At 63.6% G+C, this 112409-nt stretch carries 103 protein-coding genes (2 of these 103 cut by a window edge); 61 read left to right on the top strand and 42 right to left on the bottom strand.

Translation table 11 applies throughout. The features are described 5' to 3' along the window. Both ACIP1G_RS01225 and ACIP1G_RS01220 read left to right on the top strand, forming a co-directional pair. Positions 1-114 carry the final stretch of a sigma 54-interacting transcriptional regulator gene (locus tag ACIP1G_RS01225; RefSeq protein ID WP_400732838.1) on the top strand. It extends 717 nt beyond the left edge of the window, so the window shows 114 of its 831 coding nt (coding positions 718-831); the start codon falls outside the window, past its left edge; the stop codon is at positions 112-114. A 175-nt stretch (positions 115-289) separates the two neighbouring features. After that, complete coding sequence (locus ACIP1G_RS01220; RefSeq protein WP_201201225.1) at positions 290-1075, top strand: MetQ/NlpA family ABC transporter substrate-binding protein; 786 nt, start codon at positions 290-292, stop codon at positions 1073-1075. 179 nt (positions 1076-1254) lie between these two features. Here ACIP1G_RS01220 and ACIP1G_RS01215 read toward each other — a convergent pair whose 3' ends face one another. Further along, on the bottom strand, positions 1255-2073 hold the full coding sequence (locus tag ACIP1G_RS01215; RefSeq protein ID WP_400732835.1) for an alpha/beta fold hydrolase: 819 nt from the start codon (positions 2071-2073) through the stop codon (positions 1255-1257). A gap of 168 nt (positions 2074-2241) precedes the next feature. Continuing rightward, entirely contained in the window at positions 2242-4605 is a 2364-nt protein-coding gene (locus tag ACIP1G_RS01210; RefSeq protein ID WP_400732832.1) for a penicillin acylase family protein, read from the bottom strand. A gap of 86 nt (positions 4606-4691) precedes the next feature. On the opposite strand from ACIP1G_RS01210, the gene ACIP1G_RS01205 reads away from it, so the two are divergent. Beyond that, complete coding sequence (locus ACIP1G_RS01205) at positions 4692-5258, top strand: sugar O-acetyltransferase (RefSeq protein ID WP_400732830.1); 567 nt, start codon at positions 4692-4694, stop codon at positions 5256-5258. On the opposite strand, the gene ACIP1G_RS01200 is transcribed toward ACIP1G_RS01205, so the two are convergent. Continuing rightward, positions 5237-5806, bottom strand: a complete 570-nt coding sequence (locus ACIP1G_RS01200; RefSeq protein WP_400732827.1) for a DUF6436 domain-containing protein — start codon at positions 5804-5806, stop codon at positions 5237-5239. The two genes, ACIP1G_RS01205 and ACIP1G_RS01200, sit on opposite strands and share 22 nt — an antisense overlap. A 232-nt stretch (positions 5807-6038) precedes the next feature. On the opposite strand from ACIP1G_RS01200, the gene ACIP1G_RS01195 reads away from it, so the two are divergent. Beyond that, positions 6039-6965 (top strand): alpha/beta hydrolase, encoded by a 927-nt coding sequence (locus ACIP1G_RS01195; RefSeq protein ID WP_400732825.1) that lies wholly within the window; start codon positions 6039-6041, stop codon positions 6963-6965. Here ACIP1G_RS01195 and ACIP1G_RS01190 read toward each other — a convergent pair whose 3' ends face one another. Next, positions 6966-7718, bottom strand: a complete 753-nt coding sequence (locus tag ACIP1G_RS01190; RefSeq protein WP_400732822.1) for a DUF2059 domain-containing protein — start codon at positions 7716-7718, stop codon at positions 6966-6968. 113 nt (positions 7719-7831) lie between these two features. Here ACIP1G_RS01190 and ACIP1G_RS01185 point away from each other — a divergent pair, with 113 nt between their 5' ends. Both ACIP1G_RS01185 and ACIP1G_RS01180 read left to right on the top strand, forming a co-directional pair. Further along, positions 7832-8464, top strand: a complete 633-nt coding sequence (locus ACIP1G_RS01185) for a 2OG-Fe(II) oxygenase (protein ID WP_400733142.1) — start codon at positions 7832-7834, stop codon at positions 8462-8464. Further along, positions 8451-8942, top strand: coding sequence for a DUF523 domain-containing protein (locus ACIP1G_RS01180; protein WP_400732819.1), 492 nt, complete (start codon positions 8451-8453; stop codon positions 8940-8942). Before ACIP1G_RS01185 ends, ACIP1G_RS01180 begins: the two co-directional genes overlap by 14 nt. A gap of 121 nt (positions 8943-9063) precedes the next feature. On the opposite strand, the gene ACIP1G_RS01175 is transcribed toward ACIP1G_RS01180, so the two are convergent. Next, complete coding sequence (locus ACIP1G_RS01175; RefSeq protein WP_400732816.1) at positions 9064-9552, bottom strand: transporter substrate-binding domain-containing protein; 489 nt, start codon at positions 9550-9552, stop codon at positions 9064-9066. Positions 9553-9777: 225 nt separating this feature from the next. Here ACIP1G_RS01175 and ACIP1G_RS01170 point away from each other — a divergent pair, with 225 nt between their 5' ends. Next, positions 9778-10254, top strand: a complete 477-nt coding sequence (locus ACIP1G_RS01170; protein WP_400732813.1) for a DUF4399 domain-containing protein — start codon at positions 9778-9780, stop codon at positions 10252-10254. Positions 10255-10417: 163 nt separating this feature from the next. Here the strand turns inward: ACIP1G_RS01170 and serA are convergent, their stop codons facing one another. After that, positions 10418-11647 (bottom strand): phosphoglycerate dehydrogenase, encoded by a 1230-nt coding sequence (gene serA, locus ACIP1G_RS01165; RefSeq protein WP_400732811.1) that lies wholly within the window; start codon positions 11645-11647, stop codon positions 10418-10420. Between the two features lie 171 nt (positions 11648-11818). Here serA and ACIP1G_RS01160 point away from each other — a divergent pair, with 171 nt between their 5' ends. The 4 genes from ACIP1G_RS01160 (at position 11819) to ACIP1G_RS01145 (ending at position 16007) form a co-directional block, all read left to right on the top strand. Further along, positions 11819-13225: an FAD-binding oxidoreductase gene (locus ACIP1G_RS01160; protein WP_400732808.1), complete on the top strand. Its 1407-nt coding sequence runs from the start codon at positions 11819-11821 to the stop codon at positions 13223-13225. Between the two features lie 15 nt (positions 13226-13240). Continuing rightward, complete coding sequence (locus ACIP1G_RS01155) at positions 13241-13906, top strand: fumarylacetoacetate hydrolase family protein (RefSeq protein ID WP_400732805.1); 666 nt, start codon at positions 13241-13243, stop codon at positions 13904-13906. 182 nt (positions 13907-14088) lie between these two features. Beyond that, on the top strand, positions 14089-15009 hold the full coding sequence (locus ACIP1G_RS01150; protein WP_400732802.1) for an SdiA-regulated domain-containing protein: 921 nt from the start codon (positions 14089-14091) through the stop codon (positions 15007-15009). A gap of 89 nt (positions 15010-15098) precedes the next feature. Continuing rightward, positions 15099-16007 carry an SdiA-regulated domain-containing protein gene (locus ACIP1G_RS01145; protein ID WP_400732800.1) on the top strand — a complete coding sequence of 303 codons (909 nt, stop codon included), beginning with the start codon at positions 15099-15101 and terminating at the stop codon, positions 16005-16007. Positions 16008-16111: 104 nt separating this feature from the next. On the opposite strand, the gene rpiA is transcribed toward ACIP1G_RS01145, so the two are convergent. Then, positions 16112-16786: a ribose-5-phosphate isomerase RpiA gene (gene rpiA / locus ACIP1G_RS01140; protein ID WP_400732797.1), complete on the bottom strand. Its 675-nt coding sequence runs from the start codon at positions 16784-16786 to the stop codon at positions 16112-16114. Between the two features lie 133 nt (positions 16787-16919). Between rpiA and ilvA the strand changes: the two genes are divergently transcribed. Both ilvA and ACIP1G_RS01130 read left to right on the top strand, forming a co-directional pair. Next, positions 16920-18434 (top strand): threonine ammonia-lyase, biosynthetic, encoded by a 1515-nt coding sequence (gene ilvA, locus ACIP1G_RS01135; protein ID WP_400732795.1) that lies wholly within the window; start codon positions 16920-16922, stop codon positions 18432-18434. A gap of 147 nt (positions 18435-18581) precedes the next feature. Beyond that, positions 18582-19007, top strand: coding sequence for a DUF2269 domain-containing protein (locus tag ACIP1G_RS01130; RefSeq protein ID WP_400732793.1), 426 nt, complete (start codon positions 18582-18584; stop codon positions 19005-19007). A 127-nt stretch (positions 19008-19134) separates the two neighbouring features. On the opposite strand, the gene ACIP1G_RS01125 is transcribed toward ACIP1G_RS01130, so the two are convergent. Further along, the gene (locus ACIP1G_RS01125) at positions 19135-19791 is read right to left on the bottom strand and encodes an HAD family hydrolase (RefSeq protein WP_400732791.1); all 657 of its coding nucleotides are present in this window, start codon (positions 19789-19791) and stop codon (positions 19135-19137) included. A 141-nt stretch (positions 19792-19932) separates the two neighbouring features. Between ACIP1G_RS01125 and ACIP1G_RS01120 the strand changes: the two genes are divergently transcribed. Continuing rightward, positions 19933-20412, top strand: a complete 480-nt coding sequence (locus ACIP1G_RS01120) for an RNA pyrophosphohydrolase (RefSeq protein ID WP_003249017.1) — start codon at positions 19933-19935, stop codon at positions 20410-20412. A gap of 22 nt (positions 20413-20434) precedes the next feature. Further along, positions 20435-22714: a phosphoenolpyruvate--protein phosphotransferase gene (gene ptsP, locus ACIP1G_RS01115; protein ID WP_400732788.1), complete on the top strand. Its 2280-nt coding sequence runs from the start codon at positions 20435-20437 to the stop codon at positions 22712-22714. A 134-nt stretch (positions 22715-22848) separates the two neighbouring features. On the opposite strand, the gene ACIP1G_RS01110 is transcribed toward ptsP, so the two are convergent. Next, complete coding sequence (locus ACIP1G_RS01110) at positions 22849-23595, bottom strand: NRDE family protein (RefSeq protein WP_400732785.1); 747 nt, start codon at positions 23593-23595, stop codon at positions 22849-22851. A gap of 129 nt (positions 23596-23724) precedes the next feature. On the opposite strand from ACIP1G_RS01110, the gene ACIP1G_RS01105 reads away from it, so the two are divergent. From ACIP1G_RS01105 to ACIP1G_RS01095, 3 genes are read left to right on the top strand one after another with little or no spacing between them, the layout of a single operon-like run. Beyond that, on the top strand, positions 23725-24507 hold the full coding sequence (locus ACIP1G_RS01105) for a sulfite exporter TauE/SafE family protein (RefSeq protein ID WP_400732783.1): 783 nt from the start codon (positions 23725-23727) through the stop codon (positions 24505-24507). 16 nt (positions 24508-24523) lie between these two features. After that, positions 24524-25330 (top strand): prolipoprotein diacylglyceryl transferase, encoded by an 807-nt coding sequence (gene lgt, locus ACIP1G_RS01100; protein ID WP_400732781.1) that lies wholly within the window; start codon positions 24524-24526, stop codon positions 25328-25330. A gap of 50 nt (positions 25331-25380) precedes the next feature. Further along, entirely contained in the window at positions 25381-26352 is a 972-nt protein-coding gene (locus ACIP1G_RS01095; RefSeq protein ID WP_400732779.1) for a thymidylate synthase, read from the top strand. A gap of 147 nt (positions 26353-26499) precedes the next feature. Here ACIP1G_RS01095 and cadR read toward each other — a convergent pair whose 3' ends face one another. Then, complete coding sequence (cadR, locus tag ACIP1G_RS01090) at positions 26500-26943, bottom strand: cadmium resistance transcriptional regulator CadR (RefSeq protein ID WP_400732777.1); 444 nt, start codon at positions 26941-26943, stop codon at positions 26500-26502. 83 nt (positions 26944-27026) lie between these two features. Between cadR and ACIP1G_RS01085 the strand changes: the two genes are divergently transcribed. The 5 genes from ACIP1G_RS01085 to ACIP1G_RS01065 all read left to right on the top strand — a co-directional run bounded on the left by ACIP1G_RS01085 (position 27027) and on the right by ACIP1G_RS01065 (position 34156). Continuing rightward, a complete protein-coding gene (locus ACIP1G_RS01085) occupies positions 27027-29240 on the top strand; it encodes a heavy metal translocating P-type ATPase (protein ID WP_400732774.1) in 2214 nt (737 codons plus the stop codon). A gap of 9 nt (positions 29241-29249) precedes the next feature. Beyond that, positions 29250-30119, top strand: coding sequence for a LysR family transcriptional regulator (locus ACIP1G_RS01080; RefSeq protein ID WP_400732771.1), 870 nt, complete (start codon positions 29250-29252; stop codon positions 30117-30119). Between the two features lie 208 nt (positions 30120-30327). Continuing rightward, on the top strand, positions 30328-31386 hold the full coding sequence (locus ACIP1G_RS01075) for a putative 2-aminoethylphosphonate ABC transporter ATP-binding protein (protein WP_400732769.1): 1059 nt from the start codon (positions 30328-30330) through the stop codon (positions 31384-31386). Position 31387: 1 nt separating this feature from the next. Continuing rightward, positions 31388-33112: a putative 2-aminoethylphosphonate ABC transporter permease subunit gene (locus ACIP1G_RS01070; protein ID WP_400732767.1), complete on the top strand. Its 1725-nt coding sequence runs from the start codon at positions 31388-31390 to the stop codon at positions 33110-33112. 18 nt (positions 33113-33130) lie between these two features. Continuing rightward, positions 33131-34156: a putative 2-aminoethylphosphonate ABC transporter substrate-binding protein gene (locus ACIP1G_RS01065; protein WP_400732764.1), complete on the top strand. Its 1026-nt coding sequence runs from the start codon at positions 33131-33133 to the stop codon at positions 34154-34156. A 121-nt stretch (positions 34157-34277) separates the two neighbouring features. Here ACIP1G_RS01065 and ACIP1G_RS01060 read toward each other — a convergent pair whose 3' ends face one another. Both ACIP1G_RS01060 and ACIP1G_RS01055 read right to left on the bottom strand, forming a co-directional pair. Beyond that, the gene (locus tag ACIP1G_RS01060; RefSeq protein ID WP_400732762.1) at positions 34278-35642 is read right to left on the bottom strand and encodes a GTPase/DUF3482 domain-containing protein; all 1365 of its coding nucleotides are present in this window, start codon (positions 35640-35642) and stop codon (positions 34278-34280) included. After that, positions 35635-37026, bottom strand: a complete 1392-nt coding sequence (locus tag ACIP1G_RS01055) for a DUF2868 domain-containing protein (RefSeq protein WP_400732760.1) — start codon at positions 37024-37026, stop codon at positions 35635-35637. Before ACIP1G_RS01055 ends, ACIP1G_RS01060 begins: the two co-directional genes overlap by 8 nt. 54 nt (positions 37027-37080) lie before the next feature. Between ACIP1G_RS01055 and ACIP1G_RS01050 the strand changes: the two genes are divergently transcribed. Further along, the gene (locus tag ACIP1G_RS01050; protein WP_400732759.1) at positions 37081-37596 is read left to right on the top strand and encodes a dihydrofolate reductase; all 516 of its coding nucleotides are present in this window, start codon (positions 37081-37083) and stop codon (positions 37594-37596) included. A 141-nt stretch (positions 37597-37737) separates the two neighbouring features. Here ACIP1G_RS01050 and ACIP1G_RS01045 read toward each other — a convergent pair whose 3' ends face one another. Beyond that, positions 37738-37944, bottom strand: coding sequence for a hypothetical protein (locus tag ACIP1G_RS01045; protein WP_400733140.1), 207 nt, complete (start codon positions 37942-37944; stop codon positions 37738-37740). Between the two features lie 204 nt (positions 37945-38148). On the opposite strand from ACIP1G_RS01045, the gene ACIP1G_RS01040 reads away from it, so the two are divergent. The 3 genes from ACIP1G_RS01040 (at position 38149) to ACIP1G_RS01030 (ending at position 42185) form a co-directional block, all read left to right on the top strand. Further along, positions 38149-38682, top strand: a complete 534-nt coding sequence (locus ACIP1G_RS01040; protein ID WP_400732757.1) for an RNA polymerase sigma factor — start codon at positions 38149-38151, stop codon at positions 38680-38682. Then, positions 38679-39656, top strand: coding sequence for a FecR family protein (locus tag ACIP1G_RS01035; protein WP_400732755.1), 978 nt, complete (start codon positions 38679-38681; stop codon positions 39654-39656). Before ACIP1G_RS01040 ends, ACIP1G_RS01035 begins: the two co-directional genes overlap by 4 nt. Before the next feature lie 132 nt (positions 39657-39788). Then, positions 39789-42185: a TonB-dependent siderophore receptor gene (locus tag ACIP1G_RS01030; RefSeq protein WP_400732753.1), complete on the top strand. Its 2397-nt coding sequence runs from the start codon at positions 39789-39791 to the stop codon at positions 42183-42185. A 125-nt stretch (positions 42186-42310) separates the two neighbouring features. Here ACIP1G_RS01030 and ACIP1G_RS01025 read toward each other — a convergent pair whose 3' ends face one another. Beyond that, positions 42311-43702, bottom strand: a complete 1392-nt coding sequence (locus ACIP1G_RS01025; protein ID WP_400732751.1) for an L-cystine transporter — start codon at positions 43700-43702, stop codon at positions 42311-42313. 244 nt (positions 43703-43946) lie between these two features. Between ACIP1G_RS01025 and ACIP1G_RS01020 the strand changes: the two genes are divergently transcribed. Further along, positions 43947-45002 (top strand): haloacid dehalogenase-like hydrolase, encoded by a 1056-nt coding sequence (locus tag ACIP1G_RS01020; protein ID WP_400732749.1) that lies wholly within the window; start codon positions 43947-43949, stop codon positions 45000-45002. A gap of 174 nt (positions 45003-45176) precedes the next feature. Here ACIP1G_RS01020 and ilvD read toward each other — a convergent pair whose 3' ends face one another. Next, positions 45177-47018: a dihydroxy-acid dehydratase gene (ilvD, locus tag ACIP1G_RS01015; RefSeq protein ID WP_400732747.1), complete on the bottom strand. Its 1842-nt coding sequence runs from the start codon at positions 47016-47018 to the stop codon at positions 45177-45179. Between the two features lie 271 nt (positions 47019-47289). Next, complete coding sequence (locus ACIP1G_RS01010) at positions 47290-48486, bottom strand: class I SAM-dependent rRNA methyltransferase (RefSeq protein ID WP_400732745.1); 1197 nt, start codon at positions 48484-48486, stop codon at positions 47290-47292. Positions 48487-48909: 423 nt separating this feature from the next. Between ACIP1G_RS01010 and ACIP1G_RS01005 the strand changes: the two genes are divergently transcribed. Next, positions 48910-49728, top strand: a complete 819-nt coding sequence (locus tag ACIP1G_RS01005; protein WP_400733137.1) for an HDOD domain-containing protein — start codon at positions 48910-48912, stop codon at positions 49726-49728. A gap of 3 nt (positions 49729-49731) precedes the next feature. After that, a complete protein-coding gene (mutM, locus tag ACIP1G_RS01000) occupies positions 49732-50544 on the top strand; it encodes a bifunctional DNA-formamidopyrimidine glycosylase/DNA-(apurinic or apyrimidinic site) lyase (protein ID WP_400732744.1) in 813 nt (270 codons plus the stop codon). 111 nt (positions 50545-50655) lie between these two features. Here the strand turns inward: mutM and ACIP1G_RS00995 are convergent, their stop codons facing one another. The 5 genes from ACIP1G_RS00995 to ACIP1G_RS00975 all read right to left on the bottom strand — a co-directional run bounded on the left by ACIP1G_RS00995 (position 50656) and on the right by ACIP1G_RS00975 (position 55152). After that, positions 50656-50907: a YfhL family 4Fe-4S dicluster ferredoxin gene (locus ACIP1G_RS00995; protein WP_009683359.1), complete on the bottom strand. Its 252-nt coding sequence runs from the start codon at positions 50905-50907 to the stop codon at positions 50656-50658. A gap of 107 nt (positions 50908-51014) precedes the next feature. Beyond that, the gene (coaD, locus tag ACIP1G_RS00990; RefSeq protein ID WP_016489662.1) at positions 51015-51494 is read right to left on the bottom strand and encodes a pantetheine-phosphate adenylyltransferase; all 480 of its coding nucleotides are present in this window, start codon (positions 51492-51494) and stop codon (positions 51015-51017) included. 112 nt (positions 51495-51606) lie between these two features. After that, complete coding sequence (locus tag ACIP1G_RS00985) at positions 51607-53205, bottom strand: GMC family oxidoreductase N-terminal domain-containing protein (RefSeq protein WP_400732741.1); 1599 nt, start codon at positions 53203-53205, stop codon at positions 51607-51609. Between the two features lie 20 nt (positions 53206-53225). Further along, a complete protein-coding gene (locus ACIP1G_RS00980) occupies positions 53226-53711 on the bottom strand; it encodes a twin-arginine translocation pathway signal protein (protein ID WP_400732738.1) in 486 nt (161 codons plus the stop codon). A 10-nt stretch (positions 53712-53721) separates the two neighbouring features. After that, complete coding sequence (locus ACIP1G_RS00975; protein WP_400732735.1) at positions 53722-55152, bottom strand: coniferyl aldehyde dehydrogenase; 1431 nt, start codon at positions 55150-55152, stop codon at positions 53722-53724. A 150-nt stretch (positions 55153-55302) separates the two neighbouring features. On the opposite strand from ACIP1G_RS00975, the gene ACIP1G_RS00970 reads away from it, so the two are divergent. Together ACIP1G_RS00970 and ACIP1G_RS00965 are read left to right on the top strand one after the other, a co-directional pair. Then, a complete protein-coding gene (locus tag ACIP1G_RS00970; RefSeq protein WP_400732733.1) occupies positions 55303-55968 on the top strand; it encodes a TetR/AcrR family transcriptional regulator in 666 nt (221 codons plus the stop codon). A 35-nt stretch (positions 55969-56003) separates the two neighbouring features. Beyond that, the gene (locus ACIP1G_RS00965) at positions 56004-56858 is read left to right on the top strand and encodes a sulfurtransferase (protein WP_400732731.1); all 855 of its coding nucleotides are present in this window, start codon (positions 56004-56006) and stop codon (positions 56856-56858) included. Between the two features lie 142 nt (positions 56859-57000). On the opposite strand, the gene ACIP1G_RS00960 is transcribed toward ACIP1G_RS00965, so the two are convergent. The 6 genes from ACIP1G_RS00960 to ACIP1G_RS00935 all read right to left on the bottom strand — a co-directional run bounded on the left by ACIP1G_RS00960 (position 57001) and on the right by ACIP1G_RS00935 (position 64255). Beyond that, positions 57001-57993, bottom strand: coding sequence for a hydrolase (locus tag ACIP1G_RS00960; protein ID WP_400732730.1), 993 nt, complete (start codon positions 57991-57993; stop codon positions 57001-57003). A gap of 60 nt (positions 57994-58053) precedes the next feature. Further along, the gene (locus tag ACIP1G_RS00955; RefSeq protein ID WP_400732728.1) at positions 58054-59427 is read right to left on the bottom strand and encodes a M16 family metallopeptidase; all 1374 of its coding nucleotides are present in this window, start codon (positions 59425-59427) and stop codon (positions 58054-58056) included. Next, positions 59420-60721, bottom strand: a complete 1302-nt coding sequence (locus ACIP1G_RS00950; RefSeq protein WP_400732726.1) for a M16 family metallopeptidase — start codon at positions 60719-60721, stop codon at positions 59420-59422. Before ACIP1G_RS00950 ends, ACIP1G_RS00955 begins: the two co-directional genes overlap by 8 nt. 93 nt (positions 60722-60814) lie before the next feature. After that, positions 60815-61417: a 16S rRNA (guanine(966)-N(2))-methyltransferase RsmD gene (gene rsmD / locus ACIP1G_RS00945; RefSeq protein WP_400732723.1), complete on the bottom strand. Its 603-nt coding sequence runs from the start codon at positions 61415-61417 to the stop codon at positions 60815-60817. Further along, positions 61417-62907: a M16 family metallopeptidase gene (locus tag ACIP1G_RS00940; RefSeq protein ID WP_400732720.1), complete on the bottom strand. Its 1491-nt coding sequence runs from the start codon at positions 62905-62907 to the stop codon at positions 61417-61419. The genes rsmD and ACIP1G_RS00940 overlap by 1 nt, the downstream gene beginning before the upstream one ends. Beyond that, positions 62900-64255, bottom strand: a complete 1356-nt coding sequence (locus tag ACIP1G_RS00935) for a M16 family metallopeptidase (RefSeq protein WP_400732718.1) — start codon at positions 64253-64255, stop codon at positions 62900-62902. Before ACIP1G_RS00935 ends, ACIP1G_RS00940 begins: the two co-directional genes overlap by 8 nt. A 230-nt stretch (positions 64256-64485) precedes the next feature. On the opposite strand from ACIP1G_RS00935, the gene ftsY reads away from it, so the two are divergent. The 4 genes from ftsY (at position 64486) to rpoH (ending at position 68730) form a co-directional block, all read left to right on the top strand. After that, a complete protein-coding gene (ftsY, locus tag ACIP1G_RS00930; protein WP_400732715.1) occupies positions 64486-66069 on the top strand; it encodes a signal recognition particle-docking protein FtsY in 1584 nt (527 codons plus the stop codon). Position 66070: 1 nt separating this feature from the next. Then, entirely contained in the window at positions 66071-66742 is a 672-nt protein-coding gene (ftsE, locus tag ACIP1G_RS00925; protein WP_400732713.1) for a cell division ATP-binding protein FtsE, read from the top strand. Then, positions 66739-67764: a permease-like cell division protein FtsX gene (ftsX, locus tag ACIP1G_RS00920; protein WP_400732710.1), complete on the top strand. Its 1026-nt coding sequence runs from the start codon at positions 66739-66741 to the stop codon at positions 67762-67764. The genes ftsE and ftsX overlap by 4 nt, the downstream gene beginning before the upstream one ends. Positions 67765-67875: 111 nt before the next feature. After that, positions 67876-68730 (top strand): RNA polymerase sigma factor RpoH, encoded by an 855-nt coding sequence (gene rpoH / locus ACIP1G_RS00915; RefSeq protein ID WP_400732708.1) that lies wholly within the window; start codon positions 67876-67878, stop codon positions 68728-68730. 179 nt (positions 68731-68909) lie between these two features. Here rpoH and mtgA read toward each other — a convergent pair whose 3' ends face one another. Beyond that, complete coding sequence (mtgA, locus tag ACIP1G_RS00910; RefSeq protein WP_400733134.1) at positions 68910-69620, bottom strand: monofunctional biosynthetic peptidoglycan transglycosylase; 711 nt, start codon at positions 69618-69620, stop codon at positions 68910-68912. 64 nt (positions 69621-69684) lie between these two features. Between mtgA and ACIP1G_RS00905 the strand changes: the two genes are divergently transcribed. From ACIP1G_RS00905 to trmB, 4 genes are all read left to right on the top strand, one after another. Then, positions 69685-70056 carry a DUF423 domain-containing protein gene (locus ACIP1G_RS00905; RefSeq protein ID WP_060498067.1) on the top strand — a complete coding sequence of 124 codons (372 nt, stop codon included), beginning with the start codon at positions 69685-69687 and terminating at the stop codon, positions 70054-70056. A gap of 102 nt (positions 70057-70158) precedes the next feature. Next, entirely contained in the window at positions 70159-70359 is a 201-nt protein-coding gene (gene thiS / locus ACIP1G_RS00900) for a sulfur carrier protein ThiS (protein ID WP_346643053.1), read from the top strand. Positions 70360-70413: 54 nt separating this feature from the next. Beyond that, on the top strand, positions 70414-71226 hold the full coding sequence (locus ACIP1G_RS00895; protein ID WP_400732707.1) for a thiazole synthase: 813 nt from the start codon (positions 70414-70416) through the stop codon (positions 71224-71226). Positions 71227-71235: 9 nt separating this feature from the next. Next, positions 71236-71958 carry a tRNA (guanosine(46)-N7)-methyltransferase TrmB gene (gene trmB / locus ACIP1G_RS00890; RefSeq protein WP_400732705.1) on the top strand — a complete coding sequence of 241 codons (723 nt, stop codon included), beginning with the start codon at positions 71236-71238 and terminating at the stop codon, positions 71956-71958. A gap of 854 nt (positions 71959-72812) precedes the next feature. Here trmB and ACIP1G_RS00885 read toward each other — a convergent pair. The 9 genes from ACIP1G_RS00885 to ACIP1G_RS00845 form a co-directional block, all read right to left on the bottom strand. Next, complete coding sequence (locus ACIP1G_RS00885; RefSeq protein ID WP_400732702.1) at positions 72813-73139, bottom strand: DUF3392 family protein; 327 nt, start codon at positions 73137-73139, stop codon at positions 72813-72815. Between the two features lie 9 nt (positions 73140-73148). Next, positions 73149-74324, bottom strand: a complete 1176-nt coding sequence (gene hemW, locus ACIP1G_RS00880; RefSeq protein ID WP_400732700.1) for a radical SAM family heme chaperone HemW — start codon at positions 74322-74324, stop codon at positions 73149-73151. Then, positions 74321-74914, bottom strand: a complete 594-nt coding sequence (gene rdgB, locus ACIP1G_RS00875) for an RdgB/HAM1 family non-canonical purine NTP pyrophosphatase (RefSeq protein ID WP_400732697.1) — start codon at positions 74912-74914, stop codon at positions 74321-74323. Before rdgB ends, hemW begins: the two co-directional genes overlap by 4 nt. Further along, positions 74911-75348: a DUF4426 domain-containing protein gene (locus ACIP1G_RS00870; protein ID WP_400732695.1), complete on the bottom strand. Its 438-nt coding sequence runs from the start codon at positions 75346-75348 to the stop codon at positions 74911-74913. The genes rdgB and ACIP1G_RS00870 overlap by 4 nt, the downstream gene beginning before the upstream one ends. Before the next feature lie 21 nt (positions 75349-75369). Continuing rightward, positions 75370-75990 carry a methionine biosynthesis protein MetW gene (gene metW / locus ACIP1G_RS00865; RefSeq protein WP_400732693.1) on the bottom strand — a complete coding sequence of 207 codons (621 nt, stop codon included), beginning with the start codon at positions 75988-75990 and terminating at the stop codon, positions 75370-75372. A gap of 7 nt (positions 75991-75997) precedes the next feature. After that, positions 75998-77137, bottom strand: coding sequence for a homoserine O-acetyltransferase (locus ACIP1G_RS00860; RefSeq protein WP_400732692.1), 1140 nt, complete (start codon positions 77135-77137; stop codon positions 75998-76000). Positions 77138-77236: 99 nt separating this feature from the next. After that, positions 77237-77827, bottom strand: coding sequence for a YggT family protein (locus ACIP1G_RS00855; protein WP_400732689.1), 591 nt, complete (start codon positions 77825-77827; stop codon positions 77237-77239). 10 nt (positions 77828-77837) lie between these two features. Next, on the bottom strand, positions 77838-78656 hold the full coding sequence (gene proC / locus ACIP1G_RS00850) for a pyrroline-5-carboxylate reductase (RefSeq protein ID WP_400732687.1): 819 nt from the start codon (positions 78654-78656) through the stop codon (positions 77838-77840). Positions 78657-78695: 39 nt separating this feature from the next. Then, positions 78696-79382: a YggS family pyridoxal phosphate-dependent enzyme gene (locus tag ACIP1G_RS00845; RefSeq protein ID WP_400732685.1), complete on the bottom strand. Its 687-nt coding sequence runs from the start codon at positions 79380-79382 to the stop codon at positions 78696-78698. Between the two features lie 65 nt (positions 79383-79447). On the opposite strand from ACIP1G_RS00845, the gene ACIP1G_RS00840 reads away from it, so the two are divergent. Further along, the gene (locus tag ACIP1G_RS00840) at positions 79448-80446 is read left to right on the top strand and encodes a type IV pilus twitching motility protein PilT (RefSeq protein WP_400732684.1); all 999 of its coding nucleotides are present in this window, start codon (positions 79448-79450) and stop codon (positions 80444-80446) included. A gap of 111 nt (positions 80447-80557) precedes the next feature. Here ACIP1G_RS00840 and ACIP1G_RS00835 read toward each other — a convergent pair whose 3' ends face one another. Next, positions 80558-81187 (bottom strand): C40 family peptidase, encoded by a 630-nt coding sequence (locus ACIP1G_RS00835; RefSeq protein WP_400732682.1) that lies wholly within the window; start codon positions 81185-81187, stop codon positions 80558-80560. A gap of 165 nt (positions 81188-81352) precedes the next feature. On the opposite strand from ACIP1G_RS00835, the gene ACIP1G_RS00830 reads away from it, so the two are divergent. After that, positions 81353-81772 carry an NINE protein gene (locus ACIP1G_RS00830; protein ID WP_400732680.1) on the top strand — a complete coding sequence of 140 codons (420 nt, stop codon included), beginning with the start codon at positions 81353-81355 and terminating at the stop codon, positions 81770-81772. Between the two features lie 120 nt (positions 81773-81892). Here the strand turns inward: ACIP1G_RS00830 and ACIP1G_RS00825 are convergent, their stop codons facing one another. The 3 genes from ACIP1G_RS00825 to ACIP1G_RS00815 all read right to left on the bottom strand — a co-directional run bounded on the left by ACIP1G_RS00825 (position 81893) and on the right by ACIP1G_RS00815 (position 86774). Then, a complete protein-coding gene (locus tag ACIP1G_RS00825) occupies positions 81893-82591 on the bottom strand; it encodes an SPOR domain-containing protein (protein WP_400732678.1) in 699 nt (232 codons plus the stop codon). A gap of 1 nt (position 82592) precedes the next feature. Continuing rightward, the gene (argS, locus tag ACIP1G_RS00820; RefSeq protein WP_400732676.1) at positions 82593-84329 is read right to left on the bottom strand and encodes an arginine--tRNA ligase; all 1737 of its coding nucleotides are present in this window, start codon (positions 84327-84329) and stop codon (positions 82593-82595) included. A gap of 225 nt (positions 84330-84554) precedes the next feature. Next, positions 84555-86774 carry a primosomal protein N' gene (locus tag ACIP1G_RS00815; protein ID WP_400732673.1) on the bottom strand — a complete coding sequence of 740 codons (2220 nt, stop codon included), beginning with the start codon at positions 86772-86774 and terminating at the stop codon, positions 84555-84557. Between the two features lie 167 nt (positions 86775-86941). Here ACIP1G_RS00815 and rpmE point away from each other — a divergent pair, with 167 nt between their 5' ends. The 3 genes from rpmE (at position 86942) to ACIP1G_RS00800 (ending at position 89428) form a co-directional block, all read left to right on the top strand. Next, positions 86942-87157, top strand: a complete 216-nt coding sequence (rpmE, locus tag ACIP1G_RS00810) for a 50S ribosomal protein L31 (RefSeq protein ID WP_012274639.1) — start codon at positions 86942-86944, stop codon at positions 87155-87157. A gap of 2 nt (positions 87158-87159) precedes the next feature. Further along, positions 87160-87981 (top strand): thermonuclease family protein, encoded by an 822-nt coding sequence (locus tag ACIP1G_RS00805; RefSeq protein WP_400732670.1) that lies wholly within the window; start codon positions 87160-87162, stop codon positions 87979-87981. Between the two features lie 178 nt (positions 87982-88159). Continuing rightward, positions 88160-89428: a malic enzyme-like NAD(P)-binding protein gene (locus ACIP1G_RS00800; protein WP_400732667.1), complete on the top strand. Its 1269-nt coding sequence runs from the start codon at positions 88160-88162 to the stop codon at positions 89426-89428. Between the two features lie 184 nt (positions 89429-89612). On the opposite strand, the gene ACIP1G_RS00795 is transcribed toward ACIP1G_RS00800, so the two are convergent. Further along, positions 89613-92066, bottom strand: a complete 2454-nt coding sequence (locus tag ACIP1G_RS00795) for a penicillin-binding protein 1A (protein WP_400732665.1) — start codon at positions 92064-92066, stop codon at positions 89613-89615. A 204-nt stretch (positions 92067-92270) separates the two neighbouring features. Here ACIP1G_RS00795 and pilM point away from each other — a divergent pair, with 204 nt between their 5' ends. The 16 genes from pilM to gspE form a co-directional block, all read left to right on the top strand. Next, a complete protein-coding gene (pilM, locus tag ACIP1G_RS00790) occupies positions 92271-93146 on the top strand; it encodes a type IV pilus biogenesis protein PilM (protein WP_400732662.1) in 876 nt (291 codons plus the stop codon). Then, entirely contained in the window at positions 93143-93679 is a 537-nt protein-coding gene (locus ACIP1G_RS00785) for a PilN domain-containing protein (protein ID WP_400732660.1), read from the top strand. Before pilM ends, ACIP1G_RS00785 begins: the two co-directional genes overlap by 4 nt. An 11-nt stretch (positions 93680-93690) precedes the next feature. Further along, positions 93691-94692, top strand: a complete 1002-nt coding sequence (locus ACIP1G_RS00780) for a pilus assembly protein PilP (RefSeq protein WP_400733131.1) — start codon at positions 93691-93693, stop codon at positions 94690-94692. Then, complete coding sequence (locus ACIP1G_RS00775) at positions 94616-95884, top strand: type IV pilus secretin PilQ (RefSeq protein WP_400732657.1); 1269 nt, start codon at positions 94616-94618, stop codon at positions 95882-95884. The genes ACIP1G_RS00780 and ACIP1G_RS00775 overlap by 77 nt, the downstream gene beginning before the upstream one ends. 4 nt (positions 95885-95888) lie before the next feature. After that, positions 95889-96407 carry a shikimate kinase AroK gene (aroK, locus tag ACIP1G_RS00770; protein ID WP_400732655.1) on the top strand — a complete coding sequence of 173 codons (519 nt, stop codon included), beginning with the start codon at positions 95889-95891 and terminating at the stop codon, positions 96405-96407. 97 nt (positions 96408-96504) lie between these two features. Further along, positions 96505-97602 (top strand): 3-dehydroquinate synthase, encoded by a 1098-nt coding sequence (gene aroB / locus ACIP1G_RS00765; protein WP_400732652.1) that lies wholly within the window; start codon positions 96505-96507, stop codon positions 97600-97602. Between the two features lie 15 nt (positions 97603-97617). Further along, a complete protein-coding gene (locus ACIP1G_RS00760) occupies positions 97618-99225 on the top strand; it encodes an SPOR domain-containing protein (protein WP_400732649.1) in 1608 nt (535 codons plus the stop codon). A 142-nt stretch (positions 99226-99367) separates the two neighbouring features. Next, a complete protein-coding gene (locus tag ACIP1G_RS00755; protein WP_400732647.1) occupies positions 99368-99616 on the top strand; it encodes a hypothetical protein in 249 nt (82 codons plus the stop codon). Then, a complete protein-coding gene (gene gltB / locus ACIP1G_RS00750) occupies positions 99613-104058 on the top strand; it encodes a glutamate synthase large subunit (protein ID WP_400732645.1) in 4446 nt (1481 codons plus the stop codon). The genes ACIP1G_RS00755 and gltB overlap by 4 nt, the downstream gene beginning before the upstream one ends. A gap of 106 nt (positions 104059-104164) precedes the next feature. Continuing rightward, positions 104165-105583, top strand: a complete 1419-nt coding sequence (locus ACIP1G_RS00745) for an FAD-dependent oxidoreductase (protein ID WP_003249156.1) — start codon at positions 104165-104167, stop codon at positions 105581-105583. Positions 105584-105822: 239 nt separating this feature from the next. Next, a complete protein-coding gene (gene hemE, locus ACIP1G_RS00740) occupies positions 105823-106887 on the top strand; it encodes a uroporphyrinogen decarboxylase (RefSeq protein ID WP_201201951.1) in 1065 nt (354 codons plus the stop codon). Positions 106888-107104: 217 nt separating this feature from the next. Then, on the top strand, positions 107105-108523 hold the full coding sequence (gene gbpA / locus ACIP1G_RS00735; RefSeq protein WP_400733129.1) for an N-acetylglucosamine-binding protein GbpA: 1419 nt from the start codon (positions 107105-107107) through the stop codon (positions 108521-108523). A gap of 49 nt (positions 108524-108572) precedes the next feature. Further along, positions 108573-109085: a cytochrome b gene (locus tag ACIP1G_RS00730; protein WP_400732643.1), complete on the top strand. Its 513-nt coding sequence runs from the start codon at positions 108573-108575 to the stop codon at positions 109083-109085. A gap of 5 nt (positions 109086-109090) precedes the next feature. Then, on the top strand, positions 109091-109588 hold the full coding sequence (locus ACIP1G_RS00725) for a hypothetical protein (protein ID WP_400732640.1): 498 nt from the start codon (positions 109091-109093) through the stop codon (positions 109586-109588). Further along, positions 109585-111426: a type II secretion system secretin GspD gene (gene gspD / locus ACIP1G_RS00720; protein WP_400732638.1), complete on the top strand. Its 1842-nt coding sequence runs from the start codon at positions 109585-109587 to the stop codon at positions 111424-111426. The genes ACIP1G_RS00725 and gspD overlap by 4 nt, the downstream gene beginning before the upstream one ends. Beyond that, on the top strand, positions 111423-112409 hold the 5' portion of the coding sequence (gene gspE, locus ACIP1G_RS00715; RefSeq protein ID WP_400732635.1) for a type II secretion system ATPase GspE. The gene runs 477 nt beyond the window's last position; 987 of the gene's 1464 nt are visible here — the first part of the coding sequence; the start codon lies at positions 111423-111425; the stop codon falls past the right edge of the window. The genes gspD and gspE overlap by 4 nt, the downstream gene beginning before the upstream one ends.

Below are 112409 nucleotides of genomic sequence, written 5' to 3'. Positions count from 1 at the left end.
GCCTGGCCTGGCAACACCCGTGAACTGGAGAACGTCATCCACTTTGCCTTGCTGGTAAACGACGGCGAAGAGATCCAGCCGGAGGACCTCGACCTGCTCAACCCCGCGCGCTAGACATCGCTCATAAGCAAAGTGGCTGGTGGCAATTTGTTTTTGGAATAAGCAGCTAAGTAAAAGATATTGTTACGGAATAAAAAATCTAGGTATCGTCCGCCTCACGCCCACCGGTGAAGCGGTTGGGCAGCCGATTCGCCATCGCCGATGGCCCAGATCCAGAACAAGGACCACCATGAAGAAGACCCTGCTGACCACTGCCCTGGCCGCCGCCCTGTCGTTCTCCGGCCTGGCCGCTGCTGCCGAGAAACTGGTGGTTGCCGCTACCCCGGTACCGCACGCCGAGATCCTTGAGCTGATCAAGCCGACCCTGGCCAAGGAAGGTGTGGACCTGGAGATCAAGGTCTTCACCGACTACGTGCAGCCGAACGTGCAGGTGGACCAGAAGCGCCTGGACGCCAACTACTTCCAGACCCTGCCGTACCTGAAGAGCTTCAACGAAGGCAAGGGCACCCACCTGGAAACCGTGGTCGGCGTGCACGTCGAACCGTTCGGTGGTTACTCGAAGAAGGTCAAGAGCCTGAGCGAGCTGAAGGACGGCGCCACCGTGGCCATCCCGAATGAGGGTAGCAACAGCGGCCGTGCGCTGATCCTGCTGCAGAAGGCGGGCCTGATCACCCTGAAGGACCCGAAGAATGCCCTGGCCACCCCCAAGGACATCGCCGAGAACCCGAAGAAGCTGAAGTTCCGCGAGCTTGAGTCGGCCATGCTGCCGCGCGTGCTGGACCAGGTTGACCTGGACATGATCAACACCAACTATGCCCTGGAAGCCGGCCTGAACCCGGCCAAGGATGCACTGGTGATCGAAGGTGCCGACTCGCCGTACGTGAACTTCCTGGTTGCCCGCCCGGACAACAAGGACAGCGAAGCCATCCAGAAACTGGCCAAGGCGCTGACCAGCCCGGAAGTGAAGGAATTCATTGCCAAGAAGTACCAGGGTGCAGTGCTGCCGGCGTTCTGATGCGCTTGTACTGATGGAAAAACGCCGACGCATTCGTGTCGGCGTTTTTGTTTCTGGGAGGCATTTACCTGTGGGAGCGGGTTTACCCGCGAACACGGGCGAAGCCCGTGCCATGCACCGCGCTGCCTGCTTCGCGGGTGAACCCGCTCCCACAAGGGCTGCAAAGCAGCCCCGCAATCTCAACGGTTACGCGGTAGCCAGTTCAACAGAAACTCGTTAACCACGCGCGGGTTCTCCAGGCTGGAGATATGCCCGGCAAACGGGATCTGCGCCGCTAGGCAGCCAATGATCCGCGCCATTTCAATGGACTCTTCCGGCGGTCGCGGAATGTCCTGGTCGCCACAGACCACGATGGTCCGCTCACTGGCCAGTTCATCCAGCCGCGACAGCAAGTCCGGCCGGCCAAAAATCACCCGCCCCATCGGATCGAGACTGTGCCGGATCACCTCGGCACTGCTCGCCTTCAGCGCTGCACGGAAGCCGTCACGGACCTCTGGCACCGTCTGCCCACCGGCATGGAAGAAGATCGGCACAACGATATCCAGCAACGGCTCCGGGAACAGCCCCGCAGCGCTGGCAGCATCGAGCAGGCCGAAGTACTTGAGCCGGGTCGCCTCTGGCTCGGCGCCGAGATAGGTGTCCATCAGCACCAGCCGGTCGACCCGCTCGGGGTGCTCCAGGGCCAGCTGTGCACCCCACATGCCGCCGACCGACAGGCCGACCAGGTGGCACTTGTCGATGTCCAGGGCGTCCAGCAGTGCCCGGTGCTGGCGGGCCAGGGCGCTCATGTCGGTGGTGGTGGCGGGCGGGGCATCGGAGCCGCCGTGGCCCCACAGTTCCGGCACGATGACGCGGAAGTGCTGTGACAGGGCTTCGATTTGCGGTTGCCACATCTCGGCGGACCATAGGTAGCTGTGGCCGAGCAGGACCGGGAAGCCTTGGCCCTGGTCGATGTAGCTCATGCGGGCGCCGTCGATTTCGATGAAGTTTCTTTGCATGGGTCTGGGTCTCGGCTGGGAGAGCTGTAGGGTATTCGAAAATGCAGGGGGCCGCTTTGCGGCCCATTCGCAGCACAAGGCTGCTCCTACAGGAGATCGCGCATTGTCGGTTTGCGCGGTCCCCTGTAGGAGCAGCCTTGTGCTGCGAACGGGCTGCGAAGCAGCCCCTTACCGCCCAGGCACCAAGCGCAAGGTACTCTGCGCCGGAATCACCCCCATCTGCGCCCTCTGGTACTGCCCCTGCACATACCCCTCGGCCTGGTCCGAGTAATGCTGGTCAAACGGCACCCCACTCTGCCCAATCGGGTTGCTGGTCAGCGCCTGCCCGGCATCGGCAAAATCCACCAGCCGCCGCGTCGACGGCCCATAGGTCACCGGCCACGGCGCCGGGCCGATCTTTGCCGAGAGGTTGTTCGGCACTTCATGGGTACCGGGCGCGGCGAACGGGCCAACGTTGAACAGCAGGTTCAGCGGCTTTTTCACCCCCAGTGGATGGTTGTGGGTCAGGGTATGGGCCTTGCCCCACTGCCAACTGGCCGGGTCGCTGCCCAAGGTATCGCGCAGGTGCTTCAAGCTGTTCTGCCAGGCCATGCGCACGATGGCAGTACGGTCGGTGCGCTGGTTGCCACCCCGGGTGTTCCACCAGGGCGAATCGGCATTCGCTGCCAGGCGCGGCAGGGCGGCGTCGATGGCGCGGGTGCTGATCAGCACCGGGAACCAGGTGTCGCCCAGTTCATCATGCAAGGCCGCGAACGCCAGTTCGTAGAGGAACTGGTTGAACAGCGTGGCACTGGTCGAGTCCAGCGGGTAGTCGCCAACCCAGGCCGCCAGTTGCTCGACCAGCTCCTTCTCTTCATCACCTTCGGCCACTGCGCGCAGCGTCGCCAGCAGCGGGGCAAGGGTGCGCGGGCCATGGTCGCTGGCGGTGTCCAGCTGTAGCGCCTGGCTGTTCTGGGTGTCCCACTTCACCTCGGGGTTGGCCAGGTGGCGGTCGAGCTGGCTGCCCCGGTCAGGCAGGTTGTAATAACCCGGTATCGGTACTGAGGCCGGCGGCTGGTAGTTGGCCGAGGCGATATAGCCGCGCGCCGGGTTCTCCTGCTGCGGGTTGACGCTGAACGGGTAGAAGCCGAGCTTGTCGGCCTGCGCGCTGGCGCCGTCGAGGATGAACGCCGGGTCGACCCCGTCGGGGCGGATCGGTAGTTTTGCCGCCGCCCACCAGCCGATATCACCACGGGCATTGGCCCAGACAAAGTTCAGGCCCGGGGCGTGGACCTTGGCCGCGGCTTCGCGCATCTTGCCCAAGGTGTCGGCACGGTTGAGCTGGTAGAAGCCTTCGAGGATCGGGTTTTCGGTTTCCAGGAACGCCCACCACATGGCAATCGGCGTAGGCCCGGCGGTGGCGCCCAGTACGTCGTTGACGATCGGCCCATGGGGCGAACGGCGCAGGCTGAGGGTGACCGGCTGCTCGCCCTTGACGGCAATGGTCTGCTCGGTCTTTTCCAGCGCCTGCCATTTGCCATCGACCATGACCTGGTTGGCGTCGGCCGGGTTGGTGCGTTCGGCGATCAGGTCGAGGTCGTCGTTCTGGAACATGGTCAGGCTCCAGCCGAAGTCACGGTTGTGGCCGAGCAGGGCGAACGGGTTGAGCGCCTGGAAGTAGCCATACAGGTTGAAACCGGGCGCCGACAGTTCGGCTTCGTACCACACCGCTGGCACTGCGAAGCCGATATGTGGGTCGCCGGCCAGCAGCGGCTTGCCACTGCGGGTGCGGCTACCCGAAATCGCCCAGGCGTTGCTGCCTTCGAACTGCGGGATGCCGGCGTCGCCCAACGCTTCATGGCTGAGGCGGGCGAGGGCCTCCAGGCTTTGCCAGTCGGCAGCGGCCAGCGGTGCGCCAAACGCGCCCTCGGGCTGCCAGCCAAGGTCGAAGATGTTCAGGTAGTCAGGGCCCAGCTGGTCGCGGATGTAGGTCAGCGCCGGTTCGGTGCGGAACGCGGCGGCGAAACTGTAGGCCAGGTAGCCGGCGATGCTCAGGGTGTCCTCGGCGGTGAACGGGCGTGGGGTGATGCCGAGCAGGTCGAATTCCATGGGCTTGGGGTGGCTGGCCTGCCAGCTGTTTACCCCGTCAAGGTAGGCCTGCAGGGCCTGCCAGGCAGGTGACTGGTGGTCCTGACGTTTGGCCATCAGTGCTGCCTGCTCGCGAATGCGCAGGCTGCGGAACAGGGTGTCGGTGGGCAGCAGCTTGTCGCCCAGCACCTCGGCCAGTTCGCCCCGGGCCAGGCGGCGCAGGATCTCCATCTGGAACAGCCGGTCCTGGGCATGCACGTAGCCCAGGGCGCGGTACAGGTCCGGCTCGCTCTGCGCTTGCAGGTGCGGTACGCCGCGGGCGTCGTAGCGCACGCTGACCGGCGCCTGCAGGCCGGCCATGGCCACCTCGCCCTCGCGTTGCGGCAGCTTGCCCTGCACGTACCAGTAACCAGCGCCGGCGGCCACGGTAACCACCACGGCCAACAGGGTCAGGCTGCGCTTCATGCAGGCTCCTTGTGCGTTCAAGCGGAAAATGTGGTCCGATCATGGGCGGATTCGCGAACAGAGCATAGCCCCAGGAAGGAGTTTCCATGTCCCTCAGCGAAAAACAGAAAATGCTTACAGGCCAGCTCTACCACGCTGGCTGCCCCGAGCTGCAGGCGGAGCAGATCGCCAACAAGCACTGGATGCACCGTTACAACAGCAGCGTTGAACTGCTCAACGACGCACGCCATGAGCTGTTGGTCGAGCACTTTGGCAAGGTTGGCGAAGGCGTGGTGATCCGCCCGCCTTTCTATTGCGACTATGGCTACAACATCAGTGTTGGCCGCAATACCTTCATGAATTTCAACTGTGTAATTCTCGACGTGGTGCCGGTGCATATCGGCGACGACTGCCAGATCGGCCCCAACGTGCAGATCTACGCCGCCGACCATCCGCTCGATCCCGAGGTGCGACGCAGTGGGCTGGAGAGCGGGCGGCCGGTGATCATTGGCAACAATGTGTGGATCGGCGGTTCGGCGATCATCCTGCCGGGGGTGACCATTGGCGACAACGCTGTGGTCGGTGCCGGTAGCGTGGTGACCCGGGATGTGCCGGCCGGTGCGACGGTGGTGGGCAACCCGGCTCGGGTCCGTCAGCCTGCCCAAGGGCAATAGCAGCCGATTGCCAGGGTATTGGATGCGCTGACCTGCCGGTCGTCGAGCAACGCCTTGATGATGGGCTCCACGAAACTGTTGCTGGCGTTGCACACCGCGCCTTCGCTGTAGGGGCCGAAGTAGGCCAGGTGGCCTTGCCGGTCCCAGATGGCCACGGCCGGGGAGGCGGGCAAGTGTTCGCTACCGGGCAGGCTGGCGAGTGGCTTGAGGGCGGTGAGGTTGGCGGGCAGTTGGCCGTGGCTGCCGGGCTTTTGCAGTACGTGGAAGGTTACGCCCTGGTTGGCGAACTGGCTGACCAGGTCGTCCAGGTGCTGCTGGTTGCCGACATTGCACGGGCAGGCCGGGTCCCAGAAGTGCACCACGCGGATCGGACCGGGGCCGGTCAGCTCTGGGGGCAGTTGCAGTTGGCTGCCGTCGAACAGGGTGGTCTGGTTGTCGAATGGGCGCAGGTAGCGGGCCTGGAAGGCGGTGTAGGCCTGCCAGAGGATGACGGCGCCGATCAGGAGGGCGAGTGCCATGCACAGCGGTTTGATGATCCGGTTCTTCATGAAGTCTTCGCGGTCCCCTGTAGGAGCGGCCTTGCGTCGCGATAGGGGTGCGAAGCGCCCCCAAAATTTGTGTATGAAGCTGATATTGCCGGGGCCGCTTTGCGGCCCTATCGCGACACAAGGCCGCTCCTACAAGAGATCGGTGCTGGTTGATCGATGGGAGCAAGCTTGCCACGGCGCCGGCCAGAGCTGAAGATTCCAGATCAATACTTGCTTCAATGTGGATGTACCGATGCCCGCTGCCTTTCACCCCGACCGCCTGCGCGCCAGCCTGGCGCCATTGACCGCTCGCCAGCCGTTGTCGGCGCAGGCGCAGGACTACCAGCGCTTCTATGGCCTGAACCTGCCAGCACACAGCTGGCTGGGTGGCTTTCAGGCGGCGGGGTTCGACCTGGTCGGGCAGGCCTGGATCCCCGAGCAGCCGTGCGCGACGCTGTTCCTGCTGCATGGCTATTACGACCACATGGGCCTGTACCGGCATGTGATCGAGTGGGCGCTCAAGCAGGGGTTCGCGGTGATCAGCTGCGACTTGCCCGGCCATGGCCTGTCCAGCGGCGAGCGCGCCAACATCAGTGATTTCGCGGTGTACCAGCAGGTGCTGGAGGCCTTGTTCGAACAGGCGCGCACACTGCAACTGCCGCGCCCATGGCACCTGTGCGGGCAAAGCACCGGCGGTGCGATCGCCGTGGACCACCTGTTGCACCAGGGTGTGCGCAGCCCCATCGATGGCCAGGTCATCCTCTTGGCACCGCTGGTGCGGCCCCGTTCCTGGCGCTGGTCGAAGTTCAGCTATCGCGTGCTGCGCCACTTCGTCAACGGCATTGAACGGCGCTTCAGCGAGAACACCAACGACCCGGCCTTCCTGCCGTTTCTCGAAGCCGACCCGCTGCAACCACGCCAGCTGCCAACCGCTTGGGTAGGCGCCTTGATCGCCTGGGTCAAGCGCATCGAGGCCGCGCCGCGCAGTTCGCGCCAGCCGTTGATCGTGCAGGGGGAGGCTGATGGCACTGTGGACTGGCCACATAACCTCGAAGTGCTCAAGGCCAAGTTCGCCGAGCCGCAGATCCTGATGCTGCCCGAGGCTCGTCACCACTTGGCCAACGAGTTGCCGGGCATTCGCCAGCGCTACTTCGACTTCATCGACCAGCGCCTGGGCTGATCACTTCAGGTCATTGCTGCTCTGGCCAACCGCCAGGCCGGCACGGACCGCAGCCAGTGCGGCCTGGTAGTACGCCTTGCCGTCGGACGACTCGGCAAAGGTGGCGAACGCTTCCAGTTCGGCGTCGGACAGGTCGCGGTAGACGTACAGAAGCGTGTTGTTGAGGTCTTCGCCGATCTGGCTCATCAGACGCTGGCGCTGGCCATCGAGCAGGCCTTGGGCCTGGCCGCCGCCGAACAGCCCGGGGATCATCGAGCTGAGGCTATCGGCCGCCACGCCGGCGATGGCCAGGCTGACTTCGGCACCGGCCTCGCGGGCCGGCAGGGCCTGGGCCAGGTGGCCAATGATCAGCAGGCGGTCGTCGCTGGCCTGGATCTTCGGCAGGCCCTTGGCATTCTTGGCCAGTTCGTCTTTGCGAGTGGCCTTGAGCTCGGCGGCTACCACCTTGCGCCCCAGCGGCGACTGGAAGAAGGCCAGGGCGGGTGCGGGGTTGGCCAGGGTTGCACGCAGCTGCGCCTGGGCGCGCCGGTCCACCGCCTGGGCCTGGAAGCGCTGGTTGCTGTTGTTGACCAGCGCCTGGTAAACGGCGGGTGGCAAACTGTTGCGGTAGCGTTCCTGGGCAGCGCTCAGGGCATCGTTGAAGTGGGCGCGCTGGTCGGGCCAGCCGGCGGCCTTGTACAGTTGATCCAGGTTGTCTGCCCAGACAGGCATGGTGCAGATCATCAACAGAATCAGGGAAAACAGACGGCGCATTCAGGACTCCTGTCGGCAGGTGGCTATTGTCCTTGGCCCGGCGCCGGTTTGTCGAGATATCCGCGTGCTTCTCAGCCAAGTGGCGCTGTGCGCCGACAGGGCGAATGGATATGATGCGCGCCATGCACAACTCCCCTGAACACCCGATGCTTGCGGCCGTCGTCGACGATCTGGCCACCCATGGCTGGTCCCAGCAGGCGCTGTTTTTGCCTGCCGACCTGGTGCGCGCGCTGGCGGCCGAATGCCGGCGCCGTGATGCTGAAGGCGAACTCAACCCCGCAGGGGTTGGGCGCGGTGATGCCCAGGAGGTCCGCGAGACCATTCGCGGCGACCAGATCCAGTGGATCGACCCCGGCCAGGCCGAGGCTTGCGACCAATACCTGGATGCCATGGACCAGCTGCGCCAGGCCATCAACCAGGGCCTGTTCCTGGGCCTGGAAGACTTCGAATGCCATTTTGCCCTGTATCCACCAGGGGCGTTCTATCGCCGGCACCTGGACCGCTTCCGCGACGATGACCGGCGCATGGTATCGGCAGTGCTTTATCTCAATGAACGCTGGCAGCCGGAAGACGGTGGGCAATTGCGCATGTTCCTTGCCGACGGCGTCGAGCACGATGTCGAGCCTGTGGCGGGCTGCCTGGTGGTGTTCCTGTCGGGCGAAGTACCCCACGAAGTGCTGCCGGCTGGGCGTGAGCGGCTGTCGTTGACGGGCTGGTTCCGGCGCCGTGGCAATGACCCGTTCTGACCTGCCCAAGGTGCTGGTCAGCGCCTGCCTGCTGGGGCAGCCGGTGCGCTATGACGGCCGGGCCAGCGGCCACCCCGACCTGCTGCAGCAGTGGCAGGCCGAAGGGCGTGTGGTGCCTTTGTGCCCGGAGGTGGCGGGCGGCTTGCCGACCCCGCGCCCACCTGCGGAGATACCGGGTGGGCAGGGCGGCGAAGTGCTTGATGGCGGCGCGCAGGTGATTACCTTGACCGGTGAAGATGTCAGTGCCGAGTTCCTGGCCGGGGCGCAATTGGCGCTGCAACTGGTGCGCCGGTATGGCATTGGCGTGGCGGTGCTGAAGTCGGGCAGCCCTTCGTGTGGTAACCGGTTGACCTATGACGGCTCGTTCAGTGGCGTGAAGGTGGCGGGGGAAGGGGTGACCACGGCGCTGCTGCGGCGGGCTGGGGTGCAGGTGTTCAGTGAGCTGGAGCTGGATGAGGCGCAGCGGGCTCTCGGGTAATCCTGTGCCGGCCTCTTCGCGGGTAAACCCGCTCCTACAACGGGCCGCGTATCCTCGGCTTGCGCGGTCATTTGTAGGAGCGGGTTCACCCGCGAAGAGGCCGGTGCAGGCAATAAAGAGCTTACTGCCCGGTCGCAGTCTCCTGCACACCCTTGAACCACTTCTGCTCAAGTTCGGCAGTGCGCCCGCTGTCTTTCAGCCGCTGCAGCGCATGGTTCACCGCGCTTTCGAACGCCGGGTTGTCCTTCTGGAACGGAATCACCAGCTTCTTTTCACCAAACGGCAGGCTTACATCGAGCGGGCCGTCGCCCTTGAGCGCTTCGCTCGATGGGGTAAGTGCGATGTCATATTTGCCGCTCTCGACACCGGGCAGCACTTCGGCTGCGGGGGCTTCGACGAACTCGGCGCGCAAGTCCAGCTCCCTGGCCAGGTCCTGGCCGAACTCGATGTCGAAACCGGTCAGGTGATCGTCTTGCTTGAAGGCGTACGGCGAGTTGTCGGCCTGTACGGCTATGCGCAGTTCGCCCCGGTCGGCGATTTCATCGATCAGCTCCGCCTGGGCCAATGGACTGATCAGTACTGCCAGCAGTACCCCTAAGGTCGAACGCATGAATGCCCCTTTTTCTTTTAGCAGATGAGAAACTTTCGCCGCAGCTTTCTTCCTCGCCGCGGTCGAGCGCAGCCTATGACCTTGAAGCCCCGGTATTGTTTAACCCGGATTGAAATATTTATGTCAGGTGATGTTGAACCCCTGGGCGTACATTTCAACTAAGGTGAACTACCGCCGCCGCTGGATTATAGGTGGCGGTCACTAAGTGAATCACAGGAGAAGTGAATGAACAGCCTATTTTCGCGTGCTGCTGTTGCCGGTCTGCTGATGGGAGCGTCAGTGTTTGCCAGTGCCGCAGATGCCCTGAAGAGCCAGGAGCCGCCCAAGGAGGCCAAGGTCTTCATCGTTTCCCCCGCCGATGGTGCCACGGTGGACAAGACCTTCACCGTCAAGTTCGGTATCGAAGGCATGGAACTCAAGCCAGCGGGTGATCATACCCCGCACACCGGCCACCACCACCTGCTGGTGGATGTAGACAAAGAGCCAGTGGCCGACATGCCGCTGCCGACCAGCCTGATGCCAGAGGCCGGCGTTGCACTGCCAGCGGGCCCGCAGGTGCTGCACTTCGGCAAGGCGCAGACCGAAACCAGTATTACCCTGACCCCGGGCAAGCACACCCTGCAGCTGGTGCTGGGTGACCAGTTCCATGTGCCGTTCAAGCCTAGCGTCATGTCGCAGAAGATCACTGTCGACGTTAAATAGGTGTTGGATTTTTCGCGGGTGAACCCGCTCCCACAGGGCCCCCGCAGACTTTGAATCCTGTGGCCATCCTGTGTGGGTTTACCCGCGAAGCAGGCGACGCCGGTTTCACCGGCAAAAAAAAGGGAGGCCACCAGGGCCTCCCTTTTTCATGCTGCAAGCAAACTTAGAACAGTACGCGGGAACGGATGGTGCCCTTGACCTGTTGCAGTTTCTCTTGCGCCAGGTCCGAGTACTCGGCGTCAACGTCGATTACCACGTAACCGACTTTCTCGTTGGTCTGCAGGAACTGACCGGAGATGTTGATGCCATTCTCGGCGAAGACCTTGTTGATCTCGCTGAGCACGCCCGGGATGTTTTCGTGGATGTGCAGCAGGCGGTGCTTGCCAGGGTGCGCCGGCAGGGCCACTTCCGGGAAGTTTACCGAGGACACCGAAGTACCGTTGTCGCTGTACTTGACCAGCTTCTCGGCCACTTCCAGGCCGATGTTGGCCTGGGCTTCGGCGGTGGAACCACCGATGTGCGGGGTCAGGATCACGTTGTCCAGGCCGCGCAGCGGGCTTTCGAACTCTTCGTCGTTGGAGCGCGGCTCGACCGGGAACACGTCGATGGCGGCGCCGATCAGGTGCTTGTCCTTGATGGCGGCAGCCAGGTGGTCCAGTTCGACCACGGTGCCACGGGCGGCGTTGATCAGGATCGAGCCTTTCTTCATCGCACGGATTTCCTTCTCGCCGATCATCCACTGGGTGGACGGCAGCTCAGGCACGTGCAGCGAGACGATGTCGGCCAGGCCCAGCAGCTCGTTCAGGCTGGTGACCTGCACGGCGTTGCCCAGTGGCAGCTTGGTCAGCGGGTCGAAGAAGTACACCTGCATGCCCAGGTTCTCGGCCAGGACCGACAGCTGGGTACCGATCGAGCCGTAGCCGACGATGCCCAGCTTCTTGCCGCGGATTTCGAACGAGTTGGCCGCGCTCTTGATCCAGCCGCCACGGTGGCAGGAGGCGTTTTTCTCGGGGATGCCGCGCAGCAGCAGGATGGCTTCGGCCAGTACCAGCTCGGCTACCGAGCGGGTGTTGGAGTACGGCGCGTTGAACACGGCGATACCGCGCTCGCGGGCAGCTGCCAGGTCAACCTGGTTGGTGCCGATGCAGAAACAGCCAACAGCGACCAGTTTCTTGGCGCAGTCGAAGATCTCTTCGGTGAGCTGGGTGCGCGAACGGATGCCGATGAAGTGGGCATCGGCGATCTTTTCCTTCAGCTCGGCTTCCGGCAACGAACCCGTGAGGTATTCGATGTTGGTATAGCCGGCGGCTTTAAGAGTATCGACCGCGTTCTGGTGCACACCTTCAAGAAGAAGGAACTTGATCTTGCTCTTGTCGAGAGAAGTCTTGCTCATCTGCGTAAACCTGTATCCCGGAGAAAAAATGGCGAGGGGTGATGCCAGGCGCGAGGGCAGCCTTAGCATGAACAGCGGGAGGGCTATGCTAGCATACGCGACACAATCTGAGCTTATCCCGACAGGTGAAGAGTGCTCAGGGTGACTATGAATAAGTCGAGAGTTCCAGCGATGACCCACCCCGCTGCTATTGAAGAACTGATGACCCTTGTTGACCCTGGCAAGGTCCTGACTGACGCGGCTTCCCTGGAAGCCTATGGCAAGGACTGGACCAAGCATTACCCGCCCGCGCCCAGCGCTATCGTGTTCCCCAAGACTGTAGAACAGGTGCAGGCGATTGTCCGCTGGGCCAATGCGCACAAGGTGGCGCTGGTGCCTTCCGGTGGGCGTACCGGGCTTTCCGCAGGTGCCGTGGCGGCCAATGGTGAAGTGGTGGTCGCCTTCGACTACATGAACCAGGTTCTCGGCTTCAATGCCTTCGACCGCACCGTGGTCTGCCAGCCCGGGGTGATTACCCGCCAATTGCAAGCCTATGCCGAAGAGCAGGGCCTGTATTACCCGGTGGACTTCGCGTCCAGCGGCTCCAGCCAGATTGGCGGCAACATTGGTACCAATGCCGGCGGGATCAAGGTGATCCGCTACGGCATGACCCGCAACTGGGTGGCCGGGCTGAAAGTGGTCACTGGCAAGGGCGAACTGCTGGAACTCAATAAAGACCTGATCAAGAACGCCACCGGCTACGACCTGCGCCAGCTGTTTATCGGCGCCGAAGGCACGCTGGGCTTCGTGGTCGAGGCTACCATGCGCCTGGACCGCGCACCACGCAACCTTACCGCCATGGTGCTGGGTACGCCGGACTTCGACTCGATCATGCCGGTGCTGCACGCCTTCCAGGGCAAGCTGGACCTGACCGCCTTCGAGTTCTTCTCCGACAAGGGCCTGGCCAAGATCCTGGCGCGTGGCGATGTGCCGGCGCCGTTCGAAACCGACTGTCCGTTCTATGCACTGCTGGAGTTCGAGGCCAGTACCGAAGAGGTGGCCAACGAAGCCTTGGCCACCTTCGAGCACTGCGTCGAGCAGGGCTGGGTGCTGGACGGGGTGATGAGCCAGAGCGAAACCCAGCTTAAAAACCTGTGGAAACTGCGCGAGTACCTGTCAGAAACCATCTCGCACTGGACCCCGTACAAGAACGACATCTCCGTCACCGTATCGAAAGTGCCGGCGTTCCTGCGTGATATCGACGCCATCGTCGCTGAGCATTACCCGGATTACGAAGTGGTGTGGTACGGCCATATCGGCGACGGCAACCTGCACCTGAACATCCTCAAGCCCGAGCACATGAGCAAGGACGACTTCTTTGCCTCGTGCACCAAGGTCAACAAGTGGGTGTTCGAGATCGTCGAGCGCTACAACGGCTCGATCTCCGCCGAGCATGGCGTGGGGATGACCAAGCGCGACTACCTGGGCTACAGCCGCTCGCCGGAAGAAATCGCCTGCATGAAGGCAATTAAGGCCGTGTTCGACCCTAACGGCATCATGAATCCGGGTAAGATCTTCGCTCCTGAACAAAAGCAGTAATCAAAGGAGTCGGCCATGAGTTACCAGCACCAGTACGTAGACGGCACGCGCATTCACTACCCGCTGGGCAAGGTGGTGTGCATCGGCCGTAACTATGCCGAGCATGCCAAGGAACTGGACAACCCTATTCCCACCGAACCGCTGCTGTTCATCAAGCCGGGCAGCTGCGTAGTGCCGGCCGACGGCGGCTTCAAGATCCCGACCGAGCGCGGTTCGGTGCACTACGAGGCGGAAATTGCCGTGCTGCTGGGCAAGCCGCTGTCGACCCATCCGACCGAGGAAGAGGTGCTGGACGCCATTTCCGGTTACGCCCCGGCGCTGGACCTGACCTTGCGCGACGTGCAGGCCAAGCTGAAAGAGAAGGGCCTGCCGTGGGAGCTGGCCAAGAGCTTTGACGGCGCCTGTGTACTGCCGCCATTCGTCTCGGCCGGCAGCTTTGAGGATGTCACCGACATTCCGGTGCGCCTGACCGTCAACGGCGAAGTGCGCCAGGACGGCAACAGCGCGATGATGCTCAACCCGATCGTGCCGATGATCCAGTACATGGCGGCGCATTTCTCGCTGCAGCCGGGGGATGTGATCCTTACCGGTACCCCGGCGGGTGTGGGGCCGTTCAATGTCGGTGATGAGCTGGTGCTGGAACTGCCGGGTGTGAGCCGCTTCGAAAGCCGGGTGCTCTGAGCTGAATCCGCGTCGCCTTCTTCGCGGGTGAACCCGCTCCCACAGGTTTTGCGTCATCCTCAAGGGCGACGCTGTACCTGTGGGAGCGGGTTTACCCGCGAAGAGGCCAGACCTGTTTACCGATTTTTCACACCCAATCCGGATAATGCGCGGACCTACGCCCATTTCCCCAGGACCCCCGCATGCCAACACCGTCCAGCGCCCCGGCAACCCCCAAGCGTCGTTTCTACCTGCGCTGGCCCTTCGGCCTGGCCGTGGCGGCGGTGATCGGCTATGGCGTGGCCGTGGCCATGCACTGGGATGACCGCGGCGCGCTGTGGGTCAAGGAAAGCTTCGAAAGCACCGCCGAACGCAGCGAAAGCGTGTGGCTGCCGGACTACCAGGTCGACATCGATGCCAAGCGGCTGCCGGGCATGGACGATGACGAAGCCTCGGACGTGAGCTTCAACCCGCGTACCCGTACCCTGTTCGCGGTCATGGGCAAGAACCCGATCCTGGTCGAGCTGAGCCTGGATGGCGACGTGCTGCGCAAGATCCCGCTCAACGGCTGGAGCAACCCGGAAGGCGTCGCCGTGCTGGAAGACGACTACCTGGCAATCACTGACGAGCGCCTGCACGACCTGACCGTGGTCAAGGTGGATGCGCAGACCACAGTGTTGAACCATGAAGACTTCCAGAGCCATGACCTGGGCCCGTCGGTGAAGAGCAACAAAGGCTTCGAGGGCGTGGCCTGGGACCCGCTGCGCCAGCGCCTGGTCATCGGCGAGGAGCGCCCGCCCAAGCTGTACACCTGGAACACCGATGGCCGCAGCCCGCTAAAGGGCGAAAAACAGCCATTGCCCAGCGATGAGCTGGACCTGCGCAACCTCTCGGCACTGGGCGTAGACCCGCGCACCGGCCACCTGCTGGCGTTGTCGGCCGACTCCAACATGCTGCTGGAGCTGGATGAGCAAGGCCAACAGGTCAGCTTCATGACCCTGCTCGGCGGTTTCAACGGCCTGCAGGACACCATTCCGCGTGCCGAAGGGGTGGCCATGGACGACAAGGGCAATTTGTACATGGTCAGCGAGCCGGCGCTGTTCTATCGCTTCAAGAAGAACTGACAGCATCATCAGATTTGCCTGACGCTGGCATTAAGCTTTGCTTCAGCCGTTAATGGTTAGATTCGCCACCCCTGTGTCGAGTCTGCCTCATGCGCCAAATTGTTCGCCTGTTTCTTGCCATGGCCGTTGTCGGCCTGCTCCTGCTTGGCTGGGCCGGGCAGGAGTTTCGCCTGTTCGAGCGTGGCTGGTTCAACCTCAAGACCTGGTGGCAGCCCGCCGAGCAGAGCATGGGCCTGGACCTGGACCGCTACCAGGTGGTGCTGGAAGCGCAGCCGGTCGAAGGGCTGGATGACGACCTTTCCGCACTGACCTACGACCCCGACCGCAAGACCCTGTTCACCGTCACCAATGCACGCTCGGAGCTGATCGAGCTGTCGCTGGACGGGCGCATCCTGCGCCGCGTGCCGCTGACCGGCTTTGGCGACCCGGAAGCGGTGGAATACGTCGGGCCTAACAGTTATGTGATCACCGACGAACGCCAACAGCGGCTGATTCGCGTGCGCCTGGATGACGACACACTGTTCCTTGATGCCGGCGATGCCGAGCAGCTCAGCCTGGGCATTGGCCTGAACGGCAACAAGGGCTTCGAGGGGCTGGCCTACGACTCGGCGGGCAAGCGCTTGTTCGTGGCCAAGGAGCGTGACCCGATGCTGATCTACGAGGTGCACGGTTTCCCGCATGACAACCCGGAAAAGCCTTACGCCGTGCATGTGGTGCAGGACCGCAAGCGCGATTCACGGCTGTTTGTGCGGGATTTGTCGAGTTTGCAGTTCGATGAGCGCAGCGGGCATTTGCTGGCGCTGTCGGATGAGTCGCGGCTGGTGCTGGAGCTGGATGTCGAGGGGCGGCCGCTGAGTACCTTGTCGTTGCGCAAGGGCTTCCAGGGGCTGCAGGCGACGGTGCCGCAGGCGGAGGGGATTGCGATGGATGAGGCGGGGACCATTTACCTGGTCAGTGAGCCGAACTTGTTCTATGTGTTCAAGCAGGTAGCAGATTGATCGCCTGTTAGGGCCTATCCGCGGGTTAACCCGCTCCTACAAGTATCTCACCGCATTTGCAGGCGGCGCTGTATCTGTGGGAGCGGGTTCACCCGCGAAGAAGGTTACTCGGCCTTCAGGCTCTTCACGCCTTCAGCAGTACCCAGCAGCAGCAGATCCGCCGGCCGCGCCGCGAACAGGCCGTTGGTCACCACGCCAACGATGGCGTTGATCTGCGCTTCCAGCTCCACCGGGTTGGTGATCTGCAGGTTGTACACATCGAGGATCACGTTGCCGTTGTCGGTGACCACGCCCTCGCGGTACACCGGGTCGCCGCCCAGCTTGACCAGCTGGCGCGCCACGTGGCTGCGGGCCATCGGGATCACTTCGACCGGCAGCGGGAAGGCGCCCAGCACCGGCACCAGCTTACTGCCGTCGGCGATGCAGATGAAGGTCTTGGCCACGGCCGCGACGATCTTCTCGCGGGTCAGGGCTGCGCCGCCGCCCTTGATCAGGTTCAGGTGCGCGTCGCTCTCGTCGGCGCCGTCCACGTAGAACTCCAGGTCGCTGACGCTGTTCAGCTCGTAGACCGGGATGCCATGCCCCTTCAGGCGCTGGGCAGTGGCTTCGGAGCTGGCGACTGCGCCGTCGAAGGCGGTCTTGTGCTGAGCCAGGGCGTCGATGAAGAAGTTGGCGGTCGAACCGGTACCGACGCCGACAACGCTCTTTTCATCCAGCTTGGGCAGAATGAAGTCGACAGCGGCCTGGGCGACGGCCTGTTTGAGTTGGTCCTGGGTCATGCGGGCTCCGGAAGGGGCAGGGCGGTTTCAAAGTTGCCTAGTATAACGGCTCGCACGGCTTTGCTGTGGTCGCCCGACGTAGCGCTGGGGTAGACTTCCAGCCCTTGTCCCGCGGCCCAGTGATGCTTTCCCGATGCTCGAACAGTACGTCAAGAAGATCCTCACCTCGCGCGTCTATGACGTTGCCGTCGAAACCCCGCTGCAGAACGCCGGGCAGCTGAGCAAGCGCCTGGGCAACCAGATTCTGCTCAAGCGCGAAGACCTGCAGCCGGTGTTCTCGTTCAAGATCCGCGGGGCCTACAACAAGCTGGCGCAGCTGAGCCCGGAAGAACTGGCCCGTGGCGTGGTCACCGCCTCGGCCGGCAACCACGCCCAGGGCCTGGCCCTGGCGGCGCGCGAAATGGGCATCAAGGCCACCATCGTGATGCCCAAGACCACCCCGGAGATCAAGGTCGAAGGCGTGCGCTCGCGCGGTGGCAAGGTGGTGCTGCATGGCGACTCGTTCCCCGAGGCACTGGCCTATTCGCTGAAACTGGTCGACGAAAAGGGCTTCGTCTACGTCCACCCCTACGACGACCCGCACACCATCGCCGGGCAGGGCACCGTGGCCATGGAAATCCTGCGCCAGCACCCTGGGCAGCTGGACGCGATCTTCGTGCCTGTAGGCGGTGGCGGCCTGATTGCCGGCATTGCCGCCTACGTGAAATACCTGCGCCCGGAAATCAAGGTCATCGGCGTCGAGCCGGACGACTCCAACTGCCTGCAGGCGGCCATGGCTGCCGGCGAGCGCGTGGTGCTGCCGCAGGTCGGGCTGTTTGCAGACGGCGTGGCGGTGGCGCAGATTGGCCAGCACACCTTCGATATCTGCCGCCATCATGTGGATGAAGTGGTCACCGTCAGTACCGACGAGATCTGCGCGGCGATCAAGGATATCTACGACGATACCCGCTCGATTACCGAACCTGCAGGTGCTCTGGGTGTGGCGGGCATCAAGAAGTACGTTGAACTGTACGGCGTGACTGGCCAGACCCTGGTGGCCATCGACTCCGGCGCCAACGTCAACTTCGACCGCCTGCGCCATGTGGCTGAGCGTGCCGAGCTGGGTGAAAAGCGCGAGGCGATCATTGCCGTGACCATCCCCGAGCGCCCGGGCAGCTTCAAGGCGTTCTGCGAGGCCATCGGCAAGCGCCAGATCACCGAGTTCAACTACCGCAAGCACACCTCGGACGAAGCGCATATCTTCGTCGGCGTGCAGACCCACCCGGAAAACGACCCGCGTGCGGCGCTGGTGCAGAGCCTGAGCGAGCAGGGCTTCCCGGTTACCGACCTGACCGACAACGAGTTGGCCAAGCTGCACATTCGCCACATGGTCGGCGGCCATTCGGCCGGTGCCAGCGATGAAATGGTGTTGCGCTTCGAATTCCCCGAGCGGCCGGGGGCGTTGTTCAACTTCCTCAACAAGCTGGGCGGGCGCTGGAATATCTCGATGTTCCACTACCGTAACCATGGCGCGGCTGACGGGCGCGTGGTGGCGGGGCTGCAGGTGCCGGAGGACGAGCGCCACCTGGTGCCGGCGGCGTTGGCCAAGATCGGTTACCCGTACTGGGACGAGACCGAGAACCCGGCTTACAAGCTGTTCCTGGGCTGAGCGGCTAAGCTGGGCTGATGGCCAGTTCGCGGGTAAACCCGCTCCTACAGGGATATCACAGGCCTTGAGGCCAGTGCAGCACCTGTGGGAGCGGGTTTACCCGCGAAGAAGCCAGCACAAAATGGCCTGCTCAAGGACAACAGAAACATGGAACACCTGACCACGTTGAAAACCCTGCACATCATCGCCACCGCCCTGCTGCTGCTGGGCGCCCTTGGCCTGGCGATCTGGACGCTGCGCGCCCGCCGCCAGGGCGATGCCCAGGCCTATGCCAAGCTGCTGCGCCGGCCGCTGGTGTTCGTCTGGCTGGTGATGGGCCTGTGCCTGGTGAGCATGCCGTTCACCGGCTGGTGGCTGGTGCATTTGGTGGGCTGGCCTTTGGGGCAGACCTGGGTGCTGGCTTCCAGCGTCATCTATACGGTTGGCGCGTTTGCCGTTTGGTGGCTGCTGGTAAGGTTGAACCGCCTGCGCAAGGCTGAGGTGGTGGGGTTGCGGTTTACCTTGGCATTGGCGGTGTTCAGCGGGGTTTGTTTCCTGTCCATTGCTGGGCTGATGGGGGCCAAGCCCGTCTGACAGCCTTGTGTTGCTTGTGCTGGCCTCTTCGCGGGTAAACCCGCTCCTACAAAGATCACACCGCTTGTTGTAGGAGCGGCGGTGCGGCGATCCGATTTACCCGCGAAGAGGCCAGCACAGGAAAACCTCAATCCCTCAGCGAAACCACCGGCCACCCCTGCTTCCCGGCCTCGGCCCGCAGCTTCGGGTCGGGGTCCACCGCCACCGCATGCGTCACCCGCTGCAGCAGCGGCACATCATTCATCGAGTCGCTATAGAAGTAGCTGTCCTCAAGATCAAAACCGTTCTCCAGCATCCACCGCTCCAGCCGCGTCACCTTGCCTTCACGGAAACAGGGTATATCGGTACTACGCCCGGTATAGCGGCCATCGTGCATCTCGCATTCGGTTGCCAGCAGCACGCGAACCCCAAGGCGCCGGGCAATGGGTGCGGTGACGAAGCGGTTGGTGGCGGTGATGATCACCAACTGGTCACCCGCCTCACGGTGATGCTGCAGCAAGGCCAAGGCCTTGGGCAGGATGATCGGCTCGATGCAGTCGCGCATGAAGTCGCGGTGCCATTCGTCGAGCTGGGCCATGGGCGTTGCCGCCAGGATCTCCATGGAAAAGGCCAGGTAGGCCTGCAGGTCCAGGCTGCCGTTGAGGTAGTCCTGGTAGAAGCCATCGTTGCGTTGCTTGTAGGCGACCGGGTCGAGAATGCCTCGCTGGCAAAGGTAGTCACCCCAGGCATGGTCGCTGTCGCCACCGAGGAGGGTATTGTCCAGGTCGAATAAAGCCAGGCGCATCGCGGTCACTCGCATCAGCCACAGGGTAGGCCCGCAGAATACGGAGTTTTCACGCTGCTGCACATAAGCTTGGCGGGCGCGTTGCTGCGCTCGCAGGCTTTGTGGAACAATGCGGTGACATGCGTTTGCGAGGTTGCTGCCGTGATCGACCCGGATGGTTTTCGCCCCAATGTCGGGATCATTCTCACGAATGATGCCGGGCAGGTGCTATGGGCTCGGCGGATCAACCAGGATGCCTGGCAATTCCCACAGGGTGGTATCAACCCTGACGAGACGCCGGAAGACGCCCTGTACCGCGAGCTGAACGAAGAAGTTGGCCTTGAACGCGATGATGTGGAAATTCTTGCCTGCACCCGTGGCTGGTTGCGTTATCGTTTACCCCAGCGACTGGTGCGTACCCACAGCCAGCCGCTGTGCATCGGGCAGAAGCAGAAGTGGTTCCTGCTGCGCCTGGTCAGCAACGAACAACGGGTGCGGATGGACCTGACCGGCAAGCCGGAATTCGACGGCTGGCGCTGGGTCAGCTATTGGTACCCGCTGGGCCAGGTTGTGACATTCAAGCGCGAGGTCTACCGACGCGCCCTGAAAGAGCTAGCACCGCGTCTGCTGACGCGCGACTGACGACGGAGTTCGACCCCGAGCCATGCTCAATACGCTGCGCAAGATCGTCCAGGAAGTAAACTCCGCCAAAGATCTCAAGTCGGCGTTGGGGATCATTGTCTTGCGCGTCAAGGAGGCCATGGGCAGCCAGGTCTGCTCGGTCTACCTGCTCGACCCGGAAACCAACCGCTTTGTGCTGATGGCCAGCGAAGGCCTGAACAAGCGGTCCATCGGCAAGGTCAGTATGGCCCCCAACGAGGGCCTGGTGGGCCTGGTCGGTACCCGGGAAGAGCCACTGAACCTGGAAAACGCCGCCGATCACCCGCGTTACCGCTATTTTGCCGAAACCGGCGAAGAGAAATTCGCTTCCTTCCTGGGTGCACCGATCATTCACCACCGCCGTGTGGTCGGGGTATTGGTCATCCAGCAAAAGGAGCGCCGCCAGTTCGATGAGGGCGAAGAGGCCTTCCTGGTTACCATGAGCGCCCAGCTCGCCGGGGTTATCGCCCACGCCGAGGCCACCGGCTCGATCCGTGGCCTGGGGCGCCAGGGCAAGGGCATCCAGGAAGCACGCTTTGTCGGTGTGCCGGGCTCGCCAGGCGCCGCTGTGGGGCGTGCGGTGGTGATGCTGCCGCCGGCCGACCTTGAAGTGGTGCCAGACAAGACCGTCGATGACATCGACGCCGAGCTGAAACTGTTCCAGAACGCCCTTGAAGGCGTGCGCGACGACATGCGCAAGCTATCGGCCAAGCTGGCTACCCAGCTACGCCCGGAAGAGCGCGCGCTGTTCGATGTGTACCTGATGATGCTCGAAGACGCAGCCTTGGGCGGCGAGGTGACCGAGGTCATCAAGACCGGCCAGTGGGCTCAGGGCGCCCTGCGTCAGGTGGTGGGCGAGCACGTCAACCGCTTCGAGCTGATGGACGATGACTACCTGCGTGAGCGTGCCTCCGACGTCAAGGATCTCGGTCGGCGCCTGCTGGCCTACCTGCAGGAAGCCCGCTCGCAGTCGCTGGTGTACGCCGACAACACCATCCTGGTCAGCGAAGAGCTTACCCCGGCCATGCTCGGCGAAGTACCGGAAGGCAAGCTGGTCGGCCTGGTCTCGGTACTGGGTTCGGGCAACTCGCACGTCGCCATCCTCGCGCGCGCCATGGGCATCCCCACGGTCATGGGCCTGGTCGACTTGCCGTATTCCAAGGTCGACGGCATAGAGCTGATCGTCGACGGCTACAAGGGTGAAGTCTTCACCAACCCCAGTGACGTGTTGCGCAAGCAATACAGCGATGTGGTTGAAGAAGAGCGCCAGCTGGCCCAAGGCCTGGATGCCCTGCGCGAACTGCCGTGCGTCACCCCTGACGGCCACCGTATGCCGCTGTGGGTCAACACCGGCCTGCTCGCCGACGTGGCCCGTGCCCAGCAGCGCGGCGCCGAAGGGGTTGGCCTGTACCGCACCGAAGTGCCGTTCATGATCAACCAGCGCTTCCCCAGCGAAAAAGAGCAGCTGGCCATCTACCGTGAGCAGTTGGCGGCCTTCCATCCGTTGCCGGTGACCATGCGCACCCTCGACATCGGTGGCGACAAGGCGCTGTCGTACTTCCCGATCAAGGAAGAAAACCCGTTCCTCGGCTGGCGCGGCATTCGCGTTACCCTCGACCACCCGGAAATCTTCCTGGTGCAGACCCGCGCCATGCTCAAGGCCAGCGAAGGCCTGAACAACCTGCGCATCCTGCTGCCAATGATTTCCGGCATTCATGAGTTGGAAGAAGCATTGCACCTGATCCACCGTGCCTGGGGCGAAGTGCGTGACGAAGGCACCGACGTGCCGATGCCGCCGGTGGGCGTGATGGTGGAAATCCCTGCGGCGGTGTACCAGACCAAGGAATTGGCGCGGCAGGTGGACTTCCTGTCGGTCGGCTCCAACGACCTGACCCAGTACCTGCTGGCGGTGGACCGCAACAACCCACGGGTCGCCGACCTGTACGACTACCTGCACCCGGCGGTGCTGCAGGCGCTGAACACCGTGGTGCGCGACGCCCATGGTGAAGGCAAGCCGGTAAGCATTTGCGGCGAGATGGCCGGTGACCCGGCGGCAGCGATCCTGTTGATGGCGATGGGCTTTGACAGCTTGTCGATGAACGCCACCAACCTGCCGAAGGTGAAGTGGATGCTGCGCCAGGTGAACATGAGCAAGGCCAAGGAGCTGTTGGTTGAAGCCTTGAGCCATGACAACCCGCAGGTTATCCACAGCTCGCTGCAGCTGGCCCTGAAGAACCTTGGGTTGGCGCGGATGATTGGGCCTGGGGCCAATAAAACCCTGTGAGGGGGATGTTGCCTGGGCGGGCCTCTTCGCGGGTAAACCCGCTCCTACAATGGATTGCGTAAGCCAGATGTGGCGCGATCCCTTGTAGGAGCGGGTTCACCCGCGAAGAGGCCCGCCCAGGCAACATCAAATGCTCAGACCAGAAGCTCAACTTCCCCCAAATGCCCACCAAACGGCCCGAAACTGCGCTCAATCAGCCGCCTTCTGCCCTGATCATCCACAATCAGCACCGTACTCGCCCGCGTCCCATAATTCTGGCTGGCAATAAACACACTCGACAGCAGCTTCTCGGTCGCCACCCCCACCCCCGTCTCCGGTAGATCACCATCGGCCGCAGGCTCGCCATCAGCCAGCAACGCCAACAACAGATGGGGCTCCGGCGTTTCCAGCAACCCCTCCAGCCCGCTACGCGCCTTCACCAGCTTCGGCCACGGCGTATCCAGCCCGGCATTGGAAAGCCCGTACACCCCGGCCTCCAGCAAGCGTGGCGCCGCGCCCCGGGCATGCAGGTAACCCAGCTGCCGCCCATCACCCACCAGCAGGTTGAACCCCGAATACTGCCCACTGCGGCTGGCCACCTGGTCCAGATAAGCCTCGACCCCCAGCTCACCCTGCAGGTACGCCGCCACCAGCTCGCCCCGCGAGCGCGGCCCCAGCGCCTGCCCCGGGTCACGGATATTGGTCAGGGCCGCAAAGCGCCCCTGCGGGCCCACACCCAGCCAGGTGCCACCGGCCTCCAGGTCGCGCCCGGCATGCACCCCGGGCGCATCCTCCCAGGCCGCCAGGGCCTGGGTAGGGCGGGCATAGAACTCGTCGCGGTTGGCCGCCACGATCAGCGGCAGGGCATACCCCGGCCGCCAGGCGAATACGATCAGGCACATCGGTTGGGCCTCTGTGTTTTTTGCCACTGTACCCACAGCGGCGGGGCGGATCCATCCTGACACAGACTTCACTAGAGCCTCGAACCCAGCTTCCGTTACCATGCCGGATTGATTTCTCGGGGAAGCCGAATGGAATTCGTGCTCTATCTGCTATTGGGCGCCTGTGCCGGTGTGCTGGCCGGGCTGTTCGGCGTGGGCGGCGGCATCATCATCGTGCCGGTGCTGGTGTTCAGCTTCACCCTGCAGGGCTTCGACGCCTCGGTGCTGACCCACCTGGCGGTCGGTACGTCGCTGGCAACCATCGTTTTCACCTCGATCAACGCCGTGCTCGAGCACCACCGCAAGGGTGCGGTGCAATGGCCGATCTTCGCCTGGATGACTCTCGGCATCCTCCTTGGCGCCGGTGTCGGCGCCAAGACCGCCTCTTTGATCCAGGGCCCGTTGTTGCAGAAGATCATTGGCGTGTTCGCGTTGGTCATCGCTGCGCAGATGGCCTTGGACTTCAAACCCAAAGCCAGCCGTGGAATCCCTGGCAAACCCGCGTTGATCGGGGCCGGTGGCGTAATCGGCTGGGCCTCGGCCATTTTCGGCATCGGCGGCGGTTCGCTGACTGTACCGTTCCTGACCTGGCGCAGCCTGCCCATGCAGCAGGCGGTGGCCACGTCCTCGGCCTGCGGCCTGCCGATTGCCGTGGCCAGCGCCCTGAGCTTCATGCTGCTGGGCTGGCACGAGGAGCACCTGCCGGCCCACAGCCTGGGTTACGTGTACCTGCCGGCGCTGGTCGGCATTGCCGTGACCAGCATGTTTTTTGCCCGCTTCGGCGCGCGCCTGGCGCACAAGCTGTCGCCACGTCTGTTGAAACGCCTGTTCGCAGCCCTGCTGTTCTGTGTCGGCCTCAGCTTTTTGATTTGAATCGAGAGGAAGTTCCATGCTGCCTTACCCGCAGATAGACCCCGTGGCCGTGGCCATCGGGCCGCTGAAAATCCATTGGTACGGCCTGATGTACCTGATCGGCATCGGCGGCGCCTGGCTGTTGGCCTCGCGCCGGCTGAACCGCTTCGATGCTACATGGAGCCGCGAGAAGCTCTCCGACCTGGTGTTCTGGCTGTCGATGGGTGTGATCGTGGGTGGCCGCCTGGGCTACGTGCTGTTCTACGACCTGCACGCCTACCTGGCCAACCCGACGCTGATCTTCGAAGTGTGGAAGGGCGGCATGTCGTTCCACGGCGGCTTCATTGGCGTGATGCTGGCGGCTTTGTGGTTCGGCAAACGCAACAACAAGTCTTTCTTCGAGCTGATGGACTTCGTCGCCCCGCTGGTGCCGATCGGCCTGGGCGCCGGGCGTATCGGCAACTTCATCAACGCCGAGCTGTGGGGCAAGCCTACCGACGTGCCATGGGCGATGATCTTCCCGCCGTTCAGCGACCCGGCGCAGCTGCCGCGCCACCCGTCGCAGCTGTATCAGTTCGCTCTGGAAGGCGTAGCGCTGTTCGTCATTCTCTGGCTGTTCTCGCGCAAGCCGCGGCCAACCATGGCGGTGTCCGGCATGTTTGCGCTGTTCTACGGCATCTTCCGCTTCATTGTCGAATTCGTCCGTGTGCCGGACGCGCAACTGGGTTATATCGCCTGGGGCTGGCTAACCATGGGTCAGATTCTCTGCGTGCCGATGATCCTCGCTGGCCTTGGCCTGATCTGGTGGGCTTATAATCGCAAGCCTACGGCGAAACCCGCCTGATTAATCCCACGGCAGGGGCGATCCCCCTGCCGTTTTGCTACAGGTAAGCCATGAAACAGTATCTGGACCTGGTCCGCGACGTTATCGACAACGGCACGCTGCAGGAAAACCGCACCGGCATCCGCACCATCAGCCTGCCGGGCGCGATGCTGCGTTTCGACCTGCAAAAGGGCTTTCCGGCCATTACCACGCGCAAGCTGGCGTTCAAGTCGGCAATCGGCGAAATGGTCGGGTTCCTGCGTGGCGTGAAGAACGCCGGTGAATTCCGCGAGCTGGGCTGCAAGGTCTGGGACCAGAATGCCAACGAAAACGCCCAGTGGCTGGCCAACCCGTTCCGCCAGGGCCATGACGACCTGGGCGAGATCTATGGCGTGCAATGGCGCCAGTGGCCGGGCTACAAGCGCATTCCGCTGAGCAACCCCGCGGCCATCGAAATGGCCGAGAAGGCGGGCTTCCGCAAGATTGCCCAGGACGAAGAGGACGGCGTTGCATTCGTCATCTTGTACAAGGCCATCGACCAGGTGCGCCAGTGCCTGGACGCCATCGCCAATGACCCGGGCAGCCGCCGTATCCTGTTCCACGGCTGGAACTGCGCGCAGCTGGACGAAATGGCCCTGCCGCCGTGCCACCTGCTGTACCAGTTCCACCCGAATGTCGAGACGAAGGAAATTTCCCTGACCCTCTACATCCGCTCCAATGACCTGGGCCTGGGCACACCGTTCAACCTCACCGAGGGCGCGGCGCTGCTGTCGCTGTTCGGCCGCCTCACCGGCTACACCCCGCGCTGGTTCACCTACTTCATTGGTGATGCCCATGTGTATGAAAACCACCTGGACATGCTCAACGAGCAGCTCAAGCGCGAGCCGCTGGAGGCGCCGAAGCTGGTGATCAGCGACCGTGTGCCGGCGTTTGCCGAAACCGGCAAGTATGAGCCGGAGTGGCTGGAGAAGATCGAGCCGGGTGATTTCTGGCTGGAAGGGTATGAGCACCATGCGCCGATGACGGCGCCGATGGCGGTCTGATACATCTTTATCGCCTGAACTGGCCTATTCGCGGGTGAATCGGATCGCCGCACCGCCGCTCCTACAGGTACTACACAGGCCCAGGCCTTGTGCAATCCTTGTGGGAGCGGCGGTGCGGCGATCCGATTCACCCGCGAAGCTTTTGGCTCAATGCCCGTGACTTCGCCCCACATGCGAATGCTCGGTATCCGGCACCGATACCGCCCCGTTCGTCTCCAGTTGCTGCAAGATCGCGCACTCTGCCCCCTGCGCATTGCAGCGCCGCCGCAGCTCTACCAGCTGCTCCTGCAACGCAACCAGCCCATCAATCCGCGCCTGCACATGCTCGATATGCTCATCGATCAGCGCATTGACGCTGCCGCACGAATCATCCGGGCTGTCGCGCAGGCGTAGCAGGCTGCGGATTTCGTCCAAGGTCATGTCCAGTGTGCGGCAGTTGCGGATGAAGGTCAGCCGTTCCACATGGGCCTGGGTGTATAGCCGGTAGTTGCCCTCGCTGCGTGCCGGCTCTGGCAGCAGGTTTTCCCGCTCGTAGTAGCGGATGGTTTCCACCGCGCAGTCGGTGGCTTTGGCCAGTTCTCCGATCTTCATCACGAAATCTCCAGCAAGTGGCTTGACCCTATAGTGGCTACAGGGTGTTCACTTGGCAACAGGCTCAAATTAAGGATGACCCCATGAACCAGCCTGTCAGCCACGAACACAAGCACGACCACCACGCCCACAGCTGCTGTGGCGCTGCCGCTGCGCCCGCGAAAGTGCAACTGAGCGAAACGGCCAGTAGCCACGCCCAGCTCAGCCGTTTCCGTATCGAGGCCATGGACTGCCCCACCGAGCAGACCCTGATCCAGGACAAGCTGGGCAAGCTGGCCGGTATCGAGCAGCTGGAATTCAACCTGATCAACCGCGTGCTTGGCGTGCGCCATACCTTGAACGGCACTGCCGACATTGAGCGGGCAATCGACAGCCTGGGCATGAAAGCCGAGCCGATTGGCGCCGAGGAAGACGGCAGCGCCAGCACGCCACAGCTGGCCAAGACCCGCTGGTGGCCGCTGGCGTTGTCGGGTATTGCCGCGATTGCTGCCGAAATCGTGCACTTTTCCGCACTGGCCCCTGAGTGGGTGGTGGCGGCACTGGCGCTGGCAGCGATCCTTGGCTGCGGCCTGGGTACCTACAAGAAGGGCTGGATTGCCCTGAAAAACCGTAACCTCAACATCAACGCGCTGATGAGCATTGCCGTGACCGGCGCAGTGCTGATCGGCCAATGGCCAGAAGCGGCCATGGTGATGGTGCTGTTCACCGTCGCCGAGCTGATCGAGGCCCGCTCGCTGGATCGCGCCCGCAATGCCATCAGCGGGTTGATGCAGCTGACCCCGGACATGGCTACGGTGCAGCAGGCTGATGGCCAGTGGCGCGAGGTGGAAGTACGTGAGGTGGCCCTCGGCGCTTTGGTGCGGGTACGCCCCGGCGAACGCATTGGCCTGGACGGTGAAGTGACCAGTGGGCAATCCAGCGTCGATCAGGCGCCGATCACCGGCGAAAGTCTGCCTGTGGAAAAGGCGGTGGGCGACAAGCTGTTCGCCGGTACCATCAACCAGGCGGGTGCGCTGGAGTTTCGTGTCACCGCCGCTGCCGGGCAATCGACCCTGGCGCGGATCATCAAGGCCGTGGAGGAAGCGCAAGGCGCACGGGCGCCTACCCAGCGCTTCGTCGATCGCTTTTCGCGTATCTACACCCCAGTGGTGTTCGCCATCGCCCTGGCCGTGGCGGTAATCCCGCCGCTATTCATGGCCGGCGCCTGGTTCGACTGGGTTTACCGCGCCCTGGTGCTGCTGGTGGTGGCGTGCCCATGCGCCCTGGTGATCTCGACCCCGGTGACCATTGTCAGTGGCCTGGCTGCTGCTGCGCGCAAAGGCATCCTGATCAAGGGCGGCGTGTATCTGGAAGGCGGTCGCCACCTGGACTTCCTGGCCTTGGACAAGACCGGCACCATCACTCACGGCAAGCCGGTGCAGACCAATGCCAAGGTGCTGGAGCCGCTGTTCGAAGGCCGCGCGCAAGCCCTGGCCGCCAGCCTGGGCGAGCGTTCGGACCACCCGGTTTCCCGCGCCATAGCCCAGTACGGCAAGGAGCAAGGCCTGGCCTTGAGCGAGGTCGATGATTTCGCCGCCCTGGCTGGCCGTGGTGTGCGCGGTACCATCGCCGGCGAGGTCTACCACCTGGGCAACCACCGGCTGGTCGAGGAGCTGGGGTTGTGTTCGCCTGAGCTGGAAGCCCAACTGGATGCGCTGGAGCGCCAAGGCAAGACCGTGGTGCTGTTGCTGGATCACTCCGGTCCCCTGGCCCTGTTCGCCGTGGCCGACACGGTCAAGGACAGCAGCCGCCAGGCCATCGCCGAACTGCATGAGCTGGGCATCAAGACTGTCATGCTGACCGGTGACAATCCGCATACCGCCCAGGCCATCGCTGCTGTGGTGGGTATCGACTGCGCCGAAGGCAACCTGCTGCCTGCCGACAAGCTCAACAGCATCGAAACCCTGTACGCCCAGGGCCATCGGGTAGGCATGGTGGGTGACGGCATCAACGATGCGCCGGCATTGGCCCGCGCCGAGATCGGCTTTGCCATGGCGGCGGCGGGTACCGACACGGCCATCGAGACTGCCGACGTGGCGCTGATGGACGACGACTTGCGGAAAATCCCGGCCTTCGTCAGGCTGTCGCGCCAAAGTGCGGCGATCCTCATGCAGAACATCGTTCTGGCGTTGGGCATCAAGGCGATATTCCTGGCGATCACCTTTGCCGGCATGGCCACCATGTGGATGGCGGTGTTCGCCGACATGGGCGTGAGCCTGCTGGTGGTGTTCAACGGCTTGCGCCTGCTGCGCAAATAGAGGACGTGCATGCTGAGTTCGGAGCTGAAAGCCTTCTACATGGTGGCCCGCCTGGGCAGCATCACCCTGGCGGCGAAGAAGCTCGGGCTCAGCCAGCCGACGGTGACCACGCAGATTCGCAACCTGGAAAGCCAGTACGCGGTGGAGCTGTTCTACCGCGGCGGGCGGCGCCTGGTGTTGAGCGAGGAGGGCGTGCGCCTGCTGCCGATGGTCAAGGCGCTGTTGCAGCAGGAGGCCGACATCGAGTTCGAACTGCGCAACAGTGGCCAGGCCCAGGGCAGCCTGCGCATTGCGGCCACGGCGCCTTACTACATTCTCGACCTGGTGAAGATCTACCGCGAACGCCTGCCGCAGGTGGAAGTGGCGGTGGAGATCGGCAACTCGCAGCAGGTGCTGGAAATGCTTGAGGACTATCGGGTGGATATCGCCGCTTCGTCGCAGCTGGTGGAAGACGCACGGCTGGTGCGGCGGGTGCTGGGCACTGACCCGCTGGTGGTGGCGGTGCACCGCAACCACCCGCTGGCCCATCGTCAGGCTGTGTCCATCGAGGCGATGGCTGGGCATTGCCTGCTGATGCGCGAGAAGGGCTCGACCACGCGCAAGCTGACCGAGCAGATGATGCAGGAAGCGGGGGTGAAAGCCGGGGCGCTGCTGGAAATCGGCAGCCGCGAGTCGATCCGCGAGGCGGTGCTGCGCAACATCGGTATCAGCGTGATTGCCCGGCATGAGGTGCCGCATAACCCGGAATTGCGGGTGCTGGCGCTGGAGAATGCGCCGGTGATGCATGAGTACCTGTATTGCCTGAAGGAACGGCGCCAGGCCCGGTTGCCGGCGGCATTCCTGGGGGTGGCGCAGGAAGTGGCCGGTTCACACTTCTAGATTTGTGTTGGCTTCTTCGCGGGTAAACCCGCTCCTACATTTATTGGGTACACGCTGGCCTTTGTAGGAGCGGGTTTACCCGCGAAGAGGCCCGCACAGACCAATACAAAATCTGCCTATACCACTATCACCGGCTTTTGCCCAAAAGCCACAGAACCTTCGCACAGCCTTCCTAGCATGGCCCCCATCTCTTCGATGAGGCCCTGCCATGAACCACACCACCCCCGGCGCACAGATGAAAGTGCGCAACATCCACAAACGCTTCGGCGCCTTCACCGCGCTCAACGATGTGTCGCTGGACATCGCCGCCGGCGAACTGGTGTGCCTGCTCGGCCCGTCCGGCTGTGGCAAGACCACGCTACTGCGCTGCATCGCCGGCCTGGAGCGCCAGGACCGCGGCACGCTGTACATCGGCGAACGCGATATCTCCGAGCTGCCACCCCAGGCCCGTGACTACGGCATCCTGTTCCAGTCCTACGCGCTGTTCCCCAACCTGACCGTCGAAGCCAACATCGCCTACGGCCTGACCGGCAGTGGCCGCGAACAGGCCCGCCAGCGGGTGGCCGAAATGCTCGAACTGGTAGGCCTGGCCGGCAGCGAAAAGAAATACCCCGGCCAGCTTTCCGGTGGCCAGCAGCAACGTGTGGCCCTGGCCCGCGCGCTGGCACCATCGCCGTCGCTGCTGCTGCTCGACGAGCCGATGTCGGCATTGGACGCCCGGGTGCGCGAGCACCTGTGCACCGAGCTGCGCCAGCTGCAGCGCCAACTGGGCATCACCACGCTGATGGTTACCCACAACCAGGACGAGGCCATGCTGATGGCCGACCGCATTGCGGTGATGAACAACGGCCAGGTCGAGCAGTACGCCACTGCGCAGGAAATCTACGACCAGCCCGCCACGCCGTTCGTCGCCGAGTTCGTCGGCCAGGGCAACTGGCTGCCGTTTCAGCGCAGCGGTGACAGCCATGCCCAGGTCGGTGCCATGAGCATGCGCCTGGCACCGGGCTCGGCCCGGGCCAGCAGTGGCCGGCTGTTCTGCCGCCCGGAGGCGATCACGGTCAACCCGGTAGTACATGAGGAGAACCTGTTCCCGGCCATGGTCCGCGAAATCACCTTCCTCGGTAACCGATGCCGCATGAGCTTTGAGCTCAAGGCCCTGCCAGGCCATGCACTGCTGGCCGAGCTGGCCCCCGAGGCCATGCCGCGCCTGGGCTCGCAGGATATCTGGGTGGCGTTGCCGCCGCAGAGCCTGCAGGTGTTTGCCTGAGATGGCCGCGCCAATGTCCCTGCCGCTGAGCCAGGCCAAAGCCGCGCCGCGTGCTGGCGTCGCCCTGGGTGACCGGTTGTTCGTCGTCGGCGGCAAGAGCCTGCTGCTGATCCTGTTGGTGCTGGCCGTGCTGATGCCATTGCTGGCCATTTTCTGGAAAGGCTTCAGTGGTGAAGCTGGCCAGGGCGGTGGCTTGCTGGCCGCCCGTGAACTGTTCGCCAGCGACAACTTCCACTGGTTGCTCGGCAACAGCCTGTCGGTGGCCTTCACGGTCGCGGCTATCGTGGTGCCGCTGGCCTATCTGTTTGCCTATGCCCTGCAACGCACGCTGATTCCGGCCAAGGGCCTGTGGCGGGGGATTTCGCTGCTGCCGTTGCTGGCGCCGTCGATGCTGCCGGCTATCGCTTTGGTCTACCTGTTCGGCAACCAGGGGCTGCTGCGTGGGTTGCTCAGCGACAACATCTACGGCTTCTGGGGCATCGTGCTGGGCGAGGCCATCTACACCTTCCCGCATGCGCTGATGATTTTGCTGTCGGCGCTGTCGCTGGCCGATGCGCGCCTGTTCGACGCGGCGTCCAGCATGGGTGCCGGCCCTTGGCGGGCGTTCACCAGCATCACCTGGCCGGCTACGCGCCAGGCGGTGTTCGCGGCGTTCTGCCTGGTCTTCACCCTGACCATTACCGACTTTGGTGTGCCTGTTGTGGTCGGTGGCGACTATCAGGTGCTGGCGCTGGAGGCCTACAAGGCGGTAGTCGGCCAGCAACAGTTCGGCCGTGGCGCGCTGATCGGCATGGTGCTGCTGCTGCCGGCCCTGTTCAGCTTTACCGTCGATGCCTGGCTGCGCCGGCGCCAGGGCGAGGCCATGAGCGGCCGTGCCCAGGTGTTTGAGCCCAAGCCGTCGCGTGCCCGCGATGCCTGCTTCCTGGCCATCGTGCTGCTGGTGTGCACGGCGTTGCTGCTGGTGATCGGCATGGCGATGTATTCCTCGCTGGTCACCTTCTGGCCCTACAACCTGTCGTTGTCGATGCGCCACTACATGTTCGAGGACACCGCCGGTGGTGGCTGGTTGGCCTACCGCAACAGCGTGACCATGGCCGTTGGTACTGCGCTGATCGGCAGCATCGTGATCTTCACCGGCGCCTACCTGATGGAGAAAACCCAGGGCCAGCGCCTGCTCAACCAGGCACTGCGCCTGCTCAGCTTCATCCCCATGGCCGTGCCAGGGCTGGTGCTGGGCCTGGGTTATGTCTTCTTCTTCAACCTGAACGGCAACCCGCTGCATGTGTTGTATGGCGGCATGGGGCTGCTGATGGTGTGCACCATTGCCCATTACCTGACCACCGCGCAAATGACCGCGACCACCGCCCTGCGCCAGCTCGATGGCGAGTTCGAGGCTGCCGCACTGTCGCTGAAGGCGCCGCTGTACAAGCACTTCCTGCGGGTATCCGTGCCGATCTGCCTGCCGGCGCTGCTGGACATCATCCGCTACCTGTTCGTCTCGGCGATGACCACCGTGTCGGCGGCGATCTTCCTGTACAGCCCCGACACCATCCTGGCGGCCGTCGCCGTGCTGAACATGGATGACGCTGGCAACGTTGGCGGTGCTGCCGCCATGTCCACCCTGATCTTGCTGACCAGCGCCGGCGCTTCACTGCTGCTGGCTGCAGCCTCACGCGGCCTGCTGCGCCGCTCCCAAGCCTGGCGCCAACGCGCCGCGACCGTCTGACCTGTAAGGAACCTACCCATGTACAAGCACCTTGCACTTGCCGCTGCCGTTTCCGCCGTGTTCAGCCTGCAGGCTTCGGCCGCCGGTACCCAGCTGACGGTCTACACCGCGCTGGAAGCCGAACAGCTCAAAAGCTACAAGCAGGCCTTCGAGAAGGCCAACCCGGACATCGAGATCAAGTGGGTCCGTGATTCCACCGGCATCATCACCGCCAAGCTGCTGGCCGAGAAAGACCGCCCGCAAGCCGACGCCGTATGGGGCCTGGCGGCTTCCAGCCTGGCCATTCTCGACCAGAACGGCATGCTTGAAGCCTATGCACCGAAGGACCTGGGCAAGATCGCCGCCTACTACCGCGATGCTGCCAACCCACCAGCCTGGGTGGGCATGGACGTATGGGCCGCCACTATCTGCTTCAATACCATCGAGGCCGAGAAACAGGGCTTGAGCAAGCCGGTGAGCTGGCAGGACCTGACCAAGCCCGAGTACAAGGGCAAGATCGTCATGCCGAACCCGGCTTCGTCGGGTACCGGTTTCCTCGACGTCAGCGCCTGGCTGCAGACTTTCGGCGAGCCACAGGGCTGGGCCTATATGGACGCGCTGCACCAGAACATCGGCCAGTACGTTCACTCCGGCTCCAAACCGTGCAAGCTGGCGGCGGCGGGTGAGTTCCCGATCGGTATCTCGTTCGAGTACCCGGCCGTGCAACTGAAGCGCCAGGGCGCGCCGCTGGATATCGTGTTGCCGAAGGAAGGCCTGGGTTGGGAGATCGAGGCGACTGCGGTGATCAAGGGCTCGCCGAAGGCGGATGCGGCCAAGCGCCTGGCTGATTTCTCGGCCAGCCCGGCGGCCATGGAACTGTACAAGGAGAACTTCGCCGTGCTGGCTGCGCCGGGGATTGCCAAGCCGCAGACCGAGTTGCCGGCGGACTATGAACAGCGGTTGATCAAGAACGACTTTGCCTGGGCATCGAAGAACCGTGACCAGATTTTGGCCGAGTGGCGCAAGCGCTATGACGGCAAGTCGGAGAAGGTGGCCCAGCAGTGATTAGGTGAGGGCTGGCAAGTGCATGCCTTGGGGTTTTTGGCGCCTGTGAGATCGAGCGCCGCGCGGGCGGCGCTCGATCTCACAGGTGACACACCCCTCAAGGCAGCACTTGGCTGCCCACTCAAAATTGTGAAACCAACGCCTCCAACTGCTCCTGCCGCTCCGCCTGGTTCAACTTCGCACCAGGGTTCAAGGTGGACCACTGCGGATGCGCCCGCGCCTTCACTAGTGCCTCCGGCAACTTGCCCTCGCGCCAGGCCTTCTCATCCAGCTCCCCCAGCTTGATGCTGTCCTGCGCGGCATGCCCGCGGTTGTCCAGCGCCGCCATCAACTGCTGCTGACGCAAGGCCAGCAAGCGCAGCACCGTGTCGTCTACGGTCAGCTCGCGCTTGCCCTTGAGCTTACCCATCAACCGCGACCCATAGTTGCGCGCCGTCTGCAGCGCACCCCCTGCAATCGCCCCGGCCAGCGCCGCTGCACCCAGGGTAAGCCCGCCAACCAGCAAATCGACCCCGGCACCGGCTGCCGCCCCCGCCGCCACGCCACTGCCCAGGCGCACTCCTAGCAGCTTCAAAGTCTCGGGATTGAACAGGTCATCGCCCCAACGGCCATCCAGCAACGGCAGGTCGCTGGCATGGGCGTCCTCGCGGCGGAAGGCATACAGCTTGAGCAACGCCTCGACGCAACGCTGTTCACGCTGGCGCACGTCCTGGCGCAATGCCTCGATGGCTTTGGCTTCAGCCGCTGGCTCCGCTTCGACACTGCGCCGGCAGGCCGCGCAGTCCAGCAGCAGTTCGGCGATCAGGCGCTTGCCGCTGTGCTGGCGGGCCAGGCGCTGCGCCTGCTGGTCGTCGATCAACCGCTGCAGGGCCGGGCGGGCGTCCTCCAGCAGCAGGGCCAGGCTCTCGTACAAACGGCGCTCGCCATCCTCTGGCGGGGCCACGCTGTCGAACCGCACCAACGCGTGAAGGCCAAGCCGGGCAAGGGCTTCACGCCATTGTGGCTCACGGTGCTGGTGGCTGGCGACGAAGTTGAGCACGGGGAGCAGCGGCTTGCCACAGCTGGCCAACACTTCCAGTTCGTCGCGGTATTTGGCCAGCACCGGCTCGCGGGCGTCGATCACATACAGGCCGGCATTGCTGGCCAGCAGCTGGCGCAGCACCTTGGCTTCCTGCTCGAAACGCTGGCGCGCTTCGCTACCTTGCAGAAAGCGCTCCAGGCGGGCTGGGCCGTCCAGGCGCTCGCCCGGGCGTTCCAGGCGTTCGAGGTAGTCGAGCAGGGCGATGGCGTCTTCCAGGCCCGGAGTGTCGTACAGCTCCAGCAAGGGTTCGCCGTCCACCGACAAACGCGCGCCTTCCACATGGCGGGTGGTGCTGGGGCGGTGGGACACTTCGCCAAAGCCGACGTCACGGGTCAGGGTGCGCAGCAGCGAGGTCTTGCCGACGTTGGTGTGGCCGACCACGGCCAGTTTCAGTGGCTCAGTCATGGCCATGCTCCAGCCAGGTCAGTGGCGAGGTGTCGGCGTGCGGCAGGCCAAGGCGATCGAGGGCTTCGTGCCAGTCGCCCAGGCGCTGGGCGTCGAGGGCCTGGCCCGGCGCGGCTTGCAGCAGCCAGATGCGGGTGGCGCCAGCATTGCGTGCAAGCTCGGCGAGCAGTGCCAGGCTGCCGCGGTCGGGCGAACGCCGTGGGTCACAGGCAATTGCCAGGCGGGCCGGGGGGAAGCGGCTTAGCTGTTCAAGCAGCCGATTGCGCGATTCGCGGCTGTCGAGCACGCCGGCATCGGTGACGTTTTTCGGCAGGGCCGGTGGCCAAGGGCTCTGGTCGTCCAGCTCCAGGCCGACCAGCAAGGCGCCGCTGCTGCCGCTTTCCAGCTGGCCGGCGGCAAACTGTGGCAAGGCATCGGGTGCTGCATCCTGCACGCCGATGCGTTCGCTGCACGGCATCAGTGTTTCACGCAATTGCGCGTAGCCGGGCAGGCTCAGGTCCAGTGCCAGGCGTTCGCGGCCCTGGCGCCAGCGGCACAGGCACAGCCCGGCCAGCAGCAGGCGCGGCAACAAACCGTACACCAGCACCACGCCGAGCAGCCAGCTGGCCCAGGCCTGGCGCGTCAGGTCCAGGGCCGGCAGGGTGTCGCCGCTGGCGCGGATCATGGCCTCGTCGGGCACGTTAAAGCCCAGCAACGAAGGCAGGGCGCCCAAGGCTTGGGTGAGGTGGATAAATGGGTCGGCGGCGAGCAGGGTGGTTTCCCAGACAAAACCGTAGCGGCGGGTAGCCAGCAATGCCAGCAGCGTGCCCAGCGCGGTGAGCATCGCCAGCAGCCACAAGCCGTGTACCAGCAGGCCGAGCAGCCAGCGGTTGAGGCGCTGACGTTGCAGCAGCACCAGCAGCGCCGGCGCCAGGTGCGCGGCCTTGGCGTCGCGGGCAAAGCGTTCGCTCAGCCACAGCCACAGGCGGCCCAGCCCTGCGCCATGCTCGCCACTCAGGGCAAAACCGATGGCCCAGCCCAACAGCATCAGCAGGTTCAGCCCAAGCAAGCTGCCCAGTGCCCAGAACACATTGACCGGGCGCTGCCCGTCGCCGAGGGCGGCCAGCGCCAGGCCTGCGCCGCTGAGCGCAGCCAGCAGCAGCAAGGCCAGCAGGGCCAGGCGTGCGCCCTGCTTCCAGTGGCGCAGGGCGGTGCTCATGCCGTCGCGTTCGGCCAGGAACAGCGCACGGGTTTCGATGCGCGTTGCCAGGTCGCCGCCGAGCTGGCGGGCACGGCGGTTGGCTTCCTGGTCCTCCAGGGGGCCGGCATGTTCCTCACGCAGGCGTACCGCTTCGGTGAGCCAGCGCTTGTCCAGTGGAGTCGGTGCAGTCACAAGGTCTTCCATTGCACAGGTCAGGGCAGAAGCATAACCCACACGCCCGGTGCTATCCTCGCTGGCATGAATACATCACTCCCCCTCAGCCTGATCGCGGCTCACGCCGAGAACCGCGTGATCGGCATCGACAACTCCATGCCCTGGCACCTGCCGGGGGACTTCAAGTACTTCAAGGCCACTACCCTGGGCAAGCCGATCATCATGGGGCGCAAGACCTGGGATTCGCTGGGTAGGCCGCTGCCTGGGCGGTTGAATATCGTGGTCAGCCGCCAGGCTGGGCTGCAGCTGGCAGGGGCCGAGGTATTTGGCTCGCTGGAAGAAGCACTGGTGCGGGCCGAGCAGTGGGCGCGGGAGAAGGGGGTCGATGAGCTGATGCTGATTGGCGGGGCGCAGCTTTATGGGCAGGCGCTGGAGAAGGGGCTGGTCAGCCGCATGTACCTGACGCGGGTTGAGTTGGCGCCGGAGGGGGATGCGTGGTTTCCTGAGTTTGATCAGGAGCAGTGGACGCTGGTTTCGAGCGAGGCGCAGGTTGAGGACGGTAAGCCTGGGTATCACTTTGAGGTTTGGGACAGGGTTTGAGATTGCCGGGGCTGCTTTGCAGCCCTTCGCGGGTGAACCCGCTCCTACATTTACCGCGTGAGTTCAAAGCCTGCGCGGTCCCTTGTAGGAGCGGGTTCACCCGCGAAACAGGCGACGCGGTGATCGCGGCAAGCCCCATAGTCAGGTAAGCAGCTTGATGATCACGGCGGTGACGGTGGCCACTGTGGTGACGAAGCCGACGGCGATGGCAACCGGGTACCAGAAGGTTTCGCGGGTCATCTTGACGGCCTCGGCATTCAACTTGCGCGTTTCGGCCATCAGCTTTTCCACCTCGACGCGGATCTTGGCGACCTCAACCCGGATGTTTTCGGCTTCGGCCTGGGTCATGTCGTACGGCTGCATGGTGGTTCCTTTCCCTCGGAGTATTCGCAACGCCCGGCTTGCAGTATAGCGACAGGCATAGCCAGCTGATGTTCGCTGCCCATGCCAATGCATTACCGGATATTGGAGGGCTAACTCAGCACCAATTGCGAATACATCTCATCTTCTGCTAGCGTGCGCACCTCTTGAGACTTGCAGCCGAGGCGTGCCGTGTCTTCATGGAACAAGCAGATCGCCCGGCTGTTCACCGAGCAGAAGAAAGCGCTGGAAGCCTTCGTCGCGCGGCGTACCGGCAATGCCCAGGTAGCTGCCGACCTGACCCAGGAGTCGTTCCTGCGCCTGGCGCGGTTGCCTGCCGACAAGCAGATCGACAACCTGCCGGCCTTTCTCTTCACCATTGCCAGCAACCTGGTGCGTGACCACCAGCGCCAGGCGATTCGCCGCGAGCGCCTGGACGCAGGCGAGCCGAGCGAAGAGCTGGCCAGCGACGACCCTGGTGCTGAAGAGCAACTGTTCGACCAGCAGCAGCACGCCTTGATGCAAGCCGCGATCCAGTCGTTGCCAGAGGCTACCCGGCATATCTTCCTGCTTTACCATGTCGACGGCTGCAGCTACCGGGAAATCGGCGAGCGCATGAACGTTACCCCGCGCAGCGTCGAATACCAGCTGCGCCGGGCACTGCTAGACTGCCGCGCCTTCATCAAGCGGCAATTGGCCGGCCAAATGAGGGCGCCGCGGCCATGAACCCTGGAACTTCAGATACCCCGATGAGCGAAACGCCCGACAGCGAGCAGAAGTTCGCCGAAGCCACAGCCTGGTACTACCGCTTGCAGGCCGACGACGTTACGCCTGAGGAGCAGGCGGCGTTCGTTGCCTGGAAGGTGGGTGGGGCAGCGCAGACGCAAGCCTGGGACGAAGTGATCCTGTTGCTGGGTGCATTGCGCGCACCTGCTGTACGACTGCGTGAACAACAGCGCCAACAGTGGCGCAAGCCAGCCAGGCGAACCTGGCGCAAAGTTGCGCAGGGCGTCGCGGCGGCGTTGTTGCTTGGCTCGTTGATTGGCCAGTCGCCACTCATCGACCGCTGGCGCGCTGACTATGCGACTACCACGGGTGAGTCGCGCAGTATCCGCCTCGCCGATGGTTCGCAACTGCAACTGAATACCGACACGGCGATACAGGTAACGCTGGCGCAGGGTGAGCGGCGTGTTCGGCTGCTGCGCGGCGAGGCCTGGTTCGACGTGGCGCGCGACCCTTCCCGGCCGTTTGTGGTGAATGCCGGTGATGGTTGGGTCCGAGTGGTCGGCACTCACTTCAGCGTGGCCAGTGAGGCTGGGCAAACCCGGGTCAAAGTCGAGCAGGGCAAGGTTGAGGTCAACGCTGGCAGTGGCCCGGGCGTATTCCTCGGGCCGGGGCAGGCCGTGGAGTATGCGGCGGGCTCGCTGGCCGCCTTGCACCCGTTCGACCAAGCCAGCGCTTTTGCCTGGCGGCAGCGCCAGCTGGTGTTCAGCCAGCAGCCGCTGGCCGAGGTGGTAGCCGAGTTGAACCGCTATTGGCCAGGCCACACCGTGCTGCTGGGCGAGGGCCTGCGCCAGCGCAAGGTGTCTGGCGTGTTCGAGATCGACAAGCCCGATGCCGTGCTGAAGGCGCTGACCCATACCTTGGGGTTGCGAGCCGAGCAGTACACGCCATACCTGCGCATCCTTCGTAAAGGTTGAGCGAAGATTTTCAAAAAAAATTCGGGGATTCCAACGAAGCCGACGTCCTTGATTGGGTAGGCGCAAATAATAAGCACTCTCAAGCAGTGCCGCGCCATCGATCATCAGGACGAATTCGGGGAGCCTCACCACATGAAGATCATCGCCACGCGCACTGCGCTCGGCCTGGCCGTCGCGCTTGCCTGCGGCACACTGGCCGTGCCCTTGCACGCCAGTGCCGCGACCCAGGCCCAGGCCTACCGTTTCGAGATTCCGGCGCAGCCGCTGGACTCGGCGCTGGCGGCCTTCAGTGCGGTGACGCGGCTTCAGGTGCTGGTGCCGGGCGAGTTCACCCAAGGGCTGCGTTCGCCGGGCGTGAGTGGCAGTTATCCACAGGCCCAGGCGCTGGCACGCCTGCTGGAGGGCACCGGCCTCAGTGCCACGTATATCGACGCCGACAGCGTAACCCTGGAACGGCGTGGCAGTGCCGACGATGCCTCGCTGCAACTGGGCGCGATCAAGATCGACAGCCGCCAGTTGGGTACCACCACCGAAGGTACGCATTCCTACACCACCAGTGCGCTGACCATCGGCAAGGGCGAGCAGAAGCTCAAGGACATCCCCCAGTCGGTGTCGGTCGTCACCCGCCAGCGGCTGGACGACCAGAACATGAACAGCCTGCAGGACGCCATGCGACAGGTGACCGGCGCGACGATCAAGTCTTATAACACCGGTTCCAACCTGAACGACGTGTACATCCGCGGCTTCCTGGTCGACCAGGTGCAGGTGGACGGCGTTTCCCAGCGCACCGGCCAGGGCGACATGGCCACCAGCTTCGACCTGGCCATGTTCGACCGGGTCGAGGTGCTGCGTGGCCCTTCCGGGTTGTACCAAGGCGCGGGTGAACCGGGCGGCACCATCAACCTGGTGCGCAAGCGGGCGTTGGGGCAGTTCGGTTTGTCTGGTGAGTTGTCGGCCGGCAGCTGGGACCGCTACCACTCCACGGTCGACATCACCGGGCCGCTGAACGACGAAGGTACCCTGCGTGGGCGCCTGGTTACGGCCTACGAGAACAACCAGTCGTTCGTCGACCATGCGCAGAACGAGCGGCCGATGGTGTACGGCCGCCTGGAGTACGACGTTACGCCAGCAACCACGTTGTCGTTAGGTGGCACCTATCAACGTAACAACTCCACGCCTGCCTTCGGTTTGCCAGCCTACGCCAGCGGCAAGCTGCTCGACGTCAGCCGCTCGACCTTCGTCGACGCCAAGTGGAACGAACTGGACGAGCGCCTGTGGGAGAGCTTCTTCGAGGTGGACCACACGCTGGACAACGGCGGCCAGTTCAAGACCTCGCTGACCTACCGCGATGCCGAAACCCCAACGCGCAATTTCACCTGGACCGATGATGCGGTAGCCGAGGGTACCGGCGACAGCTTCGCGCTTGCCTATTCCTACTACACGCATATCAAGTCGCTCGGCCTGGACAGCTTCGTCACCGTGCCGGTGGAGGCGTTCGGCCGCAGCCATGAATTTACGCTGGGGGCCGAGTACCAGCACCTGGACAAGGACTTCACCTACGGTGGCGGCGGTCGCGACGATTACTTCCCCATCAACGTTTTCGACCCGGGCAGTATCGATATTCCCAAACAGGACTACGACATGCCCAATGGCAACTGGTCGAAGTCCAACCAGTACGGGGCCTATACCCGGGCCAAGGTCAGCGCCACCGACTGGCTGGACGTGATCGCGGGCGGCCGCCTGACCTGGTTCGACAGCGAGGCGCGTAACGCCAACCCGTTCTTCGACAATTTCACCACCACCAAAACCAACATCAACCACAAGTTCATCCCCTACGGGGCGCTGGTGGCCAAGCTGACGCCTGAGTTGTCGGCCTACGCCAGCTACACCAGTATCTTCAAGCCACAGACCGAGGTGGATATCGATGGCTTGCCGATCGACCCGCGTAAGGGCAAGCAGTATGAGCTGGGGCTCAAGCGCGAGTTCTTCGACGGTCGCCTGAACGGCAGCGTGGCGGTGTTCCGCATCTATGACGAAAACCGTGCGCAGTTGGTGGGCCAGACGACGTACAACGAGGCCCAGGGCAAGGTGCGCAGCCAGGGCTGGGAAACCGAGCTTTCCGGCAACCTGACCGATAACTGGAGCATCAGCACCGGTTACGCCTTCACGATGCTCAAGTCGATGAGCAACGAGGACTACCAGGGCATCACCATTACGCCCAAGCACAACTTCAACTTGTGGACGCGCTACGAGTTCAACGATGGGCCGTTGCAGGGGGTTAGCGTGGGTGGCGGGGTGAGGGTGGTCAGCGAGACGTACTACATGCGCAACGGCGTGGACTTTGTGCAGGGTGGCTATGGCGTGGCGACGGCGCAGGTGGGGTATCGCTTCAACAAGCACCTGACCACGACGCTGACGGCCAACAATCTGTTTGACCGCAAGTATTACGAGCGGGTGGACAGTGCCTGGGGGTCGAACTTCTATGGCGAGCCGCGGAATTTGACGTTGAGCTTGCGGGCCAGTTACTGACTTGAGAATGCCGGGGCTGCTTTGCAGCCCTTTCGCGACACAAGGCCGCTCCTACAAGGAACGCATAACCCCTGTAGGAGCGGCCTTGTGTCGCGAAAGGGGCGCGAAGCGCCCCCGGCGATCTGTCAGGTATGGCTCAGCTCGGCATGCTCATCGCCCGCCAGCACATTCTTGTCAGTCTCTTTCAACAACTGGCTGGTCACCACGCCTGCCGTCATCGAACCGTTCACGTTCAACGCCGTACGGCCCATGTCGATCAGCGGTTCCACCGAGATCAGCAGCGCCACCAGCTCGACCGGCAAGCCCATGGCCGGCAGCACGATCAGCGCGGCGAAGGTGGCACCGCCGCCGACCCCGGCAACCCCTGCCGAACTCAGCGTGACGATGGCCACCAGGGTGGCGATCCACAGCGGGTCGAAGGTATCGATGCCCACCGCTGGCGCGACCATCACCGCCAACATGGCAGGATAGAGCCCGGCGCAGCCGTTCTGGCCGATGGTGGTACCGAACGATGCACTGAAGCTGGCAATCGACTGCGGCACGCCCAGGCGGCGGGTTTGTGCTTCGATGTTCAGCGGGATGCTGGCAGCGCTGGAGCGGCTGGTGAAGGCAAAGGTCAGCACCGGCCACACCTTGCGGAAGAAGCGCAGCGGGCTCACGCCGGTGGCGGCCAGGATGACGGCATGCACCACGAACATCACCGCCAGGCCCAGGTACGACACCACCACGAAGCTGCCCAGTTTGAGGATGTCTTCCATGTTCGAGCTGGCGACCACCTTGGTCATCAATGCCAGCACGCCATACGGGGTCAGCTTCATCACTATCCGCACCAGGCGCATTACCCAAGCTTGCAGGGTATCGATCGCCGACAGCGCACGCTGGCCTTTCTCGGCATCGTCCTTGATCAGCTGCAGCGCAGCCAGGCCGACGAACACGGCGAAGATCACCACGCTGATGATCGAGGTCGGCTTGGCCCGCGCCAGGTCACCCACCGGGTTGCTGGGGATGAACGACAGCAGCAGCTGCGGGATGTTGAGGTCGGCGACCTTGCCGGCGTAATCGCTGTGGATAACCTGCATGCGCGCACTTTCCTGCACGCCGGCCACCAGGCCTTCGGCGCTGAGGCCGAACAGGTTGGTCAGGACAATGCCGATCAGCGCGGCAATGGCGGTGGTCAGCAGCAGGGTGCCAATGCTAAGCACGCTGATGCGGCCCAGCGACGAGGCATTGTGCAGGCGTGCCACGGCACTGAGGATCGAGGCGAAGATCAGCGGCATGACGATCATCTGCAACAGGCCGACGTAGCCGTTGCCGACCAGGTCGAGCCAGGTGATGGTGGCCTTGAGCACGGGGTGGCCAGCGCCATAAATAGTGTGCAGGACCAGGCCGAAGACCACGCCCAGCACCAGGCCCAGCAGTACCTTCTTGGCCAGGCTCCAGTCGGTGCGGCGGGTTTGTGCCAGGCCCAGCAACAGGGCCAGGAACGCCAGCAGGTTAAGTGACAGCGGCAGGTTCATTGAAGCTCCAGCAGAAAAAAGCAGAAGTGGCATCGCCTCTGTGAGCGATTGCGAACGGAAATGCTAACAGGCTGAAAACAAACGAATTTATACCCAAATGGAATTTACATAGTCGTTTATGGAATAACGAAGTGTCGCAAATTGCAATGAACGCGGCGTTTGCAGCTGCATGGAGGTCGTTATCGAGGGTTGTCGGCGGGGATTGTTGCACTAGCGTTTCTGGGTCATTTCAGGAGATTCGTACATGAAGTTCGCTCCGAAAGCCGTCGCCATCGGCCTGTCCCTGCTTTTCAGTATCGAAACCTTCGCCACCGAGCTCAAGCACTGGCCTGCCGAGGCCGCGAAGCAGCTCGACAGCATGATTGCCGCCAATGCCAACAAAGGTAAATACGCGGTGTTCGACATGGACAACACCAGTTACCGCTATGACCTTGAAGAAGCCTTGCTGCCGTTCATGGAGAACAAGGGGCTGTTGAGCCGCGACAAGCTGGACCCGTCGTTGAAGCTGATGCCGTTCAAGGACACCGCCGAGCACAAGGAAAGCCTGTTCAGCTACTACTACCGGTTGTGTGAAGTCGACGACATGGTCTGCTACCCGTGGGTGGCCCAGGTGTTCTCCGGCTTTACCCTCAAGGAGCTGAAGGTGCAGGTGGATGAGCTGATGGCCTCCAGCAAGCCGATCCCCGCCACTTATTACGAAGGCGACCAGGTCAAGGCCATCGAGGTGCAGCCGCCCAAGGTCTTCAAGGGCCAGGCCGAGCTGTACAACAAGCTGATGGAGAACGGTATCGAGGTCTATGTGATCTCGGCGGCCGCCGAGGAACTGGTGCGCATGGTCGCCTCGGACCCCAAGTACGGCTACAACGTGAAGCCGCAGAATGTGATTGGTGTGAGCCTGCTGCTGAAGGACCGCGCCAGCGGCCAGCTGACCACTGCGCGCAAGCAGGTCAGCGCCGGGCACTACGACGCCAAGGCTAACGAAGGGCTGGAGCTGACCCCGTACCTGTGGACCCCGGCCACCTGGATGGCGGGCAAGCAGGCCGCGATCCTGACTTATATCGATGAATGGAAGAAGCCGGTGCTGGTGGGCGGCGATACGCCGACCAGTGACGGCTACATGCAGTTTCATGGGGTGGATGTGGGCAAGGGTGGCATCCACCTGTGGATAAACCGCAAGGCCAAGTACATGGACCAGCTGAACGGGATGATTGCCAGGAACGCGGCGGCGCAGGCCAAGGAAGGGTTGCCGGTGACGGCGGACAAGAACTGGGTGATCGTGACGCCGGAGCAGATTCAGTAGTTGGTGTGTTGCCTGTGCCGGCCTCTTCGCGGGTAAACCCGCTCCCACAGAAACCCCGCTGACCTCAAGGCTTGTGCTGACCCTGTGGGAGCGGGTTCACCCGCGAAAGGGCCAGAACAGGCATAAAAAAACCGGCGCTCAATACGCCGGTTCTTTTTTCACGCTGTCAGAGCCTCACAGCCCTTCGAGCATCGCCTTGTTACGCACAGCACCCTTGTCGGCACTGGTCGCCAGCAGGGCGTAGGCCTTCAGCGCGGTGGTCACCTTGCGTGGGCGTACTTCAGCCGGTTTCCAGCCCTTCTTGTCCTGCTCGATACGGCGGTGAGCCAGCTCTTCGTCGCTGACCAGCAGGTTGATCGAACGGTTGGGGATGTCGATCAGCACCTTGTCGCCGTCGCGCACCAGGCCGATGGCGCCGCCCGCAGCGGCTTCCGGCGAGGCGTGGCCGATCGACAGGCCCGAGGTACCGCCCGAGAAGCGGCCGTCGGTGAGCAGGGCGCAGGCCTTGCCCAGGCCTTTGGACTTCAGGTACGAGGTCGGGTACAGCATTTCCTGCATGCCCGGGCCGCCTTTCGGGCCTTCGTAGCGGATGATCACGATGTCGCCGGCCTGCACTTCGTCGGCGAGGATGCCGCGCACGGCGCTGTCCTGGCTTTCGAAGATCTTCGCGGTGCCTTCGAACACATGGATCGACTCGTCAACGCCGGCGGTCTTCACCACGCAGCCATCCAGCGCGATGTTGCCGTACAGCACGGCCAGGCCGCCTTCTTGCGAGTAGGCGTGCTCGAAGCTACGAATGCAGCCGTTTTCGCGGTCGTCATCAAGGGTTTCCCAACGGGTCGACTGGCTGAATGCAGTCTGGGTCGGGATACCGGCAGGGCCGGCCTTGAAGAAGGTGTGCACGGCTTCGTCATCGGTCTGGGTGATGTCCCACTTGGCGATGGCTTCTTCCATGCTGCGGCTGTGCACTGTCGGCAGGTCGGTGTGCAGCAGGCCGCCACGGGCCAGCGAACCGAGGATGCTGAAGATGCCGCCAGCGCGGTGCACGTCTTCCATGTGGTACTTCTGGATGTTCGGCGCCACTTTGCACAGCTGCGGCACTTTACGCGACAGGCGGTCGATGTCGCGCAGGTCGAACTCGACTTCGCCTTCCTGCGCTGCAGCCAGCAGGTGCAGGATGGTATTGGTCGAACCGCCCATGGCGATGTCGAGCATCATGGCGTTTTCGAACGCCTTGAAGTTGGCGATGCTGCGTGGCAGTACCGACTCGTCGTTCTCGCCGTAGTAGCGCTTGCACAGCTCGACGATGGTGCGGCCAGCGGTGAGGAACAGCTGCTCGCGGTCAGCGTGGGTGGCCAGGGTCGAACCGTTGCCCGGCAGGGCGAGGCCCAGGGCCTCGGTCAGGCAGTTCATCGAGTTGGCGGTGAACATGCCGGAGCACGAACCGCAGGTCGGGCAGGCGCTGCGCTCGTACTCGGCGACTTTCTCGTCGGACGCGGTGGAGTCGGCGGCGATGACCATGGCATCGACCAGGTCCAGGCCGTGGCTGGCCAGCTTGGTCTTGCCGGCTTCCATCGGGCCGCCGGAGACGAAGATCACCGGGATGTTCAGGCGCAGGGCGGCCATCAGCATGCCGGGGGTGATCTTGTCGCAGTTGGAGATGCACACGATGGCGTCGGCGCAGTGGGCGTTGACCATGTATTCCACGGCGTCGGCAATGATCTCGCGGCTTGGCAGCGAGTACAGCATGCCGTCGTGGCCCATGGCGATGCCGTCATCGACCGCGATGGTGTTGAATTCCTTGGCCACGCCACCGGCGCGTTCGATCTCGCGGGCGACCAGCTGGCCCAGGTCCTTCAGGTGCACGTGGCCCGGGACGAACTGGGTGAACGAGTTGGCGATGGCGATGATCGGTTTCTTGAAATCTTCGTCCTTCATACCGGTGGCGCGCCACAGGGCCCGGGCGCCGGCCATGTTGCGGCCCTGGGTGGAAGTCTTGGAACGATAATCAGGCATGAAACACTCCTGGCGGCTTAATCAGGTCACAAATAGGGGAGTGAGCTTCTCTTGTCCTTTGTGCCGCAGGCCGGTTGCCACTGGCACGGATGGGGCCGAAGACCGCGCGGGATCGCCGCGTGCTTGGCCAGAGCTCATAAACCCGCCGGGGATGACTGGCGATGAATAGGCCGATTCTACACCGCTGGCGCGGCGAGGGAATGCAGATGTGGATAGCTGGCGGGGAGATTGCGGCAGGAAAGGGCCGCTGGGCGGCCCTTTTTAGCAGATATCAGCTGTTTGGCAGCAAGCGGCAGGTGATGCTCTTGATGTAGCGCGTCTCGGCGATGGCCGGGTGCACCGGGTGGTCCGGGCCTTGGCCGCCGCGTTCGAGCAGCTGCAGGTTGCGGTCCAGGTGACGGGCGCTGGTCAGCAGGATGTTGTGCAGGTCGTCCTCGGGCAGGTGCATCGAGCACGAGGCGCTGACCAGGATGCCGTCCTTGCTCAGCATGCGCATGGCCTGTTCGTTCAGGCGGCGGTAGGCCGCTTCACCGTTTTTCAGGTCCTTCTTGCGCTTGATGAACGCGGGTGGGTCGGCAATGATCACGTCGAAGCGCTCTTCGGCGGCCTTGAGCTCGCGCAGGGCTTCGAACACGTCGCCTTCGATGCAGGTCAGCTTCTCGCTGATGCCGTTCAGCGCGGCGTTACGCTCCACGCCGTCCAGGGCAAAGCCCGAGGCATCGACGCAGAACACTTCGCTGGCACCGAACGCACCGGCCTGTACGCCCCAGCCGCCGATGTAGCTGAACAGGTCGAGCACACGCTTGCCTTTGACGTACGGCGCCAGGCGTGCACGGTTCATGCGGTGGTCGTAGAACCAGCCGGTTTTCTGGCCTTCACGGACCGGCGCTTCGAACTTGACGCCGTTTTCTTCCAGCGGCACCCAGTCCGGTACTTCGCCGTAAACGGTCTCGACATAGCGCTGCAGGCCTTCGGCGTCACGCGCGGCGGAGTCGTTCTTGAACAGGATGCCGCTAGGCTTGAGCACCTGGATCAGGGCGGCGATCACGTCGTCCTTGTGCGCTTCCATGGTGGCCGAGGCCAGCTGTACCACGAGGATATCGAAGAAACGGTCGACGACCAGGCCTGGCAGCAGGTCGGAGTCGCCGTAGACCAGGCGGTAGCACGGCTGGTCGAACAGGCGCTCGCGCAGCGACAGGGCAACGTTCAGGCGGTGCACCAGCAGCGACTTGTCCAGCGGCAGCTTGATGTCGCGCGACAGCAGGCGGGCGCAGATCAGGTTGTTCGGGCTCAGTGCGACGATGCCCAGCGGCTTGCCATTGGCTGCCTCGAGGATGGCTTGCTGACCAGCCTGGAAGCCTTGCAGTGGGGTCGTGCTGACATCGACTTCGTTGCTGTAGACCCACAGGTGGCCGGCGCGCAGGCGGCGGTCGGCGTTGGCTTTGAGGCGAAGGCTGGGCAGGGACATGACGTCGCTCCGGGAAAAAGAGCGGGATTATAGCGTGTCTGCCTTGTTTTCGCCTTTGGAGGTGTGGTGCCTGGGAGATCGAGCGCCGCCCGCGCGGCGCTTCGCAGCGCAAGGCTGCTCCTACATCTGTTTCGGGCCAGTCACGCCTGTGCCAATGCACGCGACCGCCTTGTTTGTCCGACGCGATATCGAGGTGAACGCCAAAGGGCCGCGCGCCTCTGCCTCAGGAATAATTGGCCCGAAACAGATGTAGGAGCAGCCTTGCGCTGCGAAGCGCCGCGCGGGCGGCGCTCGATCTCCCAAGCGCAAAACCTGTCACGGCGAGCACATAGAGGGTTAAAATCGCCGGTCCTAAACGAGTGTGCACGAATGTCCCAAGAACTCAGCGCCGAACAGATCCAGCAAGCCTTGCAAGGCATCACCATCCCACCTCAACCGCAGATCATGGTCGACCTGCAGTTCGAGCAGTACATGCCCGACCCGGACCTGGAAACCATCGCCAAGCTGATTTCGCAGGACCCGGGCCTCTCCGGTGCCTTGCTCAAGTTGGTCAATTCGGCGCAGTTTGGCCTTTCCAACAAGATCGGCTCGATCCAGCGCGCGGTGAACCTGCTGGGCAGTCGTTCGATCATCAACCTGATCAACGCCCAGTCGATCAAGGGCGAGATGAGCGACGAGACCATCGTCACCCTCAGCCGCTTCTGGGACACCGCCCAGGACGTGGCGATGACCTGCCTGACCCTGGCCAAGCGCACCGGCATCCAGGCGGCGGACGAGGCCTACACCCTCGGCCTGTTCCATGACTGTGGCGTGCCGCTGATGCTCAAGCGCTTCCCCAACTACATGGATGTGCTGGAAGAGGCCTATGCCAAGGCCGACGGGGACACGCGGGTAGTCGACACGGAAAACCGTGCGTTCAACACCAACCACTCGGTGGTCGGCTATTTCACCGCCAAGTCCTGGCGCCTGCCCGAGCACCTCAGCGCGGCCATCGCCAACCACCACAATGCCCTGGCGGTGTTCCGCGACGAGAGCTGCCGCAACACCCAGAGCCAGCTGAAAAACCTGTTGGCGGTGTTGAAGATGGCCGAGCACATCTGCGCCTCCTACCGCGTGCTGGGCAACCAGGCAGTTGACCACGAGTGGCATGTGGTCGGCCCGCTGGTGCTCGATTACATTGGCTTGTCGGAATACGATTTCGAAAACCTCAAACAGAACATTCGTGAGTTGGGCGGGCACTGATAGATGCCGGAATTGCCAGAAGTAGAAACCACCCGGCGCGGTATCGCGCCGCACCTGGTGGGCCAGCGCGTCAGCCGGGTGGTGGTGCGTGACCGGCGTTTGCGCTGGCCCATTCCGGAAGACCTGGATGTGCGCCTGTCGGGGCAGCGCATTGTCAGTGTCGATCGGCGCGCCAAGTACCTGTTGATCAATGCCGAGGTCGGTACCCTGATCAGCCACCTGGGCATGTCGGGCAACCTGCGCCTGGTCGAACTGGGCTTGCCGGCGGCCAAGCATGAGCACGTCGACATCGAGTTGGAGTCGGGGCTGATGCTGCGCTACACCGACCCGCGCCGCTTTGGCGCCATGCTGTGGAGCCTGGACCCGCTCAACCACGAGCTGCTGCTGCGCCTGGGGCCAGAGCCGCTGACCGACCTGTTCGACGGTGAACGGCTGTTCCAGCTGTCCCGCGGGCGGTCGATGGCGGTCAAGCCGTTCATCATGGACAACGCGGTGGTGGTGGGGGTGGGCAACATCTACGCCACCGAGGCGCTGTTTGCTGCGGGCATCGACCCACGTCGCGAGGCGGGCGGCATCTCCCGGGCGCGCTATTTGAAGCTGGCAATCGAGATCAAGCGGGTGCTGGCGACGGCGATCGAGCAGGGCGGTACTACCCTGCGCGACTTTATCGGTGGCGATGGGCAGCCGGGGTACTTCCAGCAGGAGCTGTTTGTCTACGGGCGGGGCGGGCAGCCGTGCAAGGTGTGTGGCACGGAATTGCGCGAGGTGAAGCTGGGGCAGCGGGCGAGCGTGTTCTGCCCGCGTTGCCAGCGCTGAAGCTTAGGGCCCTATCGCCGGCAAGCCAGCTCCCACAGGTACTGCACAGCCCTCAAGAGCGGTGATATCCCTGTGGGAGCTGGCTTGCCGGCGATGAGGCCTGACCTGATATCAGGCCTTGCCGGTAATGCGGCGGTACTTGGCCATCAGCTGTTCTTCGGTTTCCGGGTGCGCTTCATCCAGCGGGATGCAGTCGACCGGGCAGACCTGCTGGCACTGTGGCTCGTCGTAATGGCCCACGCACTGGGTGCACAGGTTAGGGTCGATCACGTAGATCTCTTCGCCTTGGGAGATAGCCTCGTTCGGGCACTCGGGTTCGCAGACGTCGCAGTTGATGCAATCGTCGGTGATGATCAGGGACATGGGGACTCCGGCCGGGGCGCTTCGCCCGGGCATGTTCAACGCAATGGGCACAATTGTGCCGCATTCGCGCCCGCAGTGCACGCGGGCGCGACAATCAGGCGTATGGCCTACTTCTTGAAACGTTCGGTCAGCGCCTCGGCCACCACCGGGTGGACGAATTTGCTGATATCACCGCCCAGTGCGGCAATTTCCCGGACCAGGGTCGAGGAAATGAACGAATAACGTTCCGATGGCGTCAGGAACAGGCTCTCGACATCGGGGGCCAGTTGCCGGTTCATGTTCGCCAGCTGGAACTCGTACTCGAAGTCGGACACCGCACGCAGGCCACGCAGGAAGACGTTGGCGCCCTGTTCCTTGGCGAAATGCGCCAACAGGGAAGAGAAGCCGATGACTTCGACATTGGGCAGGTGCTTGGTGACCTCACGGGCCAGCGCAACCCGTTGTTCCAGCGGGAACAGTGGGTTTTTCTTGGGGCTGGCCGCCACCGCGATGATCACGTGGTCGAACAGCCGCGAGGCGCGTTCGACCAAGTCGCCATGGCCTTTGGTAATGGGGTCGAAAGTACCCGGGTACAACACTCGGTTCATCGCGTCATCCTGGCTGGAGTGCGTTGGGGAATCGGATGGTAGCGCAGCGACGGCGCCCCGGCCAAGTCATGCGGCCAGCTGATGGCACTATAGACAGGGGGCGTATTCGTTGTCATGCGCTGTGTGCCAGGCGGGCGACCAGCGCCTCGGTTAGCTTGGCGCTGATGGCATATACCGACAGTTGCGGGTTGGAACCGATGCTGGTGGGGAACAGCGAGCCGTCGTGAACCGACAGGTTTTCCAGCTGGTGATGGCGGCCCAGGCTGTCGCACACCGCCTGGCGCGGGTCTTCGCCGAGGGCACAGCCACCCATCACGTGGGCGCTGCCCAGGCGTGTGCGGAAGGGTTCCAGGCGCAAGTTGTCGATCATGGCCATGGCCTGCTCCAGGCTGGACGCGACGCTGGCATCGCTGTGCACTGGGGTTACCTGGCTGGCGCCGGCGGCGAACTGGATCTGCGCCATGCTGCGGTAGGCGCGACGCAAGCCGTCACGCAGGTAGTCGGTGACCGGGTAATCGAGCACCGGCGAGCCATCGCCGCGCAGTTCCACGGCCCCACCCTGGCTTTCGGGGTGAAAACCATCGCGCAGCAGCGCCAGCATCACATGGGTATGCGGCAGCTCGGCCATGCGTTGGGCATTGTTGTGGCCGTAGCCGCCCAGCAGGGTACTGGCCAGGGCGGGGTGCAGCGGCGGCACTTCCAGTTTGTAGCCCACCGGGCCGTCTGCGCCGTCTTGCCATTGGAAGTGATCGCTGTAGATGGACTGGGGGGCGCCGTAGTAGGGGTCGATACGGTCCTTGAAGCGAGCGGCGCTGAAATTCACCAGATGCAGGAAAGTGCGTTTGCCCAAGCGGCCATGTGGGTCGGGCGCTTCGGAGCGCAGCAGCAGGGCCGGGCTGTTGATACCGCCGCCGGCAAGCAGGTAATGGCGAGCGCGTACGCTGACCAGCCTGCCCGTGGGGTGTATGCCTTGGGCATCCAGGGCTTGGCATGTCAGGCCCTGGATGCGCTCGCCGTTGTGCTGGAAACGCTCGGCCCTGGCCAGGTACAGCAGCTCGCCGCCTTGCTCGAGGGTGGCAGGAATACGCGTTACCAGCATTGATTGCTTGGCATTCACCGGGCAACCCATGCCGCAGTAGCCCAGGTTCCAGCAGCCGCGCACGTTGCGCGGAATCACCGCCCAGCGGTAGCCCAGCTGTTCGCAGCCACGGCGCAATACGTCGTTGTTGGCATTCGGTGGCATGGCCCAGGGGGTGATACCCAATTCCTGCTCCATGCGTTCGAACCAGGGGCGCAGTTCATCTTCGCTCAAGCCGGCCACGCTGTGCGCCGTGGCCCAGTGCGTCAGTGTCTGCGGCGGGGTGCGAAAGCTCGAGGTCCAGTTGACCAGCGTGGTGCCGCCCACGGCGCGGCCCTGCAGAATGGTGATGGCGCCGTCCTTGCTCATGCGGCCCAGGCCTTCCTGGTACAGGCTGGCGTAGGCTTCGTTCTCCAGCAGGTGGAAGTCGCTGCTGGTCTTCAGCGGGCCTTCTTCGATCAGCAGCACCTTGAAACCTGCGGCGCTGAGCATCTGCGCGCTGGTGGCGCCCCCAGCACCGCTGCCGATTACGGCAATGTCAGCCTCCAGGGCAAGGTCGTGCTCCAGGCGCGAAGCGTCGTGGGTGATCCAGCCGCGTTCGAGGCCTTGGCGAAACGGGTCGGTGACAGGCATTGGCGCTGCTCTTGTTGTTTTCAGATTTTCGGTGGGCCCGGGTAGCCGCAGGCGGCCCAGGACTCGGGGCGTTCGTACCAGGCCATCTGCAGCAATTGCAGCAACGAGGCGTGGCCCATGCGCAGCAGGTTCAGCGAGCTGTCCTGCCAACGCTGCAGGAAAGCCGTGACCTGCGCGGGCCCGGCTTGCGCCCAGGCGCCCCAGACGCCGCTCAGCGGGCCGCGGGTGAGCGGCAGGTTGAGCACGTCGAACAGTTGCCGGGTGAGCTTGAGCATTTCCGGCGACAGTGCCGCCAGCTTGTGGTCGAGGCTGTGCAGTACCAGCGTCTCGCTGGCCTGGGTGCCGGCCAGTACCACGGGGATCAGCGCCCGCAGCAACGGCAGGTCGTCGTCGCGCAGTACCTGGTAGCCCGGTGCGGCGGTTTGCGCGCTGCAGCCAACCAGGCTGGCAGCGGCCAGGAAGGCGCTGGCGCCAAGGCTGAAGCGCAACAGGTCGCGGCGGTGCATGGCCCGGCCCTCAGCGGATGAACAGCTTGTAGACCAGGCGCTGCAAGGCTTTGCCATATGGCGGGTAGATCAGCCGGGCGGCGTTGAAGCGTTGCTTGGCCAGTACCGCCTTGGCCTTGCTGAAGGTCAGGAAGCCTTCATGGCCGTGGTAGTGCCCCATGCCAGAGGGCCCGATGCCACCGAATGGCAGATCGTCCTGGGCCACGTGCAGCAAGGTGTCGTTCAGGCAGACGCCGCCGGAATGGCTGTACTGCAGGACATGTTGCTGCTCGCTGCGGTCGTAGCCGAAGTAGTACAGCGCCAATGGCCGCGGGCGCTGGTTGATGTAGGCCAGCGCGTCATCGAGGGTGTCGTAAGGCACCAGCGGCAGCAGCGGGCCGAAAATTTCGTCCTGCATCACTTGCATGCTGTCGTTCACTTTTGTCAGCAAGCATGGTGGCAGGCGCCGGCCTTGGCGCGCTTCGTCGGGGTACAGGTCGATAACCTGCGCGCCCTTGGCGCGGGCGTCATCCAGCAGATGCTCCAGGCGCATGAGCTGCCGTGGGTTGATGATGGCGCTGTAGTCAGGATTGTCGGCGATACGTGGGTACATCCGTCGTACAACCTTGCGGTAGGCATCGGCGAAGTCGTTCAGGCGCTCACGCGGCACCAGCACGTAGTCGGGGGCGACGCAGGTCTGGCCGGCGTTGAGCGTCTTGCCGAAGGCGATGCGCTCGGCGGCCGCACCCAACGGTACGCTGGCTGAAACGACGGCAGGGGACTTGCCGCCCAGCTCCAGGGTCACTGGCGTCAGGTTTTGCGCGGCAGCCAGCATGACCTGGCGGCCGATGCTGGTGGCGCCGGTGAACAGCAGGTGATCGAAGGGCAGGCGGGCGAACGCCTGGCCAACCTCGACCTCGCCAAGGACCACGCTGACCAGGTCCTCGGGGAACACCTGTTGCAGTAGCGCCTGCAGGGCCAGGCCGCTGGCCGGTGTCGCCTCGCTGAGCTTGAGCATGACCCGGTTGCCGGCGGCAAGGGCACAGGTCAACGGGCCGATGGCAAGGAACAGCGGGTAGTTCCATGGCACGATGATGCCGACCACGCCCAATGGCTGGTACAGCACCCGCGCGCTGGCCGGCTGGAAGGCCAGGCCAACAGCCCGTTTGGCCGGTCGCATCCAGCGCTGCAGGTGGCGTTCGGCATGGCGGATGCCTTGTACCGATGGCAGTAATTCGGCCAGCAAGGTCTCATCGGCACTGCGCCCGCCGAAGTCGGCATCGATGGCCTCGATCAACTGCTGCTGGCCTGCAAGCAACGCCTCACGCAGGCTTTTCAGCCACTGCCGCCGCTGGGCCGCGGGCGGCATGGGGTTACCGGAAAAGGCTTGGCGCTGGGCGGCGAATGAGGCTTCAAGATCGATGTGGGAATGCACAGGAGGCAAGGCGATGGGCGAGGTCATGACGGTCTCCCGGCTGGGCTTGAAGTGTCTGGAGCCTATACTCTAATTGGCACCATGGTGCGAGTATTTTCATAGCGGAGAACGGTGCATCAGCGCAGTGAATCGCCGTAAGATGGCCCTTTATCGAAGCCCGCAGACTGGGAGCTGAGCATGGCCCCGCGCATGAAGACCCGAGAGCGCATCGTGCAGAGCAGCCTGGAGCTGTTCAACCAGCAGGGCGAACGCAGCGTCAGTACCAACCACATTGCCGCGCACATGGAAATCTCACCCGGCAACCTGTATTACCACTTCCCCAACAAGCAGGCGATCATCGCCTTGTTGTTCAGCCAGTACGAAGAGCTGGTGGACAGCTTCCTGCGCCCGCCGCAAGGCCGTGGGCCGACCGTTGAGGACAAGCGTTTCTACCTCAAGGCCCTGCTGGCGGCGATGTGGAACTATCGCTTCTTGCACCGCGACCTGGAGCACCTGCTGGACAGCGACCCGGAGCTGGCTGCCCGTTACCGGCGCTTTTCCGAGCGCTGCCTGCGCCAGGGCCAGGCGATCTACCGCGGCTTTGTCGAGGCGGGCATCCTGGCCATGGCGTCGGCACAGATCGAATCGCTGACCATCAATGCCTGGATCGTGCTGACGTCCTGGGTCCGTTTTCTCAGCACCACGCGTGAACATTCCGCGCACCTGGGTGAAGAAGCCTTCAAGCGCGGCGTCTACCAGGTGCTGGTGCTGGAGCTTGGCTTTGTCACCGACAGCGCCCGCAATGCCGTGGACGCGCTGTGCCAGGAATTCCATGTACCGTTCAACCAGGCCCTGGAACACTAGCCCAGGGCTCTAGCGCCATTGATCAGGAGATAGTCATGCCCCTTGCGCAATTGATCACCCCGCAGCAGTTGGCCGAGCGTCTGGACTCGCCCAAATTGGTGGTCCTCGACTGCCGCTTTGCCCTCGAGGATGTGGACTATGGCCAACGCAGCTATGCCCAAGGGCATATTGCCGGGGCGCATTTTGCCGACCTGGAGCGCGACCTCAGCGGGCCGGTGAGCAAGGGACGCACCGGGCGCCACCCATTGCCCGATGCACGGCGGCTGGTTGAGCGCCTGCGTGAGTGGGGCCTGGACAATGACAGTGAGGTGGTGCTGTACGACGACGGCCCGGGCGCCTTTGCCGCCCGGGCCTGGTGGCTGCTGGCCTGGCTGGGCAAGCGCAGCGGCGTGGCGATTCTCGACGGTGGCCTGAAGGCTTGGCATGCGGCGCACCTGCCGTTGAGCCTGGACCCACCGCCCAAGCGTGAAGGCACCTTCAGCGGTGAGCCGGATGCCAAGCTGCTGATCGATGCCGAACACCTGGGCAAGCGCCTAAGCGCGGCTGACCTGACCTTGATCGATGCGCGTGCCTTACCGCGTTTTCGTGGCGAAGTGGAGCCAATCGACCCGGTGGCTGGGCATATTCCGGGAGCTCAGTGCGCAGCGTTTACCGACAACCTGGGGGCTGATGGGCGCTTTTTGCCGGCGGAGCAGCTCAAGCAGCGCTTTGCCGAAAAACTGGCCGGGCGGGCGCCGGAACAGCTGGTGGCGTATTGCGGGTCGGGGGTGACGGCGTGCCATAACCTGTTTGCGCTGGCGCTGGCGGGGTATCCGTTGGGCAAGCTGTATGCCGGGTCGTGGAGTGAGTGGATCAACAACCCGGAGCATGGCGTGGCCACGGGCGAGTAACAATATCGGCGGTTTTAGCAGGGGCTCTGTGGGAGCGGGTTCACCCGCGAAGAATCCTGCGCGGTGGATGGCACCGGCTTCGCCGGTGTTCGCGGGTAAACCCGCTCCCACAGGGATCGCGCAGGCTGAGGGCACTTGAAGACTAGCTACCTTCCACCAACCACTGCGGAATCCGCCGCTCCAGGTAATACCCCGGGTTGCGCAGGCTGCCATCGACAAACCCTACATGGCCGCCACGGCTGTGCAGTTCGAAGCGGGTCTGCGGCGCCAGTTCACGGGCGGTGGGCAGGCTATGGCCGGAGACGAACGGGTCATCGCTGGAGTGGATGATCAGTGTCGGCGTCCGGTTCTGGCCGAGGAAGAAATGGCTCGATGAGCGGCGATAGTAGTCGTGTGCGTCGCGAAAGCCGTTCAAGGGTGCGGTAACCCTGCCGTCGAAGTCCCAGAACGTGCGCAATCGGGTCAACGGCCCCAAGCGCTCCAGCGTGGCCAGGCGTTCATGCTGGCCGTTGTCGTGGAAGTGGCGCTGCTTGAGCTGCACATACGCCAGCATTTCGCGCATGAAATGCGCCTGGTAGACCTTGGAGAAGCCCTGGCCGATGCGGTCGGCACAGTGGTCCAGGCGAAACGGCACCGACACCGCGACTGCCGCCTCCAGCTGACTGGCGATGCCGCTTTCGCCCAGGTATTTCAACAGTACATTGCCACCCAGCGAGTAACCCACCGCATACAACGGCGCCAGCGGGCGCTGGGCGCGCAGGTGGCTGATAATTTCGGCCAGGTCTTCGCTGGCGCCGGAATGGTAGCTGCGTGGCAACAGGTTGGGTTCGCCCGAGCAGCCGCGCCAGTTCGCTGCCACGCTGGCCCAGCCGCGCGCTTGCAGCGTTTGCTGCAAGCCTTTCACGTATGGCGAATGGGACGAACCGGTCAGCCCATGCAGCACCAGCACCAACGGGGCGTGCGGCTGGTGTGGCCCATGCCAGTCCAGGTCGATGAAGTCACCGTCGGCCAGCCACAGCCGCTCGCGGTTGCGTTGCAGTTCAGGCAGCTTGCGCCACAGTGGCCCCCACAAGGTTTGCAGATGGGGGTTGGACAGGCCGATGGCCGGGCGGAATGTGGCGCTGGGGCTGGGCATGCTGGGCAACTCGTGATGTGCCTGCCTAGATTGCCATGAATCAGCGCCACTGTACCTGCGCTATTGGTCGGTGGCTGGCAGCGGTTGCTGGTCGACCTGTGGGCCGACACTGGCCAGTACTTTGTAGCTCAGGTCGAGCCGGCGCTGCATGACGGCGCGGATATCCGCCGGTGTCAGTCTGCTGATGCGTTCGATGTAGGTGTTCAGCTGATCAGCGGGCTGCTGTTGATAAGTGATTTCCGTAAGCAAGGCTGCCAGGCTCTTGTTCTGCGCAACCCCGCGTAGCAATTGCCCAGCCAGCTGCTTGCGCGCCAGGTCCAGCTCGGCCTGGGTTGGCCCTTGGTCGATGAAATCGCCCAGCAATGTCGTTACCAGCTCCTGCGAGCCTTGTACCAGCGGTGGTGCAATTTCCCACTCGATACTGAACAGACCGCCGGCACGCATGGCCGATATGCTGCTGTAGATGCCGTAGGTCAAACCGCGACGTTGGCGCAGTTCGATCATCAGGCGGGATTCGAGACCCGCGCCCAGTACTTCACTGGCCAGCACCAGGGCCAGGTACTCGGGATCATTGCTGGGAACGTTCATGGGTAGCGCCAGCAGAACTGCGGCGCTGGTGCCGGCCTGTTCGATGTGAAGGGTTGCAGGTGGCGCTGACGGCACAGCAGGCAGGTCAGTGGCTGCCCAGCCTTGCGGCAGGGCCTGGCTGAGCTGGTGGGCGATGGCCTGCGCCTCTGTCTGGGACAGATCGCCGACCAGAACCATTTCCAGGTTGCTGGCGGCATAGGCGCGTTGGTGGAATTCCCGCACGTCGTCAACGGTAGCGCTTGCCAGGCCCTGGGGCGTACTACCCAGAGGGTTGCCATACGGATGGCCGTTGAACAGATGACGGAAGACTTCACTGCGGGCCCTCAGCCTGGGCATACGTTCGCGTGAGGCATCATGTTGCAGCATCTGACGCTTGACCTTTTCCAGTGCGGGCGTGGGAAACGCTGGGTGTGCCAAGAGGTCGGTAAACAGTTCCAGGGCTTGCTCCAGTGTCGCTTTGCTGCTCACGCTGCGCAGGCTCAACGTTGCATGCTCCAGGCGTACCTGTTTTTCCATGATCGCACCCAGGTGCTCCATGCACTGCGCTTGCTGGCCTGCGGTATGGCGCTGGCTGCCTTCATCGAGCATGTACAGCGTCAGGGCTGCCAGGCCGGGTTGCGAGGTGTCCTGGGTGGTGCCAGCCTTGAACCGCAGGACCACATCGACGATAGGCAGCCCACGGGTTTCGACGAATTTCACGCCTGTACCTGCTGCTGTCGTCCAGGCCTGTACCTGCGTATGAGGGGTATCGAATTGGTCCAGGTCAACCCCATGGGCCGAGACCAGGCCGGTGTAGATGCTGGTGGCAGTGTCAGGTTGCTGCACGTTCGTGATCACATCATTCATCAGCGGTCTCCTTATGGTGCATGAAGGTGATGGCTGCCCGGGATTCGGTCAGGAATTGCCAGGCGACCAGGCCTACCTGTTCAGCGGTGACTGCTTCGATAGCGCGCCGCTCGTCTTCCAGGGCCATGGGGTCCAGGCCACAGGCGGCCTGTTGGCCGATGGCCGCAGCCTGCTGGCTGATGTCGTCCCTCGCGAACAGTTGCCTAGCCAGCAAGCGTGCCTTGGCGCGCAGCAAGTCTTCTTTGGAGGGGGCCGACTGGCGGAACGCCTCGATCTCAAGCATCAGCCTCTCGGCTGCAGCCTCCGGCGTAACCTGCGGGCTGCAGAAGGCGTAGAGCATCAGCAGGCTGTCGCCGCGTTGCCAGGGCTCGTAGCTTGACCTCATGCCCTGCAGTAGTGGTTCGTCCAGCACCAGCCGACGCTGCAAGGCACTGGCGTGGCCCTCGGCAAGAATTTCGGGCAGCAGCCGCAGTGCATAGGCTTGTGCGTTGGAGTTGGCGGTACATTGGCTGGGGAGGTTGAAACTGAGGATCACGCCGGTGTACCGGCCTTTCAAGCGCAGGGTCTGGTCGCGTCGAATTTGCCCCAGGTGTGTAGTGGGGGTTGGTCGCGATGGCAGACGATGGGCGGGAATCGCTGCAAAGTAGCGCGTTACCAGCGTTTGCAGCTGTGCTGGGCTTATGTCACCGGCCACCGCGATTGTGGTGTTGTTAGGGTGGTACCAGGTCTGGTACCAGGTGCGTACCGCAGCCGGGGTCATGTGGCTGAGGTCGGCCCTGTGGCCGAGCACTGGCGTGCCATACCCACGGTTGTCATAGGCCAGCAGGTAGTGATGCTCCACTGCCAGGGCCAAGGGGCTGTTGTCGACATCTTCGCGCCGTTCGGCCATTACCACCGCCAGTTCACGGGCAAATGGCGTATCGCTGAGGGTGGCGCTGGCCATGACGTCGGCCATGGCCTCCAGGGCTATCTCCAGACGCTTGGCAGGCAGCGTCAACGGAAAGACCGTGGCGTCCGTGTTGGTAAATGCATTCGGGTCACCGCCCAGGCGGGTCATGAGGGCTGAATATTGCCCCGCATCCAGTTTGCTGCTGCCTTCGAACAGCAAGTGTTCCAGGGCGTGGGACAGGCCAGTGTGGCCTTCAGGTTCGTAGCTGGAACCGACGTGGTACCACAGTTGCACGCTGACCAGTGGGGCGCGATGGTCTTCGCGCAGGTACACGCGCAGGCCGTTGGCAAGCGAGAGCGCGCTTACAGCGCTAGCGGGTATGGGTGGGGAGGGGCGTTGGTTCATGGTTGAAGTGCTCCTGCATAAACGAAGGAGCAGCTTCAGCCATGCTGCAGGCGGGCTGGTGGTAACTAAGTACGCCAACCCTGGGTGACGTGGTCAGCCACGCTGCCAGAGTGCGTAGTGCACCTGGCCGGTCTTCTTCTCGCGGTGCAGGCGCCAGTTGCCCGGCATTTGCAGGGTCGATGGCGCGGCCTCGCTTTCGGTGTAGACCCAGGCCTGCTCGTGCAGCCACTGGTTCTGCTCCAGCAGGTTGCAGGTGTTGGCCAGCAAGTCCTGGTGGAACGGCGGGTCGAGGAACACCACGTCGAACTGCTGCTTGGCCGGGCCTTGCAGGTAGCGCAGGGCGTCGGTTTGCAGAATTTGCCCGCGCGGGCAGCGCAGGATTTCGAGGTTGTTCTTCAGGTTGGCAATGGCCGCCGGGTTGCTGTCCAGCGCCACCGCATCCTCGGCCCCACGGGACAGGGCTTCAAGCACCAGTGCGCCGCTGCCGGTGAAGGCGTCCAGCACGCGGGCACCCTCGATATAGGGCGCCAGCCAGTTGAACACGGTTTCGCGCACGCGGTCGGGCGTTGGCCGCAGGCCTTCGCCTTCCGGCACCGCCAGGCGGCGGCTGCGCCATTCGCCGGCGATGATGCGCAGGTGGCCCTGGCCCTTGCTTTGGCCCGCTTGCGGGCGGGCGGAGGGGGTGGATCTTGGCATTAGTGCTCCGGTACCCCGAGCGGCTGCTCGGAGGGCTTGTCAGTAGGTGCTGGCAGCGGTTTTTGTGGCACTTTCGGGCCAACGGTGACGATCACCAGTTTATCGGCTGACAGGTGTTTGTTCATGGCCGTCTTTACCTGCTCGACGGTGAGGGCCTGGGATTGCTGCATGAAGTCTTCCAGCCAGGTCAGCGGCAGGTTGTAGAAACCGATGGCGCCCAGTTGGCCGACGATGCTGGCGTTGCTGGCGTTGGACAGCGGGAAGCTACCGGCCAGCTCACGCTTGGCGTCGTCCAGTTCCTGCTGGGTGGGGCCGCTCTTGAGGTAGTCGGCAAGAATGCCCTGTACCAGCTTGAGCGTGCCTTCGCTGAGCTCGGCACGGGTTTGCAGGTTGATCATGAACGGGCCGCGTACCTGCATCGGGCTGAACACCGAGTAAACGCCGTAGGTCAGGCCGCGCTTTTCACGCACTTCACTCATCAGCCGGGTACCGAAGGCACCGCCTCCGAGGATCTGGTTGCCCAGCGACAGCGCTGGCCAGTCAGGGGCCTGGCGGTCGATACCGAGTGCGGCCAGCATCAGATGGGTCTGCGTGGCCGGAAAATCGATGTGGTTCAGGGTTGCATACGTTTCAGTGGGTTGGGCCGGTGCTGACAGTGCCGGGCCCTTGGGCAGGCCGGCGGACACCTGGGCGGCGATGGCTTCGGCCTCGGCGCGGCTGAGGTCGCCGACCAGGGCGATGACCGCGTTGGCGCCGGTGTAGGCCTTGGCGTGGAAGGCGCGCAACTGTGCCAGGGTGATGCCGTTGATGCTTTCGGCGGTGCCGTCGCTCGGGTGGGCGTAGGGATGGTCGCCGTAGAGATTGGCGAACAGCGCCTTGCCAGCGATCTTCCCTGGGTTCTGCTTCTCGTACTCGAAGCCGGCCAGCATCTGGTTCTTGATGCGCTTGAGGGCATCTTCGGGGAAGGTCGGCTTGCCGGCCACCTCTGCGAACAGCTTGAGCGCCGGTTCGCGCTTGTCCTTGGCGCTGAGGCTACGCAGCGAGGCCACGGCCATGTCACGGTAGGAACCGTTACCAAAGTCCGCGCCCAGGCCCTCGAAGCCTTCGGCGATGGCGGTCACGTCCTTGCCGGCCACGCCTTCGTTGAGCATGGCGTTGGTCAAGGCGGCCAGGCCTGGCGTGCTGCCGTCCTGGCTACTGCCGGCGGCGAAGGTGACGCGCAAGTCGAACATCGGCAGTTCGCGGGCTTCGACGAACAGTACCCGGGCGCCTTCGGCGGTGGTCCAGTTCTGGATGTTCAATTGGCGCCGGCTGGGCGCCTTGCCATCCAGTTCAGCCAGCGACTGCAAGGTGTTGGCCGGGCGGGCAGCATTGCTGTCGGCCTTGGTGGCGTTGTCGGCCATGGCCGGGGCGGCGAGCACAGCCGCCAGCGCCAGGGCGCGGATGCCCGTGGCCAGCAGGGTTGGGCGTGGTGCGCGGCGGTCACTCATGAGCGGACTCCTCGGGCAGTACATGGGCAACGCTCAGGCGTTCGCGGGTGAAGTAGGTGCGCGCGGCGTTCTGGATGTCCTGCGGGGTGACGCGCTTGAGCTCGTCCAGCTCGCTGTCGATCAGCTTCCAGGACAGGCCTACGGTTTCCAGTTGGCCGATGGTGGTGGCCTGGCTGCTGATGGAGTCGCGGTCGTAGACCAGGCCGGCGATGACCTGGGCGCGTACGCGTTCCAGTTCCTCGGTGCTAGGCGGGGTGGTCTTGAGTTCGTCGAGCAGCTGCCACACGCCCTTCTCGACATCGGCGAGGGTTTTTTGCTTCTGCACGTTCGGCGTGGCCGAGATCAGGAACAGGCTGTCGCCGCGGGTGAAGGCGTTGTAGCTGGACGAAGCGCCGGCGACCAGCTCCTGGCCGCGCTCCAGGCGTGCCGGCATGCGGGCGCTGTAGCCGCCATCGAGCAGCGCCGAGATCAGGCGCAGGGCATGCACGGTGCGCGGGTCCTTGGCGGTGGGCAGACCGGGCACGTTGAAACCGTAGATCAGGCTGGGCAGCTGGGTGCGTACGTGCAGGGTCAACTGGCGCTGGCCCGGCTCGGCCAGCTCAAGCGGCAGCTTGGCCGGCGGCACGGCGCGCTTGGGGATGCTGCCGAAGTACTTCTGCGCAAGCCCCTTGACCTCGTCGGCGGTGACGTCGCCGACCACCACCAGCGTGGCGTTGTTGGGGGCGTACCAGGATTCGTACCAGTGGCGCAGCTCCTCGACCTTCATGCGTTCGAGGTCAGCCATCCAGCCGATGGTCGGGGTGTGGTAGCCGCTGGCCGGGTAGGCCATGGCGCGGAACAGTTCGAATGCCTTGGAATTGGGCTGATCGTCGGTGCGCAGGCGGCGTTCTTCCTTGATTACCTCGATTTCCTTGCTGAACTCGTCGGCCGGCAGGCGCAGGCTGGCCAGGCGGTCGGCCTCCAGCTCCAGGGCCACCGGCAGGCGGTCGCGGGCCAGCACCTGGTAATAGGCGGTGTAATCGTCGCTGGTGAAGGCGTTTTCTTCGGCGCCCAGGTCACGCAGCACGCGCGAGGCCTCGCCGGGGCCGAGCTTGGCGCTGCCCTTGAACATCATGTGTTCCAGCGCGTGGGACAAACCTGTCTGGCCCGGGGTTTCGTAGCTGGAGCCAACCTTGTACCAGATCTGCGAGACCACGACTGGGGCGCGGTGGTCCTCGCGCACGACCACTTTCAGGCCGTTGTCGAGGATGAATTCGTGGGTGGGTTGCACATCGGCGGCGAAGGCCACGAGCGGCAGGCAGAGCGTGCCGAGCAACAGGCCAGCGGCGCGGCGGGCTAGAGCATTCATACGGTGTTTAACCTGTTCGGCGGCCCGCTGGGTTTAGCGTCGGCGGGCCAGGAGGTGCTAGGATACTGATCCGGTTGCCTGGCGACCATGCCTGTCGCCGTTCTGGCCCACAGGACACTAAGACAAAACGTTGCGCATGAACCAGCCGGCTTCAAGATAGTCTGTTCTGCGTAGAGAGAATTCCCGATGGGCATTGCTGGCCCATCGCTACCCTGAGATAGCCTTCTTCCATGTTTGGTTCCAACGACGACAAAAAAGCGCCGGCCGAGGCTGGCGAAAAGAAAGGCCTGTTCAGCTGGTTTCGCAAGAAGCCGCAACAACCTGTGGAAGCTCCCGAGCCCGCGAGAGAAGCACCCGCCGTCGAGCAGCCCGCAGCCGCTCCGGTCGAGGCCTCTACTGCTGAAGCGCCGCAGGCTCCCGAGCCCGTTCAGCCCCCTGCGCTGCCACCGCTGACTGAGCCGCAGCAGGCCGCCGAGCCAGCCCAATACCCGGTAGCTCCGGTAGTTGAAGCGCCATTACCTGAGCCGGTTGCGTCCCAGCCGTTGCAGGCCCCCGAGCCAGACCCCGTCGCTTCCGAGCCGCTGGTCGCACCAGCACCGCAGCCCGTTGCCTCCGCGCCTTTGCAGGCCGCACCGGTCGAAGTTGCCCGTGTCGAGCCGGCCCCGGTCGTCGAAGCGGCTGCGCCGGTCAGCAACCTGGTGCTGCCAGTTGCCGAGGAACCCGTGGCCCTGGTGCCGGACCTGGAGCCGAAAGCGCCGCCAGCCATTCCGGAACGGCCAGCAGCAGAACCAGCACCAGCACCAGCACCAGCACCAGTACCTGTGGCTGCGGTTGCTGGACCCGTAGAAGCTACGCCAGAACCAGCCTCCGCGCCCGTCGAGCAGGCCAAGCCAGGCTTCTTCGCCCGCCTCAAGCAGGGCCTGTCGAAGACCAGCGCCTCCATCGGCGAGGGCATGGCCAGCCTGTTCCTTGGCAAGAAGGTCATCGATGACGACCTGCTCGATGAAATCGAAACGCGCCTGCTGACCGCTGACGTCGGCGTGGAAGCCACTTCGACCATCGTCCAGAACCTGACCCAGAAGGTTGCCCGCAAGCAGCTGGCCGACGCCGACGCGCTGTACAAGTCGCTGCAAGAAGAACTGGCCGCGCTGCTGCGCCCGGTCGAGCAGCCGCTGAAAGTGCAGGCGCAGAACAAACCCTACGTGATCCTCGTGGTTGGCGTGAACGGCGCCGGCAAGACCACCACCATCGGCAAGCTGGCCAAGAAGCTGCAGCTGGAAGGCAAGAAGGTGATGCTGGCTGCTGGCGACACCTTCCGTGCCGCGGCGGTCGAGCAGTTGCAAGTGTGGGGCGAACGCAACCAGATCCCGGTGATCGCCCAGCACACCGGGGCCGACTCCGCCTCGGTGATCTTCGACGCCGTGCAGGCCGCCAAGGCCCGTGGTGTGGATGTGCTGATCGCCGACACCGCCGGCCGTCTGCACACCAAAGACAACCTGATGGAAGAGCTGAAGAAGGTCCGCCGGGTCATCGGCAAGCTCGATGCCGAGGCGCCGCACGAGGTGATGCTGGTGCTCGATGCCGGTACCGGGCAGAACGCCATCAGCCAGGCCAAGTACTTCAACCAGAGCGTCGAACTGACCGGCCTGGCCCTGACCAAGCTGGACGGCACCGCCAAAGGCGGGGTGATCTTCGCCCTGGCCAAGCAATTCAACATCCCGATCCGCTTCATCGGTGTTGGTGAAGGCATCGACGACCTGCGCACTTTCGAAGCCGAGCCGTTCGTCAAGGCTCTGTTCGCCGAGCGAGACTGACATGATCCGATTCGAACAGGTTGCCAAGCGCTATCCCAATGGTCATGTGGGTTTGCATGAACTGAGTTTCCGGGCGCGCCGGGGCGAGTTCCTGTTCGTCACCGGCCATTCGGGCGCAGGCAAGAGCACCCTGCTGCGCCTGCTGCTGGCCATGGAGCGCCCGACCAGCGGCAAGCTGATGCTGGCCGGGCAGGACCTGGGCCAGATCAGCAACGCGCAGATCCCGTTCCTGCGTCGTCAGATCGGCGTGGTGTTCCAGAACCACCAGCTGTTGTTCGACCGCACGGTGTTCAACAATATCGCCTTGCCGCTGCAGATACTTGGCCTGTCCAAGGTCGAGGTCGCCAAGCGGGTGGACTCGGCCCTGGAGCGTGTGTCGTTGTCCGACAAGGGCGAGCTGTTCCCGGCCGACCTGTCCACCGGCCAGCAGCAGCGGGTGGGTATCGCCCGCGCCATCGTCCATCAGCCGGCCCTGCTGCTGGCCGACGAACCTACCGGTAACCTTGACCCGCGCCTGGCTGCAGAAATCATGGGCGTGTTCGAGGACATCAACCGCCTGGGTACCACGGTATTGATCGCCAGCCACGACCTGGCACTGATTGCGCGCATGCGCCACCGCATGCTGACCTTGCAGCGCGGCCGCTTGATCGGCGATGGGGAGGCCGGGCAATGAGCACTACACGTACGCCGAAGGTTTCCGAGCGGGTTGCACCGAAACCCGCCGACGAGCAACCGGCGAAGAAAAAGCGCGGCGAAGACGATGATGGCCCGGATTTCCGCACGCTGCTGCATGCCTGGCTGGAAAGCCACCGTGCCAGCATGGCTGACAGCCTGCGCCGCCTGGGCAAGCAGCCGATCGGCAGCTTCTTCACCTGCCTGGTGATGGCTGTTGCACTGAGCATGCCCATGGGCCTGTCGTTGCTGCTGAAGAACGTCGAGCAGCTTGGCGGCTCGTGGCAGCGCGCTGCGCAGATTTCCCTGTACCTTAAGCTCGATGCCGGCAGCCGTGATGGCGAGGCGCTACGCGACGAAATCAAGGGCATGCCCGGCGTGGCAGACGCGCAGTATGTCAGCCGCGAGCAGGCGCTGGAGGAGTTCCAGCAGCAGTCTGGCCTGGGCGAGGCGCTGCGCGAACTGCCTGACAACCCGCTGCCGGGTGTGGTGGTGGTAACACCGAGCGAGGTCGACAAGCCGGCCCTGGAGGCCTTGCGTCAGCGCCTGTCGGAGCTACCACGGGTGGAAGTGGCGCAGCTGGACCTGGTGTGGGTCGAGCGCCTGGCCGCGATCCTCAAGCTGGGTGACCGCTTTGTGTTCGGCTTGGCCGTGATGCTGATTTCTGCGCTGCTGTTAGTAATCGGTAACACAATTCGTCTACATATTGAAAACCGCCGAATCGAGATCGAAGTGATCAAGCTGGTAGGCGGCACCGACGCCTATGTTCGCCGGCCTTTCCTGTACATGGGCGCCCTGTATGGCCTGGGCGCAGGCCTGCTGGCGTGGGGTATCCTGGCGTTTGGCCTGAACTGGCTGAACGAGGCGGTGGTAGGGCTTTCCGGGCTGTACGGCAGTGACTTCGCCCTGGGCGGGGTGCCGGCGTCCGATGGTCTGTCGCTCTTGATCGGAGCGGTGTTGTTGGGGTATATCGGTGCATGGATTGCAGTCGCCCGCCACCTGAACGAGCTGGCGCCGCGATAGTTTTTACGAGCCAGCATTGACATTTTCTTCACTACGGAACTTGTACCGTCGTTCCAGGTCAATGTTGGCAGCGCCCACAAGGCGCGAGTTTTGTAAGTCGGAGGTTCTTGAATGACCACATCGTTGCAACCTGCCTATGCCCTGGTACCTGGTGCAAACCTGGAAGCCTACGTGCACACGGTCAACAGCATCCCGCTGCTGACGGTCGAGCAGGAGCGTGATCTGGGCGAGCGTCTCTATTATGAGCAGGATGTCGAGGCCGCTCGTCAAATGGTGATGGCCCACCTGCGTTTCGTCGTGCATATCGCCCGTAGCTATGCCGGCTACGGGTTGGCCCAGGCCGACCTGATCCAGGAAGGCAACGTCGGCCTGATGAAGGCCGTCAAGCGCTTCAACCCGGAAATGGGCGTGCGCCTGGTGTCGTTCGCCGTGCACTGGATCAAGGCAGAGATCCACGAGTTCATCCTGCGCAACTGGCGCATCGTCAAGGTGGCTACCACCAAGGCCCAGCGCAAGTTGTTCTTCAACCTGCGCAGCCAGAAGAAGCGCCTGGCCTGGCTGAACAACGACGAAGTGCATCGCGTGGCGGAAAGCCTTGGCGTCGAGCCGCGTGAAGTGCGCGAGATGGAAAGCCGCCTGAGTGGCCAGGACATGGCCTTCGACCCGGCAGCGGAAGCTGACGACGACAGTGCCTTCCAGTCGCCTGCGCATTACCTGGAAGACCACCGTTACGACCCGGCGGTGCAGCTGGAGGATGCCGACTGGAGTGACAACTCCACCAGCAACCTGCACGAGGCGCTGCAAGGGCTGGACGAGCGTAGCCGCGACATTCTGTACCAGCGCTGGTTGGCGGAAGAGAAGGCTACGCTGCATGAGCTGGCAGACAAGTACAGCGTTTCGGCTGAGCGGATTCGCCAGCTGGAGAAGAATGCGATGAGCAAGGTCAAGGCGCTGATCGCGATCTGATCGGGCCTTGATTACACAGAAAAGCCGCTGGCCCTGATGGGGTGAGCGGCTTTTTTATTTGTGTTGGCTGTACCGGCCTCTTCGCGGGTAAACCCGCTCCCACAGGTACTGTGCTGTTTTTTAAGGCCTGCACAATACCTGTGGGAGCGGGTTTACCCGCGAAGAGGCCGGCACTGCATTCAAAGCTTTCTAGAGGTGTCGAGCTGCATCAGGTAGCCAGGTCCACCCAACTGGCTCATCTGCCGGCGGATCCACCCGGCCCGGCTGGCCACATAGGCGCTCGGCCGGCTGGCACTCCACTTGATCGGGCTTGGCAGTACCGCGGCCAGTTGCGCCGCTTGCTGGCGGCTGAGCCGGCTGGCATCGACGCCGAAGTGATAACGCGCCGCCGCCTGCGCACCAAACACGCCCTCGCCCCACTCGGCGCTGTTCAGGTAGACCTCGAGAATCCGCTCCTTCGACCAGAACAGCTCGATCAGCGCGGTAAACCAGGCCTCCAGCCCTTTGCGGAACCAGCTACGCCCGGACCACAGGAACAGGTTTTTGGCCACCTGCTGGGTCAGGGTGCTGGCCCCGCGAATGCTGCCGCCGCGCTCGTTGTAGGCCAGCGCCGCCTGGATGGCCGGGATGTCGAAGCCCCAGTGGCTGGCGAACTTCTGGTCCTCGCCTGCGATGACGGCGACCTTGAGTTCATCGGAAATGTTCTCCCACGGCTCCCAGTCGCGCTGCAGGTCGATCGGTTCGCCGCTCACCCAGGACTGTACCTTGCGCTCGACCATCAGCGCCGTACCGGGTGGTGGCACCCAGCGAAACACCAGCACCAGCACGATGCTGCCGGCAGCGAACCAGAGCAGGGCGCGGGAAAGGCGGCGGAGAAGGGTTGGCAGCATGACGATGGCTTGGCCGTACGGGTGGAAGGGGCCATTATACAGACCCGATACAAGGAGTCGTCCCATGCTTCGCAGCTTCCTGATGCTTGCCGCCTTTTTCGGCTTTACCGGGGTCGCCCTGGGGGCCTTCGCCGCCCACGGCCTGAAAAACCGGCTGACGGCTGACTACCTGGCAATCTTCCACACCGGTGTGACCTACCAGCTGGTGCATGCCTTGGCGATCTTCGGCGTCGCCGTGCTCTCGGCGCACCTGCCTGGGCGCCTGGTTGGCTGGGCCGGCGGCCTGTTTGCGTTGGGTATCGTGCTGTTCTCCGGCAGCCTGTACCTGCTGACCCTCAGTGGCCTGGGCAAGCTGGGGATCATCACCCCGATTGGCGGCCTGTGCTTCCTGGCCGGTTGGCTGTGCCTGGGCCTGGCAGCCTGGCGGCTGGGCTGACCGAGTGGTCCACAATCGCGACTAATGGCGCGCACCGCCCTTGGGTTGCAGGGCGGTTCGGCGCTAGAATGCGGGCCCCAAAGAACAATGGTGGCCGTGCGCATGCGCATTCAACTGAACGGTGAACCTTACGAACTGCCTGCTGGCGAGAGCGTTGCAGCCCTGCTGGCGCGCCTGGAGCTGACCGGGCGCCGCATTGCCGTGGAACTGAACCTGGACATCGTGCCGCGTAGCCAGCACGACAGCACGCTGCTGAACGACGGCGACCAGGTCGAAGTGGTCCACGCCATCGGTGGCGGCTGACAGCAGCCCGGCGGTTCACAAGCAAGCCCTGCAACCTTTTCCAGAGGAACAACGATGAGCAACGTTCGTAGCGACAAGCCTTTCATCCTGGCCGGGCGCACTTTCCAGTCGCGCCTGCTGGTCGGCACCGGCAAGTACCGTGACATGGAAGAAACCCGCCTGGCAACCGAGGCCTCGGGTGCCGAAATCGTCACTGTGGCCGTGCGCCGGACCAACCTTGGCCAGAATGCGGGCGAGCCGAACCTGCTCGATGTGCTGTCGCCCGACAAGTACACCATCCTGCCCAATACCGCCGGTTGCTTTGACGCCGTCGAGGCTGTGCGTACCTGCCGCCTGGCCCGTGAGCTGCTTGAGGGCTACAAGTCCCATGAGTCGCGGACGTTGGTAAAGCTGGAAGTGCTGGCCGACCAGAAAACCCTGTTCCCTAACGTGATCGAAACCCTCAAGGCCGCCGAAGTACTGGTCAAGGAAGGTTTCGACGTGATGGTGTACACCAGCGACGACCCGATCATCGCTCGCCAGCTGGCCGAAGCCGGCTGCATTGCGGTCATGCCGCTGGCAGGCCTGATCGGTACCGGCCTGGGTATCTGCAACCCGTACAACCTGCAGATCATCCTTGAAGAATCGAAGGTGCCAGTGCTGGTCGATGCCGGCGTGGGCACCGCCTCCGACGCCACCATCGCCATGGAAATGGGCTGCGAGGCGGTGCTGATGAACTCGGCCATCGCCCACGCCCAGCAGCCGGTGCTGATGGCCGAAGCCATGAAACACGCCATCATCGCCGGTCGCATGGCCTACCTGGCCGGCCGTATGCCGAAAAAACTCTACGCCAGCGCCTCTTCGCCGCTGGATGGTCTGATCAAGTAAGAGCCCCAGATGACTGACTCGCAAGATACGCCGATCGCCGCCGACGGCGACGCCCGCCCGCACCGCCGCATCAAGAGCTTCGTGATGCGCGCCGGGCGCATGACCGAAGGCCAGCAACGCGGCCTGGACCAGGGCGGCCCGCTGTACATCCTGCCGCTGGCTGACAGCCCGGTGGACTACGACCAGGTGTTCGGCCGTTCGGCGCCGCGCACCCTGGAGATCGGCTTCGGCATGGGCCATTCCCTGCTGGAAATGGCCGCTGCCGCGCCTGAGCAGGACTTTATCGGTGTGGAAGTGCACCGCCCGGGTGTTGGCGCGCTGCTCAACGGCGTGCTGACCCAGGGCCTGAAGAACCTGCGGGTGTATGACTGCGATGCCATCGAAGTGCTGAACCGCTGCGTGGCGGACAACAGCCTCGACCGCCTGATGCTGTTCTTCCCCGACCCTTGGCACAAGGCGCGCCACCACAAGCGCCGCATCGTCCAGCTGGAGTTCGCCGAGCTGGTACGGCGCAAGCTCAAGCCTGGTGGCGTGTTCCACATGGCCACTGACTGGGAACCGTATGCCGAGTACATGCTGGAAGTGATGAGCGCTGCCCCAAGCTATCGCAACCGTGCCGAAGACGGCACCTACGTGCCACGCCCGGAAGAGCGCCCGATCACCAAGTTCGAACGCCGCGGCGAGCGGCTGGGGCATGGGGTTTGGGATTTGAAGTTCGAGAAGGTGGATTGATCGGCTGATTCGGCTTTTCGGTATGCTGGGGTCTGCAGAAATGCAGGCGAAAAAAAACCGCTCTGAGAAGAGCGGTTTTTTTGTGTGAGCGAGAGGACTGAGTATCCTTCGCTCTGGGACTTCACCGAAACCCCCCACACGGTCAGTGGATCATAGGCAGCCCGAGTGGGTGGGTCAATGATAAGAAATATCCAGCATTATGTGTGTCGGAGCGGTTAACAGCTTCTATCGTGTATCCCAAGTATCATCGCGCTGCTCCTGTGAGGATGACTTCTGTGATGGGCCGGGTGGGAGAAGAATTCTGCTTTCCGGCCCCTTCGACATGGCCTGAGAACCGTGCCGGTGACTCTCTTTCGAAGGGCCATTAACCTGGCCGCTTCACCGAAATCCTCCACACTGATTTCGAAGGCATCGAAGCGCCGGTTAGATGCTGGAAGATTGGCCCGCCAACACGGAGGCCAAGGCATATGAAGCGTTTGCTTGATGCGCTGAGCCGCGTTTGGAAGCTTGTCCGGATCTTGATAGTGCTCAAGACCGTTCGGGACTTCATGCGCGACCACTTCGATGATGCCCGCTAAGGGCTAGTCAGGTGGTAGGGCTGCCCTGGTTGCCGGGGCAGCTTTTAGAACCTGTCCCCCACCTGTTTTCCTGTGCTGACAGCTAACGCGGTCGGAGCGGCCTTGCCGGGGCGCCGGACCGGTCGGATGGGCTGCAAAGCAGCCCCGACTATCTCAAGCCTTCTGCTGGCAGTACCGACCTCTTCGCGGGTAAACCCGCTCCCACAGGGATCGCACCGACTTTTAGAAACTGAGCAAGACAGTTGCTCACACAAGCGTTCAGCGCAAGCCTGCGGCTCAGCCGCGGCGATCCGCCACCACGCCAATCAGCACCACCACCACCACCAGCACCGGCGCCAGTGCGTAGTTGTTGAACTGGCTCAGCCCCTTGACCACCCACGGGGTGGCATAGATCAGCGCTGCACCGCTGCCGACCATCACCATCACCGCCATGAACGGCACGCGCAGGGCGCCCGCCAGGCTGCCCAGGCGTTGCTCGGCCCAGGCTTTGACATCGGTGCCGAACAGCACCAGCAGGCAGCCTACCAAGGCCAGTGAAATCTCCGACAGGTTGCTGCGGCTCCAGCGGGAAACCGTCGCAAGCAGATCAAGTACCAGATCCATGGGTCATCCTTAGGTCAAGAAATACTGCAGCAGGTCATTGAGGAACAACTGGCCCCTTGGCGTGGCCACCAGGCGATCCGGTTCGACCTGCAAAAGGCCCTTTTGTTCGGCGGCGCGGCGTGCTTCATGCAGCTGTGCCAGCGGCAGGCCGGTGCGCTGGGTGAACAATTCGGCTTCCACGCCATCGGTCAGGCGCAGGGCGTTCATCAGGAACTCGAACGGCAGCTCGTCCACCGGCAGCAGCTTTTCGCCAGCCTTGTACGGCTTGGCCAGGTTCAGGTAGTCCTTGGGCAGGCGGGTCTTCCAGGTGCGCAGGATGCGCCCGTCGGCGAAGGTCAGTTTGCCGTGGGCACCGGCGCCAATGCCGATGAAGTCGCCAAAGCGCCAGTAGTTGAGGTTGTGCTGCGCGGCGCGGCCCGCCTGGGCGTAAGCCGAGACCTCGTACTGGCGGAAACCGTGCCCGGCCATCAGTGCCTGGCCGGCTTCCTGAATGTCCCAGAGAATGTCGTCCTCGGGCAGCTCTGGCGGCTGGTTCCAGAATACCGTGTTCGGTTCCACGGTCAGCTGGTACCACGACAGGTGCGTCGGCCCCAGGTCGATGGCCTGGCGCAGGTCGCCCAGCGCGTCGTCCAGCGACTGATCGGGCAGGCCGTGCATCAGGTCCATGTTGAAGTTGTCGAAGCCGGCCGCACGCGCCATGCCGGCGGCACGGACCGCTTCATCACCATTGTGGATGCGACCCAGCGCCTGCAGCTTGGCCGGCTGGAAGCTCTGCACGCCAATGGACAGGCGGTTGATGCCGGTCTGACGGTAGGCCTTGAACTTGTCCTGCTCGAAGGTGCCCGGGTTGGCTTCCAGGGTGATCTCGATGTCTGGCGCGAACGGGATGCGTTGCTCCACACCGCGCAGCAAGCGGCCAAGCGCGTCGGCGCTGAACAGGCTGGGCGTACCGCCACCGAAGAAGATCGAGCTGATCGGCCGGCCTTGCACGGCGGCCATTTCCTGATCAAGGTCGGTCAGCAGGGCCGCGACGTAGGCGTCTTCTGGCAGCTCAGGCCCGGCAGCGTGGGAGTTAAAGTCGCAGTAGGGGCATTTGCGTACGCACCACGGGATGTGGATGTACAGCGCCAGCGGCGGCAGGCTGGTAATGCCCGCCGCGCCGGGGGTAGACAGCGTTGCAATCATGCCAGGCCCAGACGTTGGCGCAGCAGGGCCATGGCGCGGGCGCGGTGGCTGAGCTGGTTTTTGTCCACAGGGGCCAGGTCGGCGCTGGAGCAGCTGCGCTCCGGCACCCAGAACAGCGGGTCGTAGCCAAAGCCGTGGTCACCGCTGGCCTCGAACATGATGCGCCCGTGCCACAGGCCTTCGCACAGGATCGGCAGCGGGTCGTCGGCATGGCGTACCAGCGCCAGCACGCAAACGAACTGCGCGCCACGCTCGGCCTCAGGCACGTCCTTCAGGGCTTCGAGCAGCTTGGCGTTGTTCGCCGCGTCACCCTTGCCGTCGGCATAACGCGCCGAGTAGATACCCGGCGCGCCGCCGAGGAAGTCCACCGCCAGGCCAGAATCGTCGGCCAGGGCCGGCAGGCCGGAAATACGGGCGGCATTGCGCGCCTTGAGGATGGCGTTCTCGACGAACGACAGGCCGGTTTCTTCCGGCTCGACTTGGCTGAACTCGCCGATCGAGCGCAGCTGCACGGACGCGCCGAGCATGGCCTGGAGTTCCTTGAGTTTGCCGGCGTTATGGCTGGCCAATACGAGTTGCTGGAAATTCATAAGTCGCCTGGGAACACTTCCTGGTTGAAGCTGAGGGAGTTGCTGACGCCGCCGGTTTCGATATTCAGGTCGAAGGTGACGGTATCTGGCTGGTCGATCTTGAACTGGGCGATGTAGTACACCGCGCCCTGTTCGGTGATTTGCTTGAACGACAGCGGGCTGCTGCGCCCGGTCAGGTCCTTGACCGTGCCGCTGACCAGCGCCGTGGTGGGCTTGTTGGCCTTGAGCACGGCAATGTTGAGCACGCCCTGGTTCTTGCTGCGTACCAGGCCGGTGGCCGCGGCCACCTCGGGCGTGAGCATGCTTGAGGTGAACGCGCTGTAGTGCACCGTCACGTCGCCAAACACTTCCTTGCGCTCGGGGCGGGCGGCATCGGCAGCCAGCACTGGCAGGGCCAGGCACAGGCTGATCAGGAACAGGGCTAGGCGACGCATGGGCGATTCCTCCGGTGGGCGTCAAACCGCGAGGCGGTGCTCTTGCAGGCCTGGGCTGCTGACGCGGTAGATGCCGATCTCACCTAGAAGATTAGGCCAAAGCCGGCCACCCCACCCGTTGCGGTGCAAGTGGTCGACGGCCAGGCGGTCGAGCACCTTGGCGCGGCGCTCATGCACCAGTTCTTCAAAGTCGGCGAAGGTGCAGAAGTGGATGTTCGGCGTGTTGTACCAGGTATACGGCATGAAGTCGGATACCGGCATGCGGCCCTTGGTGGCCAGGTACCAGCGGCAGCGCCAGTGGCCGAAGTTGGGGAAGGTGATGATGCACTGGCGGCCCACGCGCAGCATCTCGTCGAGGATGCGGTCGGGGTACTCCACGGCCTGCAGGGCCTGGGTCATGATCACCACGTCGAAACTGTTGCTGGCGAAGTTGCCCAGGCCTTTGTCCAGGTCCTGCTCGATGACGTTGACGCCCTTGGCCACGCAGGCGGCGATGTTGTCGGCGTCGATCTCCAGGCCATAGCCGGTGACCTGCTTGCGGTCACGCAGAGAGGCCAGCAGTTCGCCGCTGCCGCAGCCCAGGTCGAGTACCCGGCTGCCGGCGGGGATCCACTCGTGGATGATTTCCAGATCGGCTCTCATGCTGTCCTCAGATGGCAATGCGGTTCATGTAGTTCGAGAAACCCTGCATGTAGCGAGGTGTGGGGATCAGGAAGGCATCGTGCCCATAAGGCGAGTCGATCTCCAGGTAGCAGACGTTCTTGCGCGCGGCCATCAGGGCGTCGACGATCTCGCGCGAACGGGCCGGCGAGAAGCGCCAGTCGGTGGTGAACGACATGATGCAGTAATCCGCCTTGACGTGGGCCAGGGTCGCCGCCAGGTCGCCGCCTTGGGCGGCGGCCGGGTCGAAGTAGTCCAGCGCCTTGGTCATCAGCAGGTAGGTGTTGGCGTCGAAACGGCCGGAAAACTCCTCGCCCTGGTAGCGCAGGTAGCTTTCGACCTGGAACTCGACGCTGTGGAAGTCGTAGTTGAGCTTGTCGCTCTTCAGCTCGCGGCCGAATTTTTCACCCATCGAGTCGTCGGACAGGTAGGTGATGTGGCCGACCATGCGCGCCAGCATCAGGCCGCGCTTGGGGATCACGCCCTGGTCCTGGAACGAACCGCCATGGAACTCGGGGTCGGTGAGGATGGCCTGGCGTGCCACTTCGTTGAAGGCGATGTTCTGCGCCGACAGCTTGGGCGCGGAGGCGATGTCGACGCAGTGGCGTACGCGGTCGGGGTAGGTCATGGTCCATTGCAGCGCCTGCATGCCACCCAGGCTACCGCCGACGATGGCCGCCCACTGCTGGATGCCAAGGCGGTCGGCCAGGCGTGCCTGGCTGTGTACCCAGTCTTCCACGGTCAGCACCGGGAAGTCGGCACCATACGGTTTGCCGGTGGCCGGGTTGACGCTACTGGGGCCAGTGCTACCGTTGCAGCCGCCGAGGTTGTTCAGGCTGACCACGAAGAAGCGGTTGGTATCGATCGGCTTGCCAGGGCCGATACAGCTGTCCCACCAGCCCGGCTTGCGGTCGGTGGCGGCATGGTAGCCAGCGGCATGGTGGTGGCCGGACAGGGCATGGCAGATCAGCACGGCATTGCTCGCGCTGGCGTTCAGGGTGCCATAGGTCTCGTAGACCAGCTCGTAACTGGCCAGGGAACGGCCGCAGGCCAGTGCCAGCGGTTCATCGAACCGGGCGGTTTGCGGTACTACCAGACCGACGGAATCTTCGGGAAAGACAGTGGACATCGACCCTGCTCACGCTTGACGGAGGCGTAAGTCTAAAGAGCGCTACCCCCAGCGGCAAGCAAAGGCTTGCGGCTGGGGGCAAGCAGGGGCTGGCGAGGCTCAGATCATCCGCCACAGCTCTTGTGGCATGCCGGCATAGGCGGCCAGTGGCGGCATGACGAACGACTGGATCACCTGGATCGCCAGGAAGGCGAAGATCGGCGAAATGTCCATGCCGCCCAGGTTGGGCACGAGGCGGCGGAACGGTGCCAGCACCGGCTCGCTAATCTGGTAGGCCAGCTCGGCGGCCGGGTTGTGGCTGTTGGGCGCAACCCAGGACACGATCACCATGACGATCATCGCCACCCAGAAAATCTTCAGGAACAGCGAGGTGATGCCGATGATCGCCCACATCAGCAGGTGCAGGATGTCACCGAAGGTGCCGTAGGTGATCATCAGCACGAAGGCCATCAGCAGGGCCTGGATGACCACCGCCAGCAGCAGCGACGAGGTGTCCAGCCCACCGACACTGGGGATGACCCGGCGGATCGGCTTGAGCAGTGGCTGGGTGGCACGCACCGCGAACTGGCACAGCGGGTTGTAGAAGTTGGCCTTGACCAGCTGCAGTACGAAGCGCAGCAGGACGATCACCAGGTACAGGCTGACCAGGGTTTGCACCACGAAGATCGCGGCGCCGGACAGTGCATTCATCTAGAGCTCCTTATTTGCCCAGTTGTTCGGCCAGCTCGGCAGAGCGGGTGGCCGCAGCCTGCAGCGCCTGCTCGACGATGGCTTCGAAGCCGCTGGCCTGGAACGACTTGATCGCGGCTTCCGTGGTGCCGGCAGGCGAGGTGACGCGGCGGCGCAGCTCGGCGGCATCGACATCGCTGGCAACCGCCATGCGCGCGGCGCCCAGGGCTGTCTGCAAGGTCAGCTGGGAGGCGGTTTCGCGTGGCAGGCCGAGTTTTTCGCCGGCTGCGGTCATGGCCTCGATCAGCAGGAAGAAATACGCCGGGCCACTGCCGGAAACGGCCGTCACGGCGTCCAGTTGCTGCTCCTGCTCCAGCCACAGGGCGGTGCCCACGGCCGACAGCAGTTGTTCGGCCTGCTGGCGCTGTGCGCCGGAGACTTCAGCGGTGGCGTACAGGCCGCTCACGCCCTGGCGCAACAGCGCCGGGGTGTTGGGCATGCAGCGTACCACCGGGCGAGCGCCCACCCAGCTTTGCAGGCTGGCGCAGGTGATGCCGGCGGCGATCGAGACGATCAGCTGGCCTTCCTGCAGGTTGGGTTGCAGGACCTGGCACACGGCTTTCATGACTTGCGGCTTGACCGCCAGCACGATCACGTCGGCGCCGTCGATGGCCTGGGCGTTATTCTCGAAGGTTTCGATGCCGTGCTCGGCCTGGATGCGGCTGCGGGTCTCGGCGCCCGGGTCGCTGGCGCGGATCTGCGAGGCGTCCAGGCCCTGGGCACGCAGACCGCCGATCAGGCTGGCGGCCATGTTGCCGGCGCCGATGAAGGCAATACGAGTCTTGCTCATGTCAGGTCCTTGTGGAAAAGAGTGAGTAAAGCATGGAGTTCAGTTGGGACCGTAGTCGCGGGCGCCGAACAGGGCGGTACCGATACGCACCCAGGTCGCACCCTGTGCAATCGCCGCTTCCAGGTCGTGGCTCATGCCCATCGACAAGGTGTCCAGGCCAAGGCCCAGGCCTTCCTGCAAGGTGCGCAAGCTGGCAAAGGCGGCCTCTTGGGCTGCGCGGTCATCGGTGGGTTCGGGGATGGCCATGAGCCCGCGCAGGCGCAGGTTGGGCAGTGCGGCTACCGCCTTGGCCAGGGCTGGCAGGTCGGCGGGAGCGCAGCCGGACTTGCTGTCTTCGTCGCTGACGTTCACCTGCAGGCAGATGTTCAGCGGTGCCAGCCCGGCAGGGCGCTGCTCGGACAGGCGTTGGGCGATTTTCAGGCGGTCCACGGAATGTACCCAGTCGAAATGCTCGGCGATGGCTTTGGTCTTGTTCGACTGAATGGGGCCGATGAAGTGCCAGATCAAGGGCAAGTCGCCGAGTTCCTGCTGCTTTGTCAGCGCTTCCTGTAGGTAGTTTTCCCCGAAATCGCATACGCCAGCGGCGTTGACCTCGCGGATGGCGGCGGCGGGCTTGGTCTTGCTCACGGCCAGCAGCTGGACGCTGGCCGGCTCGCGCCCGGCGGCCTGGGCAGCACTGGCGATACGGGCGGAAATCGCGGAAAGGTTGTCTGCTAGGGTGGACATGGACGGATGCCGGCAGCTGTAGGGTTTGCGGCATTCTACCTACTTGAAGGCCTTTGGGGAGTCTCATGGATGTGACCGACCTGTTGGCCCGGGCCGTGGAGGCCGGGGCTTCGGACCTGCACCTGGCGGCGGGCCAGATACCGATGTTGCGCCTGGATGGCGAGTTGCAGCGCATGGATTTGCCACCCTTTGGCGCGGATGCCTTGAGCGAGGCCATGGCGGGCGTGCTGGATGACCAGCAGCGCGGGCAGTGGGCGCAGGGTGATGAGCTGGATCTGGCCATGGGGTTGCCCGCGCTGGGGCGCTTTCGCTTGAACCTGTTCCGCCAGCTGAATGGTCCCGCGGTTACCTTTCGCTTGATCCCGGGGCGCATCGCCACGCTGGGCGAGCTCGACCTGGGTGATGTGTTTCAAACTGTTGCCCAATGTCGCGATGGCCTGGTTCTGGTGGGTGGGCCGACCGGCAGTGGAAAGTCCAGTACTTTGGCGGCGCTGCTCGGCCAGCTTAACTGCGAGCGGGCGCTGCACATCATCACCCTTGAAGACCCTGTCGAAGTTATCCACAGCAGCCAGCGAAGCCTGGTCAACCAGCGTGAGATCGGCCGCCATAGCGGCAGCTTTGCCCAGGGGTTGCGCAGTGCGCTGCGCCAGGACCCGGATGTGATCATGATTGGGGAGCTGCGCGACCTGGAAACCATCCGCCTGGCGTTGCGCGCAGCTGAAACCGGGCACCTGGTGCTGGCGACTGTGCATACACGTTCGGCGGCCGGCAGCATTGACCGCTTGGTGGAGGTGTTTGCAGCCGAGGAAAAACCGTTGGTGCGGGCGATGCTGGCTGAGTCGCTGCGGCTGGTGGTGGCGCAGGTGCTGGTCAGGCGCGTCGGCGGTGGGAGGGTTGCGGCGCGGGAAGTGTTGGTGGCGACGCCGGCGGTGCGGAACCTGGTGCGTGAGGGGCGGATGGCGCAGTTGTGTTCGGTGATGCAGGCGGGTGGAGCGGAAGGGATGCGGACGATGGAGGGGGCTTTGCGGGGGTTGAAAGAGAAGAGGCTGATCAGCGATTTTTAGTGCCTGCACGGGACTATTCGCGGGTGAACCCGCTCCTACAACGGCCAGCGCAGGGCTTTGTAGGAGCGGGTTTACCCGCGAATAGGCCGGCACAGGAGAGCGCCGATCAGCTCAGCGCTTGGCCAGGCTCAGCTGCTGCTGTTCTTTCGGCAGCACGCGCTTGGCCACTACGTAATGCTTCTGCCAGTAGGGCTTGCTCAGGGTGTCGATGCTCACCCGCTTGCCACGCCGTGGGGCGTGAATGAAGCGGTCGTTGCCCAGGTAGATTGCAACGTGGTTTACCCGGCGGCTCTTGATGTTGAAGAAGATCAGGTCGCCAGGTTTCAGGTCACCCTTGGCCACCTTGACGCCGTGGCCTTGGGCCATGGCATTGGAGGTGCGCGGCAAGTCGACGTCGGCGACGTCGTTGAAGGCGTATTTGACCAAGCCACTGCAATCAAAACCCTTCTTCGGGCTGCTGCCCCCCCATACGTATGGAGTTCCCAGCACATTCACCGCACGGCTGAGCACATCGCTGCTCTGCTTCGGCGACATGGCGGCAACCGGCACGCCAAGGCTGCTGCTGGCGGCGTTGCTTGGGCGGGCGCGCAGCGCGGTCTGCTTGACCGGTGCGTGTTTCACCGAGGTGTTGGTGGTGTAACCGGTGAAACCATTGGGAAGACGTTGCTCACGATTGGTGGCGTGGGCGGCCAGGGGCAATAATAGGCAGAGGGTCAGCCATGTCTTGAACAAAGGCGGCATAGATGAAGCTCTTATGAATAGTTATGTGTTGGCGCGCAACTTTATAACAGCTTTTTGATCAATCTTTGATCCGTTGGTCGATTGCCCGGGTGCCGTACGTCGGCCTGCGACAAGAAAGTCACATTTTTTTTTAGAAAATTTTCGGATAACCCACGGGGGCTATGAATGAACAGTTATCAACAGGGCACGCCCTACCACGACACCCACAGCAAGACCATTGGCTACCTGCTGTGGATTTTCGGCTTTACCGGATCGCATCGGTTCTACTACGGCAAGCCGGTCACCGGGACCATCTGGTTCTTCACCTTCGGCCTATTGGGCATCGGTTGGTTGATCGACTTGTTCCTGATCCCGTCCATGGACCGTGAAGCCGACCTGAGGTTTCAGTCCGGGCGCATCGACTACAACATCGCCTGGATCCTGCTGACCTTCCTCGGGGTGTTTGGGTTGCATCGTCTGTATCAAGGGAAGTGGGTGACCGCGATCATCTACTTCTTTACCGGCGGGCTGTTCCTGCTGGGGGTGCTGTATGACTTCTGGACGCTGAACAGCCAAGTGTCCGAGCGCAATGCGGGGCGGGGTTGAGATTGCTGGGGCTGCTTTGCAGCCCTATCGCGACACAAGGCCGCTCCTACAGGGAGTCGCATATCCCTGTAGGAGCGGCCTTGTGTCGCGATAGGGGCGCAAAGCGCCCCCATTCAAGGGTTATTGACGGGTCTGGCGCTGTTGCAGCAACAGGTTGCTGAAACCTGCCCCGGCCAATTGCTTCTGCGCCCCGGTCAGCTGTTCACGGTTGCTGAACGGCCCGACCAGCACGCGGTACCAGGTTTCATCCTTGACCGTGCCCGATTCCACCTTCACCGACTGGCCCAGCAGGATGATCTGCGCGCGCACCTTGTCGGCATCTGCCTGTTTGCGGAACGAACCGGCCTGCAGGAAGAACTGGGTGGTCGCCGCCGGCTTGATGACCGGTGGCGCCGGTGGCGGGGTCTGGCCCAGCAGGGCCGCCTGGGCCCGGGCCGTGTCGATTTTCGCCGCTTCTGCAGGTGTTACCGGGGTCACTGGCTGGGCCGGTACCGGCGGCGTCTTCTCGGGCACGGCCTCTGGCGGCACGATGACCTCGGACTCCGGCAGCAAGGTGTAGAAGTCGTATTTCGGCTTCACCGGCTGCTGTGGAGTGGCTTGCGCGGGCTTGCCAGCTTCGACCACTTTCTCCGGCTTCTGCTGCTCGGGCTTGGCACGCTTGATGTCTTCGCCGCCGGGTTCAAGCTTCATCAGGAACACGATGAACGCGCCTACGGTCAGGCCGACCGCCAGCCATACCCAACCGGGAATCGGCTGCTTGGCCGGCGCCGTCTGCCGGCTGGCGCCGCGTTTGGGAGCAGGTTTTTTCTTGGCAGCCAACTTACATGCGCTCCAGGGTTTCCAGGCCGAGCAGTTCCAGACCTTGTTTGAGGGTGCGGCCGGTCAGGGCGGCCAGGCGCAGGCGGCTTTGCTGCTGTTCCGGGGTTTCGGCGGCGAGGATCGGGCAGTTCTCGTAGAAGCTGGAGAACAGGCCGGCCAGGTCGTACAGGTAGCTGCACAGTACGTGCGGCGTGCCTTTTTCGGCGACGTTGTTGAGGATTTCGCCAAACTGCGCCAGGCGTGCGGCCAGGTCCTGCTCATGGGCAGCCTGCAGCACGATGTTGCCGTCGACTTCGTCAAAGCCCTTGCCCAGCTTGCGGAACACGCCGGCTACGCGGGTGTAGGCATACAGCAGGTAAGGCGCGGTGTTGCCTTCGAAGTTGAGCATCAGTTCGAAATTGAAGCTGTAGTCGCTGGTGCGGTGCTTGGACAGGTCTGCGTATTTCACCGCGCCAATGCCCACCACTTCGCCGATGTGGCGCAGGTCTTCGTCGGCCAGGCTTGGGTTCTTTTCCTTGACCAGCGCGTAAGCGCGCTCCTTGGCCTCGGTCAGTAGGTCGATCAGTTTTACGGTGCCGCCATCACGGGTCTTGAACGGGCGGCCATCGGCGCCGTTCATGGTGCCGAAGCCCATGTGTTCCATCTGCATCGGGTGGCCGACGAAGCCGGCGCGGCGCGCTACTTCGAACACCTGGTTGAAGTGCAGGGCCTGGCGCTGGTCGACGAAGTACAGGGCACGGTCAGCCTTGAGTACGTTGCTGCGGTAGCGCACGGCAGCCAGGTCGGTGGTGGCGTACAGGTAGCCGCCATCGGCCTTCTGCACGATCACTGGCAACGGGTCGCCATCGCTGTTCTTGAACTCTTCAAGGAACACGCATTGGGCGCCCTGGTCTTCGACCAGCAGGCCCTTGGCCTTGAGGTCGGCTACCACGTTGGCCAGGTCGTCGTTGTAGGCGCTTTCGCCCATCACGTCGGCCATGGTCAGCTTGACGTTGAGCAGCTCGTAGGTCTTCTGGCAGTGCGACAGCGAGATGTCCTTGAAGCGCGTCCACAGGGCCAGGCAGTCCGGGTCACCGGCCTGCAGCTTGACCACCAGGCCGCGGGCGCGGGTGGCGAACTCTTCCGACTCGTCGAAACGCTTCTTGGCGGCGCGGTAGAAGTTTTCCAGGTCCGACAGCTCGTCGCTGGTGATCGGGTTTTCCTGCAGGTAGGCCATCAGCATGCCGAACTGGGTGCCCCAGTCGCCCACGTGGTTCTGGCGGATCACGTTGTCGCCGAGGAACTCCAGCACGCGCGCCACGCTGTCACCGATGATGGTCGAGCGCAGGTGGCCGACGTGCATTTCCTTGGCCAGGTTGGGTGCCGACATGTCGATCACCACCTTTTGCACAGGGCCGGCCTTGCGCGCGCCCAGGTGGGCGTCGGCCAGGGCGGCATCCAGGCGGTTGGCCAAGGCGTCGGTGTTCTGGAAGAAGTTCAGGAAGCCGGGGCCGGCGATTTCGACCTTGCTGATGTCGGCGCTGGCCGGCAGCGCGTTGATCAGCTTTTCAGCCAGGTCGCGCGGCTTCATGCCGGCCGGCTTGGCCAGCATCATGGCGATGTTGCTGGCGAAGTCGCCGTGAGTCTTGTCCCGGGCGTTTTCCACCTGGATCGCCGGCGACAGCCCTTCAGGCAGCACACCGTCGGTGACGAGTTGGGTGAGGGCTTGCTGGATCAGCTGGCGAATGGTGTCTTTCATGGGGATCTCTTTTCGACCGCAAGCGCGGTGGAGCGCTTGGATGCGCAGGTGGAAAAACTGGGCATTATCCGTGGCTGGGAGCGGGTTGCCAACCTTTGAGCGTCAAGCTGTAAGCTGCAAGCCACAAGGAAAAGCTTGATCGCGTTGCCTGTCCCTGTCCTTCTCTTGCTTGCAGCTTGCAGCTTGCAGCTTGCAGCTTGCAGCTTGCAGCTTGCAGCTTGCAGCTCAGTACAGGTCCACCGGATCGACATCGAGCGACCAGCGCACCTGGCGCCCGCTCGGCATCTGCTCCAACACTAGCAACCAGGCGCTGATCAGTCGATGCAAAGGCGCCCGGGTATTGGCCTGTATCAACAGTTGCGCGCGGAAGCGCCCGGCGCGGCGCTCCATGGGCGCCGGCACCGGGCCCAGCAGCTCGATGCCCGGCAGGCGCTGTTCGGCCACCAGGCGCTCGGCGGCGGCACAGGCTTCGTCAAGAAAGCCTTCGGCCTGCCCCGGCTTGTGCGCTTCGGCGCGCAACAAGGCCAGGTGGGAATAAGGCGGCAGCCCGGCGGCGCGGCGTTCGTCCAGGGCCTGTTCGGCAAAGGCGAAGTAACCCTGCTCGGTCAGTTGCACCAGCAGCGGGTGGTCGGCCAGGTGGGTCTGGATGATGACCTTGCCGGGCTCTTCGGCACGCCCGGCGCGCCCGGCCACCTGCACGATCAGCTGCGCCATGCGTTCGCTGGCGCGGAAGTCGCCAGAGAACAACCCGCCATCGGCATCGAGGATGGCCACCAGGGTCACCCGCGGGAAGTGGTGGCCCTTGGCGAGCATCTGGGTGCCGACGAGGATGCTCGGCTGGCCGCGCTGGATGGTGGTGAACAGGTTGTGCATCGCGTCCTTGCGCGCCGTGCTGTCGCGGTCCACGCGCAGGATCGGGTAGTCCGGGAACAGCACTTTCAGGCGCTCCTCGGCGCGCTCGGTGCCGGCGCCGACCGGGCGCAGGTCAACGTGGTTACATTGCGGGCACTGGTGCGGCAGGCGCTCGTCATAGCCGCAGTGGTGGCAGCGCAGCACGCCGGAGCGCTGGTGTACGGTCATGCGCGCATCGCAGCGCGGGCATTCGGACAGCCAGCCGCAATCGTGGCACAGCAAGGTCGGCGCAAAGCCGCGGCGGTTGAGGAACACCAGCACTTGCTGGCCGGCTTCCAGGGTCTGGCGAATGGCCTGCTGCAACGGGCCGCTGATGCCGCTGTCCAGCGGCAGGCTTTTCACATCCAGGCGCAGCATGCGCGGCGGGCGGGCACCGCCGGCACGCTGGTTCATGCGCAACAGGCGGTAGCGGCCGGTGAGGGCGTTGTGCAAGGTTTCCAGTGACGGCGTAGCGGAGCCAAGCAGGATCGGGATGTTCTCCTGGTGGGCGCGCACCAGCGCCAGGTCACGGGCGTGGTAGCGCAGGCCTTCCTGCTGTTTATAGGAGCCGTCGTGCTCTTCGTCGATGATGATCAGGCCAGGGTTTTTCATTGGCGTGAACAAGGCCGAACGGGTGCCGATGATGATGTCGGCTTCGCCGTCCCGCGCCGCCAGCCAGGCATCCAGGCGCTCGCGGTCGTTGACTGCCGAATGCAGCAGGGCGATGCGGGCGTTGAACCGTTGCTCGAAGCGTGCCAGGGTCTGCGGGCCGAGGTTGATCTCCGGGATCAGCACCAGCGCCTGCTTGCCGGCCTCCAGGGTTTCGCGGATCAGTTGCAGGTAAACCTCGGTCTTGCCGCTGCCGGTAACGCCAGCCAGCAGAAACGCGCCGAACCCGCCAAAGCCTTCGCGTACGGCGTCGAACGCGTCGCGTTGCTCCTCGTTGAGTGGCAGTTCCGGCTGTGCCAGCCAGTGCTCATGGCGCAGCGCCGGCAGGTGGCGGCGGACTTCGATCTGCACCAGGTCCTTGGCCAGCAGCAGGTCAAGGCTGTCCTTGTTCAGGTTGAGCTTGGCCAGCAGGCTGTGGGCCACGCCGTGCGGGTGCTGGGCCAGGGTCTTGAGGGCGTCGCGCTGGCGCGGCGCACGGGCGATGCGCGGGTCTTCCAGGCGGGCGCCGGGGGCCATGTGCCAGAAGCGTTCCTGGCGCATTTCGGCGGGTTCGCCCTGGCGCAGCAGCGTTGGCAAGGCCCAGCTCAGGGTGTCACCCAGGCTGTGCTGGTAATACTGGGCGGTCCACAGGCACATTTTGAACAGCGATGCCGGGATTGGCGACACCGGGTCGAGCAGGGCACTGGCCGGCTTGAGCTTGTCGGCGGGTACCTCGCTTTGTGCGCATACCTCCACCAGCACGCCGATCATTTCGCGGCGGCCAAAGGGCACGCGAATGCGCATGCCTGGTGTCAAGGCCTGGCGCGCCATGCTCGCTGGCGCCTTGTAGTCGAAAAGGCGGCGCAACGGGGAGGGCAGGGCAAGGCGCAGGATGACGTCGGACACGCGGAAAGTCTCGGAGGGTATTACCAGAACAGGCGAGCCTAGCAGACGACGGTCGGTGCAAGCGACAACTTGCGCTGGCGCTGTGCTCTGGTATTATTCGCCGCCTAATTACGTGCGGTATTCAACAATTGGTGTTGGGTGGCGGCACGCAGCTCGAGGAAGTGACCATGAAAGAAGGTATCCACCCGAACTACGAAGTAGTTGCAGTCACCTGCAGCTGCGGCAACAAGTTCGAAACCCGTTCGACCCTGGGCAACGTCCTGTCGATCGACGTTTGCAACCTGTGCCACCCGTTCTACACCGGTAAGCAGAAAGTCCTGGACACCGGTGGTCGCGTACAGAAGTTCGCCGATCGCTTCGGCATGTTCGGTACCAAGAAGTAATCATGCGCATGGCGAACCCCTCGGGTTTCGCAATGCTGCAAAGAAAGGCGCCCCTTGTGGGCGCTTTTTTTATGGGTGCCATCTGGCACTTTCCGGCCCTGGCGTTTTGCCCGCTGCCGGAGCAGCCACAGCCGGTGGCGGTCCGCCAGGTGGTGGATGGCGATACCTTGCGCCTGGTCGATGGCCGCAGCGTGCGGCTCATCGGCATCAATGCCCCGGAAATTGGCCGCAACGGCCGCACCAGCGAACCCTTTGCCGAAGCGGCCAGGCGGCGCCTGCAGGCGTTGGTCAAGGCCAGCGACGGGCGCGTCGGGTTGGTGCCAGGCAGCGAGGCCAAAGACAGATACGGCCGTACACTGGCGCATATCTATGGCCGTAATGGCGACAATCTGGAAGCACAACTGCTCAGCGAGGGCTTGGGCTACCGCGTTGCAGTGGCCCCCAATGTGCGCCTTAGCGGTTGCCAGCAGCTTGCCGAGCAGGTGGCGCGCAAGGCCGGCACCGGCCTTTGGCGCCGTTCGCCGGTGGTGCGTGCGGGTGATGTCAGGCAGTCCGGTTTTGCTATTGTCGGTGGTCGCATAGAGGGCATCGAGCGCAATCGCGGCGGGGTATGGCTCACCCTGGAAAGTGCCGTGGTGCTTCAGGTTCCCGCTCGTCTGCAACGCAACTTCCCTGCCAGCTTCTTCGATAACCTCAAGGGACGCCAGGTCGAAGCGCGTGGCTGGGTGCTGGATCGTTCCCGCAAGGGTAGCCTCAAGTCCGGGCAGCGACGCTGGGTATTGCCATTGACCGATCCGAGCATGTTGGAGCGCATTTCAGGCTAAAAGATGTAGACATTTCGCTATTAGATTGTACACACTGTGAGCCGTATGCCCCCGTGGGTTATAGCGTAAAGTCGTAGACTAAAGGCCTTGACACAAGTGACCGACCAGTCTTGTGACTCCCCGGCTCTTTGCGTATCCTCGGCGGTCCGTCAGAACAGTAAATAGCGGAATGCCCACCATGTCAGACCTGAAAACCGCCGCTCTCGAATACCACGCTCAACCTCGTCCGGGGAAACTGAGCGTCGAACTTTCCAAACCCACTGCCACCGCCCGTGACCTCGCCCTGGCCTACAGCCCAGGTGTTGCTGAGCCCGTGCGTGAAATTGGCCGTGATCCAGAGCTGGCTTACAAGTACACCGGCAAAGGCAACCTGGTTGCGGTGATTTCCGATGGCACCGCCATCCTCGGTCTGGGTGACCTCGGCCCACTGGCTTCCAAGCCGGTCATGGAAGGCAAGGGTGTTCTGTTCAAGCGTTTTGCCGGTATCGACGTGTTCGACATCGAAGTCGAATCGGAAAGCCCGCAAGCGTTCATCGACACCGTTCGCCGCATCTCGATCACCTTCGGTGGCATCAACCTCGAAGACATCAAGGCACCTGAGTGCTTCGAAATCGAGCGCACCCTGATCGAACAGTGCGACATCCCGGTATTCCACGATGACCAGCACGGCACCGCTATCGTGACCGCGGCCGGCATGATCAACGCCCTGGAAATCGCCGGCAAGAAGCTGGAAGACGCCAAGATCGTCTGCCTGGGTGCTGGCGCTGCCGCCATCTCCTGCATGAAGTTGCTGGTGAGCATGGGCGCCAAGGTCGAGAACATCTACATGATCGACCGTAGCGGCGTGATTCACGCTGGCCGTGACGACCTGAACCAGTACAAGGCTCAGTTCGCCCACGCTACCGACAAGCGCACCCTGGCCGATGCCCTCGACGGCGCTGACGTGTTCGTAGGCCTGTCTGGCCCGAACCTGCTGAGCCCGGAAGGCCTGAAGTCGATGGCTGCCAACCCGATCGTGTTCGCCTGCTCGAACCCGGACCCGGAAATTTCCCCAGAGCTGGCTCACGCCACTCGCAGCGACGTGATCATGGCTACCGGTCGTTCCGACTACCCGAACCAGGTCAACAACGTACTGGGCTTCCCGTTCATCTTCCGTGGTGCCCTGGACGTTCGCGCCAAGCGCATCAACGAAGAAATGAAGATCGCCGCCGCTATCGCCCTGAAAGACCTGGCCAAGCTGCCAGTGCCTAAGGAAGTCTGCGATGCCTACGGCGTTGACGGCCTGGAGTTCGGCCGTGAGTACATCATTCCGAAGCCGCTGGACGCACGCCTGATCACCGTCGTTTCCGACGCTGTGGCCAAGGCCGCCATCGAATCCGGCGTGGCTACCCTGCCGTATCCGAAGCACTACCCGCTGACCAGCGTGGATGACGTGTTTAACGGCTGATTGCTGTTGTAGCTGTCATGAAAAAGCCCCGGTTCTTTTGAATCGGGGCTTTTTTGTGGGCGATGGGGATGTGTCAGGGCTGGCAGGTGCTTGTCACAACATTTTTGGCGCCTGTGAGATCGAGCGCCGCGCGGGCGGCGCTCGATTTACGCGCCCACGCAAAACCCGAACCAAGCGCTCTGCGTCAGAACAAATCCATCGGCGCCGCTTCGTCGGCCGGCAGCGGGCTGCCCGGTGCCGCGCCATTGCCCAACTCGTCCACCGATGGCGGCGAGTCTTCGGCCTTGAACAGCTCGAAGTAGGCATTCGGTGTGCTCGGCGAGGCGGCGCGGCCGCTAACCGGGTCGACGCGCAGGCTGAGGATGCCTTCAGGCTCAGCCGGTGCATGGTTGGGCTTGTCCTTGAGCGCAGCGCCCATGAAGCTCATCCAGATCGGCAGCGCCGCCGTACCGCCATACTCGCGGCGGCCAAGGGTTTCTGGCTGGTCGAAACCGACCCACACAGTGGTCACGTAATCGGCGTTGTAACCGGAGAACCAGGCGTCCTTGGACTCGTTGGTGGTGCCGGTCTTGCCCGCCAGGTCGGTACGGCCCAGGGCCAGTGCCCGGCGGCCGGTACCGCGCTTGATCACGTCCTGCAGCATGCTGGTGAGAATGTAGGTGGTGCGCCCGTCGATGATCCGTTCGGCCGTCGCCGGCGCCTGCGGTACTGCTGCCACCTGGTTGAAGGCAGAAGGCGCCTCGCCTGGCATGGCTGCGGTGCTGATCGGCTGCTCGGGCGCGGCCAGGCCTGCCTGGTCCTGGGCACCTTGCGGTACGCGGGCCGGGTTGGCGGTGAACAGCGTTTCGCCGCTGCGGCTTTCGATGCGGTCGATCAGGTACGGGGTGATCTTGTAGCCGCCGTTGGCAAAGGTGCTCCAGCCGGTGGCGATTTCCATCGGGGTCAGGGTGGCGGTGCCCAGGGCCAGCGACAGGTTGCGTGGCAGGTCCTGCTTGTTGAAGCCGAACTTGGCGATGTAGTCGATGGTGCGGTCCACGCCCATGGCCTGCAGCAGGCGGATCGACACCAGGTTACGCGACTTGTACAGCGCCTCGCGCATGCGGATCGGGCCGAGGAAGGTGTTGGTGTCGTTCTTCGGGCGCCACACTTTGTCTACCGATTCGTCGACGAATACGATCGGCGCATCGTTGACCAGGCTGGCGGCGGTGTAGCCGCTGTCCAGCGCTGCGCTGTAGATGAACGGTTTGAAGCTTGAACCTGGCTGGCGCTTGGCCTGCATGGCGCGGTTGTAGTTGCTCTGCTCGAACGAGAAGCCGCCGACCAGGGCGCGGATGGCACCGTTGTAAGGGTCGAGGGTTACCAGCGCACTTTGCGCGCCAGGCACCTGGCTGAACTTGAACTTGCCATCTTCCAGGTGCTGCAGGCGCACCAGGTCACCGACCTGGGCTACGTCGGCGGGCGATTGAGGTGCACGGCCCTGGGCGTTGCTGTTGATGAACGGGCGCGCCCATTTCATGGTGTCCCAGGCAACCTCGGCGTGCTGGCCGTCACGGGTCAGCACCTTGAGGCCGGTTTTTTCAACCTGGGTGACGATGGCCGGTTCCAGGCTGCCAAGGTTGCGCTGTTTGCCCAGTTCCTGCAGCCAGGCTGCCTGGGTTCTGCCCGGGAAGCGTGCTTCGGGGCCACGGTAGCCGTGGCGTTCGTCGTAGTCGGAAAGGCCGTTGAGGATGGCCTTGTTGGCCATTTCCTGTATGTCGCTAGGCACCGTGGTGGTGACACGGAAACCTTCGGTGTAGGCGTCGCTGCCGTAGCGGCCGACCATTTCGGCGCGGGCCATTTCGGCGATGTAAGGCGCATTCACCTCAGGCGTCGGCACGTGGTAGCTGGCGTTGAGCGGTTCGGCCAAGGCGGCTTCGTAGCTGGCCTGGTCGATCTTGCCCAGCTTGTACATGCGGCCGAGGATCCAGTCGCGGCGCTCCTTGGCGCGCACCGGGTTGGCCAGCGGGTTGAAGCGTGACGGTGCCTTGGGCAAGCCGGCGATCATCGCCATCTGCGCCAGGCTCACATCACGGATCGACTTGCCGTAGTACACCTGCGCGGCGGCGTCGATGCCGTAGGCGCGGTTGCCCAGGTAGATCTTGTTGACGTAAAGCTCAAGGATTTCGTCTTTGGTCAGCTCACGTTCGATCTGCAGGGCCAGCAGAATTTCGTTGGTCTTGCGCGAGAAGCTGCGCTCGCTGGTGAGGAAGAAGTTCTTCGCCACCTGCATGGTGATGGTGCTGCCGCCGGTCTGGATGTGCCCGGTTTTCACCAGCTGGGTCGCGGCACGCATGAGGCTGCTGGGGTCGACACCGTAGTGGTTGAGGAAATTGTCGTCTTCAGCCGACAGAAGTGCCTGAATGAACTGTGGCGGAATTTCCGCGAAGCGGATCGGCGAGCGACGCATTTCGCCGAACTCGGCAATCAGCTTGCCATCGCTGCTGTACACCCTGAGGGGGATCTGCAACTGGATGCTTCTGAGCGACTCGACCGAGGGCAGGCTAGGGCTAAGATACAGAAACGCACCGCTCACACCGAGTACGAGCGCGCAAATGACTGCGACGGAAGACCACCAGAAGAACTTCAGCAGACGTATCAAGGCTTTTCGGTGTCCAGGTTGAGAGTGGATTGCACGCGGGTCCAGCGGACCAAAAAACGCTGGGCATTATAAGCATTTTTTCGCCTCTCCGGGTTACCGGCCAGGCTGCCCGTCGCCTCGATGGGCAGCCCCGGGCTAGTGTTGGCGCGGGGTTGCGACAGGCAGCTGCGATGGGCGGCTGCAACAGACAGCAAGGAAGCCGCGATGCTAGGACGCTTCGGCAAGGATGCCGGTTCACTCGTGGGGGTGGAAATTGCCCCTGATGCCGTGCGAATGGTGCAACTGCAGCGGCGCAACCGGCGTTGCCGGGTGCTTGGCTGGGCGCAGGAGCCATTCGAACCGCCGGCGGGCAATGACTGGGCAGCTGAGCCTGCCTTGGTGGTGGCTGCATTGCAGCGGGCCTACCGGCGCAGCGGCCTGCGGCAGCGTCGGGTAGCGCTGGCACTGCCGGCCAACCAGGTGATCTGCAAACTGTGCCACTTGCCCGTGGAACAGGGCGGGGCAGACCTGGAGGCGCAGTTGCTGGCCGATGCTGAACGGCTGTTTCCGTTCCCGCTGGACGATCTGGCCCTGGACTTTCAGGTCACGGGGGCTTCCAGTGTTCAACCAGGCTGTTCCGAGGTAATGGTGGCGGCCTGTCGACAGAGTGCTTTGGCGTTACTTGAAGCCGTCGTCGAGGAGGCCGGGCTGCTACTTGAGGCGGTCGAGGTCGACAACATTGCCCTGTACCGCATGTTGCCTCAGGGCAGCCTCCCCAGGGTGGCACTGCTGCGTATCGAAACGCACAGCGCGACCCTTCATGACTGGCGAGCGGGCCAGCCGTACCAACGCCGTGAGCTGCAATCGCCGGGCTTGACCGAGCAGTTGCCAGAGCACCTGCACGCACTGCTGGCCGACGAGCACTTGCCTGCGGGCCTGTGGATTGCCAGCAGTTCATCGCTCGAGCCGGGCTGGCTGCAAAGCCTTGGCACCCGCTTGAACGTACCGTGTCGGCATTTGCCCTGTGTGGCGGGCCTTGAGCATGTCGATGGCACGATGCTGCTGGCTTGCGCCCTGGCGCTTGGAGGGTTACGCCCATGATGCGGCTGAACCTTCTGCCCTGGCGCGAGCGGCAACGCCAGGCGGCGCTGCGGCGTTTTCGCCGCCGGCTGGCTACCGGTGCGCTGCTGGCCCTGTGCGCGGTGACGCTGGTCGATCTGTTGGCCCGCCAACGCGGGCAGCAGCAGGCATTGGCCAACACCCAGCGCCAGGCAGCCCTCGAACGTCTGGCTGCGCAACTGCAGCCGCTGGCCGATGTGCGTGCGCAGCATGAGGCGTTGCAGGCCCGCGCGACGGCGCTGGAGGCCTTGCGGGTCCAGCAGGGCGTTCTGGCGGGTGTGTTCGCTGACCTCGAAGGGGCATTGCCAGTGGGGATTCAGTTGCTTGATCTGACCCTTGATAGCGGGCTACTGCAAGTGACTGGGTTGGCCACGTCCGGCGCGGTGGTTGCACAGTTCATGCGTGATCTGGACCGATCGAATGTTTTGCTTGGTCTGGAGCTCAAGCGCATCAGGAGCCTACCGGGCGGCGATGAGTTTGTGCTGACCGCGCGTGTTTCGGCGTTCTGGTCGTGAATGCAGCAGTGATGCTCACCTGGCTGGCGGTTGCCGAACGCTCCGGTCGTTTCAGGCAGCTGGCGCCAGTGCTGGTGGCGATGGTGGTGTTCGGCCTGGGCTGCGCCATGCGGCTGCCGGCATCGTTTGAGCAGCAGGTGCAGGAGGATGCCAGGCATGCCGACTTGATCCAACAGCAGTCAGCCAGCACGGCGAAGCTGGGTGAGCTGCAGCAACTTCAGGCGTTGCTGGCTGTTGCCGAGCAGCGGTTGCAAAAAGCGCAATGGCAGCTGGCGGCCGGGGAGGGCATGAGTGACTTGCTCGACCGCCTGGCGGCCTCTGGGCATGCCCATGGCTTGCTGATCGAGCGGCTCGATGTGCATGAAGAAGAGCCACAGCCCGGTTTTCGCAAAGTGCCGCTGGAGTTGCAGGTGGTAGGGCGCTACGCGGCCCTGCGCCTGTGGTTGGACGACTGGTTGGGCCAGGCGCGTGTGCTGCAAAGCGCTGGCATGAGCCTGGCTGCAGCCGATGCCCAGCCTGGGCTGCTGCGCCTGCAGTTGCAGGTCGATGCCTTCCAGTCGTCTGCGCCCATGCCAGCGCCTGCTGTGTTTGCCCAGATGCCGGCCAAGGCCGCAACGGCAGCGCCTGCGATCGACCCCTTTGCGCCTGGGGCGACCCGGTTGGCGGGCACCGGGCTGGCCGGTGTGCCGCTGGCGCAGCTGGAAATGGTCGGCAGCCTGTCGCGCGGGGCGGTGCATGAAGCACTGCTGACGGCGGCAGGCAGGCTTTATCGCGTGCGCCAGGGCGACCGTGTCGGGCGCGACCAGGGCGTGGTAGTGCGGGTGGATCAACGCCAGGTCGAAGTACGTGAACGCTTGTACATGGCAGGGCTGTGGCATGAGCGCGTGGCGTTCATCACTCTTGCAAAGCGCTTGGGCAAGGAGGCCCCGGAGCAGGATGAGAACATTGATGAAATGGGCGCTGGCAGCGCTGCTATGGATTCCGCTGGCGTCGGCGACGCCCTATCAGGGTGAGCCCCTGTCGTTGAACTTTCAGGACGTGGAAGTGCGTTCGGTGCTGCAGGTACTGGCTGACTTTGCTGGCGTCAACCTGGTCGCCAGCGATGCGGTACAGGGCAGTGTCACCTTGCGCTTGCAGGATGTGCCCTGGGATCAGGCCCTTGACCTGGTGCTGCGCAGCAAGGGCCTGGCCCGGCGCCAAGAGGGCAATGTGCTGCTGGTGGCACCGGCAGCGGAGTTATCCGCGCAATCGTTCGATACTCGCGTGGGCCAGGCGCTGGATGCACAGTTGCAGCCGCTACGCCGGGAATTGCTGCCCATCCACCACGCCAAGGCCGCCGAGCTGGCGGAGCTGCTGCTGGCGAGCCTGGCGGATGACGGCATCCTCACCGGGCGGGGCAGCCTGAGTGTCGATGAGCGCACCAACACGTTGGTGTTGCACCAGCCTGCCGAGCGGCTTGCCGAGTTGCGGCAGCTGGTGGCGCAGCTGGACGTACCAGTGCGTCAGGTGGCGATCGAGGCGCGTATCGTCGAGGCCAACGTCGATTATGAGAAAAGCCTGGGGGTGCGCTGGGGTGGGCCTTTGTATGGGGAAAATCCGCGCCCGGGCAAGGAGCTGTTCGTCGACCTCGGGGTGGAGCGTGCCGCTAGCAGCATTGGCCTGGGCCTGCTGCGTGGGGGTGTGCTGCTTGACCTTGAACTCAGTGCCATGGAAAAAAGCGGCAATGGCGAGATTATCTCCCAGCCCAAGGTAGTCACTGCCGACAAGGAAACGGCCAGGATCCTCAAGGGCACCGAGGTGCCTTACCAGGAAACCAGCCAGAGCGGCGCCACTTCGGTTGCGTTCCGCGAAGCCTCGCTGTCGCTGGAGGTAACCCCGCAGATCACCCCGGACAACAAGGTAATCATGGCTGTCAGGGTGACCAAGGACGAGCCGGATTACGTCAATGCCTTGAACAACGTACCGCCGATCCGCAAGAACGAGGTCAATGCCAAGGTTCGCGTGGCCGACGGCGAAACGATCGTGATCGGTGGCGTGTACTCGACTTCGCAAAACAATGTGGTCGACAAGGTGCCATTTTTGGGCGATCTGCCGTATGTTGGGCGGCTGTTTCGACGCGATGCATTACAAGAGAAAAAATCCGAGCTGCTGGTCTTCCTGACTCCGCGTATCATGAGTGACCAGGCGATTGCTGTGAGTCGTTGATTCTGTGCGAAATTTGATACTTGTGGGGCCCATGGGCGCTGGAAAAAGCACCATTGGACGCCTCTTGGCCAAAGAGCTGCGCCTGCTGTTCAAGGATTCCGACAAGGAAATCGAACTGCGATGCGGCGCCAACATCCCGTGGATTTTCGACAAGGAAGGCGAGCCGGGTTTCCGTGACCGCGAGCAGGCGATGATTGCCGAACTGTGCGCACTCGATGGCCTGGTCCTGGCGACCGGCGGTGGTGCGGTGATGCGCGAAGCCAACCGCCAGGCGCTGCACCAGGGTGGGCGGGTGATCTACCTGCATGCCTCGGTGGAGCAGCAGGTCGGCCGTACCGCGCGCGACCGCAATCGCCCGCTGCTGCGTACCGCCAACCCAGAGGCGACCTTGCGCGCCCTGCTGGAAGCCCGCGACCCGCTCTACCGTGAGATCGCCGACCTGGTGGTGGAAACCGACGAGCGGCCCCCGCGCATGGTGGTGATCGATATTCTCGAACGCTTGCAGCTGTTGCCGCCCCGTTAACCCGGGACTATTCTCGGCCACCAGCGCCGAGGCGAGGTTCAACGTTACCGCGTGGGTCGCCCGAACGGCGCCGCGCCCAAGTACATTGTGGGGATACATGCAGACACTGAAGGTCGACCTGGGCGAGCGTAGCTACCCGATCTACATTGGCGAAGGCCTGCTGGACCAGCCTGAACTGCTGGCGCCGCACATTGCAGGGCGGCAAGTCGCCATCGTTTCCAACGAGACCGTCGCGCCCCTGTATCTCGAGCGCCTGAGCAAGACCCTGGGTGCCTACTCGGTGCTGCCGGTGGTCTTGCCCGATGGCGAAGCCCACAAGAACTGGCAAACCCTGCAACTCATCTTCGATGGCCTGCTGACGGCCCGGCATGACCGCCGTACCACCGTGGTTGCCCTGGGCGGCGGCGTGATCGGAGACATGGCCGGCTTTGCCGCTGCCTGCTATCAGCGCGGCGTCGACTTCATCCAGGTGCCAACCACCCTGTTGTCCCAGGTCGATTCCTCGGTGGGCGGCAAGACCGGCATCAACCACCCGCTGGGCAAGAACATGGTCGGAGCCTTCTACCAGCCCAATGCGGTGCTGATCGACACCACCAGCCTCAAGACCTTGCCAGCGCGCGAGCTGTCGGCAGGCCTGGCCGAAGTGATCAAGTACGGCCTGATCTGCGACAAGCCGTTCCTCGGCTGGCTCGAAGACAATATGCAGGCCCTGCGCGCCCTCGATTCCACGGCCCTGACCGAAGCCATTCGCCGCTCGTGCGCGGCCAAGGCCGCCGTAGTCGGTGCCGATGAGCGCGAGTCTGGTGTGCGGGCCACGCTGAACCTGGGGCATACCTTCGGGCATGCCATCGAAACCCACATGGGTTATGGCGTGTGGTTGCACGGCGAGGCCGTGGCAGCGGGCACGGTGATGGCCCTGGAAATGTCCATGCGCCTTGGCTGGATCGACCAGGCCGAGCGCGATCGCGGAATCCGCCTGTTGCAGGACGCAGGTTTGCCGGTGGTGCCACCACAGGAAATGACCCCGGCGCATTTCATGGAGCACATGGCGGTCGATAAAAAGGTGCTCGACGGTCGCTTGCGTCTGGTGCTGCTGCGCCAGATGGGCGAGGCCGTGGTCACCGACGACTATCCGAAAGAGATTCTACAGGCCACGCTGTCGGCGGATTACCGCGCGATCGTGGCCCAGCTTTGAGGTTGTGACAGCGCAATGACCAGTTTGCACGCCGATGAGGCCTTCCTCGACCATTACCAGTTGAGCCACGATCCGTTCGCGCCCCGCGTGCCCGGCTTCAAGTTTTTCCCGGCCCAGCGCAAGCCTGTGCTTGGCCAGTTGCACCACCTTGCACGCTACAGCCAGCTGATGCTGGTTGTCAGCGGCCCGCTGGGCAGCGGCAAGTCGCTGCTGCGCCAGGCCCTGGTGGCCAGCACCAACAAGCAGGCTGTGCAGAGTGTGGTGGTGTCTGCCCGCAGTGCCAGCGATGCCTCCAGTGTGCTCGCCCAGGTGGCGCAGGACCTGGGTGTGGCCCAGGCTGAAGTGCAGGCGATCCTGTCCAAGGTGGTGCAGCTGGCACTGACCGGGCAGGAAGTGTATTTGCTGGTGGACGATGCGGAACAACTCGACGAGTCGGCACTCCAAGCGTTGCTGGAATTGGCGGCGGGAGTACCGGAAGGGCGGCCGCACGTGTTCCTGTTCGGTGAGCCATCGCTGAATGCCGGGCTGGACGAGCTCAATATCGAGGAAGAACGCTTCCACATCATCGAGCTTGCCCCCTACAGTGAAGAAGAAACCCGCGAGTACCTGGAGCAGCGCCTGGAAGGGGCTGGCCGGGGCATCGAGGTGTTCAGCCGTGAACAGATCGTCGATATCCATGAAAACTCCGACGGTTGGCCTGGCAACATCAACCAGGTCGCCCGTGACACTTTGATCGAAGCCATGATCGCCAGCCGTACAACGGCCAAGCGACCATCCATGGGGTTCAAGATGCCTAAAAAACATGTGCTCGCGCTGTCCGCTGTGGTCGTGGTCGCTGTTGCGGCTGCGGTGTTGATGCCCAAGAAAGGCGACAAGGCCCCCGCCGATGCGCCTGCCGCCCAGGCCCAGTTGCCGCTTGGCGAGGGCAAACAGGGTGCCAATATCGAGTTCTCTGGCTCTTCGCAGCCGATGCCGCTACCGCTGGTTGGCCAGTCGCAACCGGTGATGCGCGAACCGTTGGCCCAGGCCGCCGGCATGGGCGAGGGTGAAGAGGGTAGCCCGGCTGGTGATACCGCCTTGCAGCCAGTCAACCCGCCGCCAACCGTGACCACCATCGCGCCGCCACAAGGCGTGCCGGCGGGCCCGGCGCCGGTGCCTGCGCAGCCAGTCGCCATGGCCCCGGCCCAGCCAGTGAAGCCGCAGCCGGTTGCGCCTGCGCCAAAACCGGTCGCAACCCAGCCCGCCAAACCGGTTGCGCCTGCCAAGCCGGCACCTGCGCCGGCCCAGGTCGCCGTGGCCAAGCCTGCCGAGAAACCAGCGGCTGCTGGCAGCGGCAGCGGTGGCTGGTATTCCGGGCAGAAACCGGGCAATTACGTGGTGCAGATCCTGGGTACCAGCTCTGAAGCCTCGGCCCAGGCGTTCGTCAAGGCCCAGGGTGGCGACTATCGCTACTTCAAGAAAAACCTGCAGGGCAAGCCGCTGTATGTAGTCACTTACGGCAGCTTCGCCAACCGCGACGCAGCGGTTGCGGCAATCAAGAACTTGCCAGCGAAGGTCCAGGCTGGTAAACCTTGGCCACGTACCGTCGCCAGCGTCCAACAAGAGCTGGCCTCGGCCCGCTGATACCTGCCGGGCGGCACCACCCCGCCGCCCAGTTGCTGAGCGATACCTGACATAAGGGCTGCCAGCCCTTCTAGCCTGCTGCGTTTATGCGCGGCAGGCTTTTCTGTCCCAGACTGCCGGCCACAAGCCCCTAGTTGCAGTCATGGCTGAAACGCTTCAGACTCAAGCCAAGCCGCTATCACGGCGCATGGCGCAAAAACATTCAAAATTGCGACATAAATTTTCAATGGTGAGACATGAAAATTTGTGGGCATCGCTGTCGCTGTGCAACAATGGTTTTCCATGGCCACCGCAAAAAAGCTGGCATTTGATCGGCGTGGATGGTAAGTGGTTGTTAAAAAAGAGATTTACCTCCGTTAGAGAGGTGAACCTGGTGAGAATGTGTCTATGAAAACAGGTCTGTACCATCCCGAAGAATTCAAGGACAACTGTGGTTTTGGCCTGATCGCCCATATGACGGGCGAGCCGAGCCACCACCTTCTGCAAACCGCCATGCAGGCGCTGACGTGCATGACCCACCGCGGCGGCATCAACGCCGACGGCAAGACCGGTGACGGTTGCGGTCTGCTCATGCAGAAGCCCGATCAATTCCTGCGTGCCGTGGCCCAGGAACACTTCGCCGTCGAGCTGCCCAAGCAGTACGCCGTCGGCATGGTGTTCTTCAACCAGGACCCGGTCAAAGCCGAAGCTGCCCGCGCCAACATGGACCGCGAAATCCTCGCTGCTGGCCTGAAGCTGGTTGGCTGGCGCAAGGTGCCGATCGACACCAGCGTACTGGGCCGCCTGGCCCTGGAGCGCCTGCCGCTGATCGAGCAGGTGTTCATCGGTGGTGAAGGCCTGAGCGACCAGGAATTCGCCATCAAGCTGTTCAGTGCCCGTCGCCGTTCGTCCGTGGCCAACGCCCACGACGCCGACCACTACATTTGCAGCTTCTCGCACAAGACCATCATCTACAAAGGCCTGATGATGCCGCGCGATCTGGCGGCGTTCTACCCGGACCTGGGTGACGAGCGCCTGCAAACCGCGATCTGCGTGTTCCACCAGCGCTTCTCCACCAACACCCTGCCGAAATGGCCGCTGGCGCAGCCGTTCCGCTTCCTCGCCCACAACGGCGAGATCAACACCATCACCGGCAACCGCAACTGGGCCATGGCCCGTCGCACCAAGTTCGCCAACGACCAGATCCCCGACCTCGAAGAGCTCGGCCCGCTGGTCAACCGCGTGGGTTCCGACTCCTCGAGCATGGACAACATGCTGGAGCTGATGGTTACCGGCGGCATCGACCTGTTCCGCGGCGTGCGCATGCTGGTACCGCCAGCCTGGCAGAACGTCGAGACCATGGACGCCGACCTGCGCGCCTTCTACGAATACAACTCCATGCACATGGAGCCGTGGGACGGCCCGGCCGGTATCGTCATGACCGAAGGCCGCCACGCGGTGTGCCTGCTCGACCGCAACGGCCTGCGCCCGGCGCGCTGGGTGACCACCACCAACGGCTACATCACCATCGCCTCGGAAATCGGCGTATGGGGTTACCAGCCTGAGGAAGTGCTGGCCAAGGGCCGTGTCGGCCCGGGCCAGATCCTTGCCGTGGACACCGAAACCGGGCAGATCCTCGACACCGACGCCATCGACAACCGCCTGAAGTCGCGCCACCCGTACAAGCGCTGGCTGCGTCAGCACGCCACGCGCATCCAGGCGACGCTGACCGACGACCAGGGCGCGGCCAGCTACGACGCTGACCAGCTCAAGCAATACATGAAGATGTTCCAGGTCACCTTCGAAGAGCGTGACCAGGTGCTGCGCCCGCTGGGCGAGCAGGGCCAGGAAGCCGTTGGCTCGATGGGTGACGACACGCCGATGGCCGTGCTGTCGCAGCGCGTACGCTCGCCGTACGACTTCTTCCGCCAGCAGTTCGCCCAGGTGACCAACCCGCCGATCGACCCGCTGCGCGAAGCGATCGTGATGTCGCTGGAAATCTGCCTGGGTGCCGAGCGCAACATCTTCCAGGAGTCCCCGGAGCACGCTTCGCGGGTCATCCTGAGCTCGCCGGTGATCTCGCCCGCCAAGTGGCGCTCGCTGATGAACCTGGAGCGCGAAGGCTTCGACCGCCAGCTGATCGACCTCAACTATGAGCAGGGCGTCGGCCTGGAAGCGGCCATCCGCAACATCGCCGACCAGGCTGAAGAAGCTGTGCGCGCGGGCAAGACCCAGCTGGTGCTGAGCGACCGCTACATCGCCCCGGGCAAGCTGCCGGTGCATGCTTCGCTGGCCGTTGGTGCCGTGCACCACCGCCTGACCGAACAGGGCCTGCGTTGCGACAGCAACATCCTGGTGGAAACCGCCACTGCCCGTGACCCGCACCACTTCGCCGTGCTGCTGGGCTTCGGTGCCTCGGCCGTCTATCCGTACCTGGCTTACGAAGTACTGGCCGACCTGATCCGCACCGGCGAAGTGCTGGGCGACCTGGACGAAGTGTTCAAGTACTACCGCAAAGGCATCTCCAAGGGCCTGCTGAAGATCCTGTCGAAGATGGGTATCTCCACCATCACTTCGTACCGTGGTGCGCAGCTGTTCGAAGCCATCGGCCTGTCCGAAGAAGTGGTTGGCCTGAGCTTCAAGGGCGTGTCCAGCCGAATCAAGGGTGCGCGCTTCGAAGACCTGGAAAGCGACCAGAAGCTGCTGGCGGCCGAAGCCTGGAGCGCGCGCAAGCCGATCCAGCAAGGTGGCCTGCTGAAGTTCGTCCACGGTGGCGAATACCATGCCTACAACCCGGACGTGGTCAACACCCTGCAAGCCGCCGTGCAGCAGGGCGACTACGCCAAGTTCAAGGAATACACCACGCTGGTCGACCAGCGCCCGGTGTCGATGATCCGCGACCTGCTGAAGGTGAAGGTGGCCGACCAGCCGCTGGCCCTGGAGCAGATCGAGCCGCTGGAAGCGATCCTCAAGCGCTTCGACTCCGCCGGTATCTCGCTGGGCGCACTGTCGCCAGAAGCCCACGAAGCGCTGGCCGAGGCGATGAACCGCCTGGGTGCGCGTTCCAACTCCGGTGAGGGCGGTGAAGACCCGTCGCGCTACGGCACCATCCGCAGCTCGAAGATCAAGCAGGTGGCCACCGGCCGCTTTGGCGTGACCCCGGAATACCTGGTCAACGCCGAAGTGTTGCAGATCAAGGTTGCCCAGGGCGCCAAGCCTGGCGAAGGCGGCCAACTGCCGGGCGGCAAGGTCAACGGCCTGATCGCCAAGCTGCGCTACGCAGTGCCGGGCGTGACCCTGATCTCGCCACCGCCGCACCATGATATCTACTCGATCGAAGACCTGGCTCAGCTGATCTACGACCTCAAGCAGGTCAACCCGCAGGCGCTGGTATCGGTCAAGTTGGTGGCAGAAGCTGGCGTTGGCACCATCGCCGCTGGCGTGGCCAAGGCCTATGCCGACCTGATCACCATCTCGGGTTACGACGGTGGTACCGGTGCTTCGCCGCTGACCTCGATCAAGTACGCCGGCGCCCCGTGGGAACTGGGCCTGGCGGAAACCCACCAGACCCTGCGCGGCAACGACCTGCGCGGCAAGGTACGGGTACAGACCGACGGCGGCCTGAAAACCGGCCTGGACGTGATCAAGGCGGCCATCCTCGGCGCCGAAAGCTTCGGCTTCGGCACCGCGCCAATGATCGCCCTGGGCTGCAAGTACCTGCGCATCTGCCACCTGAACAACTGCGCCACCGGCGTGGCCACGCAGAACGACAAGCTGCGCAAGGACCACTACATCGGCACCGTCGACATGGTGATCAACTTCTTCACCTTCGTCGCCGAAGAAACCCGTGAGTGGCTGGCCAAGCTGGGCGTGCGTAGCCTGGGTGAGCTGATCGGCCGTACCGACCTGCTCGACGTGCTGCCAGGTGACACCGAGCGCCAGCAGTACCTGGACCTGACCCCGCTGCTGGGCAGCTCGCACATTCCGGCCGACAAGCCGCAGTTCTGCGAAGTCGACAAGAACCCGCCGTTCGACGAAGGCCTGCTGGCCGAGAAGATGGTGGACATGGCCCTGCCGGCCATCCGCGACCAGGCCGGTGGCGAGTTCAGCCTCGACATCTGCAACTGCGACCGTTCCATTGGTGCGCGTGTGTCGGGTGAAATCGCCCGCCTGCACGGCAACCAGGGCATGGCTGCGGCGCCGATCACCTTCCGCTTCAAGGGTACTGCGGGCCAGAGCTTCGGCGTGTGGAACGCCGGTGGCCTGAACCTGCACCTGGAAGGCGACGCCAACGACTACGTCGGCAAGGGCATGACCGGTGGCAAGGTCACCATCGTGCCGCCAGCCGGCAGCCCGTTCGCCACCCAGCACAGCGCCATCGTCGGCAACACCTGCCTGTACGGTGCCACTGGCGGCAAGCTGTTTGCCGCGGGTACTGCGGGCGAGCGCTTCGCTGTACGTAACTCCGGCGCCCACGCTGTTGTCGAGGGTACTGGCGATCACTGCTGTGAATACATGACCGGCGGCTTTGTCTGCGTCCTGGGCAAGACCGGTTACAACTTCGGTTCTGGCATGACTGGCGGCTTCGCCTACGTGCTCGACATGGACAACAGCTTCGTCGACAAGCTCAACCACGAGCTGGTGGAAATCCAGCGTATCAGTGGTGAAGCGATGGAAGCCTACCGCAGCCACCTGGCGCGGGTCCTTGCCGAGTATGTGGAAGAGACCGGCAGCGAGTGGGGGCGTGAGCTCTCGGAGAACCTGGACGACTATGTGCGGCGCTTCTGGCTGGTCAAGCCGAAGGCGGCCAACCTGAAGCAACTGTTGTCCAGCACCCGTGCCAACCCGCAGTAAGTACAGCTGCAAGTGACGGCCCCGTGCGCGGGGCCCGTCGTGCTCAAGTGATCGTCTTGCAGCTTGCAGCCTGAGGCTGGCAACTGCGGTAAAGAGGTTTTGAAAAATGGCTGAACGTCTGAACAACGACTTCCAGTTCATCGAAGTGGGCCGCAAGGACCCTAAGAAAAAGCTGCTGCGCCAGCGCAAGAAGGAGTTCGTGGAAATCTACGAGCCGTTCAAGCCGCAGCAGTCCGTGGAGCAGGCACACCGCTGCCTGGGCTGCGGCAACCCGTATTGCGAGTGGAAGTGCCCGGTGCACAACTTCATCCCCAACTGGTTGAAGCTGGTTTCCGAAGGCAACATCCTGGCGGCGGCAGAGCTGTCGCACCAGACCAACACCCTGCCGGAAGTGTGCGGCCGCGTGTGCCCGCAGGACCGTCTGTGCGAGGGTGCCTGCACCCTGAACGACGGCTTCGGCGCGGTGACCATCGGCTCGGTGGAGAAGTACATCACCGACACCGCCTTCGCCATGGGCTGGCGCCCGGACATGTCCAAGGTCAAGCCAACCGGCAAGCGCGTTGCCATCATCGGTGCCGGCCCGGCCGGCCTGGGCTGCGCAGACGTGCTGGTGCGTGCTGGCGTGACCCCGGTGGTGTTCGACAAGAACCCGGAAATTGGTGGCCTGCTGACCTTCGGCATCCCTGAGTTCAAGCTGGAAAAGACCGTGCTCAGCAACCGCCGCGAAGTGTTCACCGGCATGGGCATCGAGTTCCGCCTGAACACCGAGGTGGGCAAGGACGTGACCATGGAACAGCTGCTCGCCGAGTACGACGCGGTGTTCATGGGCATGGGTACCTACACCTACATGAAGGGCGGCTTCCCAGGCGAGGACCTGCCGGGCGTGCATGACGCGCTGGACTTCCTGATCGCCAACGTCAACCGCAACCTGGGCTTTGAAAAGTCGCCAGAAGACTTCGTCGACATGCAGGGCAAGAAGGTCGTGGTACTGGGCGGTGGCGACACCGCGATGGACTGCAACCGCACTTCGATCCGCCAGGGCGCCAAAGCCGTGACCTGTGCTTATCGCCGTGACGAAGCCAACATGCCGGGTTCGCGCAAAGAGGTGAAGAACGCCAAGGAAGAGGGCGTGAAGTTCCTCTACAACCGCCAGCCTATCGCCATTGTCGGCGAAGACAAGGTGGAAGGCGTGAAGGTGGTCGAGACCCGTCTGGGTGAGCCAGATGCCCGTGGCCGCCGCAGCCCCGAGCCGATCCCGGGTTCCGAAGAAATCCTGCCGGCCGATGCCGTGGTGATCGCCTTCGGCTTCCGCCCGAGCCCGGCACCGTGGTTCGAGCAGCATGGCATCCAGCTGGACAGCCAGGGCCGTGTAGTGGCGCCGGAGAAGGGCAAGTTCAAGCACCAGACCAGCAATCCGAAAGTGTTTGCCGGTGGCGACATGGTGCGCGGTTCGGACCTGGTGGTGACGGCTATCTTCGAGGGGCGTACGGCTGCCGAGGGTATCCTGGACTATCTCGAAGTCTGATCCATGGCATTCGCGGCTAAAGCCGCTCCCACAGATTCTGCGCTGGCTTCAAACTTGCGTAATCCCTGTGGGAGCGGCTTTAGCCGCGAACACCGGCGAAGCCGGTGCCACCCTTCGCAGCACTTTTGTATACAAAAACGCTTGATCTGTGGCATCCAATAGACAAAACGCATGGCCATGGCCGTGCCTTTTGCGCTGGCGTCTGAGAAAATGCCCGCACTATTTTTCCGGATGCCGACATGACTGCCCTGAAGAACGATCGTTTCCTGCGTGCACTGCTCAAGCAACCCGTAGACGTCACCCCGGTGTGGATGATGCGCCAGGCCGGCCGCTACCTGCCGGAATACCGCGCCAGCCGCGCCAAGGCCGGTGATTTCATGAGCCTGTGCATGAACCCGCAGTTCGCCTGCGAGGTCACCCTGCAGCCGCTGGACCGCTACCCGCTGGACGCAGCGATCCTGTTCTCGGACATCCTCACCATCCCCGATGCCATGGGCCTGGGCCTGTACTTCGAAACCGGCGAAGGCCCGCGTTTCAAGAAAGTCATCAGCACCCCGGCCGATATCGAAGCGCTGCCAATCCCTGACCCGCAGAAAGACCTCGGCTACGTGATGGACGCGGTCAGCACCATCCGCCGCGAGCTCAACGGCCGTGTACCGCTGATCGGCTTCTCCGGCAGCCCGTGGACATTGGCCACCTACATGGTCGAAGGCGGCTCGTCGAAGGACTTCCGCAAGACCAAGGCCATGGCCTACGACAACCCGCAAGCCCTGCACCTGCTGCTGGACAAGCTGGCCCAGTCGGTCACCAGCTACCTCAACGGCCAGATCCTTGCTGGCGCCCAGGCTGTACAGATCTTCGACACCTGGGGTGGCAACCTGTCGGCGGCGGCCTATCAGGAATTCTCCCTGGCCTACATGCGCAAGATCGTCAGCGGGCTGATCCGCGAGCACGAAGGGCGCAAGGTACCGGTGATCCTGTTCACCAAGAACGGCGGCCTGTGGCTGGAAAGCATCGCCGAAGCCGGTGCCGACGCACTGGGCCTGGACTGGACCTGCGAGATCGGCGATGCCCGCCGTCGCGTCGGTGACAAAGTAGCCCTGCAAGGCAACATGGACCCGACTGTGCTGTACGCCAAGCCCGAAGCTATCCGCCAGGAAGTGGCACGCATCCTGGCCAGCTACGGTCACGGTACTGGCCATGTGTTCAACCTCGGCCACGGCATTACCCCGGAAGTCGACCCGGAGCATGCTGGCGTGTTCATCAACGCCGTGCATGAGCTTTCTGCGCAGTATCACGCCTGAACCGTGGCTCCCCGAGCGCAGAGGTTGCGAATCGGGGAGCTAGACCGGTTTATTCCTACATATAGGCAAACCGGTTTTCCCTAAAGTCCGAACTCCCCTTGCGCAAAAGGCGCATTCGCTTCGAGTAAATGCGCCTTTGCGCAATTCACCAGCAATGCGTTCGGAGTTCGTGATGAATACAACAAAGACCCTGCGAAAAAGCGTTGTCGCCACAGGTGTGTGGCTGGCAATCGCAGGTGCAGGTTTGCATGCTCAAATTGCCAGTGCACATGGCTACCTGGCTGATCCGCCTTCTCGTGCCGGGCTATGCCATGCAAATTTTAAAAACCTGAACACTAACTGTGGACAACCTCAGTACGAGCCGTGGTCGGTCGGTGAGGCGATAGGGCGCTTCCCGGGCGCAGGTCCGGTCGATGGGAAAATTGCCAGTGGTGGTGTTCGTAGCGACTTTGGCGCCCTCGATGAGCAAGCGGCCAATCGCTGGCACCTTACCCCAATCCATGACCGGAACATGCAGTTCGACTGGCACTATCAAGCCCCGCATCCGGTTACCTCGTGGGAATACTTCATTACCAAGGCGGGTTGGAATCCCAACGTGGCGTTGACCCGTGCCTCATTCGATGCCACCCCGTTCTGTGTGGTTGATGGCAAGCAGCAGATTCCGGCCGCCGGTACAGGCACCAACCCGAAGCACAGCTGCACATTGCCAGCTGACCGTTCGGGCCAGCATGTGATTCTCGGCGTCTGGAAAGTGGGTGATACCGACAAGGCCTTCCATAGCGTTGCTGACGTTGATATCCAGCTTGATGGCGGCCCTGCCCCTGAGTGGCCGCGCCTGGCTGAAATCAGTGCCAATCGTGACCTTGAAGCCGGCGATAAAGTGACTGCCCGCGCATTCGATGCCAACGGGGAGCGTACCTCGCACCATGTGAGCATCACGGTCGACAATGCCGAAGAAGGCATCGCTGCCAACTGGGCCTACAAGCTCGCCAGGCAGATCAACGAAACCCAGACGCTGGTACGTGCCGGTCAAATGGATGCCGACGGCAATATCGAGCCTGTGCAGGGCTCCAATAGCATCTTCGCCAAAGCCGAAAGTGGCCTGACCAACTACATTCTGGACTTTGAAGCCGCCGCTGGCGAGCCGACCACGATGCACCTGCATGATGTGAAACCCGAGTACACGATCGTGGACGGCAAGGGTGGCGTGGACTTCAGCGTCATGACCAACAAGGCCCTGACCGTAACGGCGCGGTTGTTCGACAGCAACAACAAGCAGGTCTCTTACTCGCGTCAGAACGTTAACGGCACTGAACCGTTCGCGCTGAATGTCGTGAGTGCCGAAGGTGAGCACACCCTCAAGGTCGTTGGCGTGGACAAGCGCGAGCGAGTGCTGCTGCAGGACGAGAAGACAGTGCAGCTCAAAGCAGCTGGCGATGCGTCGCATGACTTTGTCTTCCCTGAGTCGCTGTCGAGCTACAAGGCGGGCACCAAAGTCCTGCAGCCCAAGAATGGCAAGGTCTACGAGTGCCAGCCGTTCCCTAATTCGGGTTACTGCGTGCAGTACTCCGCCGGCGCTACCCAGTTCGAGCCAGGCACTGGCTCCCACTGGAACATGGCCTGGACCGAGAAGTAATGCATCAAACCTGGCCCCTTACGGGGGCCAGGCTCTTCGAGTGCTCTCCATGCAAGTACAAAAATATTGCTGGCAGCAGATCCTCCTGCACTGGGTCTCTGCCATGGTCATCATTTGGGCGTTGATCAGCGGCTTCTACGTGGCGCACGTGAATGTCACACCTGCCACGCTTGAGCAGGTCGCCTTCGTCAATGTGGCCATGACTACGCTGTTCATCCCGCTATTCCTGCTGCGCTGGTTCTTTCGCCTGACCAGGCTCAAGCCCCGTAGCCTGCACGACGACCCCAAGGGCCAGCGCATCGCGCATGCGGTGCATGAAGGCTTGTACTGGACCACGGCCATGGTCTTGCTGTCCGGTGTGCTGATGATGGACAGGGCCATCGATGTGTTCGGTTGGTTCACCATTGCGCCCGTGCTGAGTGACCCGTACTGGCACAGCGTCTGGTTCAGGGTTCACATTGCTGCCTGCCTGCTGCTGGCCCTGGGCGTAGCGATGCACATCGCTGCCGTGGTGCTGCACGAGCTGTGCGGGCGGCGTGTGCTGCGGCGCATGCTGCCCTGATTCTGATGAAGCGCTCATCGTATCTGATCTGGCTGGCTTTCGCGCTGAAAGCGCTTGCCTGGCTGGCATGGCGTGAAAGCGTTTATCCCGTCGGTACGCGACCGCAGGTGCTGCCCCCGCCACCGGCGACAGCGGCCGTGCCGGAAAAACCCTTGCCGGCGGCCACCCTGGCCTTGGCGTTCGGCTTTCAGGCAACCGGCCCACAACAGCCAGGCCAATCAGATATAGCCCTTAAAGCCAGTTTCGTTTCCAGCCAGGGCGAGGCCCGTGCGTTGGTGAAAAGCCGAAGCGGCGAGGCCATCTATCGCGTCGGTGACCGCATACCCGGCCGCGGCGTGCTGCGCCGTATCGATGTGCGCTCCATCGTGCTGTGGTTTGAAGGCCGTGAGGAAGTCGTGTCGATGTCCGCGCCCACTGCAAACGTGTTTCTGCCTACAGGTGCGGCCGCTCGCTCGCACCCCATTCCCGACCCTTCATCCCGCCTGTTGCGGGAGGTGCAATGACTCTCAAGCGATATCTGCGCGCCGCCTCGTTTGGCGCCTGCCTTACCCTGAACTGTTCGCTGGCGCTGGCCGAAGCGCCCACCTGGCAGTTGGCGATGAGCGATGCCGATGTGCGCGAGGTGGTACGCGAGGTGGGGGCGATCCTCGACCAGACGATCATCCTCGACCCGCGCGTGCAAGGCCGTATCACTGTCCTTTCCAACGAAGCGCTCGATCGCGAGGGGATCCGCCGGCTGTTCTACTCGGTGCTCAATGCCCAAGGTTTTGCTGCCGTGAACGACGGCGACCGTTTGCTGGTGCTGCCGGCGAGCGAGGCCAAGGCCTGGGCCAACCAGCAGGTGGAGGCGATACCGGCAGCGTTCACCACGCGGGTCTTCAACCTGTCGGGCAGTGTCGCTGCCGACCTGGCCGGCCTGTTACGGCCTTTGGTTTCCAGCAGTGGCTACATTGGGCCGTCCAGTTCGGCCAATGCCTTGGTGGTGACCGACTCCGCAGCCAACCTTGACCGCCTGGAGCAACTGGTCCTGCAACTCGACAGCGGCCAGCGGCATGACTATGAGCTGGTGACCTTGCGCAAAGCCCAGGCCGAGGCCGTATTCCTGGTGGTTGAAGCCGCAGCCGGTGGCCCCGACAGTGGTGTGCGGGTGCTGGCCGATGCGGGCGGTAACCGCCTGCTGATTCTCGGCCCGGCCAAGTCCAGGCAGCGCCTGGCGCAACTGACCCGCTCGCTGGATGTCCCCGCACCGGCCACTTCGCAGAACTGGCGTGTAGTGCGCCTGCAACATGGCAATGCCGAACAGCTTGCCGAAGTGCTGGGTGAGGTGGGCAAGCGACTGGATGGTAGACCGGGCAAAAACACCCTGGGCGCCGACCTTGCCGGCGAAGCCACGGTCAAGGCCGATGCCAACCAGAACGCGCTGGTGCTGCTGGGTGAGCCACAAACATTGAGCAGCGTGGAGCAGATCATCCAGCAGCTGGACCAGCCGCGGGCGCAAGTGCTGATCCATGCGGCAATCGTTGAAGTCAGCGGCAGCATCGAGGAAGCGCTGGGCGTGCAGTGGGGCATGGACAAAGGTGGCCTTAAAGGCGGCGTTACCTACAGCGAAAGCGGCGCTACTTTGGCCGACCTGCTGGGTAAAGAGGCCAAGCTGCCGGGTGGCGCCGCCCTGGCCATCGGCTCTGACCGTTTTGCCGCGCTGGTTTCGGCATTGGCCAGCAACAGCCGTAGCAACCTGTTGTCAACGCCTAGCCTGCTGACCCTGGACAACCAGGAGGCGCAGATCCTGGTGGGCCAGAACGTGCCGTTCAAGACAGGTTCTTACGTTACACCCGGCAGTGGTTCAGAGAACCCGTTCACCACGGTCGAGCGCAAGGACATCGGTATCAGCCTGAAGGTGCGCCCGCACATCAACGAAGGCAACAGCCTGCGCCTTGAAGTCGAGCAGGAGAGCTCGGAAATTGCGCCCAGCACCGCCGAGAATGACTTGATCACCAACAAGCGCACGCTCAAGAGCACCATCCTGGCCGCCGATGGCGAGATCATCGTGATTGGTGGCCTGATCAAGGACAGCGTGCGCCAGGTACAGCGTGGTGTACCGTTGCTCAGCCGTATCCCGTGGCTGGGCGGCTTGTTCCGCTGGCGCAGCGACATCCAGGAAAAAACCAACCTCATGGTATTCCTGCGCCCGACCATCTTGCGCAGCCAGGCCGAACTCATCCAGGCGGGGCAACGTGCCTACGATGGGGTGCGCACTGCGGATGATTCGGTCCTGCCGGAAGATGCCCAGCGGATGTTTGAAACGCGGCGTCTGCCTGACTCACGCGGGCCACGGCCTTGAGCATCGCACTGCCGTTCAGCTTTGCCCGACGTCACGGCATCCTGCTCGACCAGCAGGCGGCCGAGCCTGCCTTGCTGATGCGTGATGGCGCGTCACTGGCCGCCATGGCCGAAGCCTGTCGGCTGGTCGGCAGTACCTGGCCGCTGCGTTACGTGAGCGATGCCCACTTTGCCGAGCGCTTGGCCCAGTGCTATGGCCCGGGTCAGGATGCCGCGCAGGCGGTGGTCCAGGGTCTGGACCAGGAAATTGACCTGTCGCGGCTGGCCGAAGCCTTGCCACAAACGTGCGACCTGCTTGAGCAACAAGATGACGCACCGATCATCCGCCTGCTCAATGCCTTGTTCAGCGAGGCGGTGAGAGCGCGGGCCTCGGACATTCACCTGGAAACGTTCGAGCACCAGTTGCGCGTGCGCATGCGAGTCGACGGCGTCATGCGCGAAGTGCTGACGCCACCGCGCGAGCTGTCTGCCCTGCTGGTTTCGCGCATCAAGGTCATGGCGCGCCTGGATATCGCCGAAAAGCGCGTGCCCCAGGATGGGCGGATCAGCCTGCGTCTTGCCGGCCATGAAGTGGACGTGCGGGTGTCAACGTTACCCGCTGCCCATGGCGAACGGGTGGTGCTGCGCTTGCTGGACAAGCAGGCTGTGCGCCTGGACATCGACCACATGCAGATGCACGGCTCGGTGCGGGCTGGCTTCATGCGCATGCTGGAAAAACCCCACGGTATTTTCCTGGTCACCGGGCCCACCGGTTCCGGCAAGACCACGACGCTGTACACCGCGCTTTCGTACCTCAACCAGGAATCGCGCAATATCCTCACCGTCGAGGACCCGATCGAATACCACCTGCCCGGCATCGGCCAGACCCAGGTCAACACCAAGGTCGACATGACCTTCGCCCGTGGCCTGCGGGCCATTCTGCGACAGGACCCGGACGTGGTCATGGTCGGCGAGATCCGTGACCGGGAGACTGCCGACATCGCC

This window comes from Pseudomonas sp. NPDC089392 (genome assembly GCF_044749595.1).
In the GTDB taxonomy this organism is placed as follows: Bacteria; Pseudomonadota; Gammaproteobacteria; order Pseudomonadales; family Pseudomonadaceae; genus Aquipseudomonas.
The sequence above is the reverse complement of the archived record's forward strand: the minus strand, read 5'-3'. Positions and strand labels throughout refer to the sequence as shown.

Bases quoted from the DNA above. Each gene is read 5' to 3' on its own strand.
- ACIP1G_RS01220 (WP_201201225.1), top strand. From the start codon at position 290: ATGAAGAAGACCCTGCTGACCACTGCCCTGGCCGCCGCCCTGTCGTTC.
- ACIP1G_RS01215 (WP_400732835.1), bottom strand. From the start codon at position 2,073: ATGCAAAGAAACTTCATCGAAATCGACGGCGCCCGCATGAGCTACATC.
- ACIP1G_RS01210 (WP_400732832.1), bottom strand. From the start codon at position 4,605: ATGAAGCGCAGCCTGACCCTGTTGGCCGTGGTGGTTACCGTGGCCGCC.
- ACIP1G_RS01205 (WP_400732830.1), top strand. From the start codon at position 4,692: ATGTCCCTCAGCGAAAAACAGAAAATGCTTACAGGCCAGCTCTACCAC.
- ACIP1G_RS01200 (WP_400732827.1), bottom strand. From the start codon at position 5,806: ATGAAGAACCGGATCATCAAACCGCTGTGCATGGCACTCGCCCTCCTG.
- ACIP1G_RS01195 (WP_400732825.1), top strand. From the start codon at position 6,039: ATGCCCGCTGCCTTTCACCCCGACCGCCTGCGCGCCAGCCTGGCGCCA.
- ACIP1G_RS01190 (WP_400732822.1), bottom strand. From the start codon at position 7,718: ATGCGCCGTCTGTTTTCCCTGATTCTGTTGATGATCTGCACCATGCCT.
- ACIP1G_RS01185 (WP_400733142.1), top strand. From the start codon at position 7,832: ATGCGCGCCATGCACAACTCCCCTGAACACCCGATGCTTGCGGCCGTC.
- ACIP1G_RS01180 (WP_400732819.1), top strand. From the start codon at position 8,451: ATGACCCGTTCTGACCTGCCCAAGGTGCTGGTCAGCGCCTGCCTGCTG.
- ACIP1G_RS01175 (WP_400732816.1), bottom strand. From the start codon at position 9,552: ATGCGTTCGACCTTAGGGGTACTGCTGGCAGTACTGATCAGTCCATTG.
- ACIP1G_RS01170 (WP_400732813.1), top strand. From the start codon at position 9,778: ATGAACAGCCTATTTTCGCGTGCTGCTGTTGCCGGTCTGCTGATGGGA.
- serA (WP_400732811.1), bottom strand. From the start codon at position 11,647: ATGAGCAAGACTTCTCTCGACAAGAGCAAGATCAAGTTCCTTCTTCTT.
- ACIP1G_RS01160 (WP_400732808.1), top strand. From the start codon at position 11,819: ATGACCCACCCCGCTGCTATTGAAGAACTGATGACCCTTGTTGACCCT.
- ACIP1G_RS01155 (WP_400732805.1), top strand. From the start codon at position 13,241: ATGAGTTACCAGCACCAGTACGTAGACGGCACGCGCATTCACTACCCG.
- ACIP1G_RS01150 (WP_400732802.1), top strand. From the start codon at position 14,089: ATGCCAACACCGTCCAGCGCCCCGGCAACCCCCAAGCGTCGTTTCTAC.
- ACIP1G_RS01145 (WP_400732800.1), top strand. From the start codon at position 15,099: ATGCGCCAAATTGTTCGCCTGTTTCTTGCCATGGCCGTTGTCGGCCTG.
- rpiA (WP_400732797.1), bottom strand. From the start codon at position 16,786: ATGACCCAGGACCAACTCAAACAGGCCGTCGCCCAGGCCGCTGTCGAC.
- ilvA (WP_400732795.1), top strand. From the start codon at position 16,920: ATGCTCGAACAGTACGTCAAGAAGATCCTCACCTCGCGCGTCTATGAC.
- ACIP1G_RS01130 (WP_400732793.1), top strand. From the start codon at position 18,582: ATGGAACACCTGACCACGTTGAAAACCCTGCACATCATCGCCACCGCC.
- ACIP1G_RS01125 (WP_400732791.1), bottom strand. From the start codon at position 19,791: ATGCGCCTGGCTTTATTCGACCTGGACAATACCCTCCTCGGTGGCGAC.
- ptsP (WP_400732788.1), top strand. From the start codon at position 20,435: ATGCTCAATACGCTGCGCAAGATCGTCCAGGAAGTAAACTCCGCCAAA.
- ACIP1G_RS01110 (WP_400732785.1), bottom strand. From the start codon at position 23,595: ATGTGCCTGATCGTATTCGCCTGGCGGCCGGGGTATGCCCTGCCGCTG.
- ACIP1G_RS01105 (WP_400732783.1), top strand. From the start codon at position 23,725: ATGGAATTCGTGCTCTATCTGCTATTGGGCGCCTGTGCCGGTGTGCTG.
- lgt (WP_400732781.1), top strand. From the start codon at position 24,524: ATGCTGCCTTACCCGCAGATAGACCCCGTGGCCGTGGCCATCGGGCCG.
- ACIP1G_RS01095 (WP_400732779.1), top strand. From the start codon at position 25,381: ATGAAACAGTATCTGGACCTGGTCCGCGACGTTATCGACAACGGCACG.
- cadR (WP_400732777.1), bottom strand. From the start codon at position 26,943: ATGAAGATCGGAGAACTGGCCAAAGCCACCGACTGCGCGGTGGAAACC.
- ACIP1G_RS01085 (WP_400732774.1), top strand. From the start codon at position 27,027: ATGAACCAGCCTGTCAGCCACGAACACAAGCACGACCACCACGCCCAC.
- ACIP1G_RS01080 (WP_400732771.1), top strand. From the start codon at position 29,250: ATGCTGAGTTCGGAGCTGAAAGCCTTCTACATGGTGGCCCGCCTGGGC.
- ACIP1G_RS01075 (WP_400732769.1), top strand. From the start codon at position 30,328: ATGAACCACACCACCCCCGGCGCACAGATGAAAGTGCGCAACATCCAC.
- ACIP1G_RS01070 (WP_400732767.1), top strand. From the start codon at position 31,388: ATGGCCGCGCCAATGTCCCTGCCGCTGAGCCAGGCCAAAGCCGCGCCG.
- ACIP1G_RS01065 (WP_400732764.1), top strand. From the start codon at position 33,131: ATGTACAAGCACCTTGCACTTGCCGCTGCCGTTTCCGCCGTGTTCAGC.
- ACIP1G_RS01060 (WP_400732762.1), bottom strand. From the start codon at position 35,642: ATGACTGAGCCACTGAAACTGGCCGTGGTCGGCCACACCAACGTCGGC.
- ACIP1G_RS01055 (WP_400732760.1), bottom strand. From the start codon at position 37,026: ATGGAAGACCTTGTGACTGCACCGACTCCACTGGACAAGCGCTGGCTC.
- ACIP1G_RS01050 (WP_400732759.1), top strand. From the start codon at position 37,081: ATGAATACATCACTCCCCCTCAGCCTGATCGCGGCTCACGCCGAGAAC.
- ACIP1G_RS01045 (WP_400733140.1), bottom strand. From the start codon at position 37,944: ATGACCCAGGCCGAAGCCGAAAACATCCGGGTTGAGGTCGCCAAGATC.
- ACIP1G_RS01035 (WP_400732755.1), top strand. From the start codon at position 38,679: ATGAACCCTGGAACTTCAGATACCCCGATGAGCGAAACGCCCGACAGC.
- ACIP1G_RS01030 (WP_400732753.1), top strand. From the start codon at position 39,789: ATGAAGATCATCGCCACGCGCACTGCGCTCGGCCTGGCCGTCGCGCTT.
- ACIP1G_RS01025 (WP_400732751.1), bottom strand. From the start codon at position 43,702: ATGAACCTGCCGCTGTCACTTAACCTGCTGGCGTTCCTGGCCCTGTTG.
- ACIP1G_RS01020 (WP_400732749.1), top strand. From the start codon at position 43,947: ATGAAGTTCGCTCCGAAAGCCGTCGCCATCGGCCTGTCCCTGCTTTTC.
- ilvD (WP_400732747.1), bottom strand. From the start codon at position 47,018: ATGCCTGATTATCGTTCCAAGACTTCCACCCAGGGCCGCAACATGGCC.
- ACIP1G_RS01010 (WP_400732745.1), bottom strand. From the start codon at position 48,486: ATGTCCCTGCCCAGCCTTCGCCTCAAAGCCAACGCCGACCGCCGCCTG.
- mutM (WP_400732744.1), top strand. From the start codon at position 49,732: ATGCCGGAATTGCCAGAAGTAGAAACCACCCGGCGCGGTATCGCGCCG.
- ACIP1G_RS00995 (WP_009683359.1), bottom strand. From the start codon at position 50,907: ATGTCCCTGATCATCACCGACGATTGCATCAACTGCGACGTCTGCGAA.
- coaD (WP_016489662.1), bottom strand. From the start codon at position 51,494: ATGAACCGAGTGTTGTACCCGGGTACTTTCGACCCCATTACCAAAGGC.
- ACIP1G_RS00985 (WP_400732741.1), bottom strand. From the start codon at position 53,205: ATGCCTGTCACCGACCCGTTTCGCCAAGGCCTCGAACGCGGCTGGATC.
- ACIP1G_RS00980 (WP_400732738.1), bottom strand. From the start codon at position 53,711: ATGCACCGCCGCGACCTGTTGCGCTTCAGCCTTGGCGCCAGCGCCTTC.
- ACIP1G_RS00975 (WP_400732735.1), bottom strand. From the start codon at position 55,152: ATGACCTCGCCCATCGCCTTGCCTCCTGTGCATTCCCACATCGATCTT.
- ACIP1G_RS00970 (WP_400732733.1), top strand. From the start codon at position 55,303: ATGGCCCCGCGCATGAAGACCCGAGAGCGCATCGTGCAGAGCAGCCTG.
- ACIP1G_RS00965 (WP_400732731.1), top strand. From the start codon at position 56,004: ATGCCCCTTGCGCAATTGATCACCCCGCAGCAGTTGGCCGAGCGTCTG.
- ACIP1G_RS00960 (WP_400732730.1), bottom strand. From the start codon at position 57,993: ATGCCCAGCCCCAGCGCCACATTCCGCCCGGCCATCGGCCTGTCCAAC.
- ACIP1G_RS00955 (WP_400732728.1), bottom strand. From the start codon at position 59,427: ATGAATGATGTGATCACGAACGTGCAGCAACCTGACACTGCCACCAGC.
- ACIP1G_RS00950 (WP_400732726.1), bottom strand. From the start codon at position 60,721: ATGAACCAACGCCCCTCCCCACCCATACCCGCTAGCGCTGTAAGCGCG.
- rsmD (WP_400732723.1), bottom strand. From the start codon at position 61,417: ATGCCAAGATCCACCCCCTCCGCCCGCCCGCAAGCGGGCCAAAGCAAG.
- ACIP1G_RS00940 (WP_400732720.1), bottom strand. From the start codon at position 62,907: ATGAGTGACCGCCGCGCACCACGCCCAACCCTGCTGGCCACGGGCATC.
- ACIP1G_RS00935 (WP_400732718.1), bottom strand. From the start codon at position 64,255: ATGAATGCTCTAGCCCGCCGCGCCGCTGGCCTGTTGCTCGGCACGCTC.
- ftsY (WP_400732715.1), top strand. From the start codon at position 64,486: ATGTTTGGTTCCAACGACGACAAAAAAGCGCCGGCCGAGGCTGGCGAA.
- ftsE (WP_400732713.1), top strand. From the start codon at position 66,071: ATGATCCGATTCGAACAGGTTGCCAAGCGCTATCCCAATGGTCATGTG.
- ftsX (WP_400732710.1), top strand. From the start codon at position 66,739: ATGAGCACTACACGTACGCCGAAGGTTTCCGAGCGGGTTGCACCGAAA.
- rpoH (WP_400732708.1), top strand. From the start codon at position 67,876: ATGACCACATCGTTGCAACCTGCCTATGCCCTGGTACCTGGTGCAAAC.
- mtgA (WP_400733134.1), bottom strand. From the start codon at position 69,620: ATGCTGCCAACCCTTCTCCGCCGCCTTTCCCGCGCCCTGCTCTGGTTC.
- ACIP1G_RS00905 (WP_060498067.1), top strand. From the start codon at position 69,685: ATGCTTCGCAGCTTCCTGATGCTTGCCGCCTTTTTCGGCTTTACCGGG.
- thiS (WP_346643053.1), top strand. From the start codon at position 70,159: ATGCGCATTCAACTGAACGGTGAACCTTACGAACTGCCTGCTGGCGAG.
- ACIP1G_RS00895 (WP_400732707.1), top strand. From the start codon at position 70,414: ATGAGCAACGTTCGTAGCGACAAGCCTTTCATCCTGGCCGGGCGCACT.
- trmB (WP_400732705.1), top strand. From the start codon at position 71,236: ATGACTGACTCGCAAGATACGCCGATCGCCGCCGACGGCGACGCCCGC.
- ACIP1G_RS00885 (WP_400732702.1), bottom strand. From the start codon at position 73,139: ATGGATCTGGTACTTGATCTGCTTGCGACGGTTTCCCGCTGGAGCCGC.
- hemW (WP_400732700.1), bottom strand. From the start codon at position 74,324: ATGATTGCAACGCTGTCTACCCCCGGCGCGGCGGGCATTACCAGCCTG.
- rdgB (WP_400732697.1), bottom strand. From the start codon at position 74,914: ATGAATTTCCAGCAACTCGTATTGGCCAGCCATAACGCCGGCAAACTC.
- ACIP1G_RS00870 (WP_400732695.1), bottom strand. From the start codon at position 75,348: ATGCGTCGCCTAGCCCTGTTCCTGATCAGCCTGTGCCTGGCCCTGCCA.
- metW (WP_400732693.1), bottom strand. From the start codon at position 75,990: ATGAGAGCCGATCTGGAAATCATCCACGAGTGGATCCCCGCCGGCAGC.
- ACIP1G_RS00860 (WP_400732692.1), bottom strand. From the start codon at position 77,137: ATGTCCACTGTCTTTCCCGAAGATTCCGTCGGTCTGGTAGTACCGCAA.
- ACIP1G_RS00855 (WP_400732689.1), bottom strand. From the start codon at position 77,827: ATGAATGCACTGTCCGGCGCCGCGATCTTCGTGGTGCAAACCCTGGTC.
- proC (WP_400732687.1), bottom strand. From the start codon at position 78,656: ATGAGCAAGACTCGTATTGCCTTCATCGGCGCCGGCAACATGGCCGCC.
- ACIP1G_RS00845 (WP_400732685.1), bottom strand. From the start codon at position 79,382: ATGTCCACCCTAGCAGACAACCTTTCCGCGATTTCCGCCCGTATCGCC.
- ACIP1G_RS00840 (WP_400732684.1), top strand. From the start codon at position 79,448: ATGGATGTGACCGACCTGTTGGCCCGGGCCGTGGAGGCCGGGGCTTCG.
- ACIP1G_RS00835 (WP_400732682.1), bottom strand. From the start codon at position 81,187: ATGCCGCCTTTGTTCAAGACATGGCTGACCCTCTGCCTATTATTGCCC.
- ACIP1G_RS00830 (WP_400732680.1), top strand. From the start codon at position 81,353: ATGAACAGTTATCAACAGGGCACGCCCTACCACGACACCCACAGCAAG.
- argS (WP_400732676.1), bottom strand. From the start codon at position 84,329: ATGAAAGACACCATTCGCCAGCTGATCCAGCAAGCCCTCACCCAACTC.
- rpmE (WP_012274639.1), top strand. From the start codon at position 86,942: ATGAAAGAAGGTATCCACCCGAACTACGAAGTAGTTGCAGTCACCTGC.
- ACIP1G_RS00805 (WP_400732670.1), top strand. From the start codon at position 87,160: ATGCGCATGGCGAACCCCTCGGGTTTCGCAATGCTGCAAAGAAAGGCG.
- ACIP1G_RS00800 (WP_400732667.1), top strand. From the start codon at position 88,160: ATGTCAGACCTGAAAACCGCCGCTCTCGAATACCACGCTCAACCTCGT.
- pilM (WP_400732662.1), top strand. From the start codon at position 92,271: ATGCTAGGACGCTTCGGCAAGGATGCCGGTTCACTCGTGGGGGTGGAA.
- ACIP1G_RS00785 (WP_400732660.1), top strand. From the start codon at position 93,143: ATGATGCGGCTGAACCTTCTGCCCTGGCGCGAGCGGCAACGCCAGGCG.
- ACIP1G_RS00780 (WP_400733131.1), top strand. From the start codon at position 93,691: ATGCTCACCTGGCTGGCGGTTGCCGAACGCTCCGGTCGTTTCAGGCAG.
- ACIP1G_RS00775 (WP_400732657.1), top strand. From the start codon at position 94,616: ATGAGAACATTGATGAAATGGGCGCTGGCAGCGCTGCTATGGATTCCG.
- aroB (WP_400732652.1), top strand. From the start codon at position 96,505: ATGCAGACACTGAAGGTCGACCTGGGCGAGCGTAGCTACCCGATCTAC.
- ACIP1G_RS00760 (WP_400732649.1), top strand. From the start codon at position 97,618: ATGACCAGTTTGCACGCCGATGAGGCCTTCCTCGACCATTACCAGTTG.
- ACIP1G_RS00755 (WP_400732647.1), top strand. From the start codon at position 99,368: ATGGCTGAAACGCTTCAGACTCAAGCCAAGCCGCTATCACGGCGCATG.
- gltB (WP_400732645.1), top strand. From the start codon at position 99,613: ATGAAAACAGGTCTGTACCATCCCGAAGAATTCAAGGACAACTGTGGT.
- ACIP1G_RS00745 (WP_003249156.1), top strand. From the start codon at position 104,165: ATGGCTGAACGTCTGAACAACGACTTCCAGTTCATCGAAGTGGGCCGC.
- hemE (WP_201201951.1), top strand. From the start codon at position 105,823: ATGACTGCCCTGAAGAACGATCGTTTCCTGCGTGCACTGCTCAAGCAA.
- ACIP1G_RS00730 (WP_400732643.1), top strand. From the start codon at position 108,573: ATGCAAGTACAAAAATATTGCTGGCAGCAGATCCTCCTGCACTGGGTC.
- ACIP1G_RS00725 (WP_400732640.1), top strand. From the start codon at position 109,091: ATGAAGCGCTCATCGTATCTGATCTGGCTGGCTTTCGCGCTGAAAGCG.
- gspD (WP_400732638.1), top strand. From the start codon at position 109,585: ATGACTCTCAAGCGATATCTGCGCGCCGCCTCGTTTGGCGCCTGCCTT.